Annotated in this window: 101 protein-coding genes, 1 tRNA gene and 2 pseudogenes (2 of these 104 cut by a window edge); 60 read left to right on the top strand and 44 right to left on the bottom strand. The window is 46.6% G+C overall.

Translation table 11 applies throughout. The annotated features are described in order from the left end of the window. Window positions 1–578: the beginning of a PilZ domain-containing protein gene (locus L3Q72_RS11245; protein WP_275130042.1), read on the bottom strand. 1771 nt of this gene lie to the left of the window's left edge; the window shows 578 of its 2349 coding nt (coding positions 1–578); the start codon lies at window positions 576–578; the stop codon falls past the left edge of the window. Between the two features lie 132 nt (window positions 579–710). Here L3Q72_RS11245 and radA point away from each other — a divergent pair, with 132 nt between their 5' ends. Both radA and fusA read left to right on the top strand, forming a co-directional pair. Next, window positions 711–2090 (top strand): DNA repair protein RadA, encoded by a 1380-nt coding sequence (gene radA / locus L3Q72_RS11240; RefSeq protein ID WP_275130041.1) that lies wholly within the window; start codon window positions 711–713, stop codon window positions 2088–2090. 343 nt (window positions 2091–2433) lie between these two features. Continuing rightward, complete coding sequence (fusA, locus tag L3Q72_RS11235) at window positions 2434–4518, top strand: elongation factor G (protein WP_275130040.1); 2085 nt, start codon at window positions 2434–2436, stop codon at window positions 4516–4518. 221 nt (window positions 4519–4739) lie between these two features. Here the strand turns inward: fusA and dxs are convergent, their stop codons facing one another. Genes dxs through xseB form a run of 3 tightly spaced genes read right to left on the bottom strand, consistent with a single transcriptional unit; the run spans window position 4740 to window position 7774 of the window. After that, a complete protein-coding gene (gene dxs, locus L3Q72_RS11230; protein ID WP_275130039.1) occupies window positions 4740–6611 on the bottom strand; it encodes a 1-deoxy-D-xylulose-5-phosphate synthase in 1872 nt (623 codons plus the stop codon). A gap of 23 nt (window positions 6612–6634) precedes the next feature. After that, the gene (gene ispA, locus L3Q72_RS11225; protein WP_275130038.1) at window positions 6635–7519 is read right to left on the bottom strand and encodes a (2E,6E)-farnesyl diphosphate synthase; all 885 of its coding nucleotides are present in this window, start codon (window positions 7517–7519) and stop codon (window positions 6635–6637) included. Further along, window positions 7520–7774, bottom strand: coding sequence for an exodeoxyribonuclease VII small subunit (xseB, locus tag L3Q72_RS11220; RefSeq protein ID WP_275130037.1), 255 nt, complete (start codon window positions 7772–7774; stop codon window positions 7520–7522). It abuts the gene before it with no gap. Between the two features lie 301 nt (window positions 7775–8075). Between xseB and pomA the strand changes: the two genes are divergently transcribed. The 5 genes from pomA to rlmM all read left to right on the top strand — a co-directional run bounded on the left by pomA (window position 8076) and on the right by rlmM (window position 14455). After that, a complete protein-coding gene (pomA, locus tag L3Q72_RS11215; RefSeq protein ID WP_275130036.1) occupies window positions 8076–8840 on the top strand; it encodes a flagellar motor protein PomA in 765 nt (254 codons plus the stop codon). A gap of 15 nt (window positions 8841–8855) precedes the next feature. Continuing rightward, window positions 8856–9824, top strand: a complete 969-nt coding sequence (locus tag L3Q72_RS11210; RefSeq protein ID WP_275130035.1) for a flagellar motor protein MotB — start codon at window positions 8856–8858, stop codon at window positions 9822–9824. Window positions 9825–10331: 507 nt separating this feature from the next. Beyond that, window positions 10332–11780, top strand: coding sequence for a tRNA uracil 4-sulfurtransferase ThiI (gene thiI / locus L3Q72_RS11205; RefSeq protein ID WP_275130034.1), 1449 nt, complete (start codon window positions 10332–10334; stop codon window positions 11778–11780). Between the two features lie 585 nt (window positions 11781–12365). Then, window positions 12366–13259 carry a transcriptional regulator GcvA gene (locus L3Q72_RS11200; RefSeq protein WP_275130033.1) on the top strand — a complete coding sequence of 298 codons (894 nt, stop codon included), beginning with the start codon at window positions 12366–12368 and terminating at the stop codon, window positions 13257–13259. Between the two features lie 104 nt (window positions 13260–13363). Further along, entirely contained in the window at window positions 13364–14455 is a 1092-nt protein-coding gene (rlmM, locus tag L3Q72_RS11195; protein ID WP_275130032.1) for a 23S rRNA (cytidine(2498)-2'-O)-methyltransferase RlmM, read from the top strand. 101 nt (window positions 14456–14556) lie between these two features. Here rlmM and xni read toward each other — a convergent pair whose 3' ends face one another. From xni to queF, 5 genes are all read right to left on the bottom strand, one after another. Then, window positions 14557–15330 carry a flap endonuclease Xni gene (xni, locus tag L3Q72_RS11190; protein ID WP_275130031.1) on the bottom strand — a complete coding sequence of 258 codons (774 nt, stop codon included), beginning with the start codon at window positions 15328–15330 and terminating at the stop codon, window positions 14557–14559. An 83-nt stretch (window positions 15331–15413) separates the two neighbouring features. Then, entirely contained in the window at window positions 15414–16781 is a 1368-nt protein-coding gene (ppnN, locus tag L3Q72_RS11185) for a nucleotide 5'-monophosphate nucleosidase PpnN (protein WP_275130030.1), read from the bottom strand. A gap of 125 nt (window positions 16782–16906) precedes the next feature. Continuing rightward, complete coding sequence (locus L3Q72_RS11180) at window positions 16907–18481, bottom strand: GGDEF domain-containing protein (protein ID WP_275130029.1); 1575 nt, start codon at window positions 18479–18481, stop codon at window positions 16907–16909. Window positions 18482–18580: 99 nt separating this feature from the next. Continuing rightward, complete coding sequence (locus tag L3Q72_RS11175; protein ID WP_275130028.1) at window positions 18581–20845, bottom strand: tetratricopeptide repeat protein; 2265 nt, start codon at window positions 20843–20845, stop codon at window positions 18581–18583. 25 nt (window positions 20846–20870) lie between these two features. Next, window positions 20871–21716, bottom strand: coding sequence for an NADPH-dependent 7-cyano-7-deazaguanine reductase QueF (gene queF, locus L3Q72_RS11170; RefSeq protein WP_275130027.1), 846 nt, complete (start codon window positions 21714–21716; stop codon window positions 20871–20873). Window positions 21717–21789: 73 nt separating this feature from the next. Between queF and syd the strand changes: the two genes are divergently transcribed. Both syd and L3Q72_RS11160 read left to right on the top strand, forming a co-directional pair. After that, window positions 21790–22335 carry a SecY-interacting protein gene (syd, locus tag L3Q72_RS11165; RefSeq protein ID WP_275130026.1) on the top strand — a complete coding sequence of 182 codons (546 nt, stop codon included), beginning with the start codon at window positions 21790–21792 and terminating at the stop codon, window positions 22333–22335. Window positions 22336–22347: 12 nt separating this feature from the next. Further along, window positions 22348–23124, top strand: a complete 777-nt coding sequence (locus L3Q72_RS11160) for a Zn-ribbon-containing protein (protein ID WP_275130025.1) — start codon at window positions 22348–22350, stop codon at window positions 23122–23124. A 390-nt stretch (window positions 23125–23514) separates the two neighbouring features. Here L3Q72_RS11160 and L3Q72_RS11155 read toward each other — a convergent pair whose 3' ends face one another. The 4 genes from L3Q72_RS11155 to L3Q72_RS11140 all read right to left on the bottom strand — a co-directional run bounded on the left by L3Q72_RS11155 (window position 23515) and on the right by L3Q72_RS11140 (window position 25714). Beyond that, window positions 23515–23961: a YaiI/YqxD family protein gene (locus L3Q72_RS11155; protein ID WP_275130024.1), complete on the bottom strand. Its 447-nt coding sequence runs from the start codon at window positions 23959–23961 to the stop codon at window positions 23515–23517. Further along, window positions 23958–24239, bottom strand: a complete 282-nt coding sequence (locus tag L3Q72_RS11150; protein WP_275130023.1) for a hypothetical protein — start codon at window positions 24237–24239, stop codon at window positions 23958–23960. The genes L3Q72_RS11155 and L3Q72_RS11150 overlap by 4 nt, the downstream gene beginning before the upstream one ends. Before the next feature lie 123 nt (window positions 24240–24362). Further along, entirely contained in the window at window positions 24363–24665 is a 303-nt protein-coding gene (locus L3Q72_RS11145) for a DUF3301 domain-containing protein (RefSeq protein WP_275130022.1), read from the bottom strand. Continuing rightward, on the bottom strand, window positions 24665–25714 hold the full coding sequence (locus tag L3Q72_RS11140) for a DUF3549 family protein (RefSeq protein ID WP_275130021.1): 1050 nt from the start codon (window positions 25712–25714) through the stop codon (window positions 24665–24667). Before L3Q72_RS11140 ends, L3Q72_RS11145 begins: the two co-directional genes overlap by 1 nt. A gap of 222 nt (window positions 25715–25936) precedes the next feature. Here L3Q72_RS11140 and L3Q72_RS11135 point away from each other — a divergent pair, with 222 nt between their 5' ends. Both L3Q72_RS11135 and truC read left to right on the top strand, forming a co-directional pair. Further along, the gene (locus L3Q72_RS11135) at window positions 25937–26251 is read left to right on the top strand and encodes a YqcC family protein (RefSeq protein WP_275130020.1); all 315 of its coding nucleotides are present in this window, start codon (window positions 25937–25939) and stop codon (window positions 26249–26251) included. After that, complete coding sequence (gene truC / locus L3Q72_RS11130) at window positions 26251–26988, top strand: tRNA pseudouridine(65) synthase TruC (RefSeq protein ID WP_275130019.1); 738 nt, start codon at window positions 26251–26253, stop codon at window positions 26986–26988. Before L3Q72_RS11135 ends, truC begins: the two co-directional genes overlap by 1 nt. An 82-nt stretch (window positions 26989–27070) precedes the next feature. Here truC and L3Q72_RS11125 read toward each other — a convergent pair. From L3Q72_RS11125 to map, 3 genes and pseudogenes are all read right to left on the bottom strand, one after another. Further along, window positions 27071–27319, bottom strand: a pseudogene (locus L3Q72_RS11125) (DUF3461 family protein); the annotation flags it as partial. A gap of 148 nt (window positions 27320–27467) precedes the next feature. Continuing rightward, window positions 27468–30095 (bottom strand): bifunctional uridylyltransferase/uridylyl-removing protein GlnD, encoded by a 2628-nt coding sequence (gene glnD, locus L3Q72_RS11120; RefSeq protein ID WP_275130018.1) that lies wholly within the window; start codon window positions 30093–30095, stop codon window positions 27468–27470. 179 nt (window positions 30096–30274) lie between these two features. Continuing rightward, window positions 30275–31138, bottom strand: a complete 864-nt coding sequence (map, locus tag L3Q72_RS11115) for a type I methionyl aminopeptidase (protein ID WP_275130017.1) — start codon at window positions 31136–31138, stop codon at window positions 30275–30277. Window positions 31139–31676: 538 nt separating this feature from the next. Between map and rpsB the strand changes: the two genes are divergently transcribed. The 21 genes from rpsB (at window position 31677) to L3Q72_RS11010 (ending at window position 54429) form a co-directional block, all read left to right on the top strand. Beyond that, entirely contained in the window at window positions 31677–32414 is a 738-nt protein-coding gene (gene rpsB, locus L3Q72_RS11110; RefSeq protein WP_275130016.1) for a 30S ribosomal protein S2, read from the top strand. Window positions 32415–32582: 168 nt separating this feature from the next. Beyond that, entirely contained in the window at window positions 32583–33425 is an 843-nt protein-coding gene (gene tsf, locus L3Q72_RS11105) for a translation elongation factor Ts (protein ID WP_275130015.1), read from the top strand. A gap of 263 nt (window positions 33426–33688) precedes the next feature. Further along, the gene (gene pyrH / locus L3Q72_RS11100) at window positions 33689–34423 is read left to right on the top strand and encodes a UMP kinase (RefSeq protein WP_275130014.1); all 735 of its coding nucleotides are present in this window, start codon (window positions 33689–33691) and stop codon (window positions 34421–34423) included. A 34-nt stretch (window positions 34424–34457) separates the two neighbouring features. Next, on the top strand, window positions 34458–35015 hold the full coding sequence (gene frr, locus L3Q72_RS11095) for a ribosome recycling factor (protein WP_275130013.1): 558 nt from the start codon (window positions 34458–34460) through the stop codon (window positions 35013–35015). A 99-nt stretch (window positions 35016–35114) separates the two neighbouring features. Then, window positions 35115–35867 carry an isoprenyl transferase gene (locus L3Q72_RS11090; RefSeq protein ID WP_275130012.1) on the top strand — a complete coding sequence of 251 codons (753 nt, stop codon included), beginning with the start codon at window positions 35115–35117 and terminating at the stop codon, window positions 35865–35867. 10 nt (window positions 35868–35877) lie between these two features. After that, window positions 35878–36720 (top strand): phosphatidate cytidylyltransferase, encoded by an 843-nt coding sequence (locus L3Q72_RS11085; RefSeq protein WP_275130011.1) that lies wholly within the window; start codon window positions 35878–35880, stop codon window positions 36718–36720. Between the two features lie 55 nt (window positions 36721–36775). Next, window positions 36776–37984, top strand: coding sequence for a 1-deoxy-D-xylulose-5-phosphate reductoisomerase (gene ispC / locus L3Q72_RS11080; protein ID WP_275130010.1), 1209 nt, complete (start codon window positions 36776–36778; stop codon window positions 37982–37984). After that, window positions 37981–39339, top strand: a complete 1359-nt coding sequence (rseP, locus tag L3Q72_RS11075) for a sigma E protease regulator RseP (protein WP_275130009.1) — start codon at window positions 37981–37983, stop codon at window positions 39337–39339. Before ispC ends, rseP begins: the two co-directional genes overlap by 4 nt. 67 nt (window positions 39340–39406) lie before the next feature. Beyond that, window positions 39407–41818, top strand: coding sequence for an outer membrane protein assembly factor BamA (gene bamA, locus L3Q72_RS11070; protein WP_275130008.1), 2412 nt, complete (start codon window positions 39407–39409; stop codon window positions 41816–41818). A gap of 13 nt (window positions 41819–41831) precedes the next feature. Continuing rightward, window positions 41832–42341: an OmpH family outer membrane protein gene (locus L3Q72_RS11065; RefSeq protein WP_275130007.1), complete on the top strand. Its 510-nt coding sequence runs from the start codon at window positions 41832–41834 to the stop codon at window positions 42339–42341. Window positions 42342–42345: 4 nt separating this feature from the next. Further along, complete coding sequence (gene lpxD / locus L3Q72_RS11060) at window positions 42346–43365, top strand: UDP-3-O-(3-hydroxymyristoyl)glucosamine N-acyltransferase (protein ID WP_275130006.1); 1020 nt, start codon at window positions 42346–42348, stop codon at window positions 43363–43365. Between the two features lie 131 nt (window positions 43366–43496). Next, window positions 43497–43949, top strand: coding sequence for a 3-hydroxyacyl-ACP dehydratase FabZ (gene fabZ, locus L3Q72_RS11055; RefSeq protein WP_275130005.1), 453 nt, complete (start codon window positions 43497–43499; stop codon window positions 43947–43949). A gap of 1 nt (window position 43950) precedes the next feature. After that, on the top strand, window positions 43951–44739 hold the full coding sequence (gene lpxA, locus L3Q72_RS11050) for an acyl-ACP--UDP-N-acetylglucosamine O-acyltransferase (RefSeq protein WP_275130004.1): 789 nt from the start codon (window positions 43951–43953) through the stop codon (window positions 44737–44739). A gap of 103 nt (window positions 44740–44842) precedes the next feature. After that, complete coding sequence (lpxB, locus tag L3Q72_RS11045; protein WP_275130003.1) at window positions 44843–45991, top strand: lipid-A-disaccharide synthase; 1149 nt, start codon at window positions 44843–44845, stop codon at window positions 45989–45991. Then, on the top strand, window positions 45984–46592 hold the full coding sequence (gene rnhB / locus L3Q72_RS11040; RefSeq protein ID WP_275130002.1) for a ribonuclease HII: 609 nt from the start codon (window positions 45984–45986) through the stop codon (window positions 46590–46592). Before lpxB ends, rnhB begins: the two co-directional genes overlap by 8 nt. A gap of 134 nt (window positions 46593–46726) precedes the next feature. Continuing rightward, entirely contained in the window at window positions 46727–50206 is a 3480-nt protein-coding gene (gene dnaE / locus L3Q72_RS11035) for a DNA polymerase III subunit alpha (protein ID WP_275130001.1), read from the top strand. A gap of 46 nt (window positions 50207–50252) precedes the next feature. Beyond that, entirely contained in the window at window positions 50253–51212 is a 960-nt protein-coding gene (gene accA / locus L3Q72_RS11030) for an acetyl-CoA carboxylase carboxyl transferase subunit alpha (RefSeq protein ID WP_275130000.1), read from the top strand. 67 nt (window positions 51213–51279) lie between these two features. Further along, window positions 51280–52590, top strand: coding sequence for a tRNA lysidine(34) synthetase TilS (gene tilS, locus L3Q72_RS11025; protein ID WP_275129999.1), 1311 nt, complete (start codon window positions 51280–51282; stop codon window positions 52588–52590). Between the two features lie 23 nt (window positions 52591–52613). Further along, window positions 52614–52925 carry a cytochrome c gene (locus tag L3Q72_RS11020; RefSeq protein ID WP_275129998.1) on the top strand — a complete coding sequence of 104 codons (312 nt, stop codon included), beginning with the start codon at window positions 52614–52616 and terminating at the stop codon, window positions 52923–52925. Between the two features lie 85 nt (window positions 52926–53010). Continuing rightward, the gene (gene glnB, locus L3Q72_RS11015; protein WP_275129997.1) at window positions 53011–53349 is read left to right on the top strand and encodes a nitrogen regulatory protein P-II; all 339 of its coding nucleotides are present in this window, start codon (window positions 53011–53013) and stop codon (window positions 53347–53349) included. 234 nt (window positions 53350–53583) lie between these two features. After that, window positions 53584–54429 (top strand): endonuclease/exonuclease/phosphatase family protein, encoded by an 846-nt coding sequence (locus L3Q72_RS11010; protein ID WP_275129996.1) that lies wholly within the window; start codon window positions 53584–53586, stop codon window positions 54427–54429. Here L3Q72_RS11010 and L3Q72_RS11005 read toward each other — a convergent pair. The 3 genes from L3Q72_RS11005 to gloB form a co-directional block, all read right to left on the bottom strand. Beyond that, on the bottom strand, window positions 54421–55113 hold the full coding sequence (locus L3Q72_RS11005; RefSeq protein WP_275129995.1) for a YIP1 family protein: 693 nt from the start codon (window positions 55111–55113) through the stop codon (window positions 54421–54423). The two genes, L3Q72_RS11010 and L3Q72_RS11005, sit on opposite strands and share 9 nt — an antisense overlap. Continuing rightward, window positions 55110–56726: a LysM peptidoglycan-binding domain-containing protein gene (locus L3Q72_RS11000; protein ID WP_275129994.1), complete on the bottom strand. Its 1617-nt coding sequence runs from the start codon at window positions 56724–56726 to the stop codon at window positions 55110–55112. Before L3Q72_RS11000 ends, L3Q72_RS11005 begins: the two co-directional genes overlap by 4 nt. Window positions 56727–56799: 73 nt before the next feature. Next, entirely contained in the window at window positions 56800–57558 is a 759-nt protein-coding gene (gloB, locus tag L3Q72_RS10995; RefSeq protein WP_275129993.1) for a hydroxyacylglutathione hydrolase, read from the bottom strand. Window positions 57559–57593: 35 nt separating this feature from the next. On the opposite strand from gloB, the gene L3Q72_RS10990 reads away from it, so the two are divergent. Further along, window positions 57594–58322: a class I SAM-dependent methyltransferase gene (locus tag L3Q72_RS10990; RefSeq protein ID WP_275129992.1), complete on the top strand. Its 729-nt coding sequence runs from the start codon at window positions 57594–57596 to the stop codon at window positions 58320–58322. 282 nt (window positions 58323–58604) lie between these two features. On the opposite strand, the gene rnhA is transcribed toward L3Q72_RS10990, so the two are convergent. Next, window positions 58605–59066: a ribonuclease HI gene (gene rnhA, locus L3Q72_RS10985; protein ID WP_275129991.1), complete on the bottom strand. Its 462-nt coding sequence runs from the start codon at window positions 59064–59066 to the stop codon at window positions 58605–58607. A 46-nt stretch (window positions 59067–59112) separates the two neighbouring features. Here rnhA and dnaQ point away from each other — a divergent pair, with 46 nt between their 5' ends. From dnaQ to L3Q72_RS10965, 4 genes are all read left to right on the top strand, one after another. Continuing rightward, window positions 59113–59856, top strand: coding sequence for a DNA polymerase III subunit epsilon (dnaQ, locus tag L3Q72_RS10980; protein ID WP_275129990.1), 744 nt, complete (start codon window positions 59113–59115; stop codon window positions 59854–59856). Window positions 59857–59868: 12 nt separating this feature from the next. Then, window positions 59869–61125, top strand: coding sequence for a TIGR03503 family protein (locus L3Q72_RS10975; RefSeq protein ID WP_275129989.1), 1257 nt, complete (start codon window positions 59869–59871; stop codon window positions 61123–61125). Window positions 61126–61260: 135 nt separating this feature from the next. Then, a complete protein-coding gene (gene lpcA / locus L3Q72_RS10970) occupies window positions 61261–61839 on the top strand; it encodes a D-sedoheptulose 7-phosphate isomerase (RefSeq protein WP_275129988.1) in 579 nt (192 codons plus the stop codon). A 12-nt stretch (window positions 61840–61851) separates the two neighbouring features. Further along, window positions 61852–62685 (top strand): class II glutamine amidotransferase, encoded by an 834-nt coding sequence (locus L3Q72_RS10965; protein ID WP_275129987.1) that lies wholly within the window; start codon window positions 61852–61854, stop codon window positions 62683–62685. A 12-nt stretch (window positions 62686–62697) separates the two neighbouring features. Here the strand turns inward: L3Q72_RS10965 and purN are convergent, their stop codons facing one another. Continuing rightward, window positions 62698–63333 carry a phosphoribosylglycinamide formyltransferase gene (gene purN, locus L3Q72_RS10960; RefSeq protein ID WP_275129986.1) on the bottom strand — a complete coding sequence of 212 codons (636 nt, stop codon included), beginning with the start codon at window positions 63331–63333 and terminating at the stop codon, window positions 62698–62700. Window positions 63334–63336: 3 nt separating this feature from the next. After that, a complete protein-coding gene (gene purM, locus L3Q72_RS10955) occupies window positions 63337–64377 on the bottom strand; it encodes a phosphoribosylformylglycinamidine cyclo-ligase (protein WP_275129985.1) in 1041 nt (346 codons plus the stop codon). A gap of 188 nt (window positions 64378–64565) precedes the next feature. Between purM and upp the strand changes: the two genes are divergently transcribed. From upp to L3Q72_RS10940, 3 genes are all read left to right on the top strand, one after another. Then, window positions 64566–65192, top strand: coding sequence for a uracil phosphoribosyltransferase (upp, locus tag L3Q72_RS10950; RefSeq protein ID WP_275129984.1), 627 nt, complete (start codon window positions 64566–64568; stop codon window positions 65190–65192). A gap of 172 nt (window positions 65193–65364) precedes the next feature. Continuing rightward, window positions 65365–66150 carry an SDR family oxidoreductase gene (locus L3Q72_RS10945; RefSeq protein ID WP_275129983.1) on the top strand — a complete coding sequence of 262 codons (786 nt, stop codon included), beginning with the start codon at window positions 65365–65367 and terminating at the stop codon, window positions 66148–66150. An 18-nt stretch (window positions 66151–66168) separates the two neighbouring features. Continuing rightward, on the top strand, window positions 66169–67164 hold the full coding sequence (locus tag L3Q72_RS10940; RefSeq protein ID WP_275129982.1) for an AraC family transcriptional regulator: 996 nt from the start codon (window positions 66169–66171) through the stop codon (window positions 67162–67164). Window positions 67165–67194: 30 nt separating this feature from the next. Here the strand turns inward: L3Q72_RS10940 and traF are convergent, their stop codons facing one another. Next, complete coding sequence (traF, locus tag L3Q72_RS10935; RefSeq protein ID WP_275129981.1) at window positions 67195–68316, bottom strand: conjugal transfer protein TraF; 1122 nt, start codon at window positions 68314–68316, stop codon at window positions 67195–67197. A gap of 399 nt (window positions 68317–68715) precedes the next feature. On the opposite strand from traF, the gene L3Q72_RS10930 reads away from it, so the two are divergent. Then, window positions 68716–69738: an IS110 family transposase gene (locus tag L3Q72_RS10930; protein WP_275129409.1), complete on the top strand. Its 1023-nt coding sequence runs from the start codon at window positions 68716–68718 to the stop codon at window positions 69736–69738. Between the two features lie 409 nt (window positions 69739–70147). On the opposite strand, the gene L3Q72_RS10925 is transcribed toward L3Q72_RS10930, so the two are convergent. After that, a complete protein-coding gene (locus L3Q72_RS10925) occupies window positions 70148–71395 on the bottom strand; it encodes a uracil-xanthine permease family protein (protein ID WP_275129980.1) in 1248 nt (415 codons plus the stop codon). A gap of 237 nt (window positions 71396–71632) precedes the next feature. On the opposite strand from L3Q72_RS10925, the gene L3Q72_RS10920 reads away from it, so the two are divergent. After that, on the top strand, window positions 71633–72823 hold the full coding sequence (locus L3Q72_RS10920; RefSeq protein ID WP_275129979.1) for a DUF2066 domain-containing protein: 1191 nt from the start codon (window positions 71633–71635) through the stop codon (window positions 72821–72823). 61 nt (window positions 72824–72884) lie between these two features. Here L3Q72_RS10920 and arsC read toward each other — a convergent pair whose 3' ends face one another. Together arsC and L3Q72_RS10910 are read right to left on the bottom strand one after the other, a co-directional pair. Beyond that, window positions 72885–73235, bottom strand: coding sequence for an arsenate reductase (glutaredoxin) (gene arsC / locus L3Q72_RS10915; protein WP_275129978.1), 351 nt, complete (start codon window positions 73233–73235; stop codon window positions 72885–72887). 20 nt (window positions 73236–73255) lie between these two features. Next, window positions 73256–74710 (bottom strand): M48 family metallopeptidase, encoded by a 1455-nt coding sequence (locus tag L3Q72_RS10910; RefSeq protein ID WP_275129977.1) that lies wholly within the window; start codon window positions 74708–74710, stop codon window positions 73256–73258. Between the two features lie 236 nt (window positions 74711–74946). Here L3Q72_RS10910 and L3Q72_RS10905 point away from each other — a divergent pair, with 236 nt between their 5' ends. The 3 genes from L3Q72_RS10905 to L3Q72_RS10895 all read left to right on the top strand — a co-directional run bounded on the left by L3Q72_RS10905 (window position 74947) and on the right by L3Q72_RS10895 (window position 81226). Then, complete coding sequence (locus L3Q72_RS10905) at window positions 74947–76020, top strand: AI-2E family transporter (RefSeq protein WP_275129976.1); 1074 nt, start codon at window positions 74947–74949, stop codon at window positions 76018–76020. A 74-nt stretch (window positions 76021–76094) separates the two neighbouring features. Next, window positions 76095–77120 carry a two-component system response regulator gene (locus L3Q72_RS10900; protein WP_275129975.1) on the top strand — a complete coding sequence of 342 codons (1026 nt, stop codon included), beginning with the start codon at window positions 76095–76097 and terminating at the stop codon, window positions 77118–77120. Window positions 77121–77167: 47 nt separating this feature from the next. Next, complete coding sequence (locus L3Q72_RS10895) at window positions 77168–81226, top strand: response regulator (RefSeq protein WP_275129974.1); 4059 nt, start codon at window positions 77168–77170, stop codon at window positions 81224–81226. 210 nt (window positions 81227–81436) lie between these two features. Here the strand turns inward: L3Q72_RS10895 and L3Q72_RS10890 are convergent, their stop codons facing one another. Then, window positions 81437–82810 (bottom strand): L-serine ammonia-lyase, encoded by a 1374-nt coding sequence (locus L3Q72_RS10890; RefSeq protein ID WP_275129973.1) that lies wholly within the window; start codon window positions 82808–82810, stop codon window positions 81437–81439. Window positions 82811–82822: 12 nt separating this feature from the next. Further along, window positions 82823–84379, bottom strand: coding sequence for a sodium/solute symporter (locus L3Q72_RS10885; protein ID WP_275129972.1), 1557 nt, complete (start codon window positions 84377–84379; stop codon window positions 82823–82825). 339 nt (window positions 84380–84718) lie between these two features. Here L3Q72_RS10885 and L3Q72_RS10880 point away from each other — a divergent pair, with 339 nt between their 5' ends. The 3 genes from L3Q72_RS10880 (at window position 84719) to L3Q72_RS10870 (ending at window position 88232) form a co-directional block, all read left to right on the top strand. Next, the gene (locus L3Q72_RS10880; RefSeq protein WP_275129971.1) at window positions 84719–86017 is read left to right on the top strand and encodes an MFS transporter; all 1299 of its coding nucleotides are present in this window, start codon (window positions 84719–84721) and stop codon (window positions 86015–86017) included. An 85-nt stretch (window positions 86018–86102) separates the two neighbouring features. Continuing rightward, window positions 86103–87116 carry a nuclear transport factor 2 family protein gene (locus L3Q72_RS10875; protein ID WP_275129970.1) on the top strand — a complete coding sequence of 338 codons (1014 nt, stop codon included), beginning with the start codon at window positions 86103–86105 and terminating at the stop codon, window positions 87114–87116. A gap of 105 nt (window positions 87117–87221) precedes the next feature. After that, on the top strand, window positions 87222–88232 hold the full coding sequence (locus L3Q72_RS10870) for a LacI family DNA-binding transcriptional regulator (RefSeq protein ID WP_275129969.1): 1011 nt from the start codon (window positions 87222–87224) through the stop codon (window positions 88230–88232). Window positions 88233–88263: 31 nt separating this feature from the next. On the opposite strand, the gene bcp is transcribed toward L3Q72_RS10870, so the two are convergent. Together bcp and L3Q72_RS10860 are read right to left on the bottom strand one after the other, a co-directional pair. Further along, window positions 88264–88725 carry a thioredoxin-dependent thiol peroxidase gene (gene bcp / locus L3Q72_RS10865; protein WP_275129968.1) on the bottom strand — a complete coding sequence of 154 codons (462 nt, stop codon included), beginning with the start codon at window positions 88723–88725 and terminating at the stop codon, window positions 88264–88266. Between the two features lie 49 nt (window positions 88726–88774). Beyond that, window positions 88775–89317: a glycine cleavage system protein R gene (locus tag L3Q72_RS10860; RefSeq protein ID WP_275129967.1), complete on the bottom strand. Its 543-nt coding sequence runs from the start codon at window positions 89315–89317 to the stop codon at window positions 88775–88777. 195 nt (window positions 89318–89512) lie between these two features. Here L3Q72_RS10860 and dapA point away from each other — a divergent pair, with 195 nt between their 5' ends. After that, window positions 89513–90391: a 4-hydroxy-tetrahydrodipicolinate synthase gene (dapA, locus tag L3Q72_RS10855; protein WP_275129966.1), complete on the top strand. Its 879-nt coding sequence runs from the start codon at window positions 89513–89515 to the stop codon at window positions 90389–90391. A 74-nt stretch (window positions 90392–90465) separates the two neighbouring features. Next, the gene (gene bamC, locus L3Q72_RS10850; protein WP_275129965.1) at window positions 90466–91485 is read left to right on the top strand and encodes an outer membrane protein assembly factor BamC; all 1020 of its coding nucleotides are present in this window, start codon (window positions 90466–90468) and stop codon (window positions 91483–91485) included. A gap of 32 nt (window positions 91486–91517) precedes the next feature. On the opposite strand, the gene L3Q72_RS10845 is transcribed toward bamC, so the two are convergent. From L3Q72_RS10845 to L3Q72_RS10830, 4 genes are read right to left on the bottom strand one after another with little or no spacing between them, the layout of a single operon-like run. Continuing rightward, the gene (locus L3Q72_RS10845) at window positions 91518–91727 is read right to left on the bottom strand and encodes a DUF2897 family protein (protein WP_275129964.1); all 210 of its coding nucleotides are present in this window, start codon (window positions 91725–91727) and stop codon (window positions 91518–91520) included. Window positions 91728–91730: 3 nt separating this feature from the next. Next, window positions 91731–92408 (bottom strand): M15 family metallopeptidase, encoded by a 678-nt coding sequence (locus L3Q72_RS10840; protein ID WP_275129963.1) that lies wholly within the window; start codon window positions 92406–92408, stop codon window positions 91731–91733. Window positions 92409–92418: 10 nt separating this feature from the next. Beyond that, on the bottom strand, window positions 92419–93555 hold the full coding sequence (dapE, locus tag L3Q72_RS10835) for a succinyl-diaminopimelate desuccinylase (protein WP_275129962.1): 1137 nt from the start codon (window positions 93553–93555) through the stop codon (window positions 92419–92421). A 29-nt stretch (window positions 93556–93584) separates the two neighbouring features. Beyond that, window positions 93585–93935, bottom strand: coding sequence for an ArsC family reductase (locus L3Q72_RS10830; protein ID WP_275129961.1), 351 nt, complete (start codon window positions 93933–93935; stop codon window positions 93585–93587). Window positions 93936–94151: 216 nt separating this feature from the next. On the opposite strand from L3Q72_RS10830, the gene L3Q72_RS10825 reads away from it, so the two are divergent. Further along, the gene (locus L3Q72_RS10825) at window positions 94152–94439 is read left to right on the top strand and encodes a helix-turn-helix domain-containing protein (RefSeq protein WP_275129960.1); all 288 of its coding nucleotides are present in this window, start codon (window positions 94152–94154) and stop codon (window positions 94437–94439) included. A gap of 49 nt (window positions 94440–94488) precedes the next feature. On the opposite strand, the gene L3Q72_RS10820 is transcribed toward L3Q72_RS10825, so the two are convergent. Then, complete coding sequence (locus L3Q72_RS10820) at window positions 94489–95349, bottom strand: TraB/GumN family protein (protein ID WP_275129959.1); 861 nt, start codon at window positions 95347–95349, stop codon at window positions 94489–94491. 18 nt (window positions 95350–95367) lie between these two features. Further along, entirely contained in the window at window positions 95368–98058 is a 2691-nt protein-coding gene (locus tag L3Q72_RS10815) for a heavy metal translocating P-type ATPase (protein WP_275129958.1), read from the bottom strand. A 460-nt stretch (window positions 98059–98518) separates the two neighbouring features. On the opposite strand from L3Q72_RS10815, the gene gltX reads away from it, so the two are divergent. Further along, window positions 98519–99946, top strand: a complete 1428-nt coding sequence (gene gltX / locus L3Q72_RS10810) for a glutamate--tRNA ligase (RefSeq protein ID WP_275129957.1) — start codon at window positions 98519–98521, stop codon at window positions 99944–99946. An 87-nt stretch (window positions 99947–100033) separates the two neighbouring features. Here the strand turns inward: gltX and L3Q72_RS10805 are convergent, their stop codons facing one another. The 8 genes from L3Q72_RS10805 to L3Q72_RS10770 form a co-directional block, all read right to left on the bottom strand. Next, window positions 100034–100540, bottom strand: a complete 507-nt coding sequence (locus L3Q72_RS10805) for a Fe3+-citrate ABC transporter substrate-binding protein (protein ID WP_275129956.1) — start codon at window positions 100538–100540, stop codon at window positions 100034–100036. A gap of 115 nt (window positions 100541–100655) precedes the next feature. Next, window positions 100656–100731, bottom strand: a tRNA-Arg gene (locus L3Q72_RS10800). A gap of 333 nt (window positions 100732–101064) precedes the next feature. Next, window positions 101065–102408, bottom strand: a complete 1344-nt coding sequence (locus tag L3Q72_RS10795; protein ID WP_275129955.1) for an ISNCY family transposase — start codon at window positions 102406–102408, stop codon at window positions 101065–101067. Between the two features lie 232 nt (window positions 102409–102640). Then, on the bottom strand, window positions 102641–102916 hold the full coding sequence (gene eutM, locus L3Q72_RS10790; protein WP_275129954.1) for an ethanolamine utilization microcompartment protein EutM: 276 nt from the start codon (window positions 102914–102916) through the stop codon (window positions 102641–102643). A 33-nt stretch (window positions 102917–102949) separates the two neighbouring features. Then, on the bottom strand, window positions 102950–104407 hold the full coding sequence (locus tag L3Q72_RS10785) for an acetaldehyde dehydrogenase (acetylating) (RefSeq protein WP_275129953.1): 1458 nt from the start codon (window positions 104405–104407) through the stop codon (window positions 102950–102952). A gap of 158 nt (window positions 104408–104565) precedes the next feature. Beyond that, window positions 104566–105402 carry a MerR family transcriptional regulator gene (locus tag L3Q72_RS10780; protein WP_275129952.1) on the bottom strand — a complete coding sequence of 279 codons (837 nt, stop codon included), beginning with the start codon at window positions 105400–105402 and terminating at the stop codon, window positions 104566–104568. A gap of 70 nt (window positions 105403–105472) precedes the next feature. Next, window positions 105473–105739, bottom strand: coding sequence for a hypothetical protein (locus L3Q72_RS10775; RefSeq protein ID WP_275129951.1), 267 nt, complete (start codon window positions 105737–105739; stop codon window positions 105473–105475). Beyond that, complete coding sequence (locus tag L3Q72_RS10770) at window positions 105736–106833, bottom strand: hypothetical protein (RefSeq protein WP_275129950.1); 1098 nt, start codon at window positions 106831–106833, stop codon at window positions 105736–105738. The genes L3Q72_RS10775 and L3Q72_RS10770 overlap by 4 nt, the downstream gene beginning before the upstream one ends. A gap of 582 nt (window positions 106834–107415) precedes the next feature. Between L3Q72_RS10770 and L3Q72_RS10765 the strand changes: the two are divergent. The 8 genes and pseudogenes from L3Q72_RS10765 to cutD form a co-directional block, all read left to right on the top strand. Further along, a pseudogene (locus L3Q72_RS10765) lies at window positions 107416–107676 on the top strand (BMC domain-containing protein); the annotation flags it as partial. A gap of 84 nt (window positions 107677–107760) precedes the next feature. Then, window positions 107761–108045 (top strand): BMC domain-containing protein, encoded by a 285-nt coding sequence (locus L3Q72_RS10760; RefSeq protein WP_275132097.1) that lies wholly within the window; start codon window positions 107761–107763, stop codon window positions 108043–108045. A gap of 319 nt (window positions 108046–108364) precedes the next feature. Then, window positions 108365–109693: a 4Fe-4S dicluster domain-containing protein gene (locus L3Q72_RS10755; RefSeq protein ID WP_275129949.1), complete on the top strand. Its 1329-nt coding sequence runs from the start codon at window positions 108365–108367 to the stop codon at window positions 109691–109693. Window positions 109694–109705: 12 nt separating this feature from the next. After that, window positions 109706–110257, top strand: coding sequence for a BMC domain-containing protein (locus L3Q72_RS10750; RefSeq protein ID WP_275129948.1), 552 nt, complete (start codon window positions 109706–109708; stop codon window positions 110255–110257). A gap of 31 nt (window positions 110258–110288) precedes the next feature. Further along, complete coding sequence (locus L3Q72_RS10745) at window positions 110289–110639, top strand: BMC domain-containing protein (RefSeq protein ID WP_275129947.1); 351 nt, start codon at window positions 110289–110291, stop codon at window positions 110637–110639. 172 nt (window positions 110640–110811) lie between these two features. Then, a complete protein-coding gene (locus L3Q72_RS10740) occupies window positions 110812–112269 on the top strand; it encodes an aldehyde dehydrogenase family protein (protein WP_275129946.1) in 1458 nt (485 codons plus the stop codon). 61 nt (window positions 112270–112330) lie between these two features. Next, on the top strand, window positions 112331–114868 hold the full coding sequence (cutC, locus tag L3Q72_RS10735; RefSeq protein WP_275129945.1) for a choline trimethylamine-lyase: 2538 nt from the start codon (window positions 112331–112333) through the stop codon (window positions 114866–114868). A gap of 54 nt (window positions 114869–114922) precedes the next feature. Then, window positions 114923–115343: the beginning of a choline TMA-lyase-activating enzyme gene (cutD, locus tag L3Q72_RS10730; protein WP_275129944.1), read on the top strand. The gene runs 506 nt beyond the window's last position; 421 of the gene's 927 nt are visible here — the first part of the coding sequence; the start codon lies at window positions 114923–114925; its stop codon lies beyond the right edge, outside the window.

Raw genomic sequence — 115343 nt, 5'->3', positions numbered from 1 at the left:
TCCCCAAGGTTAAGTTCAAAGGCGCTGGGGACTTTCAGCTTAAGGCCGGATGGTGAAATATCATTACTGGTGGCGTGTATCTCAAGGTCATTACTCAGCGAAATTTTTATCTGAGTAGACATCTTAAGGCGCTTTTCCACCCGTTTAAGTGAGAACCCCAGATGAATGGGTTCAACCTTGAACGGGCTGTCCGGATCGGTCAGGCTTTCGTTGGTTCTGTGTTTTGAGTCATTGTGCGTAACCCGGGAGTTCTTTCGCCCGTTCACCAGAGCTTCCCACACGCCTTCGGTATATCCGCCAAAGCGCTTTATTTTCCTGTGGTAGGAATTCAGGGCGATATCATCCAGCCAGTGTTTTCTTCCGTCCAGCTCGTACTCTCTGCACTCTCCCTGAACTCTGCCGCGAAGATCGATGGATTTGATACAGGGGGCCATAATCCTGTTCAGTTCCATTTTGGCGAGCACTTTCGCTGATGGCGGGGCATCAGTTGTCAGTTGTGTCAGAACGTCCTCAAAATCAGGTGCGCCGTACACGGGGATGAGTCGCTCAACGAGAGAGAGAATTTCAGATTGCTGCATGTTTTCTGTTAGAGTGTTCTTCTTGTCTAGGTTAACGGCAGATATTTTATAAAGTTAAGTAAAAATATCATGTTTATATTGACAGAAAAATTAATTAAATCTCCTTTTATAGAATAGAGTGGTATTTAAGCGATGGCGAAAGTGAAAAGAGCTTATGTTTGTAATGATTGTGGCGCAGATTTTCCGCGCTGGCAGGGGCAGTGTAATGCCTGCGGTGCCTGGAATACCATTACAGAGGTCAGACTTGCCGCTTCGCCAACGGTTGCACGAAATGAAAGGCTCTCCGGCTATGCGGGAACGGCGACTGAATCCAGGGTTCAGGTGCTGTCTGAAATCGATCTTCAGGAAGTGCCGCGCTTTACCAGCGGCTTTAAAGAGCTGGACAGGGTGCTGGGTGGCGGTGTGGTCCCGGGGGCCGCAATTCTGATCGGTGGTAGTCCGGGTGCCGGTAAGTCGACTTTATTGCTTCAGACAATGTGCTGGTTGTCATCTCAAATGCCGACTCTTTATGTGACGGGCGAAGAATCCCTTCAGCAGGTGGCTATGCGGGCATCTCGTCTGGGGCTGCCGAAAGAGCATCTGAAAATGCTCTCAGAAACCAATGTAGATAAGATCTGTCAGGTTGCAGAGAAAGAGCAGCCGCGCATTATGGTGATTGACTCCATTCAGGTGATGCATGTGGGGGACGTTCAGTCTTCGCCGGGCAGTGTTGCCCAGGTCAGAGAGTCGGCAACGGCACTGACCCGCTACGCAAAGCAGAATAATGTTGCCGTCTTTATTGTCGGTCACGTAACTAAGGATGGCACGCTGGCCGGTCCTAAAGTGCTGGAACATATTATCGACTGCTCAGTACTTTTAGATGGCGGCACTGACAGCCGCTTCAGAACACTTCGCAGCCATAAAAACCGTTTTGGAGCAGTGAACGAGCTTGGCGTGTTTGCCATGACAGGGCAGGGTCTGAAAGAGGTCAGCAATCCATCGGCGATTTTCCTTTCCCGCGGAGAGGAAGAGACTTCAGGCAGCTCGGTTATGGTTGTCTGGGAAGGTACCCGTCCGCTTCTGGTGGAGATTCAGGCGCTGGTGGACTATTCGCAACTGGCAAACCCAAGACGGGTTGCCGTTGGTCTGGAACAGAACCGCTTATCCCTGCTTCTTGCTGTACTGCATAAACATGGTGGCCTGCAGATGGCGGATCAGGATGTGTTCGTTAATGTGGTTGGCGGTGTAAAGGTAACAGAAACCAGTGCAGACCTTGCACTAATCATGGCCCTGCTCTCCAGCTTCAGGGACAGATCTCTGCCTAAAGATGTGGTTATCTTCGGAGAGGTGGGGCTTGCCGGAGAAATCCGCCCTGTACCAAGCGGGCAGGAAAGATTGAATGAAGCCTTTAAGCATGGCTTTAAGAAAGCGATTGTCCCGGCTGCTAATATGCCAAAGGGCGGCATTCAGGGGATGCAGATTCATGGGGTCAAGAAGTTGTCCGAGGCAATTGAAGCCTTTGATGAATTGTAGAGCTTTCAGCTATCAGCCGTCAGCTTTCAGTTTTTTGGATATGACACCTTGATTGTGTGGTTTTTGTCCTTATATTCATTCATATGTAAATTATATTATTTATAGTTGCCATATATAGAGTAAGAGTAACGCTGATAGCTGATAGCTGATAGCTATTTTAAAATTACAAACTACACTTAAATTTACCTATTTGACCACATATCAGTCTGTATTATCGCTGAATTGGTGGGAAGGATTGGTATAAATGGATTTTTTTTCACTCATATGCTCGTAGGGGTATCAGTCCTGACGGATTGTGTTATACTCTGCGCGCATTTTTATACCTTATTAACAGAGTAAGACAATGACTGACTTATCAAAATACAGAAACATTGGTATTTTTGCTCACGTAGACGCGGGTAAAACTACTTCTACCGAGCGAATCCTAAAGCTAACTGGTAAAATCCACCGTACTGGTGAGGTACACGACGGCGCAGCAACTACTGACTTCATGGAGCAGGAAGCTGAACGTGGTATTACAATCCAGTCTGCAGCAACAACTTGTTTCTGGAAAGACCACCGTCTAAACATCATCGATACTCCTGGACACGTTGACTTTACAGTTGAAGTTTACCGTTCACTTAAAGTACTTGATGGTGGTGTGGGCGTATTCTGTGGTTCTGGTGGTGTTGAACCTCAGTCAGAAACTAACTGGCGTTACGCTAACGAATCAGAAGTAGCACGTCTGATCTTCGTAAACAAACTGGACCGTATGGGTGCAGACTTCTACCGCGTTGTTGAGCAAGTGAAAAACGTACTTGGTGCGAACCCACTTGTTATGACTCTGCCTATCGGTATCGAAGACGACTTCGTTGGTGTTATCGACGTACTAAACCAGAAAGCACTGATCTGGGATGACACAGGTCTTCCAGAAAACTACACAGTTGAAGAAATTCCAGCTGAGTACGCTGAAAAAGCGGAAGAATACCGTGAAATGCTAATCGAGACTGCTGTTGAGCAGGACGATGACCTAATGATGGCATACATGGAAGGTGAAGAACCAACTATCGAGCAGATCAAAGAATGTATCCGTAAAGGTACTCGTGATCTGGCGTTCTTCCCAACTTTCTGTGGTTCTGCATTCAAGAACAAAGGTATGCAGCCAATGCTTGACGCAGTTGTAGATTACCTACCTGCTCCAACAGAAGTTGATCCACAGCCTCTAACAGACAAAGACACTGGTGAAGCTACTGGTGAAGTTGCTAAAGTTGATCCAAGCGAGCCGCTACGTGCTCTTGCGTTCAAGATCATGGACGACCGCTTTGGTGCACTAACTTTCATCCGCGTATACTCTGGTGTGATGAAGAAAGGTGACACAATCCTTAACTCTGCAACTGGTAAAACAGAGCGTATCGGCCGTATGGTTGAGATGCACGCAGACGAGCGTAACGAAATCAGCTCTGCACAGGCTGGTGACATCATCGCTGTAGTTGGTATGAAGAACGTTCAGACTGGTCACACTCTATGTGATCCTAAGAACGAATGTACTCTTGAGCCAATGATCTTCCCAGAACCAGTAATCTCTATTGCTGTTAAGCCTAAAGATAAGGGCGGTTCTGAGAAAATGGGTATCGCGATCGGTAAAATGGTTGCAGAAGATCCATCATTCCAGGTTGAGACTGATGAAGATTCAGGCGAAACTATCCTGAAAGGTATGGGTGAACTTCACCTGGACATCAAGGTAGACATCCTGAAGCGTACTTACGGCGTTGAGCTGGAAGTTGGTCAGCCACAGGTAGCTTACCGTGAAACTATCACTCAGGAAGTTGAAGATAGCTACACGCACAAGAAGCAGTCTGGTGGTTCTGGTCAGTTCGGTAAGATCGACTACCGCATCAAGCCAGGCGAAGCTGGCAGCGGCTTCAAGTTCTCTTCAACAGTTGTTGGTGGTAACGTACCTAAAGAATTCTGGCCTGCAGTAGAAAAAGGCTTCGAAATGATGATGGACCAGGGTGTTCTTGCTGGATTCCCTGTACTAGACGTTGAAGTTGAACTATTCGACGGTGGTTTCCACGCAGTTGACTCCTCAGCAATCGCGTTCGAAATCGCAGCGAAAGGTGCATTCCGTCAGTCTATCCCTAAAGCTGGTGCACAACTTCTTGAGCCAGTTATGAAGGTTGACGTGTTCACTCCAGAAGATCACGTTGGTGACGTAATCGGTGACCTTAACCGTCGTCGTGGCATGATCAAAGACCAGGAAGCTGGTGTAACAGGTGTTCGCATTAAAGCAGACGTTCCTCTATCAGAAATGTTTGGTTACATCGGTCACCTACGTACAATCACTTCTGGCCGTGGTCAGTTCTCTATGGAGTTCAGCCACTACTCAGCATGTCCACAAAACGTTGCTGACGAAGTAATTGCTAAAGTTAAGGAAGAAAACGCTAAGTAATTAGCGCTTTATTCTGATAACTTTGAAACCCCTGATGGCGAGAGCTGTTGGGGGTTTTTGTTTTTTAGGCCCTAGGACGTTCGCTTCGCTCGCTACTGGGCCCTGGGAAGAGGCAATAAAAAAGCTCATCGTGATGATGAGCTTTTTTATTGCAGTGCTGAAAGTACCAATGAACAACCCAGGGCCCAGGGCCTATAGGACGAAGTCCGTCCCCATCCACCCTACTTATCCATATAAGCTCGAATAGATTCCAAAATCCCTTCCGCATCCAGTCCAAGCTCCGCCAGAACTTCCTCCTGCGTTCCCTGCGAAACAAACTCATCAGGCAAACCAAGATTCAGTACCGGTTTAATCAGTTTTTCCTTCATCATAAACTCAAGCACACCGGCGCCTGCGCCGCCTGCGATGACGTTTTCTTCTACGGTTACCAGTACGTCGTGGGTTTGAGCCAGTTCGGTTATCAGAGCTTCATCCAGAGGCTTAACAAAGCGCATATCCGCAACGGTTGCATCAAGGGCTTCTGCTGCGGTTAACGTGCTTTCCAGCATGGTGCCGAAGCTTAGCACCGCGACTTTCTTAGACTCGCTTTGGCGGACAATGCGGCCTTTGCCGATTTCCAGTGCAGTCATCTCTTTCTGGATTTCTGCGCCGATGCTGGTCCCGCGTGGGTAGCGCACAGCGCTCGGGCCGTTATGCTGGTGGCCTGTGTAGAGCATCTGACGGCACTCGTTTTCATCACTTGGCGCCATAATCATCATATTAGGAATACAGCGCATAAAGCTGAGGTCGAATGCACCCTGGTGGGTCTGACCGTCCTGTCCGACAATACCTGCACGGTCGATGGCAAACATAACCGGAAGATCCATAATGGCGACATCATGGATTAGCTGGTCATAGCCGCGTTGCAGGAAGGTGGAATAAATTGCCACAATAGGTTTGTTGCCTGCAATCGCCATACCTGTTGCCAGAGTGACTGCATGCTGCTCGGCAATAGCAACATCAAAAAACTGTTCAGGGTATTCCTTAGAAAAGCGGACCATGCCTGAGCCTTCGCGCATTGCCGGCGTGATTGCCATTAGCTTTTCATCCTGAGCTGCCATATCGCACAGGAAGTCGCCGAATACTTTAGAGAAGGTCGGTTTGGTGCCGTTGCTCTTTGGCAGGCTGCTGCCGTTAGGATCAAAGCGCGGAACGCCGTGGTAACCGATAGGATCCTTTTCCGCCGGCTCGTAGCCTTTGCCTTTTTTAGTCATGATATGCAGGAACTGAGGGCCCTTCAGACCGCGCATATTTTTCAGCGTCTTAACCAGTTCATTAACATCATGACCATCTACAGGTCCGATATAGTTAAAGCCAAGCTCTTCAAACATAGTGCCCGGAACGACCATACCTTTAAGGTGCTCTTCCGTGCGCTTGACCAGTTCTTTAATTGGCGGAACGCCGGAAAGGACTTTTTTACCGCCTTCACGAATGGAGGTATACAGACTGCCGGACAGCACCTGTGCAAGATGGTTATTCAGTGCGCCAACATTTTCTGAAATAGACATCTCGTTATCGTTAAGTACAACCAGCATATCGTTATGGATATCACCGGCGTGGTTCATCGCCTCAAAAGCCATACCAGCAGTAATAGCACCATCGCCGATAACACTGACAACCTTACGCCCTTTGCCTTCTTTTTCAGCTGAGATAGCCATGCCTAAGGCTGCGCTGATAGAGGTCGAGGAGTGACCCACCGAAAGTACGTCATATTCACTTTCTTCGCGCCATGGGAAAGGGTGCAAACCGTCTTTCTGCCGTATTGTCGGTAGCTGATCTCTTCGCCCTGTCAGGATTTTATGCGGATAAGCCTGGTGGCCCACATCCCAGATAAGACGGTCGAACGGGGTTTCGTAAACGTAATGCAGAGCAACAGTTAGCTCTACAGTACCTAAACCTGACGCTAAGTGTCCGCTGGACTGGCTGACGGAGTTAAGCAGATAAGTACGCAACTCATCACAGAGCTTAGGCAGAGTCTCTTTTGGCAGCGTACGTAACTCGTCCGGCGTTTCAGCCAGAGCGAGCGTGGGATATCTGGAAATATCAAGAGTCATATATGGCGCTTTCTTATTGTGTATTAACTTTTGCGCTCGACAACATATCGGGCGAACTCTTCGAGTGACTGAGTATTGTACGGGATCGTGTCCAATGCATGAAGTGCCTGAGCCAAAAGATCGTCAGCTTTTTTTCTGGCACCTTCCAGTCCAAGCAGGGCAGGATAAGTGGATTTATGCAGCTCCTGATCTGAACCCTGAGGCTTACCCAGTGTTTCGGTATCGCCGATGATATCAAGGATGTCATCCTGAACCTGAAATGCAAGGCCTACGGTATCCGCATACTTATCCAGCGCCGGAAGGATTTCAGCTCCTTTCTCTCCGGCAGATAAAGCTCCCATACGAATGGCACATTTTATCAGTGCACCTGTCTTATTCCTGTGAATTATCTCCAATTCATTCAGGCTGACAGCGCGGTTTTCGGCCCCAAGATCAAGGGCCTGACCAAGGCACATTCCCTGAGCGCCAGATGCCTGTGCAAGAAACTGTATCATTTTGACACGCATAGACTTGCCTTCAGAAGATAAGTGTCCTTCAGACAAAATGGAAAAGGCCAGAGTCTGTAGAGCATCACCGGTAAGAATCGCAGTCGCTTCATCAAACTCGATATGACAGGTGGGTTTGCCGCGTCTTAATTCATCGTCATCCATTGCAGGAAGGTCATCATGGATCAGCGAATAGGCATGAATGCACTCGATAGCAGATGCCGGAGTATCAAGATCTTCTAACCTGCATCCCAGCATTTCACCTGTGGCATAGACAAGAAACGGCCTTGCCCGCTTGCCACCCAGAACCAGTCCGTAGCGCATTGCCTGAATCAGGGACTCATTTTGATGATCAAGTTTATCCAGCCAAATCTTGAGCTGTTGGCTGTTACGCTCCTGATAGAGCGGAAGGTTATTCAGCATTTATTCTTCGTCACTCTGGCCGGATGGATGAAATGGAGACAGCTGCGCCTGATCATCATTGCTGAGCAGAATAGACACTCTCTGTTCTGCTTCCGTCAGCTTTGATTGACCGGCTCTTGCCAGCGATATTCCCCTTTCGAATTTTTTTAAAGCATCATCAAGTGCAAGGTCACCGCTTTCAAGCTGTTCTACTAACGTATCCAGCTCCTCAAGGGTGGCTTCGAAGGTCATGTTTTCAGGTTTTTTGCTTGCCATAATCGTTCTGCTTTTTGGGAAGTGGACGAAACTTACCTCAGAGGTTAAGCCCGGTCAAATAGCTCTATTATAATTTGCTGACTGAGTGATAGCTATTATTCGAGAGTGTTAACTTGGAATTTAGCCCGGTAACGCTTATTCTGGTGTTGTCAGAGTCTGTTTTCTGGCTCTTTTTTTGCAAAATGTGATGCTTTTGCAAATAAATGCCTAAAACAACTCGGTTTCTTGCCGATAGAATGAACATTCACGCTGAACGGATAAAGAGAAGTCCGGTAGAAAGTAACAGCATAAGAGGTGCTCAGTGGATTTAGCAACGTTAATAGGTTTGATAGGTGCCTTTGCCTTCGTAATCATGGCTATGATTCTTGGTGGCAGCATTGGTATGTTTGTCGACGTCACGTCGATACTTATCGTGGTAGGGGGATCCTGTTGTGTAGTATTAATGAAATTCACCATGGGGCAGTTTTTCTCTGCCTTTAAGATCGCCGGTAAGGCGTTTATGTTCAAGACCGACGAGCCGGAAGATCTGATCGCGAAAATTGTAGAGATGGCCGATGCGGCACGTAAAGGCGGTTTTCTTGCGTTAGAAGAGATGGAAATAACCAGCAGCTTTATGCAAAAAGGTATCGACCTTCTGGTAGATGGTCATGACGCTGAGGTTGTGCGCGCTGCGATGTCAAAGGATATCGCGCTGACAGAAGAGCGACATACTCAGGGTAGTGAGGCTTTCCGTCAGTTTGGTGACGTAGCACCGGCGATGGGAATGATCGGTACCCTGGTTGGTCTGGTAGCCATGCTTTCAAACATGGATGACCCTAAGTCCATTGGTCCTGCGATGGCGGTTGCCCTTTTGACAACGCTTTATGGTGCGATTCTGGCAAACATGTTGTTCTTCCCGATTGCCGATAAACTATCCTTACGTAAAGAGCAGGAAAAACTAAACCGCAGATTGATTATGGATGGCGTGTTAGCGATTCAGGATGGACAGAACCCGCGTGTTATTGATGGCTATCTGAAGAACTATCTGAACGAGAAGAAGCGCGTTCTTGATGTTGACAGTGAGTAACGGGGAGTAGCCGCAATGGAAGAAGAAGATTGCAAATGCCCGCCACCCGGTCTCCCCGCGTGGATGGGTACGTTCGCCGACCTGATGTCACTTTTGATGTGCTTTTTCGTACTTCTGCTGTCGTTCTCAGAAATGGACGTACTGAAGTTTAAACAGATTGCCGGTTCCATGAAATTTGCCTTCGGTGTGCAAAACCGCCTTGAGGTAAAAGATATCCCTAAAGGTACCAGTGTGATCGCTCAGGAGTTCCGTCCGGGCAGGCCTGAGCCGACGCCTATCGACGTTATTATGCAGCAGACTATCGATATTACTCAGCAGACTCTGGATTTCCATGAGGGTGAGTCTGACCGTGCCGGTGGTAAAAACCGCGAGCAGGGTAAGATGACGGGCGGACAGTCGCCGGAAACTTCAACCAAGATGAGTCAGAGTGAGGATGCCGCGAAGGATATTGAACAGGAGCAGACTGACCAGGCTCAGTCCGCCGCGGAAGAGACAGATTCTCTGGAAGAAAGTATCAAGAAAGCGCTGGAGCGTGAAATTGACCAGGGTGCGATTGAAGTAGAAAACCTGGGTCAGGAGATCATTATCCGGATTCGCGAGAAGGGTGCCTTCCCGGCAGGTTCTGCTTTCCTTCAGCCTAAGTTCAGACCGCTGGTAAGGCAGATAGCTGACTTGGTTAAAGATGTTCCGGGCGTCGTCAGAATTTCTGGCCATACAGATAACCAGGTGCTGGACTCCGAGCTTTACCGCTCTAACTGGGATCTCTCCTCTCAGCGTGCCGTTTCCGTTGCACATGAGATGGAAAAAGTGAAAGGCTTCAATCACTCCCGCCTGAGAGTTCAGGGTATGGCAGATACAGAGCCGCTTAACGATAACTCAACCCCGATTCTGCGGGCACAAAACCGGCGAGTGGAAATCGGTATCCTGCAGGGTAAACCTCACTTTAGCGATGAGGTGAGTGTGCAGGGGAATAATCAGCAGTAATAGAAAAAGCGGGCGAGAGTCCGCTTTTTCATCCAATCCATTTTTTTTTGATTCTGTAGTATAGGTTATGGGGACGGGCTTTGCCCTTTAGGGGAATAGGGCTATAGGGAAAGGCTAAAAAAGCTTGACATTATGTGCAGTCGAATCAAATCTTGCATAACCCCATAACCCCATAACCCCATAACCCCATAACCCCATAACCCCATAACCCCATAACCCCATAACCCCATAACCCCATAACCCCATAACCCCATAACCCCATAACCCCATAACCCCATAACCCCATAACCCCATAACCCCATAACCCCATAACCCCCTAACCCCATAACCCCATAACCCCATAACCCCATAACCCCATAACCCCATAACCCCATAACCCCATAACCCCATAACCCCATAACCCCATAACCCCATAACCCCATAACCCCATAACCCCATAACCCTATTCCTCCGACACCCAAACTCGTGTATAATCGCGCGCCTGATTTTTGTACAGCGAAGCAACCTATGAAATTTATTGTTAAGCCTCATCCGGAGATTTTTGTTAAGAGTGAATCGGTACGTAAGCGATTTACCCGAATTCTGGAATGTAACCTGAGAAACATCATCCAGCGCCAAACGGAATCTGTTGCTGTGTTCAACCGTCGTGACCATATTGAGGTAACGGCTAACAGTGATGAGTATTACCAACAAGTTTTAACTATCCTGACTCAGACTCCGGGTATTCACCATAGCCTTGAAGTTCAGCAGTCTGAATTTAAGGATATGCACGATATCTACGAGCAGGTGCTTGAGCTAAGCCGCAGCAAGATTCAAGACAAGACTTTTGTGGTGCGTGTTAAGCGTCGCGGTAAGCATGAATTTACTTCTATCGAACTTGAGCGCTATGTTGGTGGCGGCCTGAATCAGGCGGTTGAAAGTGCAAAAGTAAAACTACATAACCCGGATGTGACGGTCAATATTGAAATTGCCAGCGACAAGCTGAATCAGGTTATCGCACGTCATAAAGGTCTGGGCGGTTTCCCTCTGGGCACTCAGGAAGATGTTCTTAGCCTGATTTCAGGCGGCTTTGATTCAGGTGTTTCAAGTTACCTGCATATCAAACGCGGTTCTAAGACCCATTACTGCTTCTTTAACCTTGGCGGTCCCGCGCATGAAATCGGTGTTAAGCAGGTGGCTCACTTCCTGTGGAACAAGTACGGCTCTTCGGCCAAGGTGAAGTTTATCGCCGTGGATTTTGAACCAGTGGTTGCTGAAATCCTGGAGAAGGTAGACGACGGTCAGATGGGCGTTGTGCTTAAGCGTATGTTTATGCGTGCCGGTGGTATGCTTGCTGAGAAGTTTGGCATTCAGGCTCTGGTTACCGGTGAAGCGCTGGGTCAGGTGTCCAGCCAGACACTGACAAACCTTCGCCATATCGATGGTGTAACCGATACTCTGATTCTACGTCCGCTTATCAACTGGGATAAAGAAGACATTATCAACCTGTCCCGCGATATCGGTACAGAAGATTTTGCCAAAGTTATGCCGGAATACTGCGGTGTTATCTCCAGAAAGCCAACCGTAAAAGCGGTGAAAGCTAAGCTGGAAGCGGAAGAAGAGAAGTTCGATTTCTCTGTACTTGAGCAGGTGGTTTATAACGCCCGCGTAATGGATATCCGCGATATCGAAAAAGAAACCCAGGAGCAGGCTCCGGAAGTTGAACTGGTTGATGCAGTGCACGAGCACGCCATCGTACTGGATATCCGCAGCCCGGACGAAGAAGATGAAAACCCGCTGGAAATCGACGGCGTAGAAGTGAAACATCTTCCGTTCTATAAGCTAGCGACTAAGTTTGGCGACTTAGACCAGTCCAAATCCTACCTTCTGTACTGTGACCGCGGAGTGATGAGTAAGCTTCAGGCGCTGTATTTGAAGGAGCAGGGGTTTGAGAATGTTAAGGTTTATAGGCCGTAACTTTTACTTATCATTTTGTTTTGTTGAAAAAGGATGCTTCGGTATCCTTTTTTTGAATCTGGGGTATAGGCTATGGGGACGGGCTTTGCCCTTTAGGGGATAGGGCTATAGGGAAAAGCTAAAAAAGTTTGACATCATGTGCAGTCGAATCAAATCTTGCATAACCCCATAACCCCATAACCCCATAACCCCATAACCCCATAACCCCATAACCCCATAACCCCATAACCCCATAACCCCATAACCCTAAATTTTAAGCAAAAAAAAGCACCGCCATCAGGCAGTGCATAAATAATCTTTTTGACAGACAGGTCAAAAATAATACAGGAAGTATGTGTTACATATCTAAGGTGTAAATACATAACAGGTTGGTAGAAATCTACCTAACTCAAAATTGAGTTTTGCAAACACAACATCGCAACAATAAGCCGATTGATTCAGGAGGAATCATGCCGTTCCGGCTTCGTTGCGGGGGGAAATATAGAATTTCTCTGGCTGATCCGCAATGGACAATTTATAATGTTTCGCATAAAAAAAACTAATGGATAGATGTCGAGCCTTCTGTCCTTATTGATGAGATACATTATGTCCAGACGATTACCCCCTCTTAATTCACTGCGAGTATTTGAAGCCGCTGCCAGACAGCTAAGTTTTACAAGGGCTGCGGAAGAGCTGTTTGTTACTCAGGCGGCGGTGAGCCATCAGATAAAGGCCCTGGAAGAGTACCTGGGCATCAAGTTATTCAGGCGCAGAAATCGCTCTCTTTTGCTCACAGAAGAAGGGCAAAGTTATTTTCTGGATATAAAAGATATATTCACTTCAATAGCCGATGCGACGGATAAAGTTCTGGAAAGAAGTGAAAAGGGGGCATTAACCATTAGTCTTCCTCCCAGTTTTGCTATTCAGTGGCTGGTGCCGAGACTGGCTGACTTTAATCAGAAAGAGCCGGATATAGATGTGCGGATTAAAGCGGTTGATCTGGATGAAGGCTCTCTGACCGATGATGTGGACGTCGCCATCTACTATGGCAGAGGGAGCTGGCCGGGTTTAAAAGCCGATAAACTCTATCAGGAGTACCTGGTTCCTCTGTGTTCTCCCCGGTTTATGCTTGGTGATAACCCATTAGAATCATTAGAAGATCTTGGGCGATTTACACTTTTGCACGATACATCGCGAAAGGACTGGAAGCAGTTTGTAAAACAAAATGAAATTGAAGGGGTTAATGTAAACCACGGACCTATTTTCAGTCACTCGACAATGGTATTGCAGGCTGCCGCTCACGGTCAGGGGATTGCCCTTGGAAACAATGTGTTAGCCCGGCCGGAGATCGATGCAGGTCGTCTGGTGGCCCCCTTTGATGAAGTGCTGGTCAGTAAGAATGCGTTTTATGTCGTCTGCCATGACAAAAATGCCGATAGCGGCAGGGTGGCAAAGTTTCGTGACTGGATGCTGGCTAAGGCGGCCAGTGAGCAGAGATAAAAAGCTTTTCATCGCGGCAAATTGCTATATGATCTTGCATCCGCTTTGCGGCTATGAAACTAACTTATTTGGCTAACAGGTCAAAAAGAAAATGAGGTAACACAGTGAAACAGTTAATGCTCTATTGCCGCTCCGGATTTGAAAAGGAGTGCGCAGGTGAAATCCAGGATAAAGCGACCAATCTTGAGGTATACGGATTTCCACGCGTTAAGAACAATTCAGGTTTCGTTCTGTTTGAGTGTTACCAGGAAGGTGATGCTGAAAAGCTGGTAAAAGAGCTTGAATTCAGCTCGCTGATCTTTGCCCGCCAGATGTTTGCTGTAGCCGCTGAGTTTACCGATTTACCCTCATCTGACCGTATCTCTCCGATTCTGCAGGAGCTGGCTGATATTGAAGCCTTCCCGCGTTGTGGCGATATTCGTATTGAGACACCGGATACCAATGAAGCAAAAGAGCTGCTTAAGTTCTGCCGCAAATTTACTGTGCCTCTTCGTCAGGCACTGCGCGGTAAAGGCATTCTGTTTAACAAAGAGAACCCGAAAAAGCCGGTTCTGCATGTCTGCTTTGTTGAGTCGGGACACTGTTTTGTTGGTTACTCCTTAACGGGCAATAATTCGCAGTTCTTTATGGGTATTCCTCGCCTTAAGTTCCCGGCAGATGCACCAAGCCGCTCTACTCTGAAGCTGGAAGAAGCCTTTCATGTATTTATCCCGAAAAATGAGTGGGATGAGCGCCTTGCATCCGGTATGTGGGGTGTCGATTTAGGCGCCTGCCCGGGTGGCTGGACCTATCAGCTGGTTAAGCGCTCCATGTTTGTCCATTCGGTGGACAACGGCATGATGGCAGACAGCTTGATGGAAACCGGTCAGGTGAAGCACCATATGGAAGATGGCTTTAAGTTTGAACCAGCCAAGAAAAACGTCACCTGGCTGGTGTGTGACATGGTAGAAAAACCTTCCCGCGTCGCTCAGCTAATGGGTGAGTGGATCATCAGCGGTTGGGCAAAAGAGGCTATCTTCAACCTGAAACTGCCAATGAAAGGCCGCTACGATGAGGTGCTGGAAGATATCGAAAACCTTAAGCTTTTCCTGATTGAAAATGGGGTGAAGTTTAAGCTGCAGGCTAAGCATCTGTATCATGACCGGGAAGAGATTACGGTGCATGTGCAGTGTTTGTCGAATATATCGCCTAGGTAAAGTTAGTCGGGATATTATGGGGCTATGGGGCTATGGGGTTGATCCTTACCCTATTGCCCTCTAGCGAGCGAAGCGAACGCCCCCATAACCCATCGCCCTCTTTATCCTTTCCCCGTAAACCTTATATCCTGCAAATTAAACCCAAGCTCAATATCCGTCTTAAGCGTAGAAACCCGCTTACACACCCTCGCCATTTCAATATGTTCATCGAACTTTTTGCGGTATTTCGGCGCAAGTTCTTCGGAGTTATACGCAGTTTCAATATCCGGGAACTGGTTTAGTATCTCTTTGGCTGCTTTTGGTCCTACGCCGGGGATACCCGGCACCTGGCTTGAGCTAACGCCTGTCATGCCCCAGTAGTCTGCGAGCTGTGAGGGGGAGACGCCGAATTCGTTTTCGATAAACGGAGTGTCCAGCCAGCGGTGCTGGAAGTAGTCTCTGATCTGAAGTGTGGGAGCCAGAAGCTGGCAGTAGCCTTTATCGGTGGAGACTATGGTCACCTTTTCTCCGTGACCGGCCACCTTTACTGCCAGTGTTGCGACCAGATCATCGGCTTCATCACCTTCTGATAGTAGTGAATCAATGCCCAGCTCCCACCATGCGTCCTGAATGCTGTCCAGGCCGTTAAGCAGAGGTTCCGGCATCGGCTTTCTGTTCTGCTTGTAGGTGGGCAGTATCTCTGCCCGCCAGCCTCTGTCCTGCAGGTGATGGTCAAATACCGCAATAATATGAGTCGGCTGTGATTCTGAGATAATACGGTTAAGAGTCCGTTTGGTGGTCTCTATGGTTCTTGTTATATCTGTGGGATCAGGCTGCACAGAGTGTACCCGGCGAATCAGGTTTAATGCATCGATGATCACTAAGTGGATAGGCATGTATATCAGTAAAAAATAAGGGCTTTGGAAAGCCCTTATTCTATAACAAGTATCGGATTAATTCACAGGCTCAGGAAAAAGAACTAAGCCTCATGCGAGTCAGCGATGGTATAACACGGAACATATTCCGAACCCGGTAGCTTCATTCTGAACTGATCGACGAAATCTTGCAGAAGTGTATCCATTTTTTTCATCAGAACCGGATCGCCATTCAGGGTAAAGGGACCGTGTTTTTCGATCTCTCTTATCCCGTCTGATTTCACATTACCTGCCACAATGCCCGAGAAGGCTTTACGCAGGTTCGACGCCAGAGCTTCAGGTGGTTGCGCCAGATGTAAATCCAGTGCAGCCATGCTTTCATGGGTCGGATCAAATGGGTACTGGAACTCTGCCGGGACCTTCAGTGACCAGTTATAACTGTAAGCATCTTCCGTTTCCTTGCGGTGCTCTCTTACTTCCGGCATGGCTTCTTTAATGATCTGGGCGGCTTTAGCCGGATCATCAACCACAATGGTGTACTGCCTCTGAGCGTTTTTGCCCAGAGTTTCGCCGATAAATTTATCCAGCGAGCGGAAGTAGGCCTCGCTCTCTTTAGGGCCGGTGAGAACAATAGGCATAGGCTGGTCGATATTATCCGGGTGCATCATTATTCCCAGAATATAGAGCAGCTCCTCTGCTGTGCCCGGGCCTCCGGGGAAGATTACAATCCCGTGCGCCATACGAACAAAGGCTTCCAGCCTCTTTTCGATATCAGGCATGATAATCAGTTCGTTAACGATGGGGTTTGGCGGCTCAGCTGCAATTATGGATGGCTCAGTCAGGCCAATATAGCGCTGGTGGCCATATCGTTGCTTAGCGTGTCCGATGGCTGCGCCCTTCATCGGGCCTTCCATAGCGCCCGGTCCGCATCCGGTACATATATTCAGCTCCCTGAGTCCAAGCTCGTGGCCCACTTCGCGGGTGTACTGGTATTCAACCGGATTAATGGAGTGTCCGCCCCAGCAGACAACCAGGTTGGGATCTATGCCTGGGTGCAGTGCGCCGGCGTTTCTCAGTATGGCAAAAACCAGATTGGTAAGATGGACGGGGTCGTGCTGATTTTCCTGATGCATCTGTGCTACATGCATATTGACGTACACAATATCCCTGAGAACAGAAAACAGGTGTTCCTGAATCCCTTTGATAATGGTCCCGTCGACAAAGGCATCTTCCGGGGGATTATTCAGCTCAAGCTTGATTCCTCTTTCCCGGCTGACTACGTCTACGTCAAAGTCGAGGTGCTTGCTCAGCAGTTCGTTGGAATTGTCGGTATGACTGCCGGAGTTCAGCACAGCCAGGGTACAGTTTCGGTATAACTGGTAAAGATCGCTGGTGGCTTCTTTTTTCAGCCGTTTTACTTCGAGCTGGGAAAGCATATCCATGCTGCCCGCAGGGCTAATATGGGTAATCATGGTTCCTCCTTCATATAGGAAGTATTGTTATATTTATGTTAACCATATAACGAAAAGAGGGTAACTCCAACATATTTAAGGCAGTTTTGAGGTGACGCGGGGATAATAGAAAGAGGCTGGGCTTGCTATTTAAAGATAGACTGGTTACTGCCTTTCATTTTTGCTTCATTAAGGGCAGCGTTAAGCCTTTCAAGAACCAGCTCAGGGGTATCTGAATCCTGTAACATTGTCATAGAGATAGAAGCGGTGACAGTGATATTTTGATCCCTGAACTTAAATGGCAGCTTGCTTATCTGAAGCTGAAGCTTTTCAGAAAGGCTTCTGACGCCATTCTCTCCCGATTCCGGAAGAATAAGGATAAACTCCTCACCAGAGAAGCGGGCAATAATGTCTTTCTCACCAAGCTCTTTTGAGATGGTTCTTGCGATAATTTTCAGCGCTTTATCGCCGGCGGTATAGCCAAAGCTGTCATTAAGAGACTTAAAGCTGTCGATATCGATCAGCATCAGATGCAGCGGATGCTGGGTACGAATCCACTTATGGTATTCAACTTCAAGTTTTTCTATAAATGCAGTACGGTTGAATACATTGGTCAGAGGATCCTGCAGCAGACGTTTGGACTGCTCATCCAGGCGGCGCTTATGGTTCTGAGCCAGTTCCTGAAGACTTTCCAGCTGTCTTTGGTTGTGTTTCATCCGCTCAAGCAGCATCTGCTCTCTCTGCTCATTATGCTGTAAGCGTTCAGACAGCATGTTTATCTGCTCAAGAAGAGGGTTCAGTGCCGATCTTGCTGCTTCGAGCTCGGGTGCTTTATCAAGTGCAGCCTGGCTTTCCTGGGATAAGGAGTGCAGCTCATTAGCCATCTGAGCTCGGTGACCGGAGTATGAATCGGCTTGTTCTATGTTTTTGACATTACCGCCGATGACCTGCGTGAGGGAACCGGTAACCTGACCGAGAAACTTCTCAGAGGTCTTTCTTTCGAAATGAGTGCCCTCAATAACCAGCTTTAATACCTGAATTGTCAATTCAAGCAGGGCTTCTGCACTGACTCCGTCAAGCAGCTTAATCCGGATATCACTGAGTAAAAAGCCTGACTCTCCGTCAAAATCTATCTCAGTTATAAGGGATTGTAATTGCTCGGAAATCTTATTGAGAAGCTCACTGTTAAACTCACCATCATGCGCCAGAGAATGGGCAGAATTGGAGGTGATGATTTTCATTGCGTTCTCGTAAATTCCGAGAAGACGTATGGCTTGATCAAGCTGGGATGAGCTTCTTGATGATGGAAAACTTAGTAAGTTCCTCAGGTCGCGTTTTAGCTGGGCTGGCAGGCCTGGTACTCGTTGGAGGGTCTCTCCGCTGTTCTTTATACGTTCGTCTAAGTGACTTTTTTCAGTTTCCATTTTACGGGTATTTTCTTTAAGCGCACGTTCAAGTATAGCAAGCTTAGGGATAAGCTTACTAATATCGTGCTTCTGTTCCAGAGATTTTTGTATAGAAGTTACTTCCTGGTCAAGCTTTTCATGATATCCAACACACGCATTACCAAGATTGGCAATAACACGCTTAAGAACTTTGAGTTCTCTCGTGCTTTTCAGTGAGGTATCGCGTTGAGCGAGACGTGCCTGTTGTAACTTTAACTTCAGATGTTCAAGTTTCTGAATGAATTCAGGATGAGCATCTACTTCTATTTCACTCATAAAGACAAAGTGTAAAAATACCCCTAATAAGATTTAACCGATAAATAATAACAAATATTTTTGTCACTGCATTTAAAATTATTAATAATTGATGATAATTTAATCAGTCGATTCAAGATCTATGATGTCTTCCTCAATTTTATAAGAAGAATGTATTTTAATTAACCCTTTCCCGGCTGCTTTTTCACATGCAGCCCGTATGTCATCACCCGCAAAACTGGCCGCTGGCGCGTTATCGATAGCTTTCAGATTAACCCAATGGTTGCCACTATGCTCAATGGTTAGTTTGCGTGCCATATCCAGCGCCATTAGTAATATGTCAATCAGCTCTTTATCATTTATGGCGGTATAGGCTTTCGGCAAGAAAGGATAGTCTGCAATACCGGCGCGCAGTACTTTTTCTATATCCTGCTCCGGCTCAAATTCTGCTATCCACTGGTTGAATTTTTCAAACAGTTGTTCTGCACCTTCTTGCGGATTGGTGTTTGGCGTAACGTACAGGAACATAGCATCAGAGAAGTGGTAAAGCCTAGCCGGGCTTTCTATCTTTGACTTAATAAATTCACCGAAGTTTCTTTCCAGCTCAAGTCCGGCTTTATATCCTTTTTTAAGATAAGTGGTTTTCAGAAAAGGTAAATCAATCATGATAAAGCGTAATTTATCATGCAAAGGTTCATGGATAAGTTCCCCTGTCTGCCATTGCTCAAAGTTGGCACTGCTTTTCTCCAGTGAAGAGGGCAGTTTTACATTAAGAAGGCGCAGGTTTCTCAGGCCCGATCTTGGGTGAGTATAGTGGTCTTTATATAACTCACTGAGCTGAGTTTTCATTCTTCTAATTATCACTCCTCTATATAGAAAGAGAGCAAATAATAAAGCTGAAAGCAGGAGTACCGCAGTGCCAATGTTGCGATATCTGGCTATTTCTTTTCTGCTTTCCGTTAATTGTTCTTCCTGGCTCTTATAGTGAATAGACTTACCTATAAATTGCTGCTGCTGAACAAAGTCTTCTTCGGTTATTTCTGATAGTTGATTTCTCTTCTGGAAAGTTAAATTGTTATATGTTTGTAAATGGCTGAGGGCGTTTTTATAATCGCTGATATCATGATAAATAGAAGATAATAAAAGATGAGCTGCTATTTCTATTTCACGGTCGCTGACTTTTTTGCCTAATTCAAGGGCCTTTAGCGCTTTATTAATACCTTGTTCTTTCTGGTTCAGCTGGCTATCCAGTTCAGCCTGAATGAGCAGAGAGCGCGCTTTCATGCCTTCATAAAGCGTGAAACTTAATAGTGACTCTGCATTGTTTACATATTGCTCTGCAAGTGGATAGTTATATAGTTGTAAATAGGTGTTTGCCAGGTTTAACCGCAGTTCTATCACTTTCTCCAGGCTGCTTTGCATAGATTCGCCGTCCAGAACATTAAAGTAATAAACCAGCGCCAGGTTATATCTTCCCTGCTGATAGTAGATATTCGCCATATCATTCAATACGCCAGAGAGTACAGGTGAGTCCCCGTAGTTGTCGTAAAAGTCAGCGGCCTGAGACAGGTGATCAAGCGCCTTATCCAGTGCATTTCTTTTTATGTAGAGATCTGCCAGCATGCGGTTTGTTTTTGCCAGCGAATCCGGCAGATCTTTTTCGACAGCCTGCCAGTATGCGCCAAGAAGGCTGTATAATGCCTGATTAAAGCGCATATAACGCAGATTATGCTTACCCAGCTCCTGAGCATACGATATCTGAATATGCGGGTCGTTGAATTCACTCAGATAGACTTTAGCCTGTTCAAATAGATTATCAGCAGGCTCTGTCTGATTGAGTGAAGAGGCGATTTGTGCTTTCTGAACGGTGAGCTGATACCAGAACTTGTTTATTGACAGCTTATCAAGTTGCGATTTTTTCAGGGACTCTTCAATAAGAGTGAGCAGCGGCCGGACTTTGTCATCGCTCAGGCTGGTTTGCCACAGAACTGAAGCTTTATGGATCTGCGCTTCGGTTGTCAGACTGAACAGCCCGTACTTTCTTGCGATCGCTTCTGCCTGATCGGCATACTCAAGAGCCTGCGGGCCGTTTTTCAGAGCCAGATGAGAGCGGGAAACAATAAGAAGCGCTTCAATGGTCGTAATTGGTGTGCGAAGGTCCGCTTCGGAATCGTCGCGCCCCATGGTACGTCCCTTAGCATTTTGTTCGGTAACTAACTTGCGTGATGAGAGGTACCGGTAGGCAATGTCCAGTGATTGCTGCGGATTAATTTCAATCAGCTTGACTGCATCATCCAGCAAGGGAGTGCTGGTTTCAGCCCTAACATTCAGGCTGAAACTAAGCAGAAAAGTAACCAGTAATAAAGAAATAATTCTATACAGCATTAAAGGTATCACTACGTAAAGTTTGTTATTGACGAGCCAGTCTGTTGTTGTGCTTTGGCCCGCTGGCGGTTGAAGAGCGGAACGGGTTAATATCCAGCCCCCCTCGTCGGGTATATCTGGCATAAACGGTCAGAGAGTCCGGGCTGCAGTATTTTTGAATATCAGTGAAAATCCGCTCTACACACTGCTCATGAAATTCATTGTGTTCCCGGAAAGAGACGATATATCTTAACAGCGCTTCCCGGTTTATCTGCTTGCCGGTATAAGAAATTTCCACGCTACCCCAGTCTGGCTGATTAGTGATCAGGCAGTTAGATTTCAGCAGGTGGCTGTGCAGAGTTTCTGTAATTTCGTTCTCCAGAGTTGCATCCTTGAGCAGATCGGAATTGAACTCATAGTCCGATATTTCAATATCCAGATCATCGATGCATTCACCCTGCATATTTACAACAGGCTGATTTGTGTAGTGGCCGAGGGCATTCAGTTTTACTGACACGTCTCCTTCTGCGCACTGACTCAGATCTTCTTTAAGTGTTTTCTGAACGGTTTCCCAGTCAGCAAATTTTGTCTGGTTAAAGCTGTTCAGGTATAACTTGAAAGATTTAGATTCAATTAAGTTTGAGCTGGACGCCGGTATAGAAACTTCGCCAACAGCGACCTGTGGCAGGCCTTTTGAGTTCAGCCAGGACAGTTCGTAAAGCGTCCAGATGTCGTACCCCAGAAAGGGTAATTCTTCGCCAAGAGACAGATCGTCGCGGTTAAGGCTTCTTGGTACGGGTTGCAGCAATCCTGCATCATACTGGTTTTGGTATTCAGTTTTTTGGCCAAGAGTCAGACCCGCAAGCTCTTTTGCGTTAGAATATTTGCTCATACTAAAATTACATTATCGACTAGAATGTCACTAATTCTACTGAATAGCTGATTCACTGTCATCAGGGGCGTACATGACACAAACGATTACCAATAAATTAATCGCATTTTCTCAGTTTTATATCGAGAGCTGGGAAAATAAATATCAATCACTACCGAAAAGTGAAGAGCTAGCCGGAATGGCCTCTCCGTGTGTTGTCAGAACAGAAGATGATAATGTGTACTGGAAACCTGTTGCAAGGAATGAAAGGGCAGACTTTTCAAATCTGGAACAAGGTCTGGAGCTTAGCCTGCATGACGATATTAAGAGTTTTTATGGCTCGCAGTACTGCTCTGATATGGATGTGAGCTGGCGTGGCAATGAGTTTACTCTGCTTCAGGTGTGGAGCGATGACGATTTTGTCCGTCTGCAGGAAAATATTATTGGTCATCTGGTAACCCAAAAACGTCTGAAGCTCAAACCAACGGTCTTTATCGGGGCAACTGACGCGGAGCTGGATGTGATTTCTATCTGCAATATCACCGGTAACGTCATCCTTGAGCGTTTGGGTACGGATAAGAGGGATGTTCTGGCAGGCAGTCTGGAAGAGTTTCTGACCGAATTAACTCCAGAGATTTAGGCTGACAGATTTATGTATGTAACAGAACTGATTTTTGAATGCTTTGACAATACAACCGTCAGCGCCGTGGACAGAGCAATTAATGGCCTGATGGAAGCGCTCAGATATAACGGGCAGGTGCTTGGCAGAGAGTTTCCCATCGCCATGGGAGAGGGCACTTTTTCTGTAAGGGTTGTCTGCCCTGAGGAAGACAGCCTTCATCCGGACAATCATTCGGACTATGTTAATTTCTGTATCAAGGAGTTATCTGGTGCTGCGCTTTTATCGCCAAAGGTGAGGGTGCTGGGAAGAGATCTAAACTCTGAACAGGTCGCTGAAGAAGAGAGACCGGGCTGGCAGGTTCTCTATACCACCTATGTTCACACCTGCTCGCCGCTCAGAAGTGGTGAAACCCTGCTTCCTATCCCTCTGTACAGAAATGGGCCGACGCTGAATGGCGACCATAAAGCTGTGGTTAAATGGCAGACGGAGTGGCAGGCCTGCGATGAACTGCAGATGGCCGGTGGCTGCAAAGCTGAGCATGCGGCTTTAAAAGAGATCACGTCAACGGAGAGTGACCTGTTCCGCCGGGGCTGGGATTTACGCGGCCGGATCGAATATATCACTAAGATCCCTACTTACTATTATCAGTACCGGGTTGGTGGCGAAAGTCTGGAAGCTGAACGCAGCCGTAAATGTCCTAAGTGCGGTGGCGAGTGGCTACTGGATGAACCGCTGCATGATATTTTTTACTTTAAATGCGATAACTGCCGGATTGTTTCGAATATTTCCTGGGATCATTTGAAGTAAAGCTGTCAGTCTGCTCTTATACCAATACCAGTAATTAGCTATTAGCGATTTTGACAAGCAAGGATGAACAGATAATTACTGGGATTGGTATTTACACAAGTGTAAGGAGTCAAAGTATGCTCCTCCCCTTGGCCTCGAAAGGCCGGATTTTCGAAGAAGTAGCATCGAAGGGGAGGCTGGGAGGGGTTGTTTCTTCGAGGCTTAAGGTTCTACGATTTAGTTAAATTTTGTATAACCAACCCCCTCTAACTCCCCCTTCTGTTAACTTTATCAACCAGTTAGGCTTTTTTACTCAAGGGGGAGAACCGTTCTCTGGTCACTTTAATATTTGTGTATAAGAGTCAGGCTATCAGCCGTCAGCTTTCCCCTCTAATAGCTGATGGCTGAAAGTTATCTTGCTTTCGCCAATATCCGGTCCAGATGATTAGCAAACTCCCTGCGCTCGGTTTGCGAGAGCGCTGCTGGCCCGCCGGTCTGGACTCCGCTGGCGCGCATTGTGTCCATAAAGTCGCGGATATTCAGTCTGGCTTTGATGGTCTCCTTAGTATAGAGCTCGCCCCTTGGGCTCAACGCCATACCACCTTTGGTGATCACTTCATCTGCCAGCGGAATATCGGAGGTGATCACCAGATCGCCCTCTTCGACTCTTCTTACTATCTCGTTGTCTGCAATATCAAAGCCGCTTTCTACCTGAATGCTGCGGATATTACTGCGGGCAGGAACCGGAATTCGGTGGTTTGCCACGAAACAGCACTCTTTCCCGGTGCGCTCTGCTGCTCTGAACAGCGTTTCACGGATTACCTTTGGACAGGCATCGGCATCAACCCAGATTCTCATTGTTCTTTCTCTAATTTTTCAATTCTTGCGCTAAGTTCAGCAACCAGAGTTTCAAGCCTGGCAATGCGCTCTTCTGCGGCTCCTTCAGTTTTCGCTGCAACTTCTATTTTTGGAACACGATTCGAGCCCTTCCAGCTTTTGATTGCCGCAATAATTGCCGGCATAGGAACTGGGGATGATAATCTTGCTTTAACCAGAGCAACGGTTGGTTGCTTATTCTGGTTGCTAAGTTCCTGCAGTACTCTTTCTATCTCTGCAGATACATCTTTAGTGTCCATCTGTAACGCTCTTATTTGGGTAATGAATTAATTTTTCTGATATTACACCCTGTATTCCTGCGAGTCCAAAACTGGTCAAATGAAAAATCGCTATGTATGTCTGAACTATCAAATACGAATAGCTTAATCAATACGATAAGGCGGGATCTGAAAATGAGCCGGGCGGAATCCCTGCATAATCAGCCGCCCCTGATAGCAATCATCCCCAAGTGCAGAAAACTCAAACTGATAAACCGTATGCCAGCGCCATTTTCTATCGGGCGTAATCAGTTTATGGGCTGAAAATGCCACGCTCAATAGCTGCAGATCCAACTGGTCACAACGTCTTGCAATCGCCGCCTTTGCCAGTTCGGACTGTCTTCTTTGCTGCCAGAACAGAAAGCAGGCAAAGCTGAGGCCGATAATTGCGAACAGATTTCCCATCATTAGTGTATCGTACCTGTGCGGGTGGCTTGTTGTAGCTTAAGCAGAGCCTGAGCCAGCTCTTTAGACGGGTTGCTGTGCAGCAGCGGCAGAAAAACAAGGCGCAGATTCGGAATCATCACCAGATCAGCAAAAAGCTGGTTGAACAGAGTCTGATTACCTGTTTGTGCCAGACGAAGCAGGAAGGTTTCAGCAAGCTGACTATTTTCCAGCGACTGCCATGCTCTGCCGGCTATGCCGATAAGCACTTCCTGATGGCTGAGCAGCGGACTGGCTAATATGGCTTTAACCACTTGTTCCAGTAGTTCTTTTGGTGCTCCGGACAGGGAGCGCACCAGTGCGGAGAGCAGAAACAGGTCCGGCTCTTTTTCACTACACAGTTCAAGAGACATATCGGTTAACTTTTGAGCCAGTTTTTCCGGCAGTTCAACATGTTCCAGTGCACCAAGCAAAGCGTAAAGCGGCTCGTTTGGCAGGTGGCGAAGTGCTTTTTGCAGATTCAGCGCATTCTGATCCTGTCCCGTCCGGGTGCAGATATCAGTGATTCCCTGAAGGCCAACGGTCTGCCAGTTGCTCCAGCCCAGTTTTCCGGAGAAATAATCCTGCGCATGCTGATAATACTGGCTGGTCTGCATCTGCATCGATGCTCTGATCATGCTGTGAAATACGGCTAATTTGTCCTCTTTTGGCTTAAATGTGTAGGGATTATTTGCCAGAGTCTGCTCGGTTTCCTCATCCAGTTCTTTCACCAGACGGCTGCCCATGGCTTCCACAACATACTTAATAAAGTTGCCGATATCCGACTGCTTAAACAGGCCTCTTTCATCAAGCGGAAACTGCAGAAACCAGATCCAGGGCTGTTTGGTTTCATTCCAGTATGCGATAGCCAGGTGAGCCTGTCGCTGCATGGGATACGGGTAGGGCTGATGCCCCGATTCAATTTTCGAAAACTGTTCGTTTTCAATAGGCTGAATACGGCGGCCTAAATCAAAGACTTTATACTGGCATCCGCTGTTTTCCAGCAGCTCACTGAGGGTTTGGCTATTTTCCATTACTTACACTAAGCTCATTAGTTTGAGATTATTTAGTTATAGATGGTACTCTTAGCGCAAAATTCAAGTGCAAGTCGCACAGTAATCTGAGTCAGCAGGTAGATACCGATAAGCAAACCGTCCTCGCCATGGATGGCGAGATCGAGCTACATGGACGTATTCATGCGTGTTTGTGTTCGGTATCTGTCTGCTGACCCGCTGAACCCCATTTGCAGGTGATTAATGACAAATATCGTTCATCTTAAACAACATCTTATCGATCTTGAGCTGCTTTTGCGGCAGCAGTCAATGTGGGGGAGTGCTTCTCCGGCTCCGGAGCTATTGTCCAGCCGGGAGCCGTTTGCTATTGATACCCTGAAACCCGAGCAGTGGCTTCAGTGGATTTTTATTCCTAAGATGCTGAACCTGATTGAGCATGAACAGCCAATGCCCTGTGGTTTTGCGATTGCGCCCTATTTTGAAGAGTCCTGGAAAGGCGATGAAAGCAAAGTGGAATTAATCCATAAGCTTAAAGCCATTGATGAGGTATGCCAGTAATGGAACAACAAGAGTTACTGGAAATTGTTTATCAGGATGAGTACCTGGTTGCGGTAAACAAGCCCGCAGGAATGCTGGTGCACCGCTCCTGGCTGGATAAGCATGAAACCCGCTTTGTGATGCAGACGTTAAGAGACCAGATTGGTCAGCATGTTTTTCCTCTCCACAGACTGGACAGGCCCACTTCCGGTGTGCTGTTTTTTGCGCTTTCCAGCGAAGTGGCCTCTAAGGTTATGCCTATGTTTGCTGCTCATGAGATGCAGAAAACCTACCATGCCATTGTGCGCGGCTGGATTGAAGAAGGGGATGTGCTGGATTATCCGCTGAAGGAAGAGCTGGATAAGATCGCCGATAAATTTGCCGATCAGGATAAGGAAGCGAAAGAAGCGGTAACTGAATACCGTCCGCTGGGTAAAGTTGAAGTGCCTTATTCTACCGGACGTTTTCCGACCAGCCGTTATTGTCTGCTGGAGCTTAAGCCTAAAACCGGGCGAAAGCATCAGTTGCGCCGGCATATGCACCATCTGAGCCACCCGATTGTCGGTGATACTACCCATGGTGACGGTAAACATAACCGCTTGTTCAGGGAACATTATGATGCGCACCGATTACTGCTTCATGCCTCTGAGCTGAGTTTTGTACATCCGTTTTCCGGTGAAAAACTGGTGATTAAAGCTGGGTTTGATGAAGTCTGGAGTCGTCTGATTTCAGAGTTTGGCTGGAGTAACATAATTTAACGGCAAAAGAAAAGGCCCTTTAGCTGAATAACTAAAAGGCCTTTGAGGTTAGGAGTTCATCAGAGGTTTAGGCGAGCATGGTCAGTTCGTCGACAATAAGCGTCAGGTGCCGGTTGATTTCCGTGACTTCTTTATACCTGTGAGTTCCGCTATCGATCAGAAGCTGTTTTCTCTGCCTCGGATACCGGTACTGGATGCTTTTCGCGAACCATTCTCCTTTCTTCTTGTGAAAGTAGATCTTTAACACATCCTTGTGAGCTTCCTGACGCAATGTATAGCGCTCAATTTGGGTAGGATCCTGAATACCCAGCCCTTTAAGATAAGGAAACATAGGCAGCCTCTTTAAGTGCTAAATAATCTTAAATTTTACTCTTACCCTTAAACTGTAGCAGTCTAAGGGTAAGGCAGATAGCAGATATTGAGTTCAGGATTTAGACTTGTGGACAAGATCTATATTTGAATTTTTAAATCGGATTAATCTACTGCGTTGGTGCAAGTTCCGCGATATTTTTCACTAACATTTCTCTTAGTTTTATCTGTTCATCTTCAGGAAGCCGGTCTCCTTCAGATGAAGTCAAAATAAACAGGTCTTCTGCCCGTTCACCTATTGTGGAAACTTTAGCAGCGTGCAGGTTGATATTCAGCTCAGCGAAGGTAGAGCCTATGGTGGCAAGCAGCCCCGGAGTATCAAGGGCAACCAGTTCCATAAGCGTTCTTTTTTTGGTTTTGGTTGGCAGAAAATCCACCCGGGTTTTAACGTGAAAATGCATCAGCTTGGTTGGCGTTCTGCGTACCCGGATTTTGTCCAGCTTGGCATCTTTGAGTATTTTTAAAAGACCATTAATAATCATTTCGTGTCTTTCAACTTCGACCGGGTCGCCATGCTGATCCAGCACCATAAAGGTATCCAGCACATAGCCGTCTTTGCTGCTCATTATCTGAGCGTCATGAATGTTAAAGTTCCTTCTGTCCAGCTCTGCTACAACCATAGCAAACAGAGCGGCCTGATCTCTGGAGTAGACAAAGACCTCTGTTCCGCCCCGGGTGGCTTTTTTACTCATCAGGATCAGTGACTGGGCTGGATCTTCCATGCGCAATAAATGGGTAGCGTGCCAGGCAATCTGTTTATGGGTATGCCTTAAGAAATAATCGGCTTTAAAGCGTTGCCATAGCAGTTCGATCTCTCTGGCGGTAAAACCTTCTTTACGAAGCAGCGCGGAGGCCATCTGCTGGTTGTGGCGGATTCGGTCACGTACATCTACCGGGTTTTCCAGGCCTCTTCTCAGGGCTCTTTGAGTGGAGTGATAAAGTTCTGTAAGCAGGGTGCGTTTCCAGCTGTTCCACAGTTCGGGGTTAGTGGCACAGATATCAGAAACTGTCAGACAGACCAGAAAATCCAGATAGGTTTCGTCTCTGACTGTTTTGGCAAATTCAGCAATGACATCCGGGTCATAGATATCCCTGCGCTGCGCTGTCATTGACATCAGAAGGTGGTTCTGCACAACCCAGGAAACCAGTTTTGCTTCCGGTTTGGACAGGCCAAGTTCCAGGCAGAAATCGTAGGCTTCAACAGCGCCTATTTCTGAATGATCTCCGTTACGGCCTTTACCTATATCGTGGAAGATGGCAGCAATAATCAGCAGCTCTTTTTTCTGAATACGCGGATAGACTTCACAGCAGATAGGGTGTTTATTGTGGTTTTTAGCGAAGCTGAATGAGTGAATGTTTTTCAGTAGGCGCATGCTGTGCTCGTCCACGGTATAGACGTGGAAAAGGTCAAACTGCATCTGTCCGACAATCTGGCTCCATTGAGGAAGGTAAGCAGCTAGCACGCCGAGCTTGTGCATCAGACTGAATGCCTTGTGCAGGGCATTCGGATGACGGCAAAGCTCAAGAAACTTTTCTCTGGCTTCCGGGATAGTATGCAGGAAGCGGTTAAGGCGTCTTCTGGCGGTTCTGAGCTGTCTCATGGTGGAGGGGTAGACGCCTTCAATGCTGGAATCATTTGCGATATGGATAAACATATCCAGAATGGTTTCCGGCCTTGCCTGAAACAGCGCCGGTTTGCGGGCTTCGATATAAGCCCCGCGGCGCTGAAAGTCCTCATCAATGATTTCTGGTGCGATTTCTTCGCCCTGATCCAGAATCGCTGTGCTGAAGAGTTTAATCAGCATTTTGTTGAGCTCTGCTACCCGGCGCAGCGTCCGGTAGAACTCTTTCATCATCATTTCGACCGGTGTATTGCCTTCTCCGGTAAAACCGAGGTTTTCTGCAACCTTAGCCTGATGGGCAAAGGTCAGTCTGTTATCGTAGCGTTTCAGTTCCAGATGAAGCGCAAATCTGACCCGCCAGAGGTAGTCCTGGCATTCCTGCAGTTCGCGGTACTCGCCATCGGTGAGAAAGCCGTGCTGGCTCATTTCCTGAAGCGTTGTCGCGCCAAAGTGCCTTCTGGCTATCCAGCCCAGGGTATGAATATCGCGCAGACCGCCCGGTGTGGATTTGATATCGGGTTCAAGGTTGTAAGTGGTGTCGTTAAATCGGGCGTGACGGGATTTTTGCTCCTGAACCTTCGCTTCAAAGAAGGTTTCACTTGGCCAGAATTGTAATGAGTGAATCTGAGAGCTAAGTTTTTCAAAGGTCTCTTCACTGCCGCACAGCAGGCGAATTTCCTGAAGGTTTGTGGCAACGGTAAGGTCATCTTTACCTATACTGACGCACTCTTCGACAGAGCGGACCGCGTGGCCCACTTCCAGTCTCAGGTCCCATAACAGGGTAATAAACTCGCTGACTTTTGCTCCTACTTCCGCAGGGATATCTGTATCGGAAAGTACCAGGATATCGATGTCTGACAACGGATGAAGTTCACCACGACCATAGCCGCCAACAGCAACCAGGCTCAGTGAGGAGTATTGCTCGAAGCTAAAGTACTGCCAGAGTCTTTGCAGCAGTTGGTCCATATACACAGAACGGGCATAAACCAGTTCGGTAACCGGAGCCTGATTGAGAAACTCTTTTCTCTGATACTCGGTAAGTAGTTCCAGTTCCTGACGAAGTTCAATGGGTTTGATTTGGAAGTCTTTTAACTTCAGGGGGGATAGATAGGGCATTTGCTGCATTCCGTGCAATTTAGCTGATGCGGACAATTTAGCAGGTGGGGTGGGGTTTGTGAATAAGGTTTGTTGGTTATGCTGGGTTATAGGGTTATAGGGTTATAGGGTTATAGGGTTATAGGGTTATAGGGTTATGGGGGCCCGGAAATTGCGGATGCGACTTCCGGGGAGATAAATTACTTGTTTACCATGATGCGGGGGATGGATTCTTCCTGGCGCAGGGTCAGTACTTCACATCCTGTTTCGGTTACCAGGATGGTGTGTTCCCATTGGGCTGAGTTTTTGCCGTCGCCTGTGTATACGGTCCAGTCGTCTTCGCTGTCTACGCTACAGCCGAATTTGCCGGCGTTAATCATTGGCTCGATGGTGAAGATCATGCCTGGTTTTAGCACTCTGCGGTCGTTGTTTTTGTAGTGAACAACCTGTGGCTCTTCGTGGAATTCAGCGCCGATGCCGTGGCCGCAGAAGTCTTTAACGATGGAGAAGCGCGGTGTTACGCCTTTGATGTACTTCTGGATTGCGGTACCGATATCGCCAACGGTTGAACCCGGTTTCACTGTTTTCATGCCGATGTACAGTGACTCCTGCGCTACCATGCACAGTCTTTTGTTCGCGGGTGCAACGTCACCTACCAGGAACATTTTGGAGGTATCACCGTGGTAGCCCTTGGGACGGGTTTCCAGAGAAGCGTTTTCATCGTCAGGAATGATTACGGTAATGTCGATATTCAGGATATCGCCATCTTTCAGTATGCCTGGTTTGCCTTTACCTGTTGAGCCGATGGCATCTTCTGTCGCCGGGATACCGTGACAGACGATATGGTTTACCGAGGTACAGATTGATTTAGGAAAACCGTGGTAGTCCAGAGGAGCAGGGTAGGCACCATTATCTAAAATGAACTTGTGGCAAATCTGATCAAGTTCTTCTGTGTTTACGCCTGGCTTCACATAAGGCTCGATCATTTCCAGAACTTCAGCGGCCAGCTTACCGGCAGCTCTCATTTTTTCTATTTCTTGTTCATTTTTAATATTAATGGTCATTGGTTTTCGTCTTCTCGAACATATGTACATGCTGGCCGGGCTGACGAACAGGTATTGAACACAGACACGCATTAATCCTTCCATGGAGCTCCGCTTTGCCATCCATGGCAAAGAGGGTCTGCTTATCAATACCTGCTCATCAGCCCTAGAGCGGTGATCGACACTCAGCTATCGAGTTGTCATTTTAGGGATTACCCTACAACAATGGGCGACTATTTTACCAGTGAGTGAGTTAAGCGCAATTGAATTCCGTTATCATTTAGGAATCTCGTTTTATTCAAGGATAAGACACAGATAAAAAATCGCATCAATACGGGGTTTTTACTGGCTATTTAGCCCTGAATTATGATATAAAGCGCGCCGAAGTCAGAACTGTTTTCTTCATTTTGATAAAAGATGGCGAAGCTGTTTTCACTTCAACACACAAATTATCTTTAAATCACACACGTTTCGACACATGTTCCGGGGTGCTTCAACTTTATGTTAGAGGTCGGATTCATGGGGGACGTGGAGGCCTAACCCCATAGAGGATTTTAAAATGGCAACTGTATCAATGCGCGATATGCTAAAAGCTGGTGTTCACTTCGGTCACCAGACTCGTTACTGGAACCCAAAAATGAAGCCATTCATCTTTGGCGCTCGTAACAAAGTTCATATCATCAACCTGGAAAAAACTGTACCAATGTTCAACGAAGCTCTTGCTGAGCTTGGTAAAGTTGGCGAGAAGAAAGGTAAAGTTCTTTTCGTAGGTACAAAACGCGCTGCATCTGAAGCTGTTAAAGAAGCTGCTATCGCTAGCGGCCAGTACTACGTTAACAACCGCTGGTTAGGCGGTATGCTAACAAACTACAAAACTGTTCGTCAGTCTATCAAGCGTCTAAAAGATCTTGAAGTTCAGTCTCAAGACGGTACTTTCGACAAGCTAACTAAGAAAGAAGCTCTAATGCGTACTCGTGAAATGGAGAAGCTAGAGAAATCTCTTGGTGGTATCAAAGACATGGGCGGTCTACCTGACGCTCTGTTCGTAATCGACGCTGATCACGAGCACATCGCAGTTAAAGAAGCTAACAACCTTGGTATCCCAGTATACGCTGTAGTAGATACTAACTCTGACCCAGACGGTGTTGACTTCATCATCCCTGGTAACGACGATGCTATCCGTGCTGTACAGCTTTACCTGAACGCTGCTGGCCAGGCAGTTGTTGAAGGTCGTAACCAAGACGTTGCTGCTGTAGCTGCTGAAGCTGACGGTTTCGTAGAAGAAGCTGCTGAGTAATCGCTGATAGCGGACTCTGACGTCTTACTTAGTTTGGCTCAGCTAAGTTTTAAAGGAAAAAGATTTCCTGAAACATGGTTTAAACCAAACTAAGTTATAGTTAGCATCAGGGGCCAAGATTAGGGCCCCTGATTTTTATCTTATCCAGAACCAACTGAGGAATAGAGAATGGCTGTTACTGCTGCTCTAGTAAAAGAACTGCGCGAACGTACTGGCGCAGGTATGATGGAATGTAAAAAAGCGCTTGTTGAAACTAACGGTGACATCGAAGTTGCAATCGAAAACATGCGTAAAAGCGGTGCTGCTAAAGCTGCTAAGAAAGCAGGTAACGTAGCGGCTGAAGGTACTATCATCATCAAAGAAGCTGATGGTGTTGCTGCACTTCTTGAAGTTAACTGCCAGACTGACTTCGTAGCAAAAGATGCTAACTTCACAGCATTCGCAAACGAAGTTGCTGAAGACGCACTTGCTACTAAAGCAACTGCTGAAGAGCTACAGGCTAAGTTCGAAGAAACTCGCGTTGCTCTAGTTGCTAAAATCGGCGAAAACGTAAGCATCCGTCGCGTACAGTACGTTGAAGGTGCTGCACTAGCTTCTTACCGTCACGGTGAGAAAATCGGTGTTGTTGTTGCTGGTGAAGGCGAAGCTGAAACTCTTAAGCACGTTGCAATGCACGTTGCTGCTTCTCGTCCTGAGTACGTTAACCCAGAAGACGTACCAGCTGACGTAGTAGAAAAAGAGAAAGCGGTTCAGGTTGAAATCGCAATGAACGAAGGCAAGCCAGCTGAAATCGCAGAGAAAATGGTTATCGGCCGTATGAAGAAATTCACTGGCGAAATCTCTCTGACTGGTCAGGCTTTCGTTATGGAACCTAAGAAATCTGTTGGCGAAATCCTTAAAGAGCGTGGCGCTGCAGTATCTACTTTCGTTCGCCTAGAAGTGGGTGAAGGTATCGATAAAGGCGAAGAAATGAGCTTCGCTGAAGAAGTAGCAGCGGCTCAGAAAGGTTAATCCTTGAGCGTTAGCTAGTAAAAAGACCGTGGCTTAGGCTGCGGTTTTTTTTGAAAAAAGTATAATTAAGTAACTTCGGTTAGTAGTGATGAATATGAATTTAGGGCTATAGGGACGGGCTTCGCCCTTGAGGGTGATAGGGCAATGAGGGAAGCTTTCCATAGCCCCATAGCCCCATAGCCCCATAGCCCCATAGCCTTGGGGCCCCCAGTTCCTATTCATCACTGTTAATCAACAACCATTATTAATGGAAGGTAAACTCCATGGCGACAAATCCAAAACCTGCGTATCAACGTATTCTGCTAAAACTAAGTGGTGAAGCTCTTCAGGGTGAAGAAGGCTTTGGTATCGATCCTGCTGTTCTTGACCGTATGGCTCAGGAAGTAAAAGAGCTGGTAGAGCTGGGCGTTCAGGTAGGCCTTGTAATTGGTGGCGGTAACCTGTTCCGTGGTGCGGGTCTGGCTGAAGCGGGTATGAATCGTGTTGTTGGTGACCACATGGGTATGCTGGCAACTGTGATGAATGGCCTGGCAATGCGTGATGCGCTGCACCGTGCTTATGTGAATGCTCGTGTAATGTCTGCAATTCCTCTGCAGGGCGTTTGTGATGACTACAACTGGGCGGATGCGATTGCTCAGCTGCGTCAGGGCCGTGTGGTTATTTTCTCTGCAGGTACTGGTAACCCGTTCTTTACTACAGACTCGGCAGCATGTCTTCGCGGTATTGAGATTGAAGCTGACGTAGTTCTAAAAGCAACGAAAGTAGATGGCGTATATAACGCGGATCCGGTAGCAAACCCAGATGCAGAGTTGTATGATAGTCTGACTTACAGCGCTGTTCTTGAAAAAGAACTAAAAGTAATGGATTTAGCTGCATTTACACTGGCTCGTGACCACAAAATGCCAATCCGCGTATTCAATATGAATAAACCAGGCGCACTACGTCGCGTGGTAATGGGCGAAGCTGAAGGCACTCTGATTACAGAGCCTGCTGAGTAATATAGCCCCGATAATTAAAAATTAAGGTGAAAACGTGATTAACGAAATCAAACAAGACGCTCAAGAGCGCATGGAAAAGAGCGTAGAAGCGCTGAAAAATAACCTGACTAAAGTTCGTACCGGCCGTGCACACCCAAGTCTGCTTTCTGGTATTTCTGTAGAGTACTATGGTGCAGCTACGCCTCTGAACCAGGTTGCTAACGTAATTGCTGAAGATGCCCGTACTCTGGCAATCACGGTATTTGATAAAGAGCTTGCTCCTAAAGTTGAAAAAGCGATCATGATGTCAGACCTTGGTCTGAACCCAATGTCAGCAGGTACTGTAATCCGTGTTCCGCTACCACCGCTAACAGAAGAGCGTCGTAAGGATCTGGTTAAGATTGTACGTGCTGAAGCTGAAAATGGCCGTGTGGCTATCCGTAACATCCGTCGTGATGCTAACGGTGATCTTAAAGCGCTTCTTAAAGAGAAAGAGATCTCTGAAGATGAAGATCGTAAAGCACAGGACGAGATTCAGAAAATCACAGACGCAGCAGTGAAGAAAGTTGACGAAACTCTTGCAGCTAAAGAAAAAGAGCTGATGGAAGTTTAATCATCCTCTACGTCTATCGTCACATAAAAACGCTGCACAGGCAGTGCAGCGTTTTTTCTATGTTATCATCCCCTTTCGATCTCTAAATCAACTATCCGTATGTCTGAACAACAATTATCATCAGAAGACCTGCCTAAGCATATTGCTGTCATTATGGACGGCAACGGCCGCTGGGCAAAATCCAAAGGTAAGCCCAGGGTATTCGGTCACAGAGCTGGTGCTAAAGCAGTAAGAAAAACCATTTCCGGCGCAGCAAAGCTGGGGGTAAAAGCGATTACCCTGTTTGCCTTTAGCAGTGAGAACTGGAAGCGGCCTGCGGAAGAAGTGAATTTGTTGATGGATCTTTTTATCACCGCACTTTCTAAAGAAGTGGGTACTCTGCATAAGAATAACCTTCAGCTTAGGGTTATTGGTGATAAGAGCCGCTTTAGCGAGCGTCTGCAAAAGAAAATTCAGGAAGCTGAGCAGCTAACCGCGAGTAATACTGGTATGGTGGTTAATGTTGCGGCGAACTATGGTGGTAAATGGGATATCACTGAAGCAACGCGCTCTATTGCCAGAAAAGTGAAACAGAACGAAATCGATCTGGACGATATTTCTGAAGGTCTGATAGGTGACTACCTGACCATGTCAGATCTGCCGGAAGTGGACTTGCTGATCAGAACCAGTGGCGAGTGCCGTATCAGTAACTTTATGCTGTGGCAACTGGCCTACGCAGAAATGTATTTCACTCAGGAGTTCTGGCCTGATTTTGATGAACAGAGCCTGTCAGAAGCAGTCTCGTGGTTTGTAAACAGAGAAAGACGTTTTGGCTGCACCGGTGAGCAGGTCAAAGCACTAATGGACATATAAGGTAACACTCTTGAAGCAACGAATAATTACCGCCCTTATTCTGGCTCCTCTGGCGGTATTAGCCATTTTCGAACTATCGCTCCCTCTTTTCATTCTTCTGATGGCTGCGGTTACCGTCATTGGTTTCTGGGAGTGGGCTCAGTTTGTCAACAGCCGTTCCCGCTACATGGCAATGATTCCAACTTTGATCTGTTTTGCCTTTAGTTATCTGGCCCTTCCCTCCGATGTGATGAGCCTGAATATTATCGCTCCTGAGCATACCTTTACGCTGATTATTGCCGTCATATGGTGGGTGCTGGCAAGTGCGTTGGCTATCACTTACCCCAGGTCTGCGGCTACATGGGAAGGCTCAAGAGTTTCAAGGCAGGTGTTTGGTATGCTGACCCTGATCCCTTTCTTCTGGAGCGTGGTACTGCTTCGGGCCCAGGACATTGTGAATGAACCCTACTATGGTGCAAAACTGGTATTTTTTGTCTGCCTGATCGTCTGGGCCGCTGACAGCGGAGCCTACTTTGCCGGTAAATCATTCGGTAAGCATAAAATGGCGCCGAAAGTTAGCCCGAATAAGACAATTGAAGGATTGCTTGGCGGTATTGCCTGTGCCCTGATTGTCGGAGGCGTGGCGAATTACTTCTTTGAGCTTTCCTTTTCCAGCACCGGCGTTATGGCTCTGATTACTTTTGTGACTGTGGTGATTTCTGTGCTTGGTGACCTGGTGGAGAGTATGTTTAAGCGTGTGTCTGGTATCAAAGACAGCAGCCAGATTATACCGGGCCATGGTGGCATGCTGGACAGAATAGACAGCCTGACCGCTGCATTTCCTGTTTTTACGCTGCTCTATTTTACACTTTAACCGGCTTAAGATAAGCACCGATATTTCCAATACTGACGACTAGATAGTTTACTGAATGCGTAAGATAACAATACTGGGAGCAACAGGTTCAATAGGAACCAGTACCCTGAAGGTAGTTGCTGAAAATCCTGATAAGTTTGAAGTGACAGCGCTTGCTGCCGGAACAAACGTTTCGCAGATGGTGCAGCTTTGTCTTACCTGGCGGCCTAAATACGCGGCAATGGCAGATAAGGCTGCGGCATATGAGCTGGAAAAACAGCTGAAAAGCCTGAATATCAGCACTGAAGTTGTCGCCGGTGTGGAAGGCATGTGTCATATTGCTTCGCTTAAGGAAGTGGATATGGTGATGGCCGCTATTGTTGGTGCAGCAGGTCTGCTTCCTACCATGGCGGCAGTTAAAGCAGGTAAAAGAGTTCTGCTGGCAAATAAAGAAGCGCTGGTTATGTCCGGGCAGCTGTTTATTGATGCGGTAGAAGAATATGGTGCCGAGCTATTGCCTGTGGACAGCGAGCACAATGCGATTTTCCAGTGCCTGCCAGAATCCATTCAAACCAGCCTTGGCAGTTGTGACCTGCAGGCAAATGGCATTGAAACTATCCTGCTGACAGGTTCAGGCGGGCCATTCCGCTATACCGATATTGCCGAGCTTGCCAGTGTGACGCCAGAGCAGGCCATTGCGCACCCTAACTGGTCAATGGGACCTAAAATCTCAGTAGATTCAGCGACCATGATGAATAAGGGGCTGGAATATATTGAAGCTAAGTGGCTGTTTAACTGCAGTAAAGAGCAGCTTAAGGTAATTATCCATCCACAGTCTGTTATTCACTCTATGGTTCAGTACAAAGACGGTTCCGTACTGGCTCAGATGGGTGAGCCGGATATGTGCACGCCGATAGCGCTGACCATGTCTTACCCGGAGCGGGTTTCCGCTGGCGTTGCGCCTTTAGACTTTACCAGGGTAGGAGAGTTAACCTTCCTTGAACCTGACTATGCAAGATACCCTTGCCTTAAGCTAGCCATTGATGCCTGTTATGAAGGCCAGCATGCGACAACCTCACTAAATGCTGCTAATGAAGTGGCTGTGGATGCTTTTTTGAAGAATAAGCTGAACTTTACCGATATAGCCGCTGTCAATGAACAGGTAGTAGAGCGAGCCTGTTCAGGAACAGAGCAACTGAGCTCAGATAGCTTGGAAAGCTTGATTGAGGTGGATAAAATGTCCCGAAGGCTGGCAGAAGAAGTCATCAGAGAACGTTTATCATGACAGGTTTTTTATGGAATGCAGTGAGCTTTATCATTGCGCTGGGAATACTCGTAGCCGTTCACGAATACGGCCACTTCTGGGTTGCGCGTAAGTGCGGCGTCAGGGTAGAGAAATTCTCCATCGGTTTTGGCCGCTCTATCTGGAAAAAGATAGGTAAAGACGGTACCGAATATACCATCTCAATTATTCCTCTTGGTGGCTTTGTTAAGATGCTTGACGGTCGTCTTGATACGCTTACAGAAGAGGAAAGGCCGTTTGCGTTCGATCAAAAACCGCTTTGGCAGAGAAGTGCCATTGTCTCGGCCGGTCCTGTGTTTAATTTTGTCTTTGCTATTTTTGCCTACTGGTTAATCTTTCTTATCGGCGTGCCGGCGGTAAAACCTGTTATTGGCGAAGTGACTCCGGCATCTATTGTGGCTGAGGCGCAAATCACTCCGGGGATGGAGATTACCTCTGTTGCCGGTGTTCCGACCCGTGACTGGGAGTCGGTAAATATGGGATTGATTTCTCATATCGGTGATAAAGAAATTGAGCTTACGGTTGCGCCTGAAGGCAATATAGGTCTTCAGGAACGCAAGATGCTGGATATCCGCGACTGGGAGTTTAACCCGGAAACGGACTCGGTAATGAAGACGCTGGGCTTTCTTCCCTACAGACCGGAAATTTTCACCACCATTGCTCTGGTTTCTGAAGGTGGAGCTGCAGAAGAAGCCGGATTTCAGGTGGGTGACAAGCTGCTTAGCATAAATGGTGAGCCGGTAGCAGACTGGGAGTCGGTGGCAGATACCATTCGCAGTGAACCCAATAACGAAATTAAAGTATTAGTTGAACGATCCGGATTAAACAGGGAACTTATTTTAGTTCCTGAAGCCAAAGTAGTTTCAGGCGGGAAAACTATCGGTTTTGCCGGTATTGCTCCTGAAATGGCTGAATGGCCTGAAGAGTACCGCATTGAAATCAAATATGGTTTATTCGAATCGGTAGGTAAAGCGGTAGAAAAGACCGGCCAGGTTATCGGGCTGACTTTTACCATGCTTAAGAAGCTGGTTGTCGGGCATGTGGGAATTGAGAATTTAAGCGGACCTATCTCTATCGCAAAAGGGGCAGGTGCGACGGCAGACTTTGGTCTTGTCTATTTCCTCGGCTTCCTTGCGATGATCAGTGTTAACCTTGGAATCATTAATTTAATGCCGTTGCCGATTCTGGATGGCGGACATTTACTGTTTTACGCGATCGAAGCCGTTATTCGCCGGCCTGTTCCGGAAAAGGTTCAGGAAGCAGGGTTTCGTATTGGGGGAGCCATTGTCTTTTCGTTAATGGCTATCGCAATTTTTAATGACTTTATGCGCCTGTGATATCAACGCTTTGGTAGAACCGGCAGGCAAAAAAAAGAATACGTAGTAAGGAATAATCAGAACAGGTATGGCTATTAAGCAATTACTGCTCACTACTCTTATTGTTGCAAGCACAGCAGTACAGAGTGCCGAAGAGTTTGTAGTACAGGACATCAGGGTAGAAGGCCTGCAGCGTGTTGCACTGGGTGCGGCCTTGCTGAAAATGCCAGTCAGGGTTGGTGATACTCTGGACCCTAAGGGTGTATCAGACATCATTAACGCACTGTACAGCTCAGGAAACTATGAGGACGTCAAAGTTCTCAGAGATGATGATGTACTGGTTGTTCAGGTAAAAGAGCGGCCAACCATCGCCAGCATCGCATTCTCGGGTAATAAAGCGATTGAAGATGAACAGCTTCAGCAGAATCTGGATGCGTCCGGCATTCGTGTTGGTGAGGCGCTTGACCGAACCACGCTGAGCAATATAGAAAAAGGTCTGGAAGATTTCTATTACAGCGTAGGTAAGTACAACGCTTCAGTAAAAGCCGTTGTGACACCTCTGCCGCGAAATCGTTCTGATCTGAAATTTGTATTTACTGAAGGCGTGTCGGCTAAGATCCAGCAGATAAACTTTATCGGTAACGAAATTTTTGACGATGATGAGCTGAGATCCCGCTTTGATCTGAATGTGGATGTAGCCTGGTGGAACTTCCTTGCCAATGATAAGTATCAGAAGCAGGTTCTGGCGGCTGATATCGAAAAGCTTAAGTCTTACTACTTAGATCAGGGTTACCTGAAATTTAAAGTGGACTCTACTCAGGTGGCTATCTCTCCGGATAAAAAAGGTGTTTACATCACTTTGACTCTGGAAGAGGGTAAGCAGTACAAGGTGAGTGGTGTTGACTTTAAAGGCAACCTTATTAGCAAAGAAGCCGAATTTGAGCGCATGCTTACCTTTATGCCCGGTGATCTTTATAACGGCTCTCAGGTGACCAAGCTTGAGGAAGATGTTAAGCGTATTCTGGGTGAAGCTGGTTACGCCTACCCTAAGGTAACGACAGTTCCTGAGTTTGATGATGAGAAGCAGACGGTTAAGCTAAATATCCATGTTGAGCCAGGCAAGCGTATCTATGTACGGGATATCCGTTTTACCGGCAACACAGTCACTAAAGATGAAGTACTTCGTCGTGAAATGCGTCAGATGGAAGGCAGTTGGCTGAACTCTAAATCCATTGAGACAGGTAAGACTCGTCTGAACAGGCTTGGCTTCTTCGATCAGGTTAATGTTCAGACCGTTCGTGTTCCGGGTACCGATGATCAGGTGGATCTGGTTTACACCGTTTCTGAGGCGAACTCAGGCAGCATCAACTTTGGTGTTGGCTATGGTACTGAGTCTGGTATGAGTTTCCAGGTTGGTCTGCAACAGGATAACTTTGCCGGAACGGGTAACCGGATTGGCGTCAGCGCCATGATGAACGACTACCAGAAAAACGTCAGCCTGGAGTACCGTGACCCGTACTGGAACCTGGATGGTGTCAGCCTTGGTGGTAAGATCTACTTTAACCAGTTTGAAGCATCCGAAGCGGGTATTGTTGACTATACCAACGAAAGTATCGGTGGCCGCTTAACCTGGGGTTTCCCGTTTGATGAGCTTAACCGTTTTGAAATTGGTGTAGGTTACACCTACAACAAAATCTCCAACCTGGATTCCTATGTACAGATTGAGCAGTTCCTGGAAGCTCAGGCTGAGAATATGGACGGTGGCGATCTGATAGTAAATGACTTTGACGTCACGCTTACCTGGACCCGTAACAACCTTAACCGGGGCTACTTCCCGACAGCAGGTAACTACCAGAAAGCTTTTTATACAATGACCACACCTGGTTCTGACGTACCTTATTTCAAAACCCAGTATGATGTCAGACAGTATATCCCGTTGACGGATAAGCACGATTTTACGCTTCTTATGCGTGGCCGGTTAGGTTATGGTAACGGATACGGTAGTAAAAACGGCAATGACAACCTGTTCCCGTTTTATGAGAACTACTTTGCGGGCGGCTTTACAACGCTTCGTGGCTTTGGCTCTAACAGTGCCGGTCCGAAAGCAGTGTATGACGAAGGGATCGGCAACAACCCGAACTACATTGCAACAGACGACTCTGTTGGTGGTAACGCCGTTGCACTGGCAAGTATTGAGCTGATCGTACCGACACCATTTGCATCTGAAGAGACCCGTAGTCAGATTCGTACCAGTATCTTCTACGATATGGCGAGTGTCTGGGATACAGAGTTTAACTACCTGTCAGATGACAATGTTGCTTACGGTGACGAGTATTACTACGACTACTCAGATCCAACAAATTATCGTTCTTCTTATGGTGCGGCACTACAATGGATGTCTCCTATGGGTCCATTAGTCTTCTCGATTGCTAAGCCAGTTGAAAAATATGAAGGTGATGATGAAGAGTTCTTCACCTTCACTATCGGCAGAACATTCTAAAAGGAAATATGCTTTGAAAAAGATGGTAAAAGCGGCTGGTATCGGCCTTGTTATTCTTAGTTCTTCTCTGTTTGCCAACGCGGCAGAAGCAGCGCAGAAGATTGGTTATGTTGGTACTAACTATATCATCAAGCAGCTGCCTCAGAGGGAGTCTATCATCACTGACCTGCAGAATGAGCTGAAGGATGACAGAGCTGAACTGGATAAGATCGGTGCTGCAATTAAGACAAAAGCACAGAAAATTGAAAGAGATGGCGCTCTGCTGGGTGACGAGGGTATTCAAAAACTGAAGATTGAAATCTCATCTCTTCAGGCTGAAGGTAAGATCAAACAGGAAGCTTTTGCTAAAAAAGCAAAAGGTCTGGAGATCAAAGCGAAGCAGGAGATGATGAAGCTGGTACAGTCTGCGGTAGACAAAGTCGCTGAAAAAGAAGGCTATGACATCGTTGTGGATGGTTCCATGCTTGTTTATGCAACACAGGATGCGAACCTAACAGAAAAAGTACTGGCGGAACTGAAGTAACACTATGACAGCATATACTCTTGCAGAATTAGCAACAATTGTAGGTGGCACTGTTCAGGGAGATGATTCTGTTGTTATCTCTCGTGTGGTAGCCATGGATAAAGCCGGTGAGGGAGAGGTGACATTTCTCTCTAACCCGAAATACAAAAAGCACCTGGCTGACTGTAAGGCTTCTGCTGTCATGGTAAAAGAGTCTGAGGCAGAACTGTGCGTGACTAATGCGCTGGTTGTTGATGATCCTTACCTGGCGTATGCAAAGGTAGCTCAGGCATTGGATACAACGCCTGCTCCTGCTGCCGGTATCTCTGACTCTGCAGTGATTGCCGGGGATGTGACGCTTGGTGAAAATGTTTCTGTTGGTGCAAATGCGACTATCGAGTCCGGCGTTGTCCTTGGTGATAATGTCTCAATTGGTGCGGGTTGCTTTGTTGGTAAAAATGCCTCTATTGGTGCCAACACTAAACTGTGGGCTAATGTTTCTGTTTACCACGATGTTGCTATCGGTGAGTCTTGTCTGGTTCAGTCCAGTACGGTTATTGGCTCTGATGGCTTTGGCTATGCTAATGAGAAAGGTGAGTGGGTGAAAATCCCTCAGACCGGCTCTGTGAAAATCGGTAACCGCGTTGAGATTGGTGCCTGTACCACCATTGACCGTGGCGCACTGGATGATACGGTTATCGAAGATAATGTGATTCTCGATAACCAGCTACAAATCGCTCACAATGTACACATCGGATATGGTACAGCCATGGCCGGAGGTACTATTGTCGCCGGCAGCACTAAGATCGGCAAATACTGTATTATCGGTGGCGGTACTGTGATTAACGGACATATTGAGATTGCAGATGGCGTGACCATTACCGGTATGGGAATGGTGATGCGCGGAATCGATGAGAAGGGTGTGTACTCTTCGGGTATTCCTCTGCAACCAAATAAAGAGTGGCGCAAAACGGCTGCCCGGGTCCACAGAATCGACGATATGAATAAGCGCCTGAAAGAGGTTGAGAAGAAGCTCGAATCCTAAGGCACTCAGACTTCGGAAGAATACTGGATTAACTCACTGTTCTTCGCTGTTTTTTTCAAAGGGTCTGCAAATTGCGGGCCTTTTTCGTTTATACTTGCAAACAGATTAATTTTTTATATAGGAATATGGCTTTGACTACTGAAAAGAAAACAATGGATATCACCCGAATTAAGGAACTGCTTCCTCACCGCTATCCATTTCTGTTAATTGACCGAGTGACAGACTATGAAAAAGGTAAGTACCTGACAGCTCTGAAAAACGTCTCTGTTAATGAACCTCAGTTTACCGGCCATTTCCCTCAGCTTCCGGTTTTCCCTGGCGTATTGATTCTTGAAGCCATGGCTCAGGCTACAGGGCTTCTTGGTTTTGAAACTTTTGGCGAAGCAGGAGAGAACGAACTCTACCTGTTTGCAGGCGTTGATAATGCGAAGTTCCGCAAGCCGGTTATGCCTGGAGACCAGATGGTTCTTGAAGTTGAACTAATCAAAGAGCGACGCGGTATCGCTGTATTTACCGGTGTAGCAAAAGTTGACGGTGAAGTAGTTTGTTCTGCTGACCTTAAGTGTGCACGTCGAGAGATTTAATATGATTCATGAAACCGCTCAAATCCACCCAACAGCGGTGGTAGAAGAGGGAGCAGTTATCGGAGCCAATGTAAAAATTGGTCCGTTCTGCTTTGTTGACAGCAAAGTAAAGATTGGTGCCGGCACTGAGCTTCTGTCTCATGTGGTTGTGAAAGGTCCGACAACCATTGGTGAAGACAACCGGATTTTTCAGTTCGCTTCAATTGGTGAAGAGTGTCAGGATCTGAAATACGCCGGTGAAGATACCCGCCTTGAAATCGGTGACCGGAATACGATTCGTGAAAGCGTAACCATGCACCGTGGAACCATTCAGGATGCCGGTATCACAAAAGTAGGCAGCGACAACCTGTTTATGATCAATGCCCATGTTGCCCATGACTGCATTATCGGTGACCGCTGTATCTTTGCTAACAATGCAACCCTGGCCGGTCATGTGAAAATCGGTAATCAGGCCATTATTGGTGGCATGTCCGCAATTCACCAGTTCTGCCATATTGGCGATCACTGTATGCTGGGTGGCGGCTCTATCGTGGTTCAGGACGTTCCTCCGTACGTTATGGCTCAGGGTAACCACTGTGAACCTTTCGGTATCAATATCGAAGGCCTGAAGCGCCGTGGTTTTGAAAAGAAAGAGATCCACGCAATCCGCCGTGCCTACAAGTCTCTGTACCGCTCCGGTAATACACTGGAAGAAGCCAAGGCTGAGATTGCCAAAGAAGCGGCAGAATTTAAGGCTGTTCAACTCTTCCTGGATTTTCTGGATAAATCTGAACGCGGCATTATTCGATAATGGCTTTCAGCTTTCAGCTGTCAGCTTTCAGAAGGAGAACAATAAGAGTTTTGCTTACTGGAACTGACAGCGGATAGCTGACAGCTGACAGCTGGAAATCACGATGACACGTCCATTAAGAATCGGTGTTGTAGCCGGAGAACTGTCCGGAGATACCCTGGGTGAAGGGTTGATCAAGGCCATCAAAGAAAAGCATCCTGATGCAGAGTTTGTAGGGATCGGTGGTCCTAAGATGATTGCTCAGGGCTGCAAATCTCTTTTTGATATGGAAGAGCTGGCAGTGATGGGGATTGTAGAAGTCCTTGGCCGCCTCCGCCGTCTGTTTCATGTAAAAGCCGAGCTGGTAAAATTCTTTACCGATAATCCGCCGGATGTCTTTATTGGCATTGATGCGCCTGATTTTAATCTCCGTTTAGAAAAAGACCTTAAACTGGCCGGTATTAAAACGGTTCACTATGTCTGCCCTTCCGTCTGGGCATGGCGTCAGAAGCGTATCTTTAAGATCAAAGAAGCGACCAATCTGGTGCTGGCTTTCCTGCCGTTTGAAAAAGCATTTTGTGACAAATTTGGTGTGCCCTGTGAGTTTGTTGGCCATACGCTGGCTGATGCTATTCCGATGCACTCGGATAAAGAGCAGGCACGGGAAGAACTGGCTCTTGAGCAGGATAAAAAATGGCTGGCAGTACTGCCGGGCAGCCGTGGCGCAGAGCTGAAAATGCTATCCGAGCCCTTTATCGAAACCTGTCAGAAGCTAAACCAGAAATACCCTGAACTTGGTTTTGTGGTCGCACTGGTAAACAGTAAACGACGTGAACAGTTTGAGCAAAAATGGAAAGAGCTGGCCCCTGAGCTGAACTTTACCCTTGTGGACGGAACGGCAACAAAAGTGATTCAGGCATCGGACGCAGTTATGCTGGCGTCAGGTACGGTTGCACTTGAGTGTATGCTGATCAAAAGGCCGATGGTGGTTGCTTACAATGTCAATCCAATCACAGCTTTTATTGCCAGAAGGCTGGTTAAAACCGAATTTGTCTCTCTGCCAAATATTCTTGCTGAGCGGGAAATCGTTAAAGAGTACATTCTGGAAGAGTGCCATTCAGACAATCTGTTTGCCGAGGCAGACCGACTGCTGAGCTCAGACAACAGCGAAGTGATTAATAAGTTCACTGAGATGCATCAGTGGATTAAAAGAGATGCCGACACTCAGGCGGCAACTGCAGTATTAAATTTAATTGGAAAAAATGATGTCTAAAGATCTTCCGCCATTTGAATACCCTCAGGGTTACACACTTTTTGCCGGGGTAGATGAGGTAGGAAGAGGCCCGCTTGTGGGCGATGTGGTCACAGCTGCGGTTATCCTTGACCCTGCTAATCCCATTGAAGGGCTGACGGATTCAAAGAAGCTGTCAGACAAAAAGCGTCTGGCACTGTTTCCTGAAATTCAGCAAAAAGCGCTGGCATGGTCAGTGGGCCGCTGCTCTCCGGCAGAAATTGATGAGCTGAATATTCTCCACGCCACCATGCTGGCAATGCAGAGAGCGGTTGAAGGACTTTCCATTACCCCTGACTATGTACTGATCGACGGCAACCGGGTCCCTGAGCTAAAAATGGCCGGTGAAGCGGTGGTAAAAGGCGACCTGCGGGTAGCAGAAATAAGCGCAGCATCTATTATTGCTAAAGTCATCCGCGATCAGGAGATGATCGAGCTGGACGCAAAATACCCACAATTCGGCTTTGCCAAACACAAAGGCTACCCGACTAAAGCGCACTTCGAAGCGATTGAAAAGCATGGGGTGATTGGGGAGCATAGGAAGAGTTTTAAGCCGGTTAAAAAAGCGTTAGGGCTAATGTAGGTATAGGTTATCGGGCTATGAGGTAATGGGGCTATAGGGGCTTAGGGTTCCTACCCTCCTATAGCCCCCCAGGGCGAAGCCCACCCCATAGCCCTATCGCCTCTTAAGATACAGATTATTCGAGTAAACAATTAATGTCAGATCCCAAATTTGTTCACCTCCGCATCCACAGCGACTTCTCCATGGTCGATGGCCTTTCCAAGGTTCCGCCGCTGGTTAAGAAAGTTGCTGAGTTAGGTATGCCGGCGATGGCTCTGACGGATTTCACTAACCTTTGTGGCTTGGTGAAGTTTTACAATACTGCGCATGGGTGCGGTATCAAGCCGATTATTGGTGCTGACTTTACCATGCAGTCTGATGAGTTTGGTGAAGAGCTGACTAAGCTTACCGTCCTGTCTACCAACAATACCGGTTATAACAATCTTACTCTGCTGATCTCCGAGGCATACCAGCGCGGGCATGTTCAGCATCAGCCTGTTATTGATAAAGCCTGGCTGGCTAACCATAGCGAAGGCCTGATTATCCTCTCCGGCGGTAAAGACGGTGAGATTGGTAAAGCGCTGTTAAAAGGCAATCAGCCTCTGGTGGAGAAGTGTGTCAACTTTTATCAGGAGCACTTTAAAGACAGATTCTATCTGGAACTAACCCGGACAGGCCGTGCCGATGAAGAGACGTATCTTCACTTTGCACTTGAGCTTGCAGAAAAGGCTGAGTTGCCGGTGGTGGCCACCAATGATGTGGTGTTCCTGACAGAAGAGCAGTTTGATGCTCACGAAATCCGGGTTGCCATCCATGACGGTTATACGCTGGAAGATCCGCGCCGTCCGAAAAACTACAGTGCTCAGCAGTATCTTCGTACCGAAGAGGAGATGTGTGAACTCTTTGCAGACATTCCTGAAGCGCTGGAGAACTCAGTGGAAATTGCCAAGCGCTGTAATGTTACGGTTCGCCTTGGAGAGTACTTCCTGCCGGCTTTCCCTACCGAAGGGATGGAAGAAACAGAGTTTCTTATCAAGAAGTCCGAAGAAGGGCTGGAAGAGCGTCTTGAGTTTCTTTTCCCGGACCCGGAAGAGAGAGAAAAACGTCGGCCTGAATACGAAGATCGCCTGCAGATCGAGCTGGAAGTTATCAACAATATGGGCTTCCCGGGCTACTTCCTTATCGTAATGGAGTTTATCCAGTGGTCTAAGGATAACGATGTGCCGGTAGGACCGGGGCGTGGTTCAGGTGCCGGCTCTCTGGTTGCCTATGCGCTAAAAATTACCGATCTTGATCCGCTGGAATATGACCTGCTTTTCGAACGATTCCTGAACCCGGAACGTGTTTCCATGCCCGACTTTGATGTCGATTTCTGTATGGATAAGCGCGACCAGGTGATTGACCACGTAGCCGAGATGTACGGCCGTGATGCGGTATCTCAGATTATCACCTTTGGTACCATGGCTGCTAAAGCGGTAATACGCGACGTCGGCCGGGTTCTTGGTCATCCCTACGGCTTTGTTGACCGTATCTCTAAACTGGTGCCGCCTGATCCGGGTATGACGCTGGAAAAAGCCTTTAAGGCAGAGCCACAGCTTCCGGAAATTTATGAAGCTGACGAAGAAGTTAAAGAACTGATTGATATGTGCCGCATCCTTGAGGGTGTGACACGAAATGCGGGTAAGCACGCTGGTGGCGTGGTAATTTCACCCACCACAATTACTGACTTTGCGCCTATCTACTGTGATTCAGAGGGCAACTTCCCGGTTACTCAGTTTGATAAAAACGATGTAGAAACCGCCGGGCTGGTTAAGTTTGACTTTCTGGGTCTGAGAACCCTGACCATCATCGACTGGGCTCTGGGCCTGATTAACCCGCGCCTTGCGAAAGAAGGGCTGGATCCGGTCCGGATTGAGTCCATCCCGCTGGATGACGCTAAGTCTTTCCGCCTGCTGCAAAACTCAGAAACTACTGCGGTATTCCAGCTTGAATCGCGCGGTATGAAGGAGCTTATCAAGCGCCTTCAGCCGGACTGTTTTGAAGATATTATCGCACTGGTGGCCCTGTTCCGTCCGGGACCGCTTCAGTCGGGCATGGTAGATAACTTTATCGACCGTAAGCATGGCCGCGAAGCCATCTCTTATCCGGATGAAACCTGGCAGCACGAATCTCTGAAAGAGACGCTGGATCCGACTTACGGCATTATCCTGTATCAGGAGCAGGTAATGCAGATTGCCCAGATACTGGCCGGTTATACACTTGGCGGTGCGGATATGCTGCGTCGTGCAATGGGTAAGAAAAAGCCTGAAGAGATGGCAAAGCAGCGTGCCGTATTTGAAGAAGGTGCCATTAATAACGGCGTGAATGGCGAACTGGCCATGAAAATCTTCGACCTGGTGGAGAAGTTCGCCGGTTACGGCTTTAACAAATCGCACTCCGCTGCCTATGCGCTGGTTTCTTACCAGACGCTCTGGCTGAAGACCCATTATCCGGCTGAGTTTATGGCTGCGGTAATGACAGCCGATATGGATAACACCGAGAAGGTGGTTGGTCTGGTGGACGAGTGTTTCCGTATGGGGCTTAAGGTGCTTCCGCCGGATATTAACTCAGGACTGTACCGCTTTAATGTTGATGAAAATGGCGCTGTTGTTTACGGCATCGGCGCTATCAAAGGCGTGGGTGAAGGCCCGATTGAAGTCATCATTGAGTCGAGAAACAGAGATGGTCACTTTAAGGATCTGTTTGACTTCTGTGCCCGGATTGATCTGAAAAAGGTCAATAAGCGGGTAATAGAGAAGCTGATTCAGGCAGGGGCGCTGGACAGACTGGGCCCTCACCGCGCAGCTATGATGGCATCGCTGGATGATGCCGTAAAAGCCGCCGGTCAGCATCATCAGGCAGAAGCCTTCGGCCAGACCGATATGTTCGGTGTACTGACCGAAGCACCGGAAGAGGTTGAGCAGGCCTATGCCCAGGTTCCCGAGTGGCCGGAAAAAGTCTGGCTTGAAGGCGAGCGGGAAACATTGGGTTTATATTTGACCGGACACCCAATAAACGCTTACATAAAGGAACTAAGTCGTTATACCAGTTGTCGATTAAAAGATGCGGTGCCGACAAGAAGAGACCAGTCGGTAACACTTTCAGGACTGGTTATCGCTGCCAGAGTGATGACAACCAAGCGTGGTACCAGAATTGGTATCATGACACTGGATGACAGATCCGGCCGTATGGAGGTGATGATGTTCTCCGATGTGCTGGATCGCTACGCTGAATTGCTGGAAAAAGACAAAATTTTGCTCGTTTCCGGACAGGTCAGCTTTGATGACTTCAATGGTGGGCTTAAAATGTCCGCCCGCGAAGTTCTGGATATCAGCGAAGCCCGTGAAAAATACGTGCGCAGTTTGTCGGTATCCGTAGAGCAGTCACAGATAGACGAACAGTTTTTTGAGCGCTTCAGTAAGGCACTGGAGCCGTACAGAGCGGGAACTGTACCGGTAAATGTGTATTATCAGCGTCAGGATGCGCGTGCTAAAATTGTTTTGGGAACAGAATGGCGCGTAACCCCGGATGATGCACTGCTGGATGATTTAAAACAGTTACTTGGCAAAAATCAGGTAGAACTCGAATTTAACTAAAATCCAGTTGCTCAGATGTAGCGACTGTATAACTAAGGACTCATAGATGAGCTTAAACTTTCTAGAATTTGAAAAGCCTATCGCAGAGCTGGAAGCAAAGATTGAAGCACTGAGAGATGTTTCACGTCATGGTGGTGATGCTTCCGTTGATCTGGATAAAGAGATTCAGCAATTAGAAGAGAAGAGTCTGGAACTCAAGAAAAAAATCTTTGGTGACTTAGGTGCATGGCAGGTTGCTCAGCTGGCCCGTCACCCGCAGCGTCCGTACACGCTGGATTATATTGATAATATTTTTACAGAATTTGATGAACTGGCGGGTGACCGCGCATACGCTGATGATAAAGCGATTGTTGGCGGTATGGCTCGTCTGTACGGCCGTCCTGTCATGGTTATCGGCCATCAGAAGGGTCGTGAGACTAAAGAAAAAGTAATACGTAACTTTGGTATGCCAAAGCCGGAAGGGTACCGTAAGGCCCTTCGTCTGATGGAAATGGCAGAGCGTTTTAAAATGCCGGTGATTACTTTTATTGACACTGCGGGTGCTTACCCTGGTGTGGGCGCAGAAGAGCGCGGACAGTCCGAAGCGATTGCTAAGAACCTGAAAGTGATGGCAGGTCTTAAGGTGCCGGTGATTGTCAATGTTGTGGGTGAAGGCGGTTCTGGTGGCGCACTGGCAATTGGTGTTGGTGATTATGTGAACATGCTTCAGTACTCTACGTACTCTGTTATTTCTCCTGAAGGTTGTGCCTCTATTCTTTGGCGTGACTCAGACAAAGCCCCACAGGCTGCGGAAGCAATGGGCCTGACCGCGCCAAGACTGAAAGAGCTTGGTCTGATCGATGAGATTATTGAAGAGCCTCTTGGTGGTGCTCACCGCGATCCGGTGAAAATGGCGGTAAACCTGAAAAACATTCTTGTGCAGCAACTGGAAGATCTGGATCAGTTCGATACAGATATCATTCTTGAGCGCCGTTACCGTAGGCTGATGAACTACGGCTACTGTTAATCGCAGCTTAAACAGATAGAATAAAGCGAGTCATATCAGGGCTCGCTTTTTTATTGAGGTTATTTTGTTGCTACCAGGCTTTTCTTCCATTCTTGATAAGTATCACCCGAAGGGCGGGACCCTTGTTCTTGCGCTCAGCGGTGGTATTGACTCTGTGGTTCTGCTGCATCTTTTATCTGAATATAAGTCCCGCCATCCGGAAAACAGATATACAGCGGTACATATTCACCATGGTTTGAGTGAAAATGCAGACGAGTGGGCAGAGTTTTGTCACCAGTGCTGCCATGAGTGCGGGATAAATCTGGTTGTGGAGCGGGTTAAACTGGAAATTGATGCCCAGACCAGTATTGAGCAGGAAGCGCGTGATAAGCGCTATGAAGTGCTTTCCCGTTTTGTTGAAGCGGATGACACCCTGATAACAGGCCAGCATCTGAGTGACCAGACGGAGACCTTCCTGCTGGCTCTTAAGCGGGGAAGCGGGCCTAAAGGCTTATCTTCTATGCCGGAAAGGATGACTTTTTCTGAAGGTCAGATTATCAGGCCGCTGTTGACGGTAAGCCAGCAGGCCATTTGTGACTATGCTGAGTCTAACGCTCTAAGCTGGGTGGAGGACGAAAGCAATCAGAATACCAAATTTGATCGCAACTTCCTCAGGCAGGAAGTGGTTCCGGCTCTGAAATCCCGCTGGCCTCACTTTGAAGAGTCGGTCAGCAGAAGTGCCAGAATCTGTGCTGAACAGGAAATGCTGCTCAATGAGCTTTTATCTGACAGGCTTGTGGAGATGGTATCTGACTTAGGGGGACTCTCTGTAGAGAAGCTGGCGAGACAGAGTGCATTAGCCCGCAATCAGTTAATCAGGCTCTGGTTATCCGGGCGTGGCTGCCTTATGCCGTCACAAAAACAGCTTTCCATGATTTGGGATGAAGTGGCAAATGCCAGAGAAGATGCCAATCCAAAGCTGGTACTGACATCCGGTGAAATCAGGCGCTTTCGCGGCGAGCTGTTTGTTACCGGGAAGTATCAGGATATCAGTAACTGGAGTGCTCCGGTTAAAGCGGGAGAAAAGGTTCTGCTGCCTGACGGGCTGGGCTCATTGCAGTTAAAACCAGGGTGCTTGCACGGTTCACTCAGAGCTTTTAGTTGCGAAGAAGCATTGCGGGTCAGCTTTAATCCGGAAGGCCTGACCGCTCATCCTCTGGAGCGCAATCACAGCCGAAACATGAAGAAGCTGTTCCAGGAATATGGCGTGCCCAGCTGGCTGAGGAGGCGTACACCGATTCTGATGCTGGATAACAGAGTTGTGGCAGTGCCGGGGTTATTTGTTGATCAGGCTTTCAGTGGGCGTGATTGTGATTTAGTATGGGATAAAACACTATAAATCACGATAAAAGGAAGGAAGTTATGAAAGCATTAGCACTGGGAGCTCTTATCGGAGTGACTGTTTTCAGCGGATCAGCCCTTGCCGGTGATCCTGCTGCCGGGAAATCTAAGTCTATGATTTGCGGGGCTTGCCACGGTTCAAACGGTGTATCATCCATTGACGGCTACCCGAGCCTGAAAGGTCAGAATGAGAAATACCTGGTCAATGCGCTGAAAGCTTACAAATCAAAACAGAGAAGTGGCGGACAATCAGCATTAATGCAGCCGCAAGCCGCTATTCTTAGTGATCAGGATATTGAGAACCTGGCTGCTTACTACTCCAGCCTGAAATGAATTATTAGTTAACTGTGGCTTATCCATTGGCTATTTTGCTGTTATCAGTAATAATAATGCCAAAGTTACAATTTAAGGGATTAAGATGAAAAAAATCGAAGCAATTATTAAACCTTTTAAACTTGATGATGTACGTGAAGCACTGGCAGAAGTTGGCATCACAGGTATGACAGTATCTGAAGTAAAAGGTTTTGGTCGTCAGAAAGGTCACACAGAGCTTTATCGTGGCGCAGAATACATGGTGGACTTCCTTCCAAAAGTTAAACTGGAAATCGTAGTGAACCAGGACGTGGTTGAGCAGTGTATCGAGACTATCATCGAAACGGCTCAGACTGGCAAAATCGGTGACGGTAAGATCTTCGTAACGGATGTGGAGCGTGTTGTACGTATCCGTACCGGCGAAGAAGACGAAGACGCTATTTAATTAGTAGCCTGCCTATGGTTGGAGGGGCAAAGAACAGCTCCTCCCCTTAGCCTGGAAAGGTTGGGTTTTCGAAAAAGTTACTTCCAAGGGGAGGTTGGGTGGGGTTGCTTAATTGAAGTATCAGTTACCGATTATACTAATGCGTGTTCAACCCCCTCTAACTCCCCCTTCTGTTTACTCCATCGATCTCTTTACTTTTTCGTTCAAGGGGGAGAACCGTACGGTGGTGCCTGTATGAAAAAGAAACTCACTGTAGCAACTCTGCTGTTATTTTCTTCTCCTTATCTAGTCTATCAACTAGTTTTTGATATCCCCGGGCAACCCACACTTGTCTCTGCTACAGAGCAAAACTGGCAGGAGTCCACTCACTGCTACCAAAACCCTGACGCTCAAATACTCGATAAAGACGGCAAAATTAACCTGCTGGTCTGGAATATCTACAAACAAAACCGTGCCAGCTGGCAGAAGAGCCTGAGCCGCTTTTCCGCTGATGCACAGCTGATGCTGTTGCAGGAGGCCAGCCTGACGGACAGCTTTAAGAGCTGGATGGTTTCGGAGAATCTCGACAGCCAGATGGTAAAAGCCTTTGATGCCTTTGATACCAGTGCCGGGGTGATCAGCCTGTCTCACTCTTTTCCGGCTAAAGCTTGTGCTTATACCAGCATTGAGCCCTGGCTGAGACTGCCTAAGTCTGCACTTTATACACGCTATCCGCTAAGCAATGGGCAGCAATTGGCGGCTATTAATGTTCACGCCATCAATTTCACCCTTGGCACCGAAGACTACGAGAAGCAGCTTAAGCAGTTGCAGAGAGTGGTTGATAATCATAGGGGACCGCTTCTTCTGGCAGGTGATTTTAATAGCTGGAGTGAAAGCCGGATGAAAGAGCTTAGCCGTGTTGCGGATAGCTTAGGACTTGCCGCTGTCCCATTTGACCCGGACAACCGAAAGCAATTTGTCACAGGCCTTCCTCTGGATCATATTTACTACAAAAACCTGAAGCTTATAAACGCAAAAGCGCCCGAATCGGACGCTTCTGATCATAACCCGTTGCTGGCTGGTTTTGAGCTTTTAGAATAGCAGTATCTGCAAAGCCCAGACCAGATAGAAACCGACCCAAGGCAGAATCGCAATCTTAAGCGCCTGAGTTTTATTAAATTCAGTCCAGGCCCCGATGGCTGAGTAGCTAAGAACAATATACCAGGGCAGAAGCAGAGGTAATGAGCTGGCAAAAGCAGACCATTCGCTGGTCAGAGGCAGCTTTAACAGGCCATTCAGGCTGTTTAAGTCCGCTGCATAGTACATCACCTGGCCGTGCTTAATCAGTACTGAAACATAGCTGGCGAAATCGCCCAGTATTGCCGGAAACATAACAACACAGCTGGCAGCGCACCATTTCCAGTAACCGAACTGATACTGGCTTGGTTTAGTGGCCACAAGAAACCAGAATGCAAGCAGCGCGATACCCACAATGCGGTTAAAGATATCACCCATGATTTCGCTGGCCATCAGGGTATTTTTATCCAGCAAGGCTATCTGATCAGGGGCAACAGCCGTCAACTGGGGAATCAAATTGGACTTCAGCCAGTTGAAATCAACGATATCAAAGTAAGAGCCCCAAAAGACAAACGGGCTCAGCAAAAGGATAATAAACAGAAACCAGCCCCACATGCCGCGCTGATAAAGCGCAGCAAAGCAGGAAGTTGGCGAGCGAAAAATATCCAGAAGCAGAACTAATGGATTACGGGACGGTTCTACAATCATACGCTCACCTTAGTGACATCAACGTAAAGCTTAATTTTCTGACCAGGCTTGATGTACTTATTCTTATTCAGATTGTTCCATTTCAGGATATCAGCGGACTTAACTCTGAATCTGCTGGCAATGGCGCTGATGGTGTCACCGGAGCGAACTTTATAGTGAACAGTACGGATAATGGCACCATCGCTGCTGTTCTTCCAGATAACCAGTTTCTGGCCGATGCGCAGGGTGTCCCTTGGACCCATGCCGTTCCATTTAGCCAGCGAGGTGTGAGATACCTTGTGTTTACGGGCGATAGTCCAGAAACTGTCACCCTTAGCAACCGTGTGAGTTACCTTGTATTTGCCACGCGCCACGGACTGAGTTTTCTTCAGGCGGTTTTGAGCGCTTAAGGTGTAGGCGGCTCCCTTCTGGCTGGAGGTAGGTATCATCAGATACTGACCGACACGGATCATATTGCCGCTCAGGTTGTTTACGGTTTTTATCGTCTCGGTTGTGGTGTTGTGCTTGCGGGCAATCAGACTGATAACATCACCGGATTTCACCTTGTAGCGAACCACTTTAATGCCTTTACCACGGTTTTTCTCTGCCAGTTCAGTAAAGTTACCCACGTTCTCAATTGGCAGCAGGAAGCGGTGCGGACCTTCAGGTGGTGTTGCCCACTGGTTGTAGGCCGGATTTAGTTTTTGCAGATCGCCGACTTTCATCCCAGCATACTGCGCTGCCAGAGCGATATCCAGCTGCTCTCCCGGATCAACCATTTTCAGAACCGGTTTGTTTGCAATTGCCGGGATTTTTATGTCGTACTTTTCCTGGTTTGCGACAATGTCAGCCAGAGCCAGCAGTTTTGGCACATAGCCGCTGGTCTCTTTTGGCAGATCAAGCGAGAAGAAATCAATCGCTTTACCGGCCTTCTTGTTTTTCTTGATCGCTCTTGAAACGCGGCCGCCGCCACTGTTGTAGGCTGCAATTGCATGATTCCAGTTGCCGTCAAAGCGCTGATTCAGGCTTTCAAGGTATTTAAGGGCGGCATCTGTCGCTGCAACAACATCGCGTCTTCCGTCGTACCAGTAGCCCTGCTTCAGGCCATACATCTTTCCTGTGCCCGGTACAAACTGCCAAAGACCGGCTGCGCTGCCGTGGGAGTAGGCAAAGGGATCAAAGGAGCTTTCTACTATCGGAAGAAGCGCAAGCTCCAGAGGAAGCTGGCGCTTTTCTATCTCTTCAACAATTAGATAAAGAAAAGGCGTCGCCCTCCGGGATACCGCTTCCAGATGCTTAGGGTGAGTAATATACCAGTTACGGTAATATTCAACTTTTTTCTGATCCGGAATAGGCATCTTCAGCTGCATTGCAATGCGTTGCCAAACGTCTTCCTGATTCCATGGTGTTTGCTTTGGCTCTTCCTGAGTCACATCTTCCGGTTTGGTTGTAACCTGATTAGACTGCGCAGTTTCGGATGGCTGATCCGTTGCATCAGATGATTCTGGCTGGCTTTCAGCCAGAGTAGCCTCATCTGTTGACGCATTGGTATCCTGCGCGGCAGAGTCATTTTGTTGAGTCGTCTGGCAACCAACCAGAAATAACAACAGAACCCAACTAAACACCGTTCTCATTAATATCTCACCTTTGCTAGAAAATAGCTGATGATAATACTTGCCGTACTACTGAGAGACAAGTAACTAACAGTTAAAATTCGTTTTTCCACTGCCGTAATGCTGTGAAGATCTCACAAGGGGTGGTACCTGTTGTCCGATTTGACACCGAACAGATGACACTTTCCTCATTAAGGCGGAGAAATGGATTGATCCGTTTTTCCTGCTCCAGGGTACTTGGCAGTGTTGACTGGCCCTGTGAACGAAGCTGCTGGGTCTTATCTCTGTAGGCCAGCAAATCCTGATTGTCCGGCTCCACAGCCAGGGCAAAAATGATATTTGAAGCTGTGTATTCGTGGGCGCAATACACCTGGGTTTCGTCCGGCAGGTTAGCCAGTTTCATCAGTGAGTGATACATCTGTTCGGCGCTGCCTTCAAAGATGCGTCCACAGCCTGCGGAAAAGAGCACATCGCCGCAAAACAGCTTTTCATCGCCAAAGTAACCAATATGGTCATTGGTGTGGCCGGGCAGTTCCATAATCTGGAAAGTGGTATCAAACAGTGAGATTTGATCGCCTTCGGATAGTTCAAGTGTTACACCCGGCGTTATGGACTCTTTTGGTCCGGCAACGATGACATTCGGGTAGTGCCTGGACAGGGCGGAAATGCCGCCGGTATGGTCATTATGGTGATGGGTGATCAGAATTGCTTCCAGCTCAAGTCCGTTCTCTTGCAGATAATTGATGACAGGAGTCGCATCACCCGGATCAACAACCGCACACCCATTGCTGTTATTTTGAATCAGCCAGATGTAATTGTCGTTAAATGCAGGTATGCTTTTGATAGTCAACATATAGTTTCTCTCCGGCAACTAATATTGGGGTACTGATGAAGCCAGCGCGTACATCACGTAAAATTAAACAGCCTCATTCATGGCAGCAGATGAAAAACGGTGCATGGATTTCTGAATCAATCCAGACCCGTATTGACGAGTGGTGCCCGAAGTTGTTTGGCTATCATATGCTTAAACTTGGTGGTTTAAGTTGTGAGCTTGCCAGTAGTATGTGCAATATTCAACACCAAGTTCACCTTGATACTATGAATCCGCTCCGGAACGTGGTCGCCGATCCCTACGATTTGCCTTTTTTAGAAAAAAGCATTGATGTGGTATTGCTGGCCCATCAGCTTGAATACTGCAATGATCCCCACCGTCTGTTACGTGAAGTTGACCGGGTAATGGTGGACGACGGTTATCTGGTGCTTACCGGTTTTAACCCGCTCAGCTTTACCGGATTAGCCAGTATGATGCCCTGGAGGAAAAACAACCTTCCCTGGAGTGGCCGGATGTTTACCCCGACCCGCACAAGAGACTGGCTGGGATTGCTTAACTATGAAGTGATTCACTGTGATAAGTATGCGGTCTTCCCCATGAAACACCCGTTCTGGACCTGGCTGGAGAACAGCCTGGGAGACTGGTCCGGAAACTTCGGAACTCTCTATTTTATCGTGGCAAGAAAGCGAACCTATCCGTTAAAACCGATAAAGCCACACTGGAGACTAAAGCGGAGATTGTCACCTGTTGGGCTGAATTACAGGGTTAACAGTGACCAGTCCTAGTCTGTTGAGAGAAGTTTGATGAGGTCAGTGGGCAGAGAATGGTTCTCCCCCTTGAGCAATAAAGCCTAATTGGTTGATAAAGCTAATAGAAGGGGGAGTTAGAGGGGGTTGGTTATACAAAAAGTTAACTAATTCGTAGAACCTTAAACCTCTAAGCAACAACCCCTCCTAACCTCCCCTTGGATGTAACTTCTTCTAAAATCCGGCCTTTCGTGTCTAAGGGGAGGAACTTCTCTCTGTTCAATTAGACTTGTGTATAAAAGTTAGGCTGCTAGAGATTGGTTAGCCTTGATAACCCGTATCCTCTTCAGTAGGGGATTCAGCCGCAGCTCTGGCTATTTCATCACAGATTTCGTTTTCACGGTGTCCGGCGTGACCTTTAACCCATTTCCACTCAATCTGATGGCGTGTGGTTTCTGCATCCAGCTCTTTCCACAGATCCGCATTTTTAACCGGCTTTTTATCCGCGGTTTTCCAGTCACGCTTTTTCCAGTTATGAATCCACTGGGTGATTCCCTGACGAACATACTGGCTATCCGTGGTCAGAACCACATGGCAGGGCTCTTTTAGCGTCCTGAGGGCGATAACAGCCGCCATCATCTCCATTCTGTTATTGGTAGTCAGTCTGAATCCCTTCGCAATCTGCTTTTCAGTCTGCTTATATCTGAGTACTATGCCATATCCGCCGGGGCCGGGATTTCCCAGGCAAGAGCCGTCAGTGAAAACTTCAACTAGTTTTGTCATGATTTGATATCATTTAATAAAACACAATCGACATAGTCTTACACATATGAGCAGCAGTAACAATTCACAACATGACCGCATCATAGTTCTCGATACCGAAACCACAGGTATGAACCGGGAAAGCGGGCCTCACTATTTAAATCACCGCATCATTGAGATCGGTGCCGTGGAGATAGTCAACCGCAAGCTGACGGGCAGGCACTTTCACTGTTATATCAAGCCGGACAGAGAGATCCAGCCGGATGCGGTAGAGGTTCACGGTATTACCGATGAGTTCCTCAGAGACAAGCCGGTTTATGCTGATGTTCATAAAGAGTTTCTTGAGTTTATCGACGGAGCCGAACTGGTTGCGCACAACGCGCCCTTCGATACCGGCTTTATGGATCATGAATTCGGTATGCTGGATCCGTCCATCGGTAAGACAGAACAGTACTGCAAGGTTACCGATACACTGGCCATGGCGAAGAAGATCTTCCCGGGCAAAAGAAACAACCTTGATGTCTTGTGTGAACGCTATGGTATAGATAACTCGCACCGTACACTGCACGGGGCATTGCTCGATGCCGAGATCCTGGCTGATGTTTACCTGTTAATGACAGGCGGTCAGACCTCATTACAGTTCAGCGCGGGACAGCAGTCAGAAGGTGACGCCGGTTCAGAAAGCATAAAACGCGCAGTGAGTGGCAGAAAAGCGCTAAAGGTTTTACGTGCCTCTGCCGATGAACTAGAAGAGCACAGTAAGCGATTGGATATTGTGGAAAAAAGCGGTAGCTGCTTGTGGCGTAATTAAGAAGAGGAAACTATGTTGCGAATTCTGTTCACTATTATTGGATTGCTGTTTAGCGTTCAAGTCTGGTCACAGGCAGAAGAAGCAACATTTTCAATTCTGGATAACCGCTTCCGGATCGATCCAAAAATCGATCAGGTCTCCTTTGTGATTTACCGTGAAGTGCCTTCCCGCTCCTCCATTCTTGTCAGACCCGACGGTACTAAGTACTACGCCTGGAAACACCCTGAGAACGTCTCATGGTTCTCGGACAAGAGCATGGATATCATCTCTGTGGTAAAACCCATGCCGGGCCCGTGGCAGGCGATTGGTAAGATCACCCCTAAAAACAACATTACCCTGCTGTCAGACGTTAAACTGGATGTGGATGACTTCCCCTCGCGACTTTATCAGAGTGAAAAAATCAAATTTACGGCCAGGCTGACCTATGAGGATAAGCCGCTAAAGCTGAAAGAGTTTCTGGATCGCGTGACCTTAAGAGTCGAGTTCACCCCGTATCTGAAAGATGAAGAATTGCTTAAAGCTGAAGAGAAGCCAAAATCCGTCGAAATTGCCTCATTTTATGACAGCGGTGAGGGGCTGGATGAAATCGCCGGAGATGGCGTATTTACCGTAGAGATTCCAATTACGGTTGATCCTGGTAAATACCGGGCAAGAATTACTTCTGGCAACGGCGTGTTTATGAGAGCGGTTGAAGATACAGTGCTTGTTTATCCTTCTCCGGTTTCGGCGACCTTTGTTCAGTCCAGAGAAGAGGGTGTTGACCATAGCATGCTAGTGTCCGGTGAGCAGGGTCTGATTCTGCCGGGTACGCTGGCGGTACATATTGAACAGGCGGGACCGAATAACAGCAAGATTGTTACTCAAAGCTCGGTAGCAGAGGATTCGTTCTCTATGGAGTTTGCCCTGCCTTATGATGAGACTCCGGGTAAGCATACCTGGAAGGGTACAGCCTATGCCACAGAAGGCGCATTCCAGCGAGAGCTGGTCATCGACCTGCCCGGTGCTGGTTTTAGTATTATGGAAAAGCTGGATGTTGAAAAACAGACCCAAGCCTTCCTTAAACATCAGGAAGAGAAAAAGCGCCAGCTTGAACTGGAGCGGATTCAGCGTGACAGGGAAGAAGCCCGTATCGACGGCATGCTTATTATTCTTATCGGCAACCTGGTAGTGATACTGCTTGGCTTAATTGGCTGGTTCCTGTTCAGTAAACTTAGGATAAGAAAAGTGGCTGTACCAGAAATGCAACTTAATGCTCCGCCAAAATCTTAAAAAAAACTTGTTATTGAATCATCTACGCTGCTACATTTTCTAAAACGCTGACATTACCCGGCTGAATTATCGGCGATCCTGGAACAAAATAATACCAATACCAGCCGGGGTTAATACTAATAGAAGAGAATCCTCATGTATCAAGATCTAATTCGTTCAGAACTGACAGAAGCTGCAGAAGTCCTTAATAAATTTTTAAGCGATGATGCAAACATTCAGCAGATTGAAGCTGCTGCAAAAATGATTGCAGACTCATTCAAACAGGGAGGCAAGGTGCTTTCCTGTGGTAACGGTGGCTCCCACTGTGATGCGATGCATTTTGCTGAAGAGCTGACCGGACGTTATCGTGAAAACCGTCCTGGTTATCCGGGTATTGCGATTTCTGATCCAAGCCATCTGTCATGTGTAAGTAATGACTTTGGTTATGATTATGTCTTTTCCCGCTATGTAGAAGCTGTGGGCGCGTCCGGTGATGTGTTGTTGGGTATCTCTACTTCGGGTAATTCCGGCAATATTCTTATCGCTATCGAAGCGGCAAAAGAGAAGGGAATGAAAACCATCGCTCTGACCGGTAAAGATGGCGGTAAGATGGCAGGAACGGCAGATATCGAAATTCGTGTCCCACACTTTGGCTATGCTGACCGTATTCAGGAAGTTCATATCAAGATTATCCATATCCTGATCCAGCTAATTGAAAAAGAGATGGCGGCGTAAGGCTCAGCAGAGATGTGTGAACTTCTTGGCATGAGTGCCAATGTACCTACGGATATCTGTTTTAGCTTTTCCGGTCTGATGCAGCGTGGGGGCAATACCGGCCCCCATCGTGATGGCTGGGGGATCACTTTTTACGAAGGTAAAGGCTTTCGTACCTTTAAAGATCCCGAGCCAAGTTATAGTTCAAAAATTGCCGAACTGGTTCAGAATTATCCCATAAAAAGTTGTGCGGTCGTCAGCCATATCAGGCAGGCAAACCGGGGTGGGGTCAGTCTTGAAAATACCCATCCTTTCACCCGTGAACTCTGGGGACGCTACTGGACCTTTGCCCATAACGGGCAACTGACAGATTACAGCCATCTGCAAACCGGCCGTTTCAGTCCGGTTGGAGCCACAGACAGCGAACTTTCCTTCTGCTGGCTTCTGAATAAACTGCAAACCAGATACCCAGAGCCACCGGAAGATATGACAGAAATGTTCCGCTATGTGGCGGAGTGTTGCGACTCTCTGAAAGAGCTTGGTGTGTTTAATATGCTTCTCAGCGACGGTGAGTATGTGATGACCTACTGCACCAATCATCTGTACTGGATTACCCGCAGAGCACCGTTTGGCAAGGCGGTGCTTATTGATGAAGATATAACGGTGAACTTTCAGGAAGAGACGACTCCTAATGATGTGGTTACTGTTATTGCCACTCAGCCATTAACGGAAAATGAAACCTGGCAGAGAATGAAGCCGGGGGAGTTTAATCTGTTTCGGTTTGGGGAGTTGTTGTCGGGCAATGCTGAGCAGTTGAAGGATGTGGCGTTTGCTGCGCCTAAGCCGGGGAATCAGGCGCCATCGTAATAGGCTATGGGGCTATGGGGCGTAACCCTTTGGCCCCAGCTCTTGTCCGTCTAGCCAGGCTTTACCTTGTTTCATCTCCAGCCTGCCTTCAACAAACCACTGAATGGTCATCGGGTAGATTCTATGTTCCTGAGACTGAATTCTTTCATTCAGGATTTCGGCTGTGTCATCCTCAAAGACCGGGACTTCAGCTTGTAAAATAACAGGGCCGCCATCCAGCTCTTCAGTTACAAAGTGTACGGATGTGCCGTGAACAGTGTCGCCGGCATCAATAGCTCTCTGATGAGTATTCAGACCGGTATATTTAGGTAAAAGGGAGGGGTGAACATTGATCATTCTGCCCAGATAATGGCGGACAAACTCATCGCTGAGTATGCGCATATATCCGGCCAGAACGATTAGATCAGGCTTATAAGTATCGATCTCTGTCATCAGAGCCTGGTCAAAAAGCTCACGGGATTGATAAGCTTTCGGATCCAGAACGATGGCATCGATACCTGCATTTTTTGCTCTTTCCAGTCCGTATGCACCGGCTTTATCTGAAAATACTGCCGACACTTGTCCTTTAGTGATCAAAGACCCGCAGGCATCAATCACAGCCTGCAGGTTGGTTCCGTTTCCTGAGATAAGAACAACAATGTTTTGCATGAGTTAGTTAATTTCTACCTGCTCTTCGCCATCTTTCGCTTGAGCAATCTCACCAATTACCCAGGCGTTTTCGCCTTCAGCTTTCAGTAGTTCCACTGCCGCATCAGCCTGATCCTTAGGAAGTGCAACAACAAGGCCAACACCACAGTTGAAGGTACGGTACATTTCGAAGGTCTCAACGTTACCTTTTTCCTGTAGCCAGTTAAAGATAGCAGGCCATTCCCAGCTTGAGCCATCAACAACCGCTTTTGTACCTTCAGGCAGAACGCGCGGGATGTTTTCCCAAAAGCCGCCACCGGTAATATGAGAGATAGCGTGGATATCATGTTCAGCAATCATTTTCAGTGCTGACTTGATATAAATCTTAGTCGGTTCCAGCAGTTGTTCACCGATAGAGTGGCCGTTTAGCTCTTCTGTTAAATCAGCGCCTGATACTTCAATAATCTTACGGATTAGTGAGTAACCGTTAGAGTGAGGGCCGCTTGAGCCAACAGCAATCAGTGCATCACCGGCTGTCACTTTCGTGCCGTCAATTACTTCAGACTTTTCTACAACACCAACACAGAAGCCTGCAACGTCGTAATCTTCGCCTTCGTACATTCCCGGCATTTCTGCCGTTTCGCCACCGATAAGTGCACAACCAGACTGAATACAGCCTTCGCCGATACCGCTTACCACGTCAGCTGCTGTGTCTACATCCAGTTTGCCGGTCGCGTAGTAGTCAAGGAAGAACAGTGGTTCTGCGCCCTGAACAATCAGGTCGTTAACACACATAGCCACAAGGTCGATACCAATGGTGTCGTGCTTTTTCATGTCCAGAGCAAGACGAAGTTTAGTTCCCACGCCATCGGTACCTGAAACCAGAACAGGCTCTTTATATTTGGTTGGCAGTTCGCACAGCGCGCCAAAACCACCAATACCGCCCATTACTTCAGGGCGACGGGTGCGTTTAACAACACCTTTAATTCTGTCTACCAGAGCATTACCTGCATCAATATCAACACCAGCGTCTTTATAGCTAAGAGAAGAGTTATTACCACTCACGGGATGTCCTCGTCATGTAAGTTGGATGGGGAAAACGGCGCAATTCTAACTGAGTTAGAGCAAAAAGGAAAACGTTTGCGTAAGAAAAGATAATCGTTTGCGCCAGAAAAAATATTTGAGAGTTTTATATTGAAAACCTGTATAATCGCGCGGTTTAAATTGAAAAACTCATGTTACCGGAGAAGAAAATGAAAGTTGTTGAAGTGAAACATCCGTTAGTTAAACACAAAGTAGGTTTAATGCGTGAAGGAGACATCAGCACAAAGCGTTTTCGTGAGTTAGCTACAGAGGTTGGTAGCCTTCTGACTTACGAAGCAACATCAGACTTTGAAACTGAAAAAGTGACCATCGAAGGCTGGAATGGTCCGGTAGAAGTCGATCAAATCAAAGGTAAGAAAGTAACGGTAGTGCCTATCCTGCGTGCAGGTCTTGGCATGATGGATGGTGTTCTTGAGCACGTACCAAGTGCACGTATCAGTGTGGTTGGTATCTACCGTGATGAAGAGACACTGGAGCCAATCCCTTACTTCAACAAGCTGGCATCTAACATCGATGAGCGTATTGCTCTGGTTGTTGACCCAATGCTGGCAACAGGTGGTTCAATGATTGCGACAATCGATCTGCTAAAAGAGAAAGGTTGTAAAGCAATTAAAGTACTTGTTCTGGTTTCTGCGCCAGAAGGTATTGAAGCTCTGGAAAAAGCGCACCCGGATGTGGAGCTGTACACAGCAGCTATCGATGAGAAGCTGAACGATAAAGGCTACATCGTACCTGGTCTTGGTGATGCGGGTGATAAGATCTTCGGTACTAAATAAGCTGTCAGCTTGTAGCTATCAACTGTCAGAGAGGGACGCCAGAGAGGCGTCCTTTTTTTATCCCTAAATCTAGATTGGCATATTTTGCTAGCATGGTGTCACCATCTGCCAGTGCGTGGCGTAATCGGATTGCTTAAAATAGCGTCATCAATTCAATACGTGAGGAACAAAGATGACAACTTCAAATACAGCACTGATTACAGGCGCATCGGGTGGCATTGGTTTAGAACTGGCGCGAATTCATGCGCAAAAATGTGGTGACCTGGTACTGGTTGCCCGTTCGGAAGATAAACTGAACCAGCTTAAAGCTGAGCTGGAAAGCCAGTATAAAGTCAGTGTGACAGTGCTGGCGGAAGATCTGTCACAGGCCGATTCGGCAGAGCGTATTTTTAAGCAGACAGAAGCGCTTGGTTTGCAGATTGATACCCTGATTAACAATGCCGGTTTTGGTGGCCACGGTCTGTTCCACGAACGTGAGCTGGCGGCTGATCAGGCAATGATGCAGGTAAATATGGTGACTCTGACCAACCTGACTCACTATTACCTGAAAGGTATGGTGGCGCGTAACAATGGCCGTGTTCTGAATGTCTCCTCCACGGCTTCGTTTATACCAGGACCACTACAAGCGGTGTACTATGCAACTAAAGCGTACGTCACTTCGTTTACTCAGGCGGTTGCTGAAGAGGTACGCGAGTACAATGTTACTGCTACCGCTCTGTGTCCGGGTGCGGTGGCTACAGGCTTTGTTGCGGCAGGCGATCTTCAGGGCATCGATATCTGGAAAAATGCAAAAACACCGGCCTCTGTTGCCAAGTGCGGTTACTCTGCTATGGAAAAGGGTGAGCTGGTGGCCTTTAATGAAGGTAAACTACGCTTTATGCTGGACTGGATTATTCCGTTCCTGCCAAGAAAAATGGTATTGAAAACCTCTCGTCAGGCAATGGAAAAATCAGCTTAAGTGAAAAAAGGGTGTGAAATGAAAAGGGCAAATAAGTTTGTTATCTCTCCCACATGGAAATTGCTGCTAAGTGATATGCAGATAGATATCAATGCGGTACTGGCCAATGCCAGGCTTCCGGCAGACTTGTTTAACCGGCCAAATCCCACTCTTTCACCTGTGGAATATTTTCAGCTCTGGTATGGAATTGATAAAGCGGCGGGAGAGCGACAGCTCCCGCTTCTTCTGGCAAGGCATATGACGGTGGAGTCATTCGATGCACCGATATTTGCGTCAATTTGCAGCCAGGACCTTAATACCGCCGTATCACGGCTGAGAGAGTACAAACCTCTTATCGGGCCTATGATTCTGGACATAGAAGAGACAGAAAAAGAGACCAGACTTGAAATAAGCTGTTATGGTCATCAGGGGCCGCTTCCTGCCTCACTGAGTTTAAGCGAAATGGTATTTTTTACTCAGCTTGCCCGTTTAGCCACCCGTGAACCTATTACTCCTCTGGCGGTGGAGTTACCAGAACTGCCGGAGAACACCGAAGAGTTTGAATCTTATTTCGGCTGCAAGTTAGAACCGGGTAAGCAGGTTGCAATACGCTTCAGTGCAGAAGATGCCCGTAAACCCTTTATGACTCAGAATGCCGCTATGTGGGAGTTCTTTGAAAGTAAACTTAATCAGAAGCTGGCGGATATGACATCCAGTGCTAATACGGTGGACAGGGTGCGGGCTGTTTTACTGGAAGCGCTGCCCGGCGGACAAAGCACCATAGAACACGTGGCTGAAAAACTGGCCATGAGTAAGCGCACACTACAGCGTAAACTGACAGCTGAAGCGGAGACGTATCAGTCAGTTTTGCAATCTGTCCGTGCTGAATTAGCGGACCATTACCTGGAAAAATCCAGCATGTCGCTGGGGGAGATCTCTTTTCTGCTGGGATTTAGTGAATCAAATTCATTTATCCGCGCTTACAGCTCCTGGAAAGGGATATCGCCGGGGAATTACCGGGAGATGTTTCACTAAGTGATTTTGTGGCTTATTCATTCGTTTAATTTACAAAGTTACCTTAAGGTTCATCATAAAACCAATTGAGCTCTCTTTGCGATAGCTGTAGGCAAGATCAAGGTGAACGACTTGCCATGGGCTAAGACCAATCCCCATGGTGAGTAAGTTGTCCACTGTATCTTCCAGATCTGCTTCATAGCCAACCCTGAACTGGATCCAGCCGGATGTTCCCATTTCCGCACCGAAACGGACAAATTGTGTTTCATCATCCAGATGAGAGAAGTGCTCTTGTTTATTCAGATCAATGTCCGCGGTGAGCACATAGTTATAGCCGGTATATGCGCCTCCTAATGTGGCATATGGGTTTAATTCATAGTGGCTGCTTTCATCAACATCTACTTCTTGTCCGATAATATCTCTGACTGACAGAGCCATGCGCCAGGGTCCTCTGTACCAGAGAGCACCCAGGTCAAAGTTCACTCCGCTGCCATAGTTTTTTACCTCTGCATCGTCAACGCCGGATGTATCCTGGGAGGTTCGGGTACTCATTTTCTGATACTTGGGAGAGATTCCCAGTGAAATCGTTTCTCCGCGGATATTCAGTAACTGCGCAAAGGTCACACCATAGTTTGCAACAAAAAAGTGGTACTTATCGTGTGTTGAGTTTTCGATACGATCTTTGGTGCTTTCCACTGAACCGGTTTTATAGTCGGCTGAATGAACACTATCAACTCTTGTGCTCTCTCCCTGGATAAAAAAACTTATTGGCAGGACGGCATTTGGAATAGCGAAAGCATATGCCGCTTCCATATTACTCATATCGATGGCTTTTCCATCCAGTGAGCTCAGGTTGTTGTTTGTCAGTTCAATCAGTTCAGAAGAGATGTTTTCCGGCGAGAGTGAGTACAGGTCATCGAACTGCTCTATCCCCTTTACTTTATTGGCGTTCTCTTTGTTTTGTCTGTAGGCATAACTGGCGGCAATGACAGCACCAAATCCATGTAACTGGTCTGGCGTAGCCAAAAGGGCCGGGTTATAGAAAGAGGCGACAGTATAGTCTGCACTTGCCACCCCCGCTTTTCCCATCCCGGTACTTCGGGCGTCACTGGCGATTGATATTGATGGAAGAAGGGCAAGTCCGAGAATTCCGAACAGGGACTTAAAACACATAGATTATCTCCATAGTCACAGCACTGAAGTAACAAAAATAAGGCTGGTATCCTCTTGAAATGGTGAGGAAAATGCAAAAGGAGATTTGTTATTTTTCTGAAAGTTTGTCAGGCCTGAGTCAGGCGGGAAGCGAGCGTTGCCATTTGAAATAGCATGCTTTCTTTATGCAATAATAACGTCAAATCACTCACCAAACCCTCGTTCCCATGCTCCAGCGTGGGAATGCATACTTCGGCTGAGATTTCCACGTAACACACTAAAAAGTAAAGAAAATCAGTTTGGTGACAGTTTGTACCCAGGCTGGTAACTTTGAGCCTGATATGCAATGGCATGGACTCCCTCACCTTCGTCGAAAATATCGGCTAAGGTAAGAGTGTCAACTAAAAAGGAGCCCATGCCATGAACAAGAATATCACTATTTCTATCGACCTTGCTAAGACTGTTATTCAAGTTGCGATAATTAATAAGCACGGAAAGCTTTCATCTAATCAAAAAGTATCTCAATCAAAGTTAATTTCAATGGTGGCTAAGCACCCCAAAGCTGTTATTTGTATGGAAGCTTGTGCAACGGCTCATTATTGGGGTCGAAAGTTCCAGCAGGCAGGACATCAAGTCTTACTCGTGCCTGCTCAGATCGCCGCTAAGTATCGCTCGGGAAATAAAAATGATCCCAATGATGCTTTGGCTATTTATGAAGCCAGTCAGCGGACAGATATTCATTTCGTTCCGGTTAAAACTGTTGAACAGCAAGATCTTGCCTGCTTACTAAGACTGCGGGAAGGTTATATTAAGCAACGAACACAGCTTGCTAACCGTATCCGGGGGCTTGCGATGGAATATGGCATCAAATTTCCCATAGGAATCAATTCGCTCAGAAAACAGCTACCGTTTGAGTTGGAAAATGCTGAAAATGAATTAACCCATGCTGCTCGGTTTATTCTAAATAATCTTAAAGAACAGTTGCTCGCGCTTGATACCCAAATTGATGATGCCACTCAAGCTCTTACCAATCAGGCAAAACAAAATGAAGATTGTAAGCTTTTAGCCTCGTTACCGGGTATTTCATGGATTTCAGGCAGTGCTTTGTATGCCAGGTTAGGAAATGCATCGGCTTATAAGTGTGGTAGGGATGCAAGCGCAAGCATTGGATTAGTGCCTGCTCATACAGGAAGTGGAGGTAGAAATATCAACCTTGGCATTACTAAGCGAGGAGATCGTTATCTCAGAGCTCTTGTCGTTCATGGTGCCCGAGCTGTAGTTAGTCATGTCAAAGATAAAACTGATCCACTTAGTCAGTGGATACGCTCTCTGTTAGAGAGAAACCATGTGAATAAAGTCGTTATTGCTCTAGCGAATAAGATAGTCAGGATGGCGTGTGCCATATTGAAATCAAAACAGCCTTACCAGCTTAAGTTAGCTTAACTGAAATAAGGTAAAGCTGAATTTGGAGCAAACGACAAACCAGCGTAATAGCAAGTAATTAAGATAAAGTGTTAGCACAGCACACAAGGCAAACTCTGTGTGGGAATGAGGCAATAAATGCCTGGACTGCGATTAGAAGCCTTGTTAGTGGATTTAGCCATAAAGGTTCGGGGTAGCGCCCCATGATGAAACCGAATATACGTGCACTTGCATAAACTCTTATTATCTTAAACCACTTGTGTTACAGGGGGAGTCCATATACATTCCCACGGAGGACCATGGGAACGAGGCTTCTGCATAACTATTCGAGTTTTGATCTAATGCTTCAAGCAATAGTTTACGGTGACAGCAAATAAAAAACGCGAGCCTTAATAGACTCGCGTTAGAAACTTATATCAAAAGAAGCGAATTACGCATCTTCTTCCATCTGAGCGTTATCTACAACATGAGATTCGCCAAGATCATGCGGAAGGATAAGGTTAAGCAGGATAGCTACGATACCGCAAAGGCTGACACCCTGAAGGCTGAATTCGCCGATACCGAAAGCCATACCACCGATACCAAATACCAGAGTTACCGCAACAATTGCCAGGTTGCGTGACTTGTGCAGGTCGACATTGTTTTTGATTAGTGTGTTCAGACCAACAGTTGCGATAGAACCGAACAGCAGAATCATGATGCCGCCCATTACCGGAACCGGAATAGTCTGAAGAATCGCGCCAAGCTTACCAACAAGAGCCAGAACGATGGCTGTGACAGCTGCCCAGGTCATGATTACCGGGTTAAATGCTTTTGTCAGCATAACCGCACCTGTTACTTCACTGTAGGTTGTGTTTGGCGGAGCACCAACCATAGAAGCAGCCATAGTTGCCACGCCGTCACCCATAATAGTGCGGTGCAGGCCAGGCTTCTTCAGGTAGTCTTTACCCGTTACCTGAGAGATTGCCAGCATATCGCCAACGTGCTCAACTGCCGGAGCAATCGCCACCGGAATCATAAACAGGATAGCGTTGATGTTAAATTCAGGCATGGTGAAGTTTGGTAGAGCCAGCCATGAAGCCTGAGCAACCGGTGTGAAGTCCACAATACCCATAACAAGGCTGATGGTGTAACCAACAGCGATACCGCCAACGATTGGAAGCAGTTTAAGGAAACCTTTAGCAAATACGCTGATCGCGATTACTGTCAGCAGTGATGCACAGGAGATCCATAGAGCAAGGTCCGCATCCACAAGCTGAACTGCACCGTCACCGGTTTTGCCCAGCGCCATATTAACTGCGACAGGAGCCAGACCCAGGCCGATAACAATGATAACCGGACCCACAACAACCGGTGGCAGAAGTTTATGAATAACCTCCACACCTTTCGCTTTAATAACGGCACCCATAAGCACGTAAACCGCACCAGCTGCCATCAGGCCACCCATAGTACCTGCGATACCCCAGGTCTGGACACCGTACATAATAGGAGCAATAAAGGCGAAGGATGAAGCGAGAAAGATAGGAACAGAGCGGCGGGTGATAAATTGGAATAAAAGAGTACCGACACCGGCTCCGAAAAGTGCAACGTTTGGATCAAGACCTGTAAGAAGAGGAACAAGAACCAATGCACCAAATGCGACGAAGAGCATTTGAGCGCCTTGAATTACGTTTGTCATGATGGTTTCCATTGTGTGTTAAACAAAATTCGCGGGATTCTATCACTTAGCAAACGTTTGCTTTAGGGGTTCAGATCAAAAAAACTGTGATAAAGTTATCAAAAACATAAATAAGACAGATTGAACTCAGGCCAAATTCTCTCCTCTGACAAAGGTAATTACCTTGCCCCTCTATGCAGAGTTGTTTACCATTTAAGGAGTTACAGTTATCAGACTACTTACAGTTTTAGGGGCACTATGCGCTTTTTCACTTTATTGTTAATGGGATTATTTGTTTTTCCTGTTCAGGCGACTACGAAAGTAAATGTTTTTAGCGTGGAAGTCATGCTGGATACCAACGACGCTGAAGCCGAAACCAAAGCTCGTTCAGAGGGTCTGAAAAATGTCATTGTCAGGGCCTCTGGCGAAAAAAATGTGGCGGATAATGCGATAATTAAAAAAGCATTAAGAAGCAGTTCAAAGTATCTTTCACAGATCGGCTATGGTGAGCAATCAGGAAATCCTACGCTGAAAATGGTTTTTAACCCGCCACAGATTCAGTCGCTACTGACTCAGGCGCAATTGCCATACTGGTCAGATGAAAGGGCAAATCTAGCCGTCTGGGTTGTTGAAGAAAACCGCCGCGGACGTGAGATTCTTTGGGAACAGTCTGAAAGTCCGTTTATCAATCAGCTTCGTTACTATGCCGCACTGCGTGGATTACCGGTTACCGTGCCCGTTGGAGACTTTGAAGATGTGACCGGTATTGCGCCAACGGATCTCTGGGGAGGTTTCTTAGAACCTCTTAGTAATGTCACCAAACGCTATCCGGTTGACGCCGTGCTTGTGTTGCGTGTTCATAAAATGGGTTCAAAAGATGGTATACGCTGGTCGCTTTACGACTCAAAGCCTGAAATGCTGACCTCGTTATCACTGCAGCCTGTTAGTGGAACACAAGTGGGCCAGACGGCTCAGGCGCTTGAAAAAGTGATTGATGAGGTCACTAATTACTACGCTCAGAAAAGTGCAGTGAAAAGAACGGGAGAGTCTTCAGAATCTGTCCTTGCTGACTTTATCGGTATCAGCAGTGCCAACAGTTTCTTTGTTTTAGAAAAGCAGTTAAAGCAGATGCAGAGTGTTGCATTTGTAGAAGTGGTTCAGGTAGTTGGTCAGCGTGTTACCTTCAGAGTGAATCTGCTGGCTTCTGATGCTGAGTTTGAAAATGAACTGATTCAGAACAGCGATATCAAAAAAATTGACCGTGAGTTTACCGAAGCCGTTCCGCAGCTGGATGTGGTTCCTTCCGACAATGTGGAAACCGGAATAACGCCTTATGAGGGAAGCTCTGAAGCCAATACTGTTTCAGCAGAAGAGAAATCAGACCTTTCTTCTGGCAGTGAACTCTCAGGAATATCAGAAAATAGTCTGATATATGAGTGGCTAAGATAATTTGAAGTGGGTTAGCTTTAAGTAAGCCGGACAGTCGTTGAGCTTGTCCGGCTTTTTTCTTTTACAGTATCTCTAATACCTGCTCCGGCGGTCGGCCAAGTCTGGCTTTTCCTTTCGCCAACACAATAGGCCTTTCAATCAGCTTAGGGTTTTCTGCCATAGCCTGAAACAGTTGCTCATCGCTTAGCTCCGGATTGCCCAGATTCAGCTCTTTATAAACCGCCTCTTTGGTTCTCATCATCTTTCTGACTTCAGCTAACTCCAGTTGCTGAAACAACGCTTTTAAATCCTCAGCAGAAGGTACATCTTCCAGATATTTTACCACTTCAGGTGTGACGCCATTTTCTTCTAACAGCGCCAGTGTCTGACGGCTTTTTGAGCATCTTGGGTTGTGATAAATCACGACTGACATAAGCTTTCCTTAAGATTTAGTTATTGTAGGGATAAAAATCTGTCCCGCTGAACCATGAGCTGATCAATCCGGGCGTCGTACCTTGCCTGCTTTAAGCTGCCCAGTTCCGCAATCTGGCTTGCCTGAGTATAGTTCATCAGTGCTTTGTTCCAGTTTGCCCTTAATGCAAAGATCTCTGCCCGTGCAGCCAGCTCTTCGTCGGTGATACCCAGGCTGTTATTGGCCTTTGCCAGCAGTTGCCAGCCATTGGTATCGCTTGGGTTATCATGGGTATATTTCTGTAGCAGGGTGATAGCAGCCTGGTTGTTGCCCGCCTCCTGCTCAGCATTGGCAAGGTTTAGCATAAGCACCGGGTTATTTGGCTTCAGTGTCAGCGCCTTCTTCAGCATGTTTACCGAAGTTTCCGGTGACTTTTTATAGATATAAAAGTCGCTTAGCGCATCCAGATAGAACTCGTTTACAGCATCCTGTTTAAGCAGCTTTTTCAAAATTGGCTCAGCCAGATCCAGCTGCTTGTTATCCAGGTAAACCAGAGCTTTGCCGTATTCATATGCAACTTTCAGCTCTTCTGACGCTTTTTTTAGCTTTCTGTCAAACCAGTCGTGTGCGGCTTCAGGTTTGATGTTAGCGTAACGGGCTACAACTCGTGATTTTGCCAGGTGGTACTCAAGAGAAGGCTGTACTCTCATTGGCGGATAGCTTTGCGCCCTTGCCCGTGAGTCGGTAATACGATCTTCCGGCAACGGGTGAGTCAGCAGCATAGGTGGTGGTGTGCTTGCGTAACGGTATTCATCGGCCAGCCGGCTGAAGAAGGCCGGCATTGCATTGACATCAAAGCCGGCTTTAGCCAGCGTGCTGATGCCAAAACGGTCTGCCTCTTTTTCGTTACTGCGGGTGTAGTTTATTGAGCTTTGCATCTGTCCCGCTGTGGTCGCTGTTATCGCTGCTATACCTGCTTCAGGAGCTGCAATAGCCAGAAGCAGCGATCCTGCAAGAGCGGCGATAGTTGCCGGAGAGCGCCGCGCCTGCTCTTCCATGCTCCGGGCCAGGTGTCTTTGAGTGACGTGGGCTATTTCGTGAGCCATCACAGATGCCAGCTCACTTTCTGATTTGGCATGCAGGAAAAGTCCGGAATGCAGTGCAACATATCCGCCAAAGAAGGCGTATGCGTTGATTGCCCGGTTACGGATCATAAAAAAGTGAAAGGGTGTTTTTACATCGGATGCATTGGCGACAAGCTTGTGCCCAAGGTTTGAGATATATTGGTTCAGAACAGGGTCATTAATGACCGGCTGACCGGAACGAATCATGCGCATATAGGCGTCACCATAGATCAGTTCCTGATCAATAGTCAGAGTGCCGGCCGCAGCGGTACCTATATCAGGTAGTTCCAGATTGTTTGCCAGAGATACCGAAGGCGCGCAGATGGCGGCTGAAACACATAAGGCAATGGTTGCACTTACTTTTTTTAACATAAAAGTTTTTTTGCTCCGGATGAAATAACTACGTTTATATGACATCAAAGTTGTCGCTTGGTTTCTTTATATTGCTTTAAATATGGGGGAAAGTATCCCACTGAAGGAAAAAAACCTTTAACATAGTCTTAAAAGACTTAGAGTATAGGTTTCCTATAATAAGCAAAGGGAAGCAGAATGAAAGCCCGTATTTGGAATACCTGCTTGAACCATAACGAAAAAGAGAATCACATCTAATGCTGGAAATGCTAAATCGCTGGTATAAACGTCGCTTTTCAGATCCTCATGCGGTCAGTTTGGTCGTTATACTTTTTTCTGGATTTATAACCATATATTTCTTTGGCCATCTTCTGGCTCCACTGCTGGTGGCTATTGTCCTGGCGTATCTGCTTGAATGGCCGGTGATGAAGCTGATTAAGGTGGGTGTACCCAGAACCATTGCTGTTATCGTCGTGCTGATTGTATTTATCAGTATTATGCTGATTGCCTTTTTTGGTCTGGTTCCGACCATCTGGCATCAGGTTGGAAATCTGGTGAATGATATTCCGAGCATGTATATCGGGCTTCAGGAGTTTGTTGCCAAGTTGCCGGAAGAGTATCCGGAACTGGCCAACCTGCAAATCGTAGAATCTGCGTTTGAAAACGCGAAAAACCAGATGATTGGCTTGGGTGAGACAGTTGTTAAAGGCTCTCTTGCTTCTCTGGTCAGCCTTGCGACTGTTGTCGTCTACCTTATTCTGGTTCCGCTGCTGATTTTCTTCCTGCTGAAAGATAAAGAGCAGATGCTGAATATGCTGAGCAGTTTCCTGCCACAAAACCGCAGACTGGCTACCAAAGTGTGGAAGGAGATGAACCTGCAAATCTCCAACTATATTCGCGGTAAGGTGCTGGAGATCCTGATTGTGGGCAGCGTCAGTTATATTACCTTTGCTCTGCTTGACCTGCGTTACTCGGTATTGCTTGGTGTGGCTGTGGGCTTGTCGGTTCTTATTCCATATATTGGTGCTGCGGCTGTTACCGTGCCGGTGGCTATCGTAGGTCTGTTCCAGTGGGGCGTGGTTCCGCAGTTTTACTGGCTTCTGGCTGCGTATGCCGTTATTCAGGCTCTGGACGGTAATGTGCTGGTGCCGGTGCTTTTCTCCGAGGCGGTAAACCTTCACCCGGTGATGATTATTGTTTCAGTACTGGTGTTTGGCGGGCTTTGGGGGTTCTGGGGGGTTTTCTTTGCTATCCCTCTGGCAACGCTTGTAAAAGCGGTCTGGAATGCGATTAAGAGTCAGGATGACGACACCGCTGTCGCTGAGCAGTAAATAACTATTTTCATATATAGCTCTTATATGCTGCATGGTTTACAATTGATCGTATCAATACGGGGATTGAAACCATGGCAAAAGAGAAAGCAACGGTACTGGTCGTTGATGATACGCCGGAAAACATTGATGTACTGAGCGAAGTACTGAAGGAGCAATATCGGGTAAAAGCAGCACTTAATGGCAAAATTGCACTGAAGATTGCCAAAGCTACGCCTCGCCCCGATATTATCCTTCTTGATGTTATGATGCCTGAGATTGATGGCTATGAGGTTTGTAAAAAGCTCAAACAAGACCCTGATACCTGCAAGATTCCGGTTATCTTTGTCACTGCAAAGACGGCAACTGAAGATGAAGAGTACGGCTTTTCTGTTGGTGCTGCGGACTACATTACCAAGCCAATTAGTGCGCCTATAGTCCTTTCCCGTGTCAGAACCCAACTGAGTTTGTATGATCAGTCCCGCCACCTGGAAAAACTGGTCCGTGTCAGAACCTCTGAGCTAAATGATACCCGGCTTGAGGTTATCCGCCGGCTTGGTCGTGCTGCTGAATACAAAGACAATGAAACCGGGCTGCATGTCGTCCGCATGAGCAAATATACTCAGCTTCTTGCCCGTAAACTGTCTGATGATGAAGCCTGGATTGATCTTCTGTACAACGCAGCTCCCATGCATGATATTGGTAAAATTGGCATCCCGGACGGTGTTTTGTTAAAGCCGGGAAAGCTGGATGCTGATGAGTGGGCAACGATGCAAAAGCATGCGGAATACGGTGCAGAGATCATTGGCGAGCATGCTTCTCCTCTGCTTCATATGGCTCGTGAAGTGGCGCTTTATCACCATGAAAAATGGAATGGTAAGGGCTATCCTTATGGTTTATCCGGGGAAGCAATTCCATTAACTGCCCGGATTATTGCCATAGCGGATGTGTTTGATGCATTGACCAGTGAACGTCCTTATAAAAAGGCCTGGTCTGTGGAAGATGCGTTAAACTTAATTCAGGAAGAAGCGGGTGAACATTTTGACCCTTCTCTGGTACCGTTGTTTATAGAATGTGTGCCGGATATTATTGAGATCATGCAGCAATACGCTGATCATTAAACTTTCCCTGTAAACCGAAAGCTATCCCTTTCTCTGAGGAGACGACCTTGGTTAACGAAAATATCTTCAAGCGAGGCCATTATCTGGTTTCGCTTGTCACCGTTACGGTAGTTATCTTTATTGCCGGAATCTTTTACTGGTCTGATAAATATTTTTCAGCAGTAGAGCGCTATGCCCTGACCGATGAGCTGGTATATCACCTGAACACTGCCAGATTGCATGAACTTTCCTATACCCGAGATAACCTGGATTCAGAAGCTCAGAAAACCCTTGATTCCATTGATGAAATTTTTAGTATTCTTAACCGTTATGACAATGAGATAGAAGAAGAGCTGGAAGGGCTGAGTAAAGAAGTAAAGATCTTTATCGATGAACTGAATAGCTACCGGGATCACTTTTCTAATTTCGTTAGCCAGCGCCGCGCTGCAGGAGAGCTGAGAAGCGCCGTTTCAGATTTTGCCACCAAAGCGCTTCATTTGATTAAAGAGCAGAAAATCAGTGCGCAGAAAACGGCAGAACAGCAACGTCTTGATATTAAAGCTCTGACTGAGCGGATAAATGTGATCTCCGGAAATACCGAAGGCGTCACGGATATCATTGTGCTGGCCGACCGTACTCAGGTTTATGAAACCCGCTTTGCCAATTCTCACCGCAAGGATGATCTGGAATATATGCTGACCGAGAGTCAGGCGATGTCGAAGACGATTTCAGGCCTGATGTACACAGTAAAAAACAGTCAGAGTCTGGAGCTTGTCGGCGATCTTAGTGCAACTTATGAGTCTTATATGCGTGTGCTGGGAAGTGTCAGAAATGAATATGCAACATCAAAAGATCAGGCTGTAACCGGCAGCGCTGAATACAAATCCATGAATCGTCTGTTAAGTGAGCTTGTCAGCTATACGCTTGATCTGAAAGCCAATCAGGACAGAGTGCTGACCGGTAAACGTCTGGAGCTGGCGGAAAAGCAGGGTGAGCTTGGCAGGAGCGTCTGGATATATAGCGAAGTTGATGAATTGCTAAAAGATCTGAATGAATCTATCCAGATGGAGAAGGATTTTTCTCAACTGGACTCATCTCGTACGCAGGCTATGTATGCCCGAACGGTTGCGGAAAAGTTGGGCCATCTGGTATCAGGTGCATCGGAGCTCGCTTCAGAAATTAACGATCAGGAGCAAAGACAAGGGGTAGAAACTTTCATCTCTTACGTGAACCAGTATATGACCTTTTTTAAAGAGGTGGTTGAGCTGGATATGGCGAACTCTGATGATACCAGCATCATGACGGTTTCGGTGGTCAATGCCAGTGATATGCTGCTTGCGTACAAGGAAATATCCAGCGCAACAATGGAGTCGTCACGCAAGAAAACCGACTTTATCTTTATTGTGGCCGTGGTGTTTGCTGTCACTCTTCTGTTGCTGATGATGGATATCCGTAAAGCGCAGTCAAAAATGAAAACTCTTGCGGATAATCTTAAAAAGGCCAATGAAGAGTCCGAAGAGAAACGCAGAACTCTGGTCACTCTGTTTAACAATATTCCTGACGCCCTGTTTGTGAAAGATAACGATGGTGTTTACACCGATGTGAATCCGACCTTCGCGAAAATTACAGGAAAAACCAAAGAGCAGATTGTCGGCAGCAGAGATACCGAGGTTTATGATTATGCGCCGGAGCTGGCGCAGAAGATTCAGGCAACAGACTGTCTGATCCGTGAAGAGTGTACGATGAAGAACTATGAGCAGTGGGTTGAGGATAAGTCTACTAATCAGCAGATGCTTCTGGATCTCATGCTTGCGCCTATGGTGGATGATGATGGCGAGAGTCAGGGATATCTTGGGATTGCCCGTGATATTACCCAGCGAAAGCTGCATGAAGATGAGTTGCATCAGTCCAAACTGGAAGCAGAGGCTGCCAATCGTTCGAAATCAGACTTTCTTGCCAATATGAGCCATGAAATCCGTACTCCGATGAATGCCATTATTGGTATGGCTAACCTGGCGCTGGATACGGAACTGAGCCAGCAGCAGCGCGGATATGTTGAAAGACTGAGCAGCAGTGCAGAATCCCTTTTAGGCATTATCAATGACATCCTGGATTTTTCTAAAATTGAAGCCGGGAAAATGGATATTGAGCGTGCCGAGTTCCGGCTGGAAGAGGTTATCGAAAACTTTGGTAACCTGGTTGGACTAAGGGCACAGGAAAAAAATCTGGAGTTTAACTTCGATATTGAACCGAGACTGCCAACGGCACTTATCGGTGACTCACTTCGTCTGGGCCAGGTACTGACCAACCTGGGGAACAACGCCGTTAAGTTTACCGATAACGGGGGGGAGATTCTGGTTAAGCTCTCTGTGGCGGAGGAGTCAGCAGATGAGGTTACTCTTAAGTTTGCTGTTCAGGACAATGGTATTGGCATGACGTCTGAGCAACAGAGCAAGCTGTTCCAGTCATTCACCCAGGCGGATTCTTCTACAACCCGGAAATATGGAGGCACAGGGCTTGGCCTGACCATTTCCAAGCGCTTTGTTAACCTAATGGGCGGGGAAATTTGGGTTGAGAGTGAGGCTGGTGTTGGCTCTACTTTCTTCTTTACTGCCAAACTGGGTAAGCAGAAACGTCAGCTGGATTTCCGCAAAGAGGTATCGGACAAGGTAGGTCAGCTGCGTGTTTTAGTAGTTGCTAGCAACGCCACTTCGCGGGCCATCTACGCACAGCAACTAACCGGACTGGATTTTGATGTTGTAACTGAAGACTGCCCGGCAACGGCGATATCACGACTGGAAATTGTTGATCAGCCCAATCCGTTTGATGTATTGCTAATTGATTGGGATTTGCCGGTACTTAGCGGGTTGGATACGGTACGAACAATCGAAAACAATCCGAATATCATCAATAAACCGAAAGCGATTCTGATGGCACCTTATGGCAAGGAGCAACTGTCCGAATCTGCGGAAAATCTGGGCGTGAACGGTATTCTGAATAAGCCGATCACGCCATCGAGTATGCTCGATTCCATTCTGATTGCGCTTGGTAAAGAGGTGGTCTTTGAGCACAGGTCGGCAGATAAGCCTCAGCTTCTGAATGAGGCTCAGGATAAATTGCGTGGCGCGCACATTCTTCTGGTAGAAGATAACGAGGTGAACCAGGAACTGGCTATGGAACTGCTGCGAAAAGCCGAAATTAAGGTGACGGTTGCAAATAACGGCGCAGAAGCACTGGAGAAGGTTGCTGGACAAGAGTTTGATGGCGTGCTTATGGACTGTCAGATGCCGGTGATGGATGGTTACGCTGCCACAAGGCATATCCGTGAAAAAGAGAAGTACGCCGCTCTGCCTATTATCGCGATGACAGCAAACGCTATGGTGGGAGACAGAGAAAAAGTGCTGGCAGCGGGCATGAATGACCATATTGCCAAGCCGATAGATGTTGAAGATATGTTTGTCACTATGGCGAAATGGATAAAACCTAATCCGTCCAGAAAAGAGCCGGTTGTAAACGAGTCATCTGAAGAAGTGCAGGATATTCCGCTGCTGGATTCCATTGATCAGAAAGAAGGTCTTAAACGGACGCAAAACAACAAGTCTTTATACAATAAGCTGTTGAAGTTATTTGCCAACAATAATGCAGGTTTGCCGGAAAGGTTTGATGTTTACGTCAGGGAACAGGACTGGGATAGTGCAGAACGTGAGGCGCATACTCTGAAAAGCACGGCCGGTACAATCGGAGCCGGTGAAATTCAGCAACTGGCGGAGCAACTGGAGCAGGCATGTAACGAGAAGTCGGAACAGGCTGATCAGGTGTTGCAGGAGCTGACTGCCAAACTTACCCCTATCGTTTCAGCTCTGGAAGCCTTCTATTCGGGAGTGCAGAAGCAAGCGGTAGAAACCAGCTGTAACAAGGGTGAGGTAAAAGAGACGATTGCCGCTTTAGAGGCTCTGATAGAAGAGTACGATACTGAAGCGCGGGTTGTGGCTCAGAAACTGGAGCAGCAGCTAAGCAGTTCGCCGTTAGCGCAGGATGCAGGAAAAATTGTGGATGCGATTGAGGGTTATGACTTTGATGGCGCAGAGCAGAGTCTGAAGGATTTGATTGGTAAGCTAGAACTCTGAAATTACTAGCATTTTCTCGTTCCCATGCTCCAGCGTGGGAATGCAGACCGAGGCCAGAGGAGAGCGGTATAGTCTTCTTTTTTACGCTTTTGTGAATGGCGTAACAAGTTGATTATGTTGGGTTTGTTTAGTCAGATATGCATTCCCACGTTGGAGCGTGGGAACGAGGGATTTCGGGAGCTTTTAGGTGAGGGGAGATAAAGCCAGTCTTCACTCACACGGCGGGGCCATATGAATTACGGCAAGCCCGCCAAGCGAGGTCTCGCGGTACTTCTTATTCATATCTTTACCCGTCTGATACATAGTATCAATCACCTTATCCAGAGAGATCAGACACTTACTGGTGCGCTTAAGCGCCATACGTGATGCGTTAATTGCTTTAATTGCGCCCATGGCATTACGTTCAATACAAGGAACCTGAACCAGACCACCGATAGGGTCACAAGTCATTCCCAGTGAATGCTCCATGGCGATTTCAGCGGCGATACAGATCTGCTCGTTGCTGCCACCTCTAAGGGCCGTCAGGCCCGCTGCTGCCATAGAAGAAGAGACGCCCACTTCACCCTGACAGCCTACTTCAGCACCGGAAATGGACGCATTGGTTTTATACAGAATGCCGATGGCACCGGAAACGGCAATAAAGTCGCGCAGGGCTTTAGTATCAAGAGGGCGGATAAACTGGTTGTAGTACATGAGTACGGCCGGGATAACGCCGGAAGCGCCGTTGGTCGGAGAGGTGATCACCTGTCCGCCGGAGGCATTTTGCTCACTGGCGGCAAAGGCGTAAGCATTAATCCAGTCCATGATTTCCATTGGGTCGTTGGTCAGAGCGCGGTTAGCTTCCAGCTTTTTCAGCAGGGCCGGTGCACGGCGGGTGACATTCAGGCCGCCCTCCAGAATTCCTTCGGTTTCCAGGCCTGTTGTGACACATGAAGACATCACTTTCCAGATCTTATCTGTCATCTGGTTAATCTCTTCATCAGTTCTGAAAGCCAGCTCATTGCGCATGACCAGCCCGCCAAGGCAGAAACCGTTATCTTCGGCCTGCTGCAACAGCTCTTCGGCTGAATGAAACGGAAACTCCACTTCGGTTTCTGAGCCGCCGCTGTTGCCTTGCTGCAGTTCATCAGCAGTGGCAATAAAGCCCCCGCCAATTGAGTAGTAAATTTCTTTCTCAACCAACTGACCCTCTGCATCAAATGCAGAAATACTCATGCCGTTTTCATGAAGCGGCAGGTTATCTGTATGAAACAGAATATCGCCATCACGATCAAATTTTACGGTGCGCTTTCCGAGTAAAGGCAGCTCACCGGCTTTGATACTGTCTGCCATCAGTTTATTTGCTGCAGCAATATCAATCGCGTCAGGCTTATTGCCCAGTAGGCCCAGAATCGTGGCTCTGTCAGTGTGGTGACCGATACCGGTCAGAGACAAAGAGCCGTACAGGTCAACCTGAACTCTGGATACCTGATCCAGCCTGGAATCCAGCTTGTTTGCAAACTGGTATCCGGCAATCATCGGGCCGTTAGTATGGGAGCTGGATGGACCAACTCCGATTTTGTAGATATCAAAGATAGATAGCATGGAACTTACTCACTAGGACAGGGCTGCCAGCAGCCAGTCAGGTATATAAAAGCATAAGCCAACTGTAATTGCCGCAAATAGTAGCAAGGATAGCTGGCTGGTAGTAGGTTTACGGTACAGAAGTTTCTGTTTTTGAATAAAGCTTAGCTGATCTTCTGTATTGCTTCCCCAGAAATAACTGGTGAAAAGGCCGGAGATCAGAAATACAGCGGTACCAACAGGGGCAAACCAGGGCCAGGAAACATCCATATTGCGGCAGATAGCGATAGCAATAATGCTGAGAATACTGCCAACGATGACTCCCTTCTCATTCGCTTTATCAAAGGCCAGCCCCAGCACAAAAGAGCCCAGACGGATGCCGACAAAAACCGAGGTCAGGCTGGCGATGGTTTTCAGAACCGATTCATTGGAAATCGCAAACAGCGCCGGGATCACCACGATAGCTGCGGTAACCAGACTAAGTTTACGGGCGATACCTTCGTAATGGTGGTCTGCTCTGTCTTTATTAATAAAGCGCTTGTAGATATCAAAGGTTGCCACGGTTGCGATGGAGTTATAGGTGGAATCCAGAGTGGACATAGCCGCCGCGGCAAGCGCTGACATAATCAGACCGACCACAACCGGATTGGTGTGATTGAACACAAAGTCCAGAATAATATTGTTGCTGTTTTCAAAGCTCTGCCCCTGATAGAAAAGGTAGAGCAGAACGCCAATCACACTAAAGAACAGATAGATAAAGAAAGCGCCGAACCCGCAAACCAGCATAGATTTCTGTGCGGTTTCAACATTTTTTGTTGCCAGCGTTCTCTGGATAATAAGCTGATTGGAGCCGTAAACGCTCAGGTGCAGAAAGGCAACGGCGACAACCCCTGCCCACAGGGTGGTATCCACACCCAGATCAAAATCCAGATTAACAATGGTGGCCTTTTCAGTCAGCTCGGCCAGCTGTGAGGCACCAGCGCCATCCTGAAGATTAAACAACAAAATAGCGAAAATAGAGGCGCAGCCGGTAAAGAGTACAACGGACTGAAGCATATCAGTCCAGATTACCGTGGAAATCCCGCCTGAATAGGTATAGAGCGCGGTAAACAGGGTGATATAGATAATGGCTTCTTGTATTGAGACCGGCAGGATTTGAACAAGGATAAGAGAAACGGCGTATAAAATAACACCTGCCGAAATGCACTGTACCAGGATAAACACCAGCGAATTGATGGTGCGGGCAACAATGCCGAATCTGTGCTCCAGATACTCATAAATGGAGGTCAGCCCCAGCTTATAGAAGACAGGGATAAAAAACACCACCGCAAAAAAGATCACGATAGGGTAGTTAAGATGAATGGCAAATGCCTGCATCCCTGTGTTGTAAACCCAGCCCGGCTGGCCGAGAAAAGTCATGGTGCTGATGTAAGTGGCCAGGATGGATACCCCGGCTGTAAACCAGCCAAACTGCTTTCCTCCGGTGGAAAAATCCCCTCTCGCAGCACTTTTTCGGTTCACTATATAGCTGATTAATAAAGTAGCAGCAGCATAAAACCCCATGATTGCAAAGCTTGAATACGTAACCATTTTGTTTTTGCCTTATTCGTACCAGTTTTATTCGTGGCGCCTATTTTACTCATAAAACGGAATTTGCGGATAAGTTTTATACGCAAACAGGCTTGTAAATGTGATTTTTATCACCTTTATACCTGGGTTTAACATCACGGTTACATAATTGTCCGCTCAGTAGATCTGGATCACGCATTTTATTATTTTGGGTACGTATTCATTTCTAATTTGATCATTGTCACAGTTAGGGTGTGGGTATTCTGGGTAATATTCCTCCGTCGGCTAATTCTGTTCCGATTTAGCCAAACAGATAAACAGAGACTAAAACTTAATACCCAGACAGAGGATTAATCGCTCATGACTTCTAAAATACACATGAACGAAGTTCCATTAGTGCAGAGAATCGCAGCTTACCTTGCAATACTGGTTGGCTACTTTTTTTACTGCTACAACTTTGTAATTGTTGACTATGTTCGCCCATATATCGTTGAAGCTTACGATGGCATTACACTTGCTGATACAGCGCAGTTCTATACCTGGCAGTCAGTTGGTGCACTTATCGGTGCATTAAGCTGTGCGTGGTTCGCAACAAACCTTGGTAAAAAATCTACTCTTATCGCGATCACAGCACTGAACGGTGGTGCAACCATCATCAATATGATGTTCACTGACTACACTACCTGGGCTCTGATGCGCTTTATTATCGGTATCTCTCTGGGTGGTTATTTCACCGTAGCGGTATCAACCATGATTGGCCTGTTTAAGCCAAGCGTGCGCGGTAAACTGACGGCTTTTGCATCAAGTATGTTCTCACTGGCACTGATGGTAATGGGTGCGTATGCAGCATTTATTTCAAGCATTGATGCACCATGGCAAAGCATTATGTGGGTTGGTGGTATTCCTCCTCTGGCTGCTGCTGTAGTAATGGTATTTATTCTTCCTTCTGACAAGAAAGTGATTGCTTACGGTGAAGAAGAGCAGGAGCAATCCGCTACTGACAGCGCTCCTTCGAAAAAAGGTTCATGGGGTGAAATGTTCAATGCGCAAAACCGCAAGATCACTATCTCCTGTTTGCTTCTGGCTGGCCTGAACTTCTACGGTTATCAGTTCTTCGGTGGCTTCGTAACCACTTACCTGAAAGAAGTACGCATGTTTGACGGTGCGACTGTTGGTATCATCTTCTCAATCTCTGCATTCGGCAGCCTGTTCGGTGCATGGGTTTGGGGTGCGATTGCTGATAAGTACGGTCGTAAGGTAAACGCATTCGGCTTTATCCTTGCGGGCGTCATGGCATCTATCTTCTTCGTTGCGCCAAGTGATGTAACAATCGGTAGCCTGAACCTTCTGGCTCTGCTTGGTCTTATCTACAACTTTGGTCTTTCTTCAAGTGCAGTATGGGGTGGTTACTTCTCAGAACTCTTCCCGGCTCATCTGCGTAGCTTTGGTGCTGCACTGTTCCACGGTGGTCGTATTATTGGTATGTGGGCGCCTATGGTTCTTGTATTCATCAAAGACCGTACCGACCTTACTACCGCAATGTGGGGCTCGCCAATCGTATGGATTGCTGCCGGTCTGCTTTGGTTCTCACTACCAGAGACTCTGAAAGGCGGGATCTTCTACAAAAACAAAAGAGCTGGTGAACCAGTAACTAACTAAATTTTAAACAACGTCAAAAGCTTACTCAGGGAGATACCTGTTCCTGAGTAAGCCAATATAAAGAAGACAATAACAGGATTGCATAATGAGCAAATATCAAGAAACCAAACGCATCGTTCGTGAGTACTTTGATGCGATGGAAAGCGCAACACCGGAATCCGTTGCAGCTGTGCTAAAGGATTATGTAAGCGAAGATTACCTATGGCGTGGAGTTTACCCATTCCGTGAACAGCAGGGTGCTGATGCGACTGCTGAGGTTTTCTGGGCACCACTGAAGAGATCTATGACTCGCATGCAGCGTCGTCAGGATATCTTTATCGGTGGTACCAATGAAATCAGCGGTGAGCAGTGGGTAATGAGCATGGGCCACTTCATGGGGCTTTTCGACGCAGATTGGCTAGGTATTCGCGCAACCGGGAAAATGATGAGCATCCGTTATGCTGAATTTACCTGTGTAGAAAATGGCAAGATCACCAAAACCGGCCTGTTTATGGACCTGCTGGGTGTGATGGATCAGGCTGGTTGCTACCCGCTACCACCATCAACCGGTCGTCACTTTGTTTACCCTGGTCCGCGTGACCACAACGGTCTGCTGTTTGAAGATGCACCTGAAGAAGAAGGTGTAGCGACACTGGCACTGGTTAACAAGATGGTTGATGACCTGAGTGCTCTGAACGACAGCGGCGCTATGGGCTGTCCTCCTGAAGTGCTTGAGAAGAGCTGGTCTAAAGACATGATCTGGTACGGCCCTTGTGGTATCGGTGCGTCTTACACCATTCCTCGTTACCAGCAGCAGCATCAGCTTCCTTTCCGTAATAACCTGAAAGATAAGAAGTTCAACGGTCACGTTTGTCGTTTTGCAGAAGGTAACTTTGCCTGTTTCTTCGGCTGGCCGAACCTGTCTAACACGCCTATCGGTGGCTTCCTTGGGTTGCCTGGCGGTGAAATTCGCGCAGATATGCAGGTTGTGGACGTTTACTACCGTAAGGATGACAAACTGTCTGAAAACTGGGTTCTTATCGATATCCCTTACTGGCTGAAGCAGCAGGGTCTGGATGTATTTGAACGTACTCAGCAGATCATGAACCCTGAGCTGTAATCAGCAGTTGTCGTTCCCTTAATGATGGGAGTGTAATTAATACCCTCGTAAGAGGGTATTTTGGTATATAATTCCGACGGTTTCAGTATTTATCGGCTAAATGTGATGACAGAAAAGAATGCAAACGTAACCTCTAAAGATGTGGCAAAACTGGCTGGCGTTTCTCAGTCAACGGTTTCGCGTGTATTTATGGACGGTAGCTCGGCATCAGAGAAAACCCGCGCCAAAGTATTAGAGGCAGCAAAGACTCTGAATTACCGGCCCAATGCATTTGCCCGCAGCCTGACCACCAAAGAATCAAAGCTGATAGGTCTGGTGTTTCCTGACGCGGACTACCCGATCCATATGGAAACCTTGCAACTGATCAGCTCGGAATTGCAGAGAAATGGCTATTCAGCCGTATTGATTCCCTGGGTTCTGGACGACCAGAGTCACCACACCATCCCCAATATTTTCCAGTATAAAGTTGACGGAGTGATTGCCGCTTCTGCGCAGTTTAATACGGCTTTATATGAGGAGTGTCGGGACTTCAATATCCCTATTGTTCAGTTTGCCCGTGTGGAGCAGGGAACAAAATGCAGTTATGCCATCAGTGATAACTACAGCGCCGGTCAGATAGCGGCCAATGAATTTATTGAGCGTGGTGCAAAACGCCTTGCTTATATCACAGGTGAGATACCGACGGTAACGAATGCTGAACGCTTTTCCGGTTTTACTGATGCTGCGAAAGATTTGCTCGGAAATGATCCCGTTTATCTTGAAGCCTACTATGGCTACGAAGCTGCACAGGATAAAATTCGTGAGTTACTGACTCAGGATGACAGGCCGGACGCCATTTTTTGTGCTACCGATATTATTGCTATGTCAGCAATGGACGTGGCTCGCTATGATTTGGGATTGTCGATCCCGGGCGATCTTCAGGTGCTGGGTTTTGATAACCTCCCGCAGGCCAACTGGAAAAGCTATCAGCTCTCTTCTTTCAAGCAGGATTATGGCCGTCTGGCCCGCGAGGCGGTGAAGATTGTGGTGAACCAGATCCATGAGCAGGATGACAGTCTGGTGAAGCTGATGATCCCGGCTCAGCTGGTGGACAGACAATCTTTGAAAGCGAAATAAGGCACCAGACGGTGCCTTATTTATCAGAGATCTACTTGTTGGTTAAATAGTCCAGAACCACTTCGTGGTGATCCTTGGTCTTAAACTTATTGAAGATATGTTCGAGGTTGCCCTGCTCATCAATCAGAAATGAGGTTCTGACCACGCCCATATTCTCCCGGCCCATAAATTTCTTAAGTTGCCAGACACCGTAATCTTCGCAGGTTGTGTGTTCCGGGTCTGCCAATAGCGTAAAATTCAGTTCCTGCTTATTGGTAAAGTTGGTCAGTTTCTTTGGTGTATCCGGGCTGACACCAAGAATAACCACGTTCAGTTTTTCCAGTTCAGCTTTAGAGTCTCTCAGCGCGCATGCCTGCACGGTACAACCCGGTGTGGAAGCTCTCGGGTAAAAGTACAGAAGCACCTTTTTACCGGCAAAATCACTAAGTGAAACCTGTTGTTCATTCTGGTCCAGCAGAGTAAAGGCTGGAGCGGGTTTTCCAATTTCTGGCATATTTTTATTTCCTTCAGGGCTGGCCCTGTTTGTTGAGCAATGGTGCGGATTATTGTCCGCTTTTTATAAAATTAAGTGTGCCTGATACGCTTAGCTTGTCGCACAGTTCATTAAACTCTTCCAGCAACTGCATCAGATTACACTCTGAATCTACGGTTGCCGTCATGGACAGCTGGAACTTGTCGCTATCCTGATGAATCTTTTCTTTTTCTATGGTCTGTGCTGAGAGAGAAGCGAGGCCAATATTCCGGTCGGCGAAGAACTGAGTGAACTGTTCGGTGAGGCCCGGCTTATCATCCGATTCCACGAATATTTCGACCGTGTAAGTGTCAACCATATCCTGATGCGGTGAGGTTCTCTTCATAATAGTGATCAGGTCATGTTCCTGACAGAGAACCGGCAGAGAGGTTTCAACCCGGGTTATGCTGTTGTTACTGCCGTTTAAAAGCATAATCAGGGTGAATTCATTTCCGAACAGTGCAATGCGGCTGTCGACAATATTGCAGCCGGCTTTGGTTACAAGGTGAACAATTTTATTCACTATACCAGGGCGGTCGGATCCAACCGCTGTAATAACAAGATGTTGAGTCATAGGTAAACTCTCTATCAAACGCTTTTTCTGCATACTAGCACAGTTAAAAGGAAGATAAATATTCCAGTTTATGCATCGGGAAGTGAGATAAGTTCAACTTATCGTTAATTTGTGGCGAACAAGGCGGTTTAATCCCTTGTGTTTACTGAGTTCCTTGCATTACTATGCCATAAGAAGAAATTAAGGGAGATAGACATGTTTTCAGGAAGTTTAGTTGCATTGGTAACACCGTTTTCAAGTGATGGCGAAGTCGATTTTGACAGCCTGAAGAAACTGGTGGACTACCATATTGAAGCGGGTACTGACGGAATTGTTGCCGTGGGCACAACCGGTGAGTCAGCGACGTTGACTGTGGAAGAACATGTCAAAGTAGTGAATAAAGTGGTTGAGTTTGTTGCAGGCCGGGTTCCTGTTATTGCCGGTACAGGCGCAAACGCGACACACGAAGCGATGACATTCAGCCGTCTGCTGAATGATTCTGGTATCGATGGCGTACTGAGTGTAACGCCATACTACAACAAGCCGACTCAGGAAGGCCTTTACCAGCATTACAAAGCGATTGCTGAAGTGAGTGAAGTTCCGGTGGTTCTTTACAACGTTCCAGGCCGTACAGCGGTTGACCTGAAACCTGAAACCGTTGCACGTCTGGCAAAACTGGACAAGATTGTGGCACTGAAGGATGCAACAGGCGATCTTGAAAGAGTTGCAATTCACCGTGAACTTTGTGGAGAAAATTTCGTCTTACTAAGTGGCGATGATGCAACCGGTCTGGAATTTGTCCGTTTAGGTGGTCAGGGCGTGATTTCGGTAACCAATAACATTGCTGCTAAAGATATGGCAGATATGTTTAAGCTGGCACTGAATGGTGAATATGAAGAAGCCGCTCAGATTGATGAGCGCTTGCAGACTCTGCATAAGAATCTGTTTATCGAATCCAGCCCGATCCCTGTTAAATGGGCGGCTCATAAGCTTGGTTTGATTGAAGATGGCCATCTTAGATTGCCGATGACTGAGCTGTCAGAAGAGGCTCAGCCTGTAGTGCAAAAGGCATTGGAAGACGCAGGTCTTCTATAATCCGCACCGGATTTTAGGCAGTATTACTCGGGACCAGCCTATCTGGTCTCGATTTTTTATTTTTAGGAGTACCAATGAAGTTTTCTCGTCAGCTGGTGGTGAGTTCACTGGCTGTTGTTGTTTTAAGTGCGTGTTCTGGCAGCCCGAAAGAGCGACGTCAGGCGAAAGATGATTTTGACTATCTGAAAACTGAGCCTTTTTCAACATGGGTAATGCCGGAAGATTCCGACCCTCAGTTCTATCCGAACTACGATATTCCCGCAGGTAACTTTGAGGGACCGATTGGACGTGACGTAGATATTCGTCCGCCTCAGCAGATCCTGGAGCTGATTCCGGGGGCGCGCTATGAGCAGCAGGGTGGTGAAGTAACCATGTGGCTGATCCGCGAAAATGAAGTAGAAAGTATCTGGCAAACGGCGCTGAATATGGCGGCGGAGCAGGGCATTGCACTAAGAGAAAACAGCGACGATTACGTTGAAACTGACTGGGTTGCATGGGAGTCTGAAGATGAAGACAGCCACCTTGAAGCCCGTTATGCTCTAAACCGTTTTGAAGCGAATAACCGCTACGGCTTTAAAGTTTCAATGCTGGAATGGCGTGAAGACGGTGTGGTGAAAGAGGTAAGCAAAACCAACCTTGAGCGCTACAACATCTTTATGACCAATCTGGTTACCTCCCGTTACGATCAGGATCTGCGTGAAGAAGCATTCCGTAAGGCGCAGGAGCTGGTTAAAAACATCCCTGTGATGATGGGGAAAGACAGAAGTGGCCTGCCGGTAATTATTGCAAGGGCTCAGTACAATGTGTTCTGGGAACGCGCAGTGGATATTCTACCTAAGATTGGCTTTGAACTTGAAGAGAGAAACCGCTCTCAGGGTTATATCAAAACCAAATACTCAGAGCCGGATGATGAGTTCTGGGAAAAAGTCGGCACTAAGCCTTTCGAACTGGCCGGAAGTAAATATACTTTCTCGCTGGGTGACTTAGGTAACCGTACGTCAATCTCAATTTCTGACTCATCAGGAAAGCCGGTCACTGAAGAAGTGCTGGAATCTATCGTTCCTGCGCTGGTTTCGGTTATTGGTGAAGAGTAATAATCACTAAATTAAAATGAAAAAAGGATGCGCTAAGCATCCTTTTTTGTATCCTGATGTTTTTCCGGGTGGGCTGCTTTGTCCAGTTCATTGAGCCTGTCCAGATCACTCTTTTGGCTCTGAGGTCCGCCCATAGGTCCGAATTTTACCTTTGCGGTGTATTTAAGAGCTGCAATATTCCCTCCGACGACACCGACAACCAGAAGAATGATCACCCAGGGATTAGTTAAAAATTCGACCATAACTTACTCCGGACAGATATTGATTACGTAATTAACGATAATGGTATCCAGATTCTGACGCACACTGTTAATACCAAGTATAGGCGCGTTTTGCAGTGCCTTGTCCAGATCGCTGACACAAAACTGTTGCAGACATGCCTGTGAGACAGAACTATGACTGATATGCCAGGGTTCAGGTGCAACACCGCCTAAGTCTTTTGCATAGGGGAAGAAAAAACCAAATTTACGCAGGTTTTGCTTTAGCCAGACAAAGAAACGGGCCTGATGACCGCTATGATATTCCCAGGGCTCTAACGCTAGCCTGGTATCTTCCGGCAACTCGTTTAACGCATAGACATCAAAGTCGGTACCCCAGTGGTGACGGCTTGCACCGGGCAGGGCTGACCAGCGGAGAATGGCCGAGATCTTTTCATCGTCTGAAAGGGTTTCAGTGACCAGTGGCTGGCTATCGTGATCAAGAACAGGGGTATCACCGGTGAATTTGCGGTTCCAGATAATCTGCTGGCGGGCGTAGTCGCGGAATCCGCTGGCAATCATCATCTCAAAACCGGCGCCTTTTGCGGCCGATACCAGGGCTATCAGATCCTCAGAAACCTGCCTGTGAACAAGCAGTGTCTGGAAGTGGGTTTCCACCTCTTCCAGATGGGTGTTTGTCTGTCCGGTCAGTTCCTGAGGCGTCATTTGCCATTCCTTATCGGCTAAGCAGCTTTTCCATGGTTCTTACGTACATATCGGTGAGCTTTTCCAGATCCGCGATATTTACACACTCATTTACCTTGTGAATGGTCGCATTTAGCGGGCCCAGCTCAATTACCTGACCGCCCATTCTCGCGATAAAGCGGCCGTCGGATGTACCGCCGGTGGTCAGCAACTCTGGTTTCTTATGGTTGATTTCTTCCACCGCTTCAACAACTGCATCCAGCAGTTCGCCGTGGTCAGTCAGGAATGGGTCGCCGTTAAAGGTCCAGTCCAGCTCATAGTCAAGGCCGTAGGAATCCAGTGTTGAGTGAACGCGGCGTACAATCTCATCGTTGCACAGCTCAGTGCTGAAACGCATATTAAACTGAACATTCAGCTCGCCCGGAATCACGTTTGATGCGCCCGTTCCGGCATGAATGTTAGGGATCTGGAAGCTGGTCGGCGGGAAGAATTCGTTGCCGTCATCCCACTTAGTGGTTGCAAGTTCAGCCAGCGCAGGCAGAGCCTGATGTACAGGGTTATTTGCCAGATGCGGGTAAGCAACGTGGCCCTGAGTGCCTTTTACTTTAATATCACCGGTAATTGAGCCGCGACGGCCGTTTTTAATAACGTCGCCGGTTTCGTTTGTGCTTGAAGGTTCGCCCACGATGCACATATCGATGTTTTCACCGCGCTCCATCAGAGTTTCAACCACTCTTACAGTACCGTTAATAAACGGCCCTTCTTCATCCGAGGTGATCAGAAAACCGATGGAACCTTTGTGGTCAGGATTACTGGCAATAAAACGCTCCACAGCCACAACCATACAGGCAAGTGACCCCTTCATATCCGCAGCGCCACGGCCATGCAGGTGACCGTCAATGACTGTTGGTTCAAAAGGAGGGGTGTGCCACTGATCTAAAGATCCGGCCGGAACCACATCAGTATGTCCGGCAAAGGCAAATAGCGGTGCTTCGGTGCCTCTGCGAGCCCAGAAGTTGGTGGTGTCTTCAAACACCATCACTTCGATCTCAAATCCTAACGCTTTTAATCTTTCTATCATGACATCCTGACAACCCGCATCTTCAGGTGTAATCGATTGACGGCTGATTAAATCTTTTGCTAATGCCAGTACTGGGCTGTCGCTCATCCTGTCTTCCTTGTATTTTTTTAATTCGTTTATTTACTAAATACAGCGCTATATTGCTCTGCTTTAAAACCGATATGATATGAGCCATCTATAGAAAGAATAGGCCTTTTTATCATAGCCGGGAACTCCACAAGCAATTTGATTGCACTGTTTTCATCAAGAGTGTCTTTCTGCTCCTGAGTCAGCTGCCTGTAGGTGGTGCCCCGTTTGTTCAGCACCTGCTCCCATCCGAGTTGATCACAAAAAGTTTTTACCAGTGCTTCGTCTACACCCTGCTTACGGTAGTCATGAAACTCAAATTCGATTTCCGCTGCCTGAAGCCATTTTTTGGCCTTTTTGATGGTGTCGCAGTTTGGAATGCCGTACATGGTAACAGTCATAATTACTCTCATTCTCAGATTGAATCTCTGAATCCTAACAGGAACGGGGGATAGTGACAAAGTGTTCATTTACTGAGGCTTCTGTCTGCGGTTTATCATTCTTATGAAATATATCTTTGCAAACCTGTTGCTTAGTGAATGGGTCTCTTTTGATCAAGCGCAAATTTGTTCTTAGAAAGTGAGAAATAATGTGCATAGACAAAATTGGGAGGTGTCATGGAATTAAGTCCTGTATTTGCCAGGCGTTTGTATTTAGCTCTTTTGGTTGAGAGCCTGGACAGGCCGAATGTACCAAAGTTGATTGAAAAAACGGGCTGGCCAAGACGCACAATTCAGGATGTATTAAAAGCTTTGCCGGGAATCGGTATAGAGCTGATGTTTGTTCAGGATGGAAAACGCCACAATGACGGTTACTACCAGTTGTCTGACTGGGGGCCTTTTGACAGTCAGTGGGTGATTGACCGCCAGAACGAGATAGCATCTACCCTGGAATGTCATAAATAAAAAATGCCGACATCAGTCGGCATTTTTTATGCGTTACGTTTTTATGGCATTAGCGGCAATCCGATATTTCTGATTCAGATAACTGCTCAAGCGAAAATCCACGTTGTTCAAGCAGCTCAATCAGGCTCTGTTTTCCGATAAGGTGCAAAGTACCGACTACCACCAGAAACTTACCCTGCTTTGGTAAAAAACGGTGATTATCCAGTCTGTTGGCCCAGTTCAGATTGCGGCTATAGAGAAAGGAGTCTGCCAGTTCGTTGCTGAGAACACTTTCTTCTGCCAGCTTGTTAAGACTGACTTTATCTCCGGATAGCCAGTTATCTTTCATACACCGGCTAACCTGTTTATTCTCTTCCCAGTTATCCAGGATATCGTTAATCAGTTCCCTTCCCACTTCACGGTTGGTAAAGAGTGAGAGCTGAAAATCAACACTTTCCAGCCCCATCAGAGGGATACCTTTTTGCTTTGCCTGATTAGACAGGTAAGTGTCTACTCCCCACTGATCCTGATAACCGAGCTGATTAAAGTAGCTAAGTTGCATCCAGAGTGCTGCCTGCCAGGTTGGTTGGCTTAGTAATACTTTATCGGAAAGCCCTATCTCTTTACTAATACGGGAAAGCTTCTGTTTCTGGATTGCGCTCAGGTATTCTCCTGTGATTTCCTGCTTCCCGGCAGGAAGCGTAGGGGCGCTGTCCATATCAATTTCCAGTATGACGGCGTCACTTTTGTCCAGAAACTGCAGTACAGGCTGCGGAAGCGGATACATATCCGGTTTTCCCAGGTGTATCGAACCCAGAATCATCAGCTCTTTTCCACCTTTAGTTGCTTTCCAGTACAGCGGTTCAGCACTGGCAAAGGAGCATAGCAGCAGTGTACTCAGAGCAAAGGATGTGGTCAGTTTACGCAACATAAATTTTTCCGAAGATGATTAGATATCTTTTATCTTAAACGATCTCAGCCTGTTAGCGTTAGTCACAACGGTAATGGAAGAGAGCGCCATAGCGGCACCGGCGACAACCGGGCTGAGCAAAAAGCCGGTAAGCGGATAGAGCGCACCGGCGGCAAGCGGAATGCCCAGTGAGTTATAGATAAATGCGCCGAACAGGTTCTCTTTCATATTTCTGACCGTGGCTTTTGACAGCTGAATCGCACTGTCAACGGCAACCGGTGACGAGTTAAGCAGGGTCATCTGCGCACTCTCAATGGCCACATCCGAGCCGCTACCCATGGCAATACCAATATTTGCCTGTGCAAGAGCGGGCGCATCATTGATGCCGTCTCCTACCATAGCCACATTTTTACCCCAGGCCTGAAGCTCCTGGATATGCTGTGCTTTTTCATCGGGAAGTACTTCTGAAATCACTTTTGTTATTCCGGCCTGTGCTGCGATTTTCTGGGCAACCACATGGTTATCACCGGTGAGCAGAATAACCTCTATGCCCTGTTTAGTGAGCTTTGTAACCGCTTCTTTCGCTTCTGGTTTAAGCGGATCGGCAATGGAAATAATACCGGCAATCTCCCCCTCTATCTGAACGACTACAGGTGTCCACGCATTTTCCAGGGGTTTTTGCAGCATATCTGAAGTGATTTCACCTCCAAGCTGACCTATAAAGTTAACCGAACCAATATGAATCTGCCTGCCATCAATCAGACCTGAGATGCCTTTTCCTCGCTGATTTTGGAATTGGACTACTTTTTGCGCGCTGAGTTGCTTCTCTTTTCCATAATCACAAATAGCTTTAGCTAAAGGGTGCTCTGAGTGGCTTTCCAGCGATATAGCGTATTTAAGCAGCTCGCTCTCGCTCATGTCTGAGCAGAGGCTGATATTCTGAACCATAGGTTTTCCCTGCGTCAGAGTACCGGTTTTATCAAAAACAACCGTATCTATCTTGCTGGCACTTTGCAGTACATCGGCGTCTCTTATCAGAATACCAAGCTCTGCGGCTTTACCGACTCCCGCTGTTACTGAAAGTGGAGTGGCAAGCCCCAGGGCGCAGGGGCAGGCGATAACCAGCACAGTGGTGGAGACAACCAGCATATAACTGACTTTCGGCTCCGGCCCGACAAAGAACCAGATCGTTGCAGCAAACAGTGCAATCAGAACCACAACCGGCACAAAGAGCGCTGATACCGAATCAGCCAGTCTGGCAATGGCAGGTTTGCTGCTTTGCGCCTGTCTGACCATATTGATAATCCGCGCCAGCATAGTATGGCTGCCAACGCCGGTGGCTGTGATCAGCAGGCTGCCGTCACTGTTGATGGTGCCCGCCGCTACCTGTTGTCCGGGTGTTTTATGTTTAGGGATAGGTTCCCCGGTAAGCATGCTTTCATCAACATAGGATTCGCCTTCCGTGACCAGACCATCTACCGGCACTTTTTCACCCGGTTTGATTCTCAGCAACATGCCTTTCTGCACATTTTCTATGGCGATATCTTTTTCACTTCCTTCTTCTACCAATGTGGCAGAGCGTGGCTGAAGCCCGATAAGCGCCTGCAGGGACTGAGTGGTCTTTAGCTTGGCTTTAGTCTCAATAAAGTGACCCAGAGAGATCAGACCGATAATCATAGCGCTGGCTTCAAAATAGACATGCCTTGATGACTCAGGGAACCAGTCCGGAGCCAGTACGACCAGAGCAGAGTAGATCCAGGCTGAACCCGTACCCAGAGCAACCAGCGTATCCATGGTCGCACGACGGTGCAGCAGAGACTGCCAGGCGTTTGTATAAAATGAGCGTCCAGCCGTAGCCAGAAGAACCAGACAGACAAGGCCGACAATTCCCCAGGCAAACTGATCCGACGGACTTTTTATCATCATATTGCCGCCAAGCAGTCCCCAGAGCATCAAAGCGCCGCCCACAGCGATAGCGGCAATTGCGCTCTGTTTGTACGCCTTTTGCTGCTGTTCAATCTGCTGCTGTAACTCAGATTGCTGATCGCTTGCATCATCAAGAATTCTGGCTTTATATCCTGCATCCTGAACAGACTGAATCAGACCCTCAACAATATCCGGCTTGTCAGAAGTGAGTGAAACCACGGCGCTTTGCTCTGCCAGATTAACCTGAGCCCGGGCAACACCTTCAGAAGCCAGGCAAGCCTTTTCAACCGAGGCAACACAACTGGCGCAGGTCATTCCTTCCAGCAACAGGTTGACCGAAACCTGCTGCGAAGAACTGTTTTGCTGTTCTTTAATTTTTTGTTCTGGCTCTTCTTCAGGTTTGGACGGGGTCTCAGCCTCAGTAGCATCTTTAGCCTGATAGCCAAGCCCTTCAACAATGTCTATCGCCTGCTGCTTGCTGATTAAACCGTAAAGGCTAAGGTGTTCTTTAGAGACCTCAAGCCGGACAACGTTATCCCGCTCTGAAAAAGCAGCGTTAACCTTAGCAACGCACTTACCACAGCCAAGGCCGGAAAGTGAAAGCTCAACAGTATTTCCCGGCTGATAATTAAGAGATGAGATTGTGTTAAACAGCGTTTCAACCGACTGAACCGAGGTAAGGGTTACACTCTCTTTAGAGATGGACTGAATTTCAGTACCGTCCAGTTCACTTAACGCGCCTTCCAGTTTTTTAACGCATTTACAACAGCTTAGCCCGCTCAACGGTATTTGATATTCACCCATCACTTACACCACAAATTATCCAGATAACCTAAAGATAAACCTTACCGCAAGGTCAAGGTCAACATATGTTTCGACTTTGCATACTTATATTCCTCGCTCCCACGCAGGAGCGTGGAACGAGATCTCCTCAGTAACATCAGGTGGAGGTGGGGTATCGATAAGCAGACCGTCCTCGCCATGGATGGCGAGTTCGAGCTACATGGATGTACTTGCAGCGTGTCTGTGTTCGATACCTCACCTCCGCCTGAAGCCCACCGATATCAAAGCGTCAGTGAAATGCATATATACCATTATGTTCGAAAAGATCATGGTAACCTCAAAGCTGTTAAATCTATTTCGGGAATAAAAAGCCGGTCTTAAACATAAACGTAAGTTGTAGATTTACAGTAGGGTGGTAAAATACCGCCACATTTTCAGGCCCATGCCTTAAATAGACTCATTCCAATCCAAGGTAACACTAATGACGGTTAAAACTCGTTTTGCTCCTAGCCCGACTGGCTATCTTCACGTAGGTGGTGCTCGTACAGCACTTTATTCATGGCTTTACGCTAAGAACCAGGGCGGTGAATTCGTACTGCGTATTGAAGACACAGACCTTGAACGCTCTACACAGGAAGCGGTTGATGCCATTCTTGAAGGCATGAGCTGGATGGGACTGGAGTGGGATGAAGGCCCGTACTTCCAGACAAAACGTTTTGACCGTTACAACGAAATGGTTGATAAGTTGCTTGCTGAAGACAAAGCATACAAGTGCTACGCGTCTAAAGAGCTGCTTGACGAAGTTCGTGCTGAGCAGGAAGGCAACAAAGAGATGCCTCGCTACGATGCAAACCACCCTAAAATCAAAGCAGCTAACGAAGCGGCAAAAGAGGGTGACCCTTGCGTAATTCGTTTCCGTAACCCAAAAGAAGGCACGGTAGTATTTGAAGACGAAATCCGTGGCCGCATTGAAATCGGCAACGACCAGCTGGATGACCTGATTATCCGCCGTACTGACGGTTCTCCGACTTACAACTTCTGCGTAGTAGTTGATGACTGGGATATGGGCATTACTCACGTTGTTCGTGGTGAAGACCATATCAACAATACACCTCGTCAGATCAACATCTACGAAGCACTGGGCGCTCCGGTTCCGACCTTTGCTCACTGTGCAATGATTCTGGGTGATGACGGCGCGAAACTTTCTAAGCGTCACGGCGCTGTATCTGTTATGCAGTACCGCGATGAAGGCTACCTGCCAAACGCACTGAACAACTACCTTGTTCGCCTTGGCTGGTCTCATGGTGATCAGGAAATCTTCACACCTGAAGAGATGGTTAAACTATTCAGTCTGGATGCAATCAGCAAGTCTGCATCTGCGTTTAACACTGATAAGCTGCTTTGGCTGAACAACCACTACATCAAAACGTCTGAGCCTGAGTATGTGGCTGAGCACCTTCAGTGGCACCTTGATAATCAGGGCATTAACAAAGAAAACGGCCCTGCGGTAACAGAAGTGATCAAGCTGGTTGGTGAGCGTTGTAACACGCTGGTGGAACTGGCTCAGCAGTCTCGCTACTTCTATGAAGATTTCTCTGAGTTTGAAGCCGGTGCTGCTAAGAAACATCTGCGTGGTGTTGCAAAAGGTCCGCTGGAACTTGCACTAAGCAAAGTTGAAGCTCTGAGCGAGTGGACAACAGAAAATCTTCACAACGTAATCAAAGAAGTGTGTGAAGAGCTTGAAATCGGTATGGGTAAAATCGGTATGCCACTGCGTGTTGCAGTAACCGGTGGCGGCCAGTCTCCTTCAGTTGATGCAGTAATGCAGCTGATTGGTCAGGAGCGTGTTGTTGCCCGTATTAAGATGGCTCTTGAGTTTATTGCTGAGCGTGAAGCTAACGCGCAATAATTGGTTACAGGTTACAGGTTACAGGTAAACTGGTGTACAAATGTAAAACCCGTTGGTATTTCCCAACGGGTTTTATTTTTTTGCGTGTTATTTTAGGTCTATGCTGTTCAGGCGGCCCATAAACATGAGTATCGGGATATTTTTCTTATGCGCTTCCAGCAGCGCGCGCTTTGTTATTGAGTAAGCTGCCAGTTTGCCGTGCTTCTTAATGGAGCAGAGTTTGCTGCGGTATTTGTGCTCGCCATCGTCTGTGTACTCGATCCATTTGGCGATGTAGTAGGGCTCTTTGTCATCCGGAGCTGATTTCTTGGTTCTGGCCTTATAGATGATTTTAGGTTCCAGATCATGCGGCAACCGTGTCATCAGATACGGGTCTTTCAGCAGCCTTCTCCAGTGTTTTCCCCACATTTCGGAGCCAAGTTCGTTTCTTAGCTTGATCGCCTTTTTCAGCGCTTTTTCCTCACCAAGACGTACAAAACCGACAGAGCGGTGCAGTATCGTGTCTTCTGGTGTGTGAATATGAAGCTTGAAAGCCGTCTTGCCCTTAGAAATGAATCTGTGTCCGGTATTTGTGACTAAGTTACTTCTACCCATAAATCGCTGTACTGAGTGATAGTTCTGTTAATACTTAATAGTATTGCATACGACTGGGAAATAGAAAAACAGAGAAGGTAAAAAATGCCTTACCGGACGGTATGATTTAGGAGAATGGCGTCCCCACCAGGACTCGAACCTGGATCGATCGCTTAGGAGGCGACTGTTCTATCCGGTTGAACTATGGGGACGCTGTGCAGAAAATTATTGTATACCAACTCTTTCTTTTAACCAAGCGTCCAACGACTAAGTGCTTATACTTCAATCAAGTACAGTTTTATAGGGTGCATTTTTATGGAATAATTTACGAGATAGTTCTCATCCAGAAACAGCAGATTTTAAGCACTTGTTCCATTGATCTAGCTCTGGTTGCTACTTTTCCGAAGCCTAATGTATGGTGATTGCGCACACGAAGTGTGCGATCACGATATTTTTTGCTCTTATTGGGCAATTAGTCAAAACGCAAACATTAAAAGCCCTGCCATCGTAGTGACTGGCGTGTATTTCCTTTTGGCAGGATAAGGTCAGTTGGCGGTTTCTATCCGCGCGAGTTGCAAGAGGTTATATGCCACACTTGAAGCCCAGACATAGGCCTTGAACTTCTCCAGACCTTTCCAGTTGCACCTCGACAGTCCGAAGCGACGTTTCAGGCAAGAGATGTTTCCTTCAACACCTGCCCTAAACTTATAAAGCTTTTTGTACACCCAGTCGCTTTTCACCATGTCTTCAACCTTCAGGCCGCGTTTTTTATTGAAGGCGACATCCTTAACCCCCATTTCCTTAGCCTTCGTAAGATTGTCCTGACTGGCGTACCCGCCATCGGCAGCAGCCTGTCTTGGAGCCCTGCCGTATATTTCCTTTTGCCTTTCCAACATAGGACACAATCTCGCGGCATCTGCCGGATTACCTTCTTCAATATAAACATCTAACACCAGGCCACTCTTACCTGTCGTCAGGTTTAGCTTGTGCCCATATTGAATGTCTCTGGAGCCTTTTCTGATGATATCGGTATGAGGCTCGAAGATGCTGAGTACCTTCTCCTGATGAGGAACGGATTCGCCATTAAACACCCTTCTTTGGGTTTGGCTAATCACTTTTTCTGTGAGCTCCAGGAGTGCTTTAGCTTCTTCTTCCAATTGTATAAATTGAAAGGATTCCCGTAGTTGGCTTTTGGGGTTAAGTGCCATGTACAAATAGTCACGGGTCTCTTTAGTATTAGCAATCAACCGTTTGTATTGCTTTACTCTGTTGCTTCCTCTGGAATAGGCGATGGCTTTCATGCGCCGTTTAGCTGCCCGGGTCCGGTCACAAAATGTAACGGCTCCCAGCTCCAGTACGGAGGCCATTTTCCGGAGCAGACGAACCATGACACGAACACAGTCCCAGAGAAGGTTGCTGTCGCTGGGTGGGGAGATATGAGTTTCAGTTACCGTACTGTCAATTCGGACCATTCTGCCTTTTTCAATTCCTTTTGCCGCTGCATCACTAAGCAGCAGACGATTAATCGCTTCCCAACTTGCCGCATCAATTTTGCTAATACAGGATTGTAAGCAGGAGCCGGAATAACGTATGGATGAATCAACTCTGGCAAAAGAGCTGTAACTTAATGAGTCCTGTAAATAGAAGCTGAGTTCGTCATAGGTTAATCCCATCATTTGTTTGAGCAATGCCGCTCTGACAATGGTATCAACAGTCAGCCCTTTGCGTCCGGTTTGCTTTGCCCCGGAAGTAAAAATAGCATTGGTTGCGATATCTAATATCGCGGGAATGGCGTCCAATCTCTCAGATATATTTTTTAATTGCTGGCCGGTCTCGTGCTCACCGTAAAATTCGAATATACTGATTTGTGGGTTGTGTGTTTCACGCATCCTAAACTCCGGTTTTTTTAATCTAGTCAATGAGTTAGCACTATTAACTATAGTAAATTTATCGGAGTTTTCCTTCTTTTTATCCTACATTTTTCAAATATTTCAATATGTTATCGTTTCTGGATGAGAACGAGATAATAAAGAAGAAGGAGGTGGCAGGCCTCCTTCTCATTCGCTTAGCCAAGTTCAGAACAATAATAGTGATGTATTGAGCATCGTTATTTTTGGAAACTTAGGCTTTAGGCAGGATTGTTTCTACTTCGCTATGTGGGCGAGGGATAACATGAATACTTACTAGCTCGCCTACATTTTGAGCAGCAGCGGCGCCTGCATCTGTGGCTGCTTTTACAGCACCAACATCACCACGTACCATAACAGTAACCAAACCACTACCGACTTGCTCACGTCCAACAAGTTCTACGTTTGCTGCTTTTACCATTGCGTCAGCAGCTTCTATTGCGCCAACCAAACCTTTAGTTTCAACCATTCCAAGTGCATTTAAAGACATGTTATTCTCTCTTCTTTATTTAATTGATTGATATCAAGCCATTTTCTTAAGCTCATTAACGATCATTTTAGTGATCATTTCTACATCTACTGAACCTTCGGTAGATGTTCCGTTAGTATCATTGGTGGGTGTATTGTGACTATAAGATAGCTCCTCCGTATCGTAGGCTACACGACGAATATCTATCAGGTGCTCTGGGGTAACGTTGTCAGAAGTAGAGCTTCCACCTACCGCACCACAGCCCAATGTAAAGGAAGGGAATAGATTCGTTGAAAGACCCACAGCTCCGTGCGTCGAAGGTGTATTTACCAACATTCGTGAAACCGGCTTTTTCAGGCCAAACGCACAGATAACAGATTCATCTTTGGAATGGATCGCTAAAGAGTGGCCTACCCCTCCGTTGTGAAGCAGCTGGACTGACAATTCACACGCTTCATTCCAGTCTTCCACCGTGTAATATCCCATCAGGGCGGTTAGCTTCTCTTTCGAGAATGGGTATGAAGGGCCCACTCCTGCCTCTTCTCCGATAAGAAGACGAGTATCTGACGGAACCGTTATTCCGGCTAAATTAGCAATATACTGTGCATCTCTACCGACGATTGCTGGGTTCATGGCGCCATTCGGGCGTTCCATTATTTTTTTCACGTTTTCAAGTTCGGTATTTTGAAGGAAATAGCCGCCCTGAGCTTTAAGGGTCGCTCTCACCTGAGCGTCAATCACCTTATCGGTAATAATAGCTTGTTCAGAAGCACAAATTGTTCCGTTGTCGAAGGTCTTGCTTGCCATTATTTTGGTCACGGCGTCACTGATATCTGCTGTGCGTTCAATATAAACCGGTACATTACCCGCGCCCACACCAAGCGCAGGGGTACCTGAGCTGTAGGCGGCTTTCACCATGCCCGGGCCACCAGTGGCCAGAATCAGGTCAACCTTGCGCATCAGCTCACCGCTACCTTCAATAGTAGGGATATTCATGACGCTCACCATGTCTTCACTGACACCACAAGAGCGTAGCGTGTCACGGATAAGTTCAACGGTTTTCCCGATACACTGACTGGCGCTAGGGTGTGGTGTAAATACGATGGCATTGCCTGACTTAATAGAAATCAGGGACTTATAAATGGTGGTAGAGGTTGGGTTGGTTGAAGGCACAATGCCTGCGATAACCCCGGTAGGGACAGCGATTTCGATGATTTTCTTAGAGATATCCTTGTTCACCACACCGATAGTTTTCATATCTTTAATGGCTGCGTACAGTTTTTCGCTCGCTAATATATTTTTAGTGGTTTTATCTTCTACTTTACCAAACCCGGTTTCTTCAACAGCGAGTTGTGCGAGTTCGCCCGCTTTATTAGTCGCTGCTTCAGCAATGGCCTTAACAATACTATCTACACGCTCCTGGGTTAGCTGAGCAAATTCATTCTGAGCGGTCCGAGCTGAGTGAATCAGAGCTCTTGCTTCTTGAATTGATAATAGATCTTTATCTACCATTATCTACGCCTCATAATTATTATGCGTTAAAATAAATGCGCTAAAATTAATATTTACCCAAGCCTTACATGTTTAAGGCTTTTCACTCAAAGCATATCCTTTCTCTTAAGGGGAAGGTCAACAATATCGTTAAAATAATTATGAATATGTCGGGTTATTCAACTAGAAATATTCCGTGTGGCAGGTATCATAATTTCAGTCACATATTTATCACTATCTTTAGTTGTCCAATAATCTATGACGTATCGTTCATAGCACTTGTCTTCAAGTGAGTAGTTATTTAATTTTGCCCACGTTGATATTTTTTCATAGGTTTCTTTTATAGTGGAGTGGCTTCCTATGTGATAGCACCTAGCCATGGTTTTACCACCGATAAAACGGGTTTTATCTGATGGGCAGGGAGTAGCCGTTTTTTGTAAAATACATGTTTCTTTTGCTTCTCCAGTAATACGTTCCCGATGTGAATTGAACTGCAGCATCACTGGCCCTACAATATTAGTATTCATCTTCTCGACATAATCTGTAAACTCAATATTGATAACTGAAGCTCGAAGATCTTTGTTAAAGTCTTGTTTTAAAAAGAGATAATTATCGCCTGAGAAAAATTGCACCGAAACGTCAGTGTTTTGGTTCTCTTGAACACTTCTTGCTTCGAGTATGAGATTATGCCAATCGTTTACTGAGTTATACCTAACTTCTAAATCTCTTTTTTCTTTAAAAAGCTCGGACATTTTGCTCTTGAAAACTTCTTGCAAAACATTGTCAATATCACAATCTCTACAAGAAATTAGAGGGCTCATTTCATCGAGTGTAAATCCCATTTGTTTATAGTATTTTATAATTGGGATGAGGCTAAGGCTATCGTCTGTATAATAACGATAGTTGTTAGAGTTTAATCTTTTTGGTTTAATTAACCCTATTTTATCATAATAACGAAGTGCTTTAGCTGAGATGTTGCATAACTTGCTGGCATCGCTAATTGAATACTTATTCAACTTAAAATCCTCCAATTACTTGTTATTATAAAAGTTGAGAGTGTCACAAAACACTCTCAACTTATTAAGGTTAATCAACGATATAGCGATTTATAGTTTTAGCACCTTCCTCATGTGCTCTAAAATACAAAATCAATTCATTATCCTCTGACAATGTGCTTCCGGCACTTTCGAGCAAACCGTTAGCTTCTGCAGTTAGTAAAGCTTCTAAAATAGAGTTTTTAGTAAAGGCTTTAAACGAGCCATATATTGGATTAAGTGAGTCCATTACCTCAATTGTGCTGGCCTTTTCAACGGTAGTGAAATATTTTAATATCGCATAGTTTAATGGTTTCATTGATTGTTATCCTTTTTGAATAGGTCCATTGGGTTCATAGCAATGACTAAAATACCAAAAACCATGATTATCGCTGCAAGCCAGGCAATCGGAGCCATTGTCCAACCGGCAATACCGAAGGCTATACCCAGAACTACCCAACAACATAATGGTCCCCAGAAAGAGAATGTGCCGTTACAAGCCATGCCCAATGGAGCCCCGCACATAGCATTGCCTTTATACCAGAACATAAATGCTCCATATGCTGCTAAGCCTGCAATAACGAAATATGGCATGGATTGAGAGTCAGCCAATGCTTCAAATATCATCGCGGTTCCATTTTCGCCGGCAATAAGCCCAAAGATAGGAACCAGAAGAATCAAGTTAGTTAACCCCGAAGTTACCTGACGTATAGTGATGCCAATTTCCGGATCAATCATAGAAGTACCGTAACCAGCTACGCAGCCTTCGAAGCCCCAAAATAGAGCGGCAAGGAAGCCAAAAAAGATGCCTAGCATCACGGTTTCAGAAGCGTCACCATCCAAGCCAGCGGTTCCGCCAATAAGAACACTGGCAAAAAAGCAGATAGCAATACCTAGCATCATACGAGCGGTTAGTTCCTGCTTGAAAAGGATCCGAGCCAGAATGGCACCGATAGCCGGGCACAGGGCACTGATAGGGACAACAATGGAGCCTGCCATCTGCAACCCGACCACATAGGCTGTACTTGCTAACGGGCCGCCAATAATCGCGGATGCTACCATGATTGCACCGGGCTTGGTTCTTATTGAGCGAGTGAAGTCCCCCAAACGGCCCCGCACCCCAGCAATACCTAATGCCCATATTGCGCTAGATGAGTCTGTTAAAGCAGCCCCAATGGCGGCAAGAAGATAGGTTGTTGCAAAAACAGAGAGACCAGAGCCTTCTCCATACCAGACACTCCATATACCCATAGACATCGCCAGGGTCATGAAGGCGGTATAAAATCCGTATGAAAGCCCTGAAAATAAAGCAGTAGAAACCCCTTTTTTACGAAAGTCACTCCTTAGTTTTTTTTCTGCGCTATCGGAAGTTGGGATGTTAATAGCACTATCTAACAATGTTGTTTTTTCCATGTGTTAAATGCCCTTTTTATAGATACGTTATTGGAATATTAGTTATTGCTGTAGGCATAAATGCCAAGATGTTCTCCATTTTTAATATGCTTTTTTATTAGTATAAAATAGTGTTAAATTTTCAAACTCTTGCGCATTTAACAAGACTCTTACATCACTGCAACATGAGAGTGTGTTTAATAGCTCAATCATTGAATGTGAAACTTTGGAGAACTTAATAATATTAACCGTAGCGAAGATATACTCATTTTACGGGATGTTAATTAATGGTTTTTTCCTTTGTGATGCTTATCACTATGATTATTGAATAGAGGGTAAAAAAAGTGATCTTAGTATTATGGTTAAGTTGATTATTTAACTGAATTTAAATTTGCTGATAATTACTCTTAATAACGATGTGATTTTATGTGCAAATTTATGCGAGATACTTGATAGTGGGTAGTAATATGAGCGAGTTCAAATTATTTAGTTCCTGTTAGTAAAACAATATTGACCTTACCCTTAAGGGGAACATTAGGATGCTGTATTTGGAGCTTACTCATTTAACGAATTAACCAATGATTAAACTGAGGTGCAGTAAAAATGGAAGAATTCATCCGGTACAAGGGCGAGGAAGCGTTAGGTCTTATTGAAACATTGGGAATGGTTCCTGCTATTTTCGGTGCAGATGCAATGCTAAAAGCTGCAAATGTAAAGCTTGTAGCGTATGAAAATATAGGTTCAACACTGGTTGCAGTTATGGTTAAAGGAGACGTAGCAGCAGTCACATCGTCAGTAGACGCTGGCTCTGTAGCGGCAAAAAGTATTGGAGAATTAACAGCCTCTAATTCAATGCCGCGTCCGATTAACGCGATCGGAGATATTGTTTCCGTTCACGGTTTACCTGTAGAGGGGCCACAAAGTGAGTTAGATGAAAGCCCAGCAGCAATGGGATTTATAGAAACCTTTGGCATTGTATATATTTTAGAAGCTGCTGATGCAATGATTAAAGCAGCTGATGTAGAACTTGTTGGATATGAAAACGTTGCTTCCGGGTATATTTCTGTGCTCGTAAAGGGAGATGTTTCTGCTTGTATAGCTGCGGTGGAAGCGGGAGTATATGCTGTTGAAAATATGGGAACAAAAGTTTATAGCTCAGTGGTAATTCCTTCGCCACACCCAGACTTACTGAAAATAACACAATTATACAATATAAATAATTTGTTACCTTAAATTTATAAATACACATAACATAAAAGTTTCAAACTTCTAATGTAAATCATATGTTATGAAAATGTTTTTGTGGAATGTGGGCTTCTGCCAGTGTGGAATAAATTTCAGTACATATTTAATAATAAAAAGTAGTTAAAACTATAAAAATAACTAGATATTTGTTCTAAATATAACCTGGTTTTAAAGGTGAAAATTATGGATCTTGTGAGTTTTTTTATAAGCTTGAAGAGATCTGCTAAAAAATTATTAGAGGCTGGTCGTAATTAGCTAAAACAAATGATGATTACCAGTGACTATCTAAGTATTGAGAGCAAAAGGCATGATTAAAGAAGAATTAATTAGAATAATAAAAAATGCTGGCATTGTCGGTAGTGGTGGTGCTGGATTACCCACTCATATAAAAGCTGATACTAAAGTGGACACGATATTAGTAAATGGTGCGTCTTGCGAACCACTTCTAATGAGTGACCCTTACTTGATTGAAACCGCAGGAGCAGAGATGCTGAAAGGCGTTGAAGCTATGATGAATGCCACTGAGGCTAGTCGTGGCATTGTGTGCCTGAAAGCGAAACATAAGACAGCATTGAAATCTTTAAAAACGGTCGTTGAAGAGTTTGGTGACTCACGCATTGAAATATTCGAATTAGAGAACTTTTATCCTATTGGTGACGAGCATGTATTAGTACATGAAGTTCTGGGTAGAACAATTCCTCAAGGCGGATTACCACTTCATGTTGGTGCTGTCGTTAGTAATGTAGAGACCTTTTACAACATTGGGTTAGCACTGAACAATATACCGGTTACCGATCGTTACCTTACAGTCTTTGGTGCGGTTAAAACACCGATGGTCGTTCGTGCGTCGGTTGGTACAACAGCGGCAGAGGTTATCGAATATGCCGGCGGTGCAACCATCAATGATTATGTTGTCGTAGATGGCGGTCCAATGATGGGGCGTGTGTTGTCAGATGTGAACAGCCCAATCACTAAAACGACCAGTGGGATTTTAGTTCTTCCGCCAGAGCACACGGTTGTGGTTAGAAAAATTATGCCTACACGGCAAGTCAGTAAATTGACAACTTCGATCTGCTGCCAATGCACGTTATGTACTGAACTTTGCCCGCGTTTCTTGTTAGGCCACGATATACAACCGCATAAACTCACCAGAATTGGAGCGGAAGACGTTTTGGGTAACAAAGAAGCGCATAAAGCACTGCTTTGTTCAGAGTGCGGTGTGTGTGAAAAATTTGCATGCCCTATGGGACTCTCACCAAGGGAACTAAATGCACAAATCAAGATGAAATTAAGAGAAGGCGGTGTTCGTTTAGAGACGACGGGAGAACCACAGGAAGCTCACCCATTCAGAGAAAGTCGTCGAATTCCAACGCAACGCCTTATCCAGCGCCTTGATCTTGCTAAGTACGATGTTAGTACATCTTATGGGGGAGAGATCGTTCCTGATCAGGTATCTATTCCTTTATCTCAACACATTGGTGCTCCTGCGAGGTGCATAGTTGATGTTGGTGATTGCGTAGAAAAGGGGCAGTGTATTGGAGAGATCCCGGAAGGCAGCATGAGCGCAAGGATACACTCGAGCATCACCGGTGTCGTTTCGTCCATATCAAATAACGTAATAACAATCAGAAAGTAATAGGTGAAGTTTATGCAATTGCAAACAATCGGTTGTGTTGAATTAAACAGTGTGGCGGTTGGTATTCTGGTGGCCGACGCTATGATTAAAGCGGCTGATGTGGACTTAGTTATGGCTAAAACAACCTGCCCTGGTCGTTACTTGATAGTTGTTGCTGGAGATACTGCTGCAGTGACAAGTAGTGTGGAGTCGGGTTGTATGCTCGGTTCTGCCATGGTGGTAGATAGCTTCACCATTCCCCGGATACATCATTCAGTGGCATCTGCTCTTCAGGGCATCCCTGAAGCGAATGATATGGCAGCCCTTGGTGTTATCGAAGTTTATACCTGTGCAGGTTGTATCTTAGCTGCTGATGCCGCTGCTAAATCCGCTAATGTTGAAGTCTTAGATATCCGTTTTGCTGCCGGGTTAGCCGGTAAGGCATTCGTTATTTTGTCAGGAGATGTCTCTTCGGTTCAGGCAGCAGTAGAGGCGGGTGTTGCTGGTGTTGGTGAGTCCGGGCCGGTATTGAGCCATGTAGTGATTCCATCTCCGAGCCAGGATCTACACAAATATATCATTTAATAACTTCTGATCTTCAGAAAGGTATACCTTCATGTATGAAGAAATGAAACAACGGATTATTCAGGAACACGTGCCGGGTAAGCAAATTACTCTGGCTCACGTTATCTCAAATCCACAGCCTGAACTTTTCAATGTGTTGGAGCTAGACAAAGAAAAAGGGAATGCAATAGGGATTTTGAATATTACGCCATGTGAAGGTGTAATCATTGCCGCTGATGTTGCAACTAAAACAGTGGAAGTAAATATTGGTTTTTTAGAACGCTCAGACGGCTCGCTTATGATCACCGGGGATGTTTCAAGTGTAGAAACAGCTATTAAAGAAGTGATTAATTATTTTACTGAAAAGTTAAATTATGATTGTGTTTCCATGACGCAAATGTAAGCCGGGATTATATTTTTAGACACAGCAATAAAAACATAAATTAACCTGTTTCACTTAACACTTTTCTCTATTTAGAAGGATGAATATATTGACCTTCCCCTAAAGAGAAAAGATAGGCTGTTATTTAAAACAAGATAATACAAAGAATATCTGCAACTGGGCGGTACTAATCATGATAATGGATAAAGACTTAGTTTCCATACAGGAATCAAGAGTTCTTATGGAAAATGCAGCTAGTGCACAACTGGAGTTATCTTTATTTTCTCAGGAAAAACTTGATGCCATTGTCGAGGCTATGGTTGCCAGTGTTTCAAAGCAAGTTGAAAGCTTGGCGAAGCTTTCTGTCGAAGAGACAGGTTATGGACGCTGGCAAGACAAAGTCAAAAAAAACCAGTTCGTAACTCAGCATGTTCTCACCTATTTACGCACTTTAAGATGTGTTGGTGTTATCGCTAAAGATGAGAAACAACGTACATTGGATATAGGTGTACCTTTTGGTGTGTTAGTCGGACTATCTCCGGTAACCAGCCCTGTATCTACGACAATATATAAGGCACTTATTGCGATAAAATCTGGCAATAGTATTGTTTTTTCTCCTCATCCAAATGCTGCTAAATGTATTAAAGCTACGCTTGATTGCATGATTGAGGCGGCAGAAGAAAGTGGCCTGCCTAACGGGGCTCTATCCTATATGGATACGGTGACAAAAGAAGGAACCAGAGAGTTATTAAACCACCCTGAGACCGCACTAATCTTGCTTTCAGGTGTTCCCGGTATGGCTGAGTTAGGGCGCTGTTCGGGAAAGCCTGTTATATACAGCGGAACAGGAAATGGGCCAGCTTTTATTGAGCGAACAGCTGATATCTCTCAGGCAGTTGAAGATATTGTTTCTAGTAAAGTATTTGATAACGGTATTTCTCCTTCGGCAGAACATTCTATTATTGTCGATGCATGCATCGAGTCTCAGCTCCGCTTACTTATGCAGGAGCAAGGTGCTTACTTCATGACGGAGGAAGAGTCTCTCGCGTTAGCGGACCTTCTATTTGCAGAATGCGGAAAACACCGGTTAGGGATGATTGGTGTGTCAGCAAAACAGCTTGCTAATCGAGCTAATTTTATTGTTCCTGATAACGTTCGTCTCTTAGTCACTGAGCGGAAGTATGTCACCAAGAACGACCCATATTCTAGAGAGTTATTAGCCCCGGTACTTGCCTATTATGTTGAAGATGATTGGATGCACGCATGCGAAAAATGTATCGAATTACTGCTTCATGAACGCAATGCTCATACGCTAACTATTCATTCTAACGATGAAGAAGTTATTTCACTTTTCGCTTTAAGAAAACCAGTGGGAAGATTATTAGTTAATACACCAGCCTCTTTTGGTGGGATTGGATTAACAACAAATTTGACGCCTTCGGTATCACTTGCGAATAGAACTTACGGGCAAGGTATTACGGCGGACAATATATCTCCGACTAATTTAACTTATATAAGAAAGGTTGGTTATGGGGTGAGGAAAATAAGTGAACCCCATGAGCAAAAAGCAAAGCCTCAATATGAGGGTAGTTCTATTGATGCTGTCCAAAAATTAATTCAGGAAGCACTTAGAGCGATACAAAATAGTTAAAATATAAAAAATAGATCAAATATTAACGTTAAACAATAACCTGGAATAAAGGTGAAAGATTATGAATCTTGCGGATTTTGCTAATAAACTTGAAGAAGCAACAAAAAATTTATCAGAAGCCGATCGCAATTCGCTAAAGCAAATTTTCCAAAATGTATCAGCAGAAGTGTTTTCTCACCCCGCTTCTGAGTCAAAAGTAATGCCAGTCGGCACAACTATTCCAGATGGCCCTACAGAACGACATGTAAAACTCAAAGAAAAATTCTTAAAACATGTTCCGTCTATCAGTATTGACCGAGCCCGTATTATTACTCAGGTTTATAAAGAAAATGTGGGTATGCCACCAGCCCTTCTGCGTAGTAAAAGTTTTCTTCGTAACTGTGAAACTGCCCCTCTGGTTATTCAGGATAACGAACTGATTGTTGGTGCGCCATGTGGTGCTCCTCGTACAGGTTCTTTCTCTCCGGATGTTTCCTGGCGTTGGTTACGTGATGAACTGGAAACAATAGGCACACGCCCTCAAGACCCATTCCATTTATCTGACGGTGATAAAAAAGAGCTGCTTGAAACCATTTTCCCTTATTGGGAAGAGCGCTCTGTTGAAGAGCACTGTGAAGGTTTATATCGTGAAGCCGGATTATGGGAGCTCTCTGGTGAGTCTTATGTCTCTGACTGCTCTTATCATGCAACCAGTGGTGGTGGTGATTCTAACCCTGGTTATGACGTAATTGTCATGAAAAAAGGGATGTTAGATATCCAACGCGAAGCACAAGAGAAGTTGGATGCACTCGATTATCAAAACCCGGATGACGTAGAAAAGATCTACTTCTACAAGTCAGTGATTGAGACAGCAGAAGGTGTGATGGTTTATGCCAGGCGTATGTCCGAATACGCTGCCCGGCTTGCTGCGAACGAAACAGACCCTCGCCGTAAACAAGAGTTGCAAAGAATTGCTGAAGTGAATGCTAAGGTTCCGGCTCATCGTCCGGAAACCTTCTGGGAAGCCATCCAGGCGGTTTGGACTATCGAGTCTCTTTTGGTTGTGGAAGAAAACCAGACGGGTATGTCCATTGGTCGTGTTGACCAATACATGTATGACCTTTTCATCGCGGACATTAAATCAGGACGAATGAACGAATATGAAGCATTCGATTTGGCGGGCTGTATGTTGATTAAGATGTCAGAGATGATGTGGTTAACCAGTGAAGGTCAGTCGAAGTTTTTTGCGGGCTATCAGCCATTCGTAAACATGTGTGTTGGTGGGGTTACTCGTGAAGGTCGTGATGCAACCAATGAGCTAACTTACCTTCTTATGGATGCGGTACGTCATGTTCGGGTCTACCAGCCGACACTTGCAACACGTGTTAATAATAAGTCACCTCAAAAATATTTACGCAAGATTGTTGATGTAATTCGTTCTGGTATGGGCTTTCCTGCCGTACATTTCGATGATTCTCACATCAAGATGATGTTGGCGAAAGGCGTCTCCATGGAAGATGCACGCGACTATTGCTTAATGGGATGTGTTGAACCACAAAAATCCGGTCGTCTCTACCAGTGGACTTCAACGGGCTACACCCAATGGCCAATCTGTATCGAGTTAGTGCTTAACGGTGGTGTGCCGCTTTGGTATGGCAAGAAGGTTTGTCCGGACTTAGGACCACTGAGCCAGTATGACACTTACGAGAAGTTTGATGCTGCTGTAAAAGAGCAGATCAAGTACATCACCAAGTGGACCAGCGTTGCGACAGTGATTTCGCAAAAGGTTCACAGGGATCATGCGCCTAAGCCACTTATGTCAATGCTATATGAAGGCACAATGGAATCGGGCCGTGATGTGTCTGCCGGTGGTGCTATGTATAACTTTGGCCCGGGTGTTGTATGGAGTGGTCTTGCAACTTACGTCGACTCTATGGCTGCAATTAAGAAGCTGGTGTTTGATGACAAGAAATACACCTTAGGGCAACTGAATGAAGCTCTGAAGGCAGATTTTGTTGGCTATGAACAGATTAAAGCTGATTGTTTAGCCGCGCCAAAATACGGCAATGATGACGATTATGCGGATGAAATCGCCACCGATCTTGTGTACTTCACAGAGACTGAGCACCGCAAGTTTAAGACGCTTTACTCAGTGTTGAGTCACGGAACACTATCTATTTCAAATAACACACCTTTTGGTCAGTTACTTGGTGCATCTGCGAATGGTCGTGAGGCCTGGTCGCCACTTTCAGATGGTATCAGCCCAACTCAAGGAGCGGACTACAAGGGGCCAACAGCCATTATTAAGTCAGTTTCCAAGATGGATAATGACTATATGAATATCGGGATGGTTCACAACTTCAAACTGATGTCAGGCCTGTTAGATACGCGTGAAGGAGAGGATGGAATCATCACGCTGATTCGTACCGCGAGCATGCTTGGTAACGGTGAGATGCAGTTCAACTATCTTGATAATGATGTTTTGCTGGAAGCGCAAAAACATCCAGAGAAATACCGGGATCTGGTGGTACGCGTAGCTGGCTACAGTGCTTTCTTCGTAGAACTGTGTAAAGACGTACAAGACGAAATCATCAGTCGTACAGTATTGAAAGACTTTTAATCCACGATTGCTCCTGTCTTCCAGGCAGGAGCTTTTTTAGGAAGTTGTAGCTCCATGATAGAAAGAAAAGCACGCATCTTTAATATTCAAAAATACAATATGTATGATGGCCCCGGCATACGCACGCTCATCTTTTTCAAAGGTTGTCCTCTGCGCTGCGAATGGTGCTCCAATCCGGAAAGTCAAAAATACCATCATCAAATCTTATATAAAGATGAGTTGTGTACGCAGTGCCGTATGTGTGTAGAGGTTTGTCCGACGGATACTCATTATCTGGACCCTGTCACCTTTGAGCATAAAGTATCTGATGCTAACTGCACCGGTTGTGGGTTGTGTGTCGATGCTTGCCCAACTAACGCTTTAGCCCTGATAGGTGAAGATAAAAGCATAACTGAGCTACTGGATATCATCGAAGAAGATAGACATTTTTATCACACAGGTGGTGGGGTCACTCTTGGTGGCGGAGAGGTTTTAG

The organism is Vibrio sp. JC009 (assembly GCF_029016485.1).
Lineage (GTDB): Bacteria > Pseudomonadota > Gammaproteobacteria > Enterobacterales > Vibrionaceae > Vibrio.
Note: the sequence above shows the minus strand (reverse complement) of the source record. Positions and strands in the feature narration are given on the sequence as shown.

Excerpts from the sequence above, each read along its gene's own strand:
- radA (WP_275130041.1), top strand. The coding sequence starts at position 711 with ATGGCGAAAGTGAAAAGAGCTTATGTTTGTAATGATTGTGGCGCAGAT.
- fusA (WP_275130040.1), top strand. The coding sequence starts at position 2,434 with ATGACTGACTTATCAAAATACAGAAACATTGGTATTTTTGCTCACGTA.
- dxs (WP_275130039.1), bottom strand. The coding sequence starts at position 6,611 with ATGACTCTTGATATTTCCAGATATCCCACGCTCGCTCTGGCTGAAACG.
- ispA (WP_275130038.1), bottom strand. The coding sequence starts at position 7,519 with ATGCTGAATAACCTTCCGCTCTATCAGGAGCGTAACAGCCAACAGCTC.
- xseB (WP_275130037.1), bottom strand. The coding sequence starts at position 7,774 with ATGGCAAGCAAAAAACCTGAAAACATGACCTTCGAAGCCACCCTTGAG.
- L3Q72_RS11210 (WP_275130035.1), top strand. The coding sequence starts at position 8,856 with ATGGAAGAAGAAGATTGCAAATGCCCGCCACCCGGTCTCCCCGCGTGG.
- thiI (WP_275130034.1), top strand. The coding sequence starts at position 10,332 with ATGAAATTTATTGTTAAGCCTCATCCGGAGATTTTTGTTAAGAGTGAA.
- L3Q72_RS11200 (WP_275130033.1), top strand. The coding sequence starts at position 12,366 with ATGTCCAGACGATTACCCCCTCTTAATTCACTGCGAGTATTTGAAGCC.
- xni (WP_275130031.1), bottom strand. The coding sequence starts at position 15,330 with ATGCCTATCCACTTAGTGATCATCGATGCATTAAACCTGATTCGCCGG.
- ppnN (WP_275130030.1), bottom strand. The coding sequence starts at position 16,781 with ATGATTACCCATATTAGCCCTGCGGGCAGCATGGATATGCTTTCCCAG.
- L3Q72_RS11180 (WP_275130029.1), bottom strand. The coding sequence starts at position 18,481 with ATGAGTGAAATAGAAGTAGATGCTCATCCTGAATTCATTCAGAAACTT.
- L3Q72_RS11175 (WP_275130028.1), bottom strand. The coding sequence starts at position 20,845 with ATGCTGTATAGAATTATTTCTTTATTACTGGTTACTTTTCTGCTTAGT.
- queF (WP_275130027.1), bottom strand. The coding sequence starts at position 21,716 with ATGAGCAAATATTCTAACGCAAAAGAGCTTGCGGGTCTGACTCTTGGC.
- syd (WP_275130026.1), top strand. The coding sequence starts at position 21,790 with ATGACACAAACGATTACCAATAAATTAATCGCATTTTCTCAGTTTTAT.
- L3Q72_RS11160 (WP_275130025.1), top strand. The coding sequence starts at position 22,348 with ATGTATGTAACAGAACTGATTTTTGAATGCTTTGACAATACAACCGTC.
- L3Q72_RS11155 (WP_275130024.1), bottom strand. The coding sequence starts at position 23,961 with ATGAGAATCTGGGTTGATGCCGATGCCTGTCCAAAGGTAATCCGTGAA.
- L3Q72_RS11150 (WP_275130023.1), bottom strand. The coding sequence starts at position 24,239 with ATGGACACTAAAGATGTATCTGCAGAGATAGAAAGAGTACTGCAGGAA.
- L3Q72_RS11145 (WP_275130022.1), bottom strand. The coding sequence starts at position 24,665 with ATGATGGGAAATCTGTTCGCAATTATCGGCCTCAGCTTTGCCTGCTTT.
- L3Q72_RS11140 (WP_275130021.1), bottom strand. The coding sequence starts at position 25,714 with ATGGAAAATAGCCAAACCCTCAGTGAGCTGCTGGAAAACAGCGGATGC.
- L3Q72_RS11135 (WP_275130020.1), top strand. The coding sequence starts at position 25,937 with ATGACAAATATCGTTCATCTTAAACAACATCTTATCGATCTTGAGCTG.
- truC (WP_275130019.1), top strand. The coding sequence starts at position 26,251 with ATGGAACAACAAGAGTTACTGGAAATTGTTTATCAGGATGAGTACCTG.
- glnD (WP_275130018.1), bottom strand. The coding sequence starts at position 30,095 with ATGCCCTATCTATCCCCCCTGAAGTTAAAAGACTTCCAAATCAAACCC.
- map (WP_275130017.1), bottom strand. The coding sequence starts at position 31,138 with ATGACCATTAATATTAAAAATGAACAAGAAATAGAAAAAATGAGAGCT.
- rpsB (WP_275130016.1), top strand. The coding sequence starts at position 31,677 with ATGGCAACTGTATCAATGCGCGATATGCTAAAAGCTGGTGTTCACTTC.
- tsf (WP_275130015.1), top strand. The coding sequence starts at position 32,583 with ATGGCTGTTACTGCTGCTCTAGTAAAAGAACTGCGCGAACGTACTGGC.
- pyrH (WP_275130014.1), top strand. The coding sequence starts at position 33,689 with ATGGCGACAAATCCAAAACCTGCGTATCAACGTATTCTGCTAAAACTA.
- L3Q72_RS11090 (WP_275130012.1), top strand. The coding sequence starts at position 35,115 with ATGTCTGAACAACAATTATCATCAGAAGACCTGCCTAAGCATATTGCT.
- ispC (WP_275130010.1), top strand. The coding sequence starts at position 36,776 with ATGCGTAAGATAACAATACTGGGAGCAACAGGTTCAATAGGAACCAGT.
- rseP (WP_275130009.1), top strand. The coding sequence starts at position 37,981 with ATGACAGGTTTTTTATGGAATGCAGTGAGCTTTATCATTGCGCTGGGA.
- bamA (WP_275130008.1), top strand. The coding sequence starts at position 39,407 with ATGGCTATTAAGCAATTACTGCTCACTACTCTTATTGTTGCAAGCACA.
- lpxD (WP_275130006.1), top strand. The coding sequence starts at position 42,346 with ATGACAGCATATACTCTTGCAGAATTAGCAACAATTGTAGGTGGCACT.
- lpxA (WP_275130004.1), top strand. The coding sequence starts at position 43,951 with ATGATTCATGAAACCGCTCAAATCCACCCAACAGCGGTGGTAGAAGAG.
- lpxB (WP_275130003.1), top strand. The coding sequence starts at position 44,843 with ATGACACGTCCATTAAGAATCGGTGTTGTAGCCGGAGAACTGTCCGGA.
- rnhB (WP_275130002.1), top strand. The coding sequence starts at position 45,984 with ATGTCTAAAGATCTTCCGCCATTTGAATACCCTCAGGGTTACACACTT.
- dnaE (WP_275130001.1), top strand. The coding sequence starts at position 46,727 with ATGTCAGATCCCAAATTTGTTCACCTCCGCATCCACAGCGACTTCTCC.
- accA (WP_275130000.1), top strand. The coding sequence starts at position 50,253 with ATGAGCTTAAACTTTCTAGAATTTGAAAAGCCTATCGCAGAGCTGGAA.
- L3Q72_RS11020 (WP_275129998.1), top strand. The coding sequence starts at position 52,614 with ATGAAAGCATTAGCACTGGGAGCTCTTATCGGAGTGACTGTTTTCAGC.
- glnB (WP_275129997.1), top strand. The coding sequence starts at position 53,011 with ATGAAAAAAATCGAAGCAATTATTAAACCTTTTAAACTTGATGATGTA.
- L3Q72_RS11010 (WP_275129996.1), top strand. The coding sequence starts at position 53,584 with ATGAAAAAGAAACTCACTGTAGCAACTCTGCTGTTATTTTCTTCTCCT.
- L3Q72_RS11005 (WP_275129995.1), bottom strand. The coding sequence starts at position 55,113 with ATGATTGTAGAACCGTCCCGTAATCCATTAGTTCTGCTTCTGGATATT.
- L3Q72_RS11000 (WP_275129994.1), bottom strand. The coding sequence starts at position 56,726 with ATGAGAACGGTGTTTAGTTGGGTTCTGTTGTTATTTCTGGTTGGTTGC.
- gloB (WP_275129993.1), bottom strand. The coding sequence starts at position 57,558 with ATGTTGACTATCAAAAGCATACCTGCATTTAACGACAATTACATCTGG.
- L3Q72_RS10990 (WP_275129992.1), top strand. The coding sequence starts at position 57,594 with ATGAAGCCAGCGCGTACATCACGTAAAATTAAACAGCCTCATTCATGG.
- rnhA (WP_275129991.1), bottom strand. The coding sequence starts at position 59,066 with ATGACAAAACTAGTTGAAGTTTTCACTGACGGCTCTTGCCTGGGAAAT.
- dnaQ (WP_275129990.1), top strand. The coding sequence starts at position 59,113 with ATGAGCAGCAGTAACAATTCACAACATGACCGCATCATAGTTCTCGAT.
- L3Q72_RS10975 (WP_275129989.1), top strand. The coding sequence starts at position 59,869 with ATGTTGCGAATTCTGTTCACTATTATTGGATTGCTGTTTAGCGTTCAA.
- lpcA (WP_275129988.1), top strand. The coding sequence starts at position 61,261 with ATGTATCAAGATCTAATTCGTTCAGAACTGACAGAAGCTGCAGAAGTC.
- L3Q72_RS10965 (WP_275129987.1), top strand. The coding sequence starts at position 61,852 with ATGTGTGAACTTCTTGGCATGAGTGCCAATGTACCTACGGATATCTGT.
- purN (WP_275129986.1), bottom strand. The coding sequence starts at position 63,333 with ATGCAAAACATTGTTGTTCTTATCTCAGGAAACGGAACCAACCTGCAG.
- upp (WP_275129984.1), top strand. The coding sequence starts at position 64,566 with ATGAAAGTTGTTGAAGTGAAACATCCGTTAGTTAAACACAAAGTAGGT.
- L3Q72_RS10945 (WP_275129983.1), top strand. The coding sequence starts at position 65,365 with ATGACAACTTCAAATACAGCACTGATTACAGGCGCATCGGGTGGCATT.
- L3Q72_RS10940 (WP_275129982.1), top strand. The coding sequence starts at position 66,169 with ATGAAAAGGGCAAATAAGTTTGTTATCTCTCCCACATGGAAATTGCTG.
- traF (WP_275129981.1), bottom strand. The coding sequence starts at position 68,316 with ATGTGTTTTAAGTCCCTGTTCGGAATTCTCGGACTTGCCCTTCTTCCA.
- L3Q72_RS10930 (WP_275129409.1), top strand. The coding sequence starts at position 68,716 with ATGAACAAGAATATCACTATTTCTATCGACCTTGCTAAGACTGTTATT.
- L3Q72_RS10925 (WP_275129980.1), bottom strand. The coding sequence starts at position 71,395 with ATGACAAACGTAATTCAAGGCGCTCAAATGCTCTTCGTCGCATTTGGT.
- L3Q72_RS10920 (WP_275129979.1), top strand. The coding sequence starts at position 71,633 with ATGCGCTTTTTCACTTTATTGTTAATGGGATTATTTGTTTTTCCTGTT.
- arsC (WP_275129978.1), bottom strand. The coding sequence starts at position 73,235 with ATGTCAGTCGTGATTTATCACAACCCAAGATGCTCAAAAAGCCGTCAG.
- L3Q72_RS10910 (WP_275129977.1), bottom strand. The coding sequence starts at position 74,710 with ATGTTAAAAAAAGTAAGTGCAACCATTGCCTTATGTGTTTCAGCCGCC.
- L3Q72_RS10905 (WP_275129976.1), top strand. The coding sequence starts at position 74,947 with ATGCTGGAAATGCTAAATCGCTGGTATAAACGTCGCTTTTCAGATCCT.
- L3Q72_RS10900 (WP_275129975.1), top strand. The coding sequence starts at position 76,095 with ATGGCAAAAGAGAAAGCAACGGTACTGGTCGTTGATGATACGCCGGAA.
- L3Q72_RS10890 (WP_275129973.1), bottom strand. The coding sequence starts at position 82,810 with ATGCTATCTATCTTTGATATCTACAAAATCGGAGTTGGTCCATCCAGC.
- L3Q72_RS10885 (WP_275129972.1), bottom strand. The coding sequence starts at position 84,379 with ATGGTTACGTATTCAAGCTTTGCAATCATGGGGTTTTATGCTGCTGCT.
- L3Q72_RS10880 (WP_275129971.1), top strand. The coding sequence starts at position 84,719 with ATGACTTCTAAAATACACATGAACGAAGTTCCATTAGTGCAGAGAATC.
- L3Q72_RS10875 (WP_275129970.1), top strand. The coding sequence starts at position 86,103 with ATGAGCAAATATCAAGAAACCAAACGCATCGTTCGTGAGTACTTTGAT.
- L3Q72_RS10870 (WP_275129969.1), top strand. The coding sequence starts at position 87,222 with ATGACAGAAAAGAATGCAAACGTAACCTCTAAAGATGTGGCAAAACTG.
- bcp (WP_275129968.1), bottom strand. The coding sequence starts at position 88,725 with ATGCCAGAAATTGGAAAACCCGCTCCAGCCTTTACTCTGCTGGACCAG.
- L3Q72_RS10860 (WP_275129967.1), bottom strand. The coding sequence starts at position 89,317 with ATGACTCAACATCTTGTTATTACAGCGGTTGGATCCGACCGCCCTGGT.
- dapA (WP_275129966.1), top strand. The coding sequence starts at position 89,513 with ATGTTTTCAGGAAGTTTAGTTGCATTGGTAACACCGTTTTCAAGTGAT.
- bamC (WP_275129965.1), top strand. The coding sequence starts at position 90,466 with ATGAAGTTTTCTCGTCAGCTGGTGGTGAGTTCACTGGCTGTTGTTGTT.
- L3Q72_RS10845 (WP_275129964.1), bottom strand. The coding sequence starts at position 91,727 with ATGGTCGAATTTTTAACTAATCCCTGGGTGATCATTCTTCTGGTTGTC.
- L3Q72_RS10840 (WP_275129963.1), bottom strand. The coding sequence starts at position 92,408 with ATGACGCCTCAGGAACTGACCGGACAGACAAACACCCATCTGGAAGAG.
- dapE (WP_275129962.1), bottom strand. The coding sequence starts at position 93,555 with ATGAGCGACAGCCCAGTACTGGCATTAGCAAAAGATTTAATCAGCCGT.
- L3Q72_RS10830 (WP_275129961.1), bottom strand. The coding sequence starts at position 93,935 with ATGACTGTTACCATGTACGGCATTCCAAACTGCGACACCATCAAAAAG.
- L3Q72_RS10825 (WP_275129960.1), top strand. The coding sequence starts at position 94,152 with ATGGAATTAAGTCCTGTATTTGCCAGGCGTTTGTATTTAGCTCTTTTG.
- L3Q72_RS10820 (WP_275129959.1), bottom strand. The coding sequence starts at position 95,349 with ATGTTGCGTAAACTGACCACATCCTTTGCTCTGAGTACACTGCTGCTA.
- L3Q72_RS10815 (WP_275129958.1), bottom strand. The coding sequence starts at position 98,058 with ATGGGTGAATATCAAATACCGTTGAGCGGGCTAAGCTGTTGTAAATGC.
- gltX (WP_275129957.1), top strand. The coding sequence starts at position 98,519 with ATGACGGTTAAAACTCGTTTTGCTCCTAGCCCGACTGGCTATCTTCAC.
- L3Q72_RS10805 (WP_275129956.1), bottom strand. The coding sequence starts at position 100,540 with ATGGGTAGAAGTAACTTAGTCACAAATACCGGACACAGATTCATTTCT.
- L3Q72_RS10795 (WP_275129955.1), bottom strand. The coding sequence starts at position 102,408 with ATGCGTGAAACACACAACCCACAAATCAGTATATTCGAATTTTACGGT.
- eutM (WP_275129954.1), bottom strand. The coding sequence starts at position 102,916 with ATGTCTTTAAATGCACTTGGAATGGTTGAAACTAAAGGTTTGGTTGGC.
- L3Q72_RS10785 (WP_275129953.1), bottom strand. The coding sequence starts at position 104,407 with ATGGTAGATAAAGATCTATTATCAATTCAAGAAGCAAGAGCTCTGATT.
- L3Q72_RS10775 (WP_275129951.1), bottom strand. The coding sequence starts at position 105,739 with ATGAAACCATTAAACTATGCGATATTAAAATATTTCACTACCGTTGAA.
- L3Q72_RS10770 (WP_275129950.1), bottom strand. The coding sequence starts at position 106,833 with ATGGAAAAAACAACATTGTTAGATAGTGCTATTAACATCCCAACTTCC.
- L3Q72_RS10760 (WP_275132097.1), top strand. The coding sequence starts at position 107,761 with ATGGGATTTATAGAAACCTTTGGCATTGTATATATTTTAGAAGCTGCT.
- L3Q72_RS10755 (WP_275129949.1), top strand. The coding sequence starts at position 108,365 with ATGATTAAAGAAGAATTAATTAGAATAATAAAAAATGCTGGCATTGTC.
- L3Q72_RS10750 (WP_275129948.1), top strand. The coding sequence starts at position 109,706 with ATGCAATTGCAAACAATCGGTTGTGTTGAATTAAACAGTGTGGCGGTT.
- L3Q72_RS10745 (WP_275129947.1), top strand. The coding sequence starts at position 110,289 with ATGTATGAAGAAATGAAACAACGGATTATTCAGGAACACGTGCCGGGT.
- L3Q72_RS10740 (WP_275129946.1), top strand. The coding sequence starts at position 110,812 with ATGATAATGGATAAAGACTTAGTTTCCATACAGGAATCAAGAGTTCTT.
- cutC (WP_275129945.1), top strand. The coding sequence starts at position 112,331 with ATGAATCTTGCGGATTTTGCTAATAAACTTGAAGAAGCAACAAAAAAT.